Genomic DNA, 115,343 nt, shown 5'->3' on the forward strand with positions numbered 1-115,343 from the left:
GCACGGCCCGGCTTCATCGGCAACCCTGGCTGGGTGCGGTCGAGCGTCTGAATCTGGCTCTTTTCGTCGACTGAGAGGACGACCGCATGGGCGGGAGGATCGACATAGAGGCCGACGACGTCCTTGAGTTTCTCGGCGAACTTCGGGTCGTTCGACAGCTTGAACGTACGGATGCGATGCGGCGCGAGTTGGTGGGCTTCGAGGATACGCTGCACCGAACGCAGGCTCACCCCTGCGGCTTTCGCCAGCATCCGGCCGGTCCAGTGGGTTGTTTCTCCCGGCGGCGGCCCGAGCGCCAGGTCGACCACTCTCTGCACGGTGCCCGTCGGCAGCGGTGGTTTGACGGGCTTTCGCGTCTTGTCGCGCGTTAGCCCTTCGACACCCTCCGCCATGAACCGGGCCTGCCATCTCCACACCACGGGCTTGGATTTGCCCGAGCGGCGCATGATCTCGGCGGTGCCACAGCCGTCGGCAGTGGCAAGAATGATGTTGGCCCGCCACACATGCTTCTGAGGTGCGCTGCGATCCGAGACGATCGCCTCAAGCCGATGGCGGTCCGCCCGGGTGACCTTTACGACAGTTCCTGCTCTCATGCCCAGAGCTTGAACTGCTTCGGTCGATTTGGGAATCGTCCGAATGAATCAGACCACTAGCGGTGCTCTACACCAGCGGTCCGGAGTGGACGGCTCGTATGAGGCGATTGGCAAAGCGGGGCGCGAGATCTCGATATTTCCGGACAGAAGCTGGTCGCGCGTGAGTCCGGCGAGTGGATCATAACGGAAGAGGGGCAGGCCTATCTTGCTTCGCTGGAAGAGGAAAGCGTACTGGGCCACTCAGGAGAGAACGTTCGAAGAGATTATTGAGGATCTGGCGGCCTACGTCGTGGCGCTGCTGCTCTTGTTGATCCGGCCATCGGGCCTGTTCCGACAGAAGCTGGTGGAGAGGGTTAGAGAATGGCCACTCTCACGCAGCGAAATCGAGCTGGCCCGTTGCCGAGTGCTGTGGACAAGTATCGCAATCGTCGTCGGCCATGGCGCCGTATCTCTCATCCAGGCGGCCTTACGTAAGATTCTACCCAGAATGCGATACTCGACTTCGGTCAAACGGCGGTTGCGGTTTGCTAATCTAGTGCGCTGGATTTGACACGATGATCCCGGCTTCGACGGCGTAGGTGAGAATGACGCCGAGCAACGCGACTGTTTGCGTACCGTTCCCGCCCCCCACGTACGATGGCGCTGCTGCACAGCCTAAGTGAACAGTTTAGCGATCTCCGCCAGGGGCAGGAAAAGCTGTCGTCCAGACGACACTAGTCGCCGAAAATTATGCACCTCGTAAAAGTTCCTTGAGGCATCTTTGTTGGCCTCAACTATCAAAGCATAAGTGCATTTTTGGCTGAGCAGCGCTCGGCTGAGCGCATCTATCAACATGAATCTTCCCAAGCCGCATCCACGCACGCTGTAGTCTACGGCAAGACGCGCCATCAAGATTGCAGGCACCAAGGGATGGCCCGGAATCTTTTTGGCCATCGGTAAGGGCAGATCCACCAGAGAAACAGAGGTCGCCTCGAGGGTATAAAACCCAATAACTTTCTGCCTCTCTCGGGATAGCACGAAGCAGGAAGCTAAGTGTGTCCGATCACCGTGACCAGAGTGAGCCTTAAGATATCGATCAAGCGATTCAACGCGACTATCAAACCGCGAGCGATCATGGATGGTGCTGAGTGGATCGACACGGAGGTTGCGGTCGGACAGCTTAGTGATCCAGATTTCGAATGTGGCGTTGCGCAGCCGCTTTGAAACGCGCCGATGGCTCTCGCGGCCGCAGGATAGCCTCGGCAAATGCGCGGCTTTCCTCCGCCGTAAGTCGAATCATCCGCATGTCTTCAATAGTACGGACAGCGGCATCGTGGACGCTGCCGATCACAAAGTCCGTCAGCGTGCGACCTTGCAACTCGGCCGCACGTAGGAACAGGTCCTTCTGCTCGGCAGAAATCCGGGCCTCCAGCCGCTCACTTCGTGTGGGGGACAGCCTTTTCACTCCTGCAGTCCGGCGAGCCATTGCCTTCATCCTTGTAGAGCGATTAATGTACGGCTAGGAGCCGGACGTAGCAAGGAGGCTCCCCCGGTGACACCTGTGGGTCTGGCTATAACCCGCGGCGAGGTCACCAGCGAGGCCGGAATAGAACCCCGTTGGGAAGAGTGGACGAGGATTAGTGCCGAAAGCCAGCGAAGTGCCAAATGGATGGCTGATGGTCCGCGTCGATCAAGCGGGGTCCGTCCGTCTTGGCCGTCAGCGCTCACCCGACAAGCACACTGGTCGGAACGCAACCAAATATTTGCGCGCCGCGAACATCACGCCCGAAGGCATCGATCTCAAAGATCTGCTAGAGATGGATTTCACCGCTGCGGAACGTGCGACCTTTGCGCTGCGCGTCGGCGACGTTCTTCTGACTGAGGCGTCGGGAAGCGCTGCACAGGTCGGACGAGCCGGCCTCTGGCGGGGCGAAATCGAAAACTGTTGTTATCAAAACACGGTCATTAGGTTCAGACCACACCTTGCTCTGCCCGAATATGCAATGGTGGCATTCCAGCATTTTAGTGTGTCAGGCGTATTCGCACGCGTCGCACGTGGCGTGGGAATACAACATTTGGGTGCCTCTCGCTTCGCCGAGCTTGCGTTCCCACTGCCTCCTCTCAATGAGCAGCGCCGAATTGCAGAGGTGACTAAACGGCGGCGCGCGGAGATCCGCGAGGCTAGAAATCGACTGCAATCTGCTCTTGCCCACCTCAACGAGCAGGTTCGTGAGACTATGGCGGCAGCTATTGCCGGCGAACTCGCACCGCAGAGATCGGTGGTTGGCAGCCACGAGCAAGCGAGCCCGGAGCGATCGCGCACTTCATCTCGGCAGCCCCGACGGAAGGCAGAGCCACCCAGCCTGTTCAACTATGCCGAACGCGATGGGAACGATATTGAAGTGGCCGCGGGACCGCTGCCGTCCAACTGGAGGTGGGCGAACGTTGGCGACGTGGGCAACGTCACGGTCGGCCGTCAACGCTCGCCTGGCAAGCACACCGGCCGGCACGCGACAAAATACGTACGTGCCGCGAATATCACGCCTCACGGCCTAGATCTCACCGACCTGCTCGAAATGGATTTCACCCCAGCGGAACGTGAAATTTTTGCGCTGCAGGTCAACGATGTGCTCCTGACCGAAGCCTCAGGAAGCGGAGCGCAGGTTGGCCGGGCAGCACTATGGAAGGGAGAAGTTGACAACTGCTGCTTCCAAAATACGGTCATCCGCTTCAGGCCGCACTCGGTGACGCCGGAGTATGCTTTATTGGTGTTTCAGCACTACGGCGCATCTGGCATTTTCGCTCAGGCGGCTCGCGGAGTCGGTATTCAACACCTCGGAGCCTCGCGCTTCGCAGCTCTTCCGTTCCCGTTACCGCCCCTCGAAGAGCAAGCGCGTATTGTAGATGAAGCCCGAAGCCGATTGGACGGTGCAGCGCTTCAGATTGAAGCGGTCAACACATCGCTCAGTCGCTTACCCGAGATGGAGAAGGAGCTGCTCGCCGCAGCAGTGGGTGGAGAACTTACACCCCAAGATCCCACCGACGAGCCAGCGACAGCTCTCTTGGAGCGGCTTGGGCCACCGCAGCGAGACATGGCCACATACCGACCAGCCGATGTTGAAAGCGGAGAGACTCCCATGTCCACCAAACGAGCATCGCCGAGCCAGAAACTTCCCTTAACTTCGGACCTGGCTGCGGTCTTACGCGAAGCCGGTCGGCCTCTATCGTTGCCTGAGCTTTTTAGCCAAGCAGGCTTCGATAGGGATCAGCCTGAGCACGTTGAAGTCTTCTATCTCGCACTGAGGACGCAGCTTGGCCAGACCATTCGCAAGATAGGTCATGATATAGAAAATGCCGAGTTGGAGGCGATTAATGCGCCTTGACGAGGTCACCATCGGAGAATTCAAGAATCTCCGAGACTTGCGGGTTGATTTTGACGAGAGCTCTTCTTACACCGTGCTGGTTGGCGAGAACGGCGCGGGTAAATCGAATTTGATCGAGGCCTTGTCGCTGATCTTCCGCAATCTCGATCTGGATCAGGAAGCCCCGTTCACATACCATATCAAATACCGATGCCGCGATCACGACGTCGAAGTGCGCGCTCAGGCAGATCAACATCCGCTGTTCTGGTCTAAGGACCATTCAGAACAAGAATACAGCGAGCTACCGCGCAAGCGTTTCATGGCGGAAGATGCCGATGGTCGCCCTATCTATCGGCCGGCTTTCGTGTTCGGCTACTATTCCGGACCGAGTGACAGGCTTGCCTCGATATTCGAGAAGCACCGGGAGCGGTATTATAGCTGGATTATCAAAGCCCCGGCTCAACGAGGCAGGAAATTAGCTGATCCAAACAGTCTACGACGCCTATTTTACGCGCAAACTCTTCACGGTCAGTTCGCACTCATCGCGTTCTTCATGGAAATGACGATCGCATCGGATGACGACCGTTCTTTTTTGCGCGACCAGCTTCAGATTGACGGTCTCGATAGCGTTCTGTTCGCCCTCAAGCGCCCCCCATGGAACCGCAAGGGCGGCGATCCACGTTTCTGGAACGCCGTCGGCGAGGTTCAGGAATTTCTTAGCCGTCTTTACGAAAGGGCTATGTTGCCGATCCGGATGGGTCGGCGCATCGCCGTTGACCTCACCAAAAACCCCACTGTCGAGAACCTGTACCTATTCCTAGCCCAACCCGAAGCACTGACCGAGGTCTATAAATCCTACGGCAATCAGTATGCATTTTTTACCGCGCTTGAAAGTACACACCTCTCTAAGGTATTAGGTGAGGTGCGAACGCGCGTTCGCATGACGCCCGCCGCCGGCGGTGGCGAGGTTACTTATCGCGATCTTAGCGAAGGTGAGCAGCAACTTCTCCTTGTCCTCGGTCTACTGAAATTCACCGCGCGCGACGAAGCTCTCTTTCTACTCGACGAGCCCGACACCCACCTCAACCCGGCTTGGAGCACCCAGTATCTAACTTTCTTGGACCGCTTCATTCGCGGCCGGGACAGCTGCCATATCGTCATGTCGACACATGACCCGCTAGTCTTCGCCGGCCTGGAGAGGGCACAGGTGCAAATATTTCGGCGAGACGATCACGGGCGTGCCATTGCCGAGCTTCCCGATCAGGATCCGCGCGGAATGGGAGTCGCGGCCATTCTGACCAGCGACCTCTTTCGTCTGCGATCGACGCTTGATCCAAAGACACAGGCAGACCTCGACCGTCAACGTATCCTTGCGATGAAGTCCGCACTCACGCCTGCGGAAGAGGAGGAAATGCGGCTCCTAAAGGAGGACTTGCGGGGACGCGGCTTTGACCAAACGATCAGAGATCCTCTCTACCACCAATTCCTGAAAGCATGGACTGAACACGAAGATCCAGCGTGGCGACAAGCCGTAGAATTAACTCCGGAGCAACGTGAGCAACGCGCGCAGCTCGCAGCGCGGATCGTCGCCGAACTTCGACGTGAGAGTGGGGCGCATTGAGCGAGATGCGTTTCATCAACCTCGAGGCGATTGTTCCCCATATCCGTGACCTGTTGGCGGACTTAAATGCCGCGCAGCAGGCAGTCGTGGCTGAGGCCGATCCGAAGCGCCGAGCCGCGCTAATCAACAACCATCAGGCGCGCTGGACAGCGCTCCGGGAGGCATTCGAAACGGTCTCGTTCGGCAAATGTTGGTACACCGAATGCAAGACCCCGGGTGCGGACAACGATATCGATCACTTTCGGCCGAAACTCGCGGTGAAGGAGGATCGGGGTCATCCCGGCTACTATTGGCTTGCTTTCGACTGGCGAAACATGCGCCTCAGCTGCCAACGTGCGAACCGACCTCGGCGTACGCCAGGCACGAGGATAGTTGGCGGCAAAGCTGATCACTTTCCACTTCTTCCGGCGGGAGTTCGAGCGTCTGCCCCTACAGACAATATCAACCTAGAATGCCCAGCGCTGCTCGATCCTACCCATCCCGGTGATCCGATCTTGCTATCGTTCAAACCGAATGGTGAAATCGATCTTTCTCCAGAATATCGAAACAATCCAATCGCCGAAGCCAAGATCGACGCGAGCCGTTTAGGTCTGCATCTAAATTGGCCGAAGTTCGTAGATGCCCGCGTGACGCTGTACAACCTCGTCGAGCGCACTGTTGAAAGGGGCCAGCGTGAGGCTCCACCCGATTTCAACGGTATGCCTGTGGCCAGTGAGGCTTTTAAGGATTCCATTCGGGACCTGCATAGTTTCATGGATCAGCGTGAAGAATACTCGTCTGCTGCGCGGGTATACGTCGAATCCTTCAGACATGTCTGGTGGGTACGTGACGTTGTACTGAGATTGCCCCAATGACAGACAGCCGCGCAAGTTCTGAGGGAGCAACTGCTCTCATCCGAAAACTCTGGCAGTACTGCAACGTTCTGCGAGACGATGGCCTCTCGTACCCTGATTACGTTGAGCAACTGACGTATCTGCTGTTTCTGAAAATGGCAGACGAGCAAGAAGGTGGCCTTGTTCCGAAGAAATATGGGTGGCGCTCGTTGGACGGCCTCGACGCGGAGGCGATGCATCACCAATACGCCCGCATTTTGGCCGCTCTAGGCAAGCATGGCGGCATGCTCGGCCTCATCTTTGGAAACGCGAAAAACAAAATTCGCGATCCAGCAAAGCTTCGCCTTCTAATCGTGGACCTCATCGGGCAGACGGAGTGGACCGGCTTATCAACCGATGTGAAGGGCGATGCTTATGAGGGACTTCTCGAGAAGAACGCGCGTGACACCAAAAGCGGTGCGGGCCAATATTTCACGCCACGCCCGCTGATCGAAGCGATTGTGGAATGCGTCAACCCACAACTCGGTGAAATTGTCTGCGACCCAGCATGTGGAACCGCGGGTTTCCTCCTAGCTGCGCACGATTATCTGCATCGCACAAATCCACGAATGACGCGCAACCAGCGAACCAAACTAGCTACCAAATCCATTCGTGGTGTCGAACTCGTCGAGGAGGTTGCGCGGCTCGCGACGATGAACCTTCTGCTTCACGGTGTAGGTGGCAACGACGACGACGAACTGCCGATCGCGTGCGAGGACAGTTTAAAAGAACCGCCGAAAGTCCAGGCCAATGTCGTCCTAACCAATCCGCCCTTCGGTACCAAGGGGAGTGTAACCTACGCCCAAGAGCACCGCGGACCGCGGAATGACGATACACTGACGATTGTCCGTCCCGATTTTTGGGTGCAGACGGCCAACAAGCAACTGAATTTCTTGCAGCACATCTTCGCACTACTGAAGCCGGGTGGTCGAGCGGCTGTTGTTGTTCCTGACAATGTCCTCTTTGAAACCGGAGCCGCATCTGCAGTTCGGCGACGTCTTCTAGAATCCTGCCGAGTTCACGCCTTGCTTCGCCTCCCGTCGGGGCTGTTTTATGCTCAGGGCGTCAAGTCAAACGTCATATTCTTTGACAAGCCGCGCAACTTGAAATCGGATCGTCCTGTCGAACGGATCTGGGTTTACAACCTTCGCTCGGATAAGCGCTTCTCCTTAAAGACGAAGCCCCTACAACGAGACGATTTACGAGAATTCGTAACACTGTTCAGGGCAGGATTCCAATCCGACACTCAAGTAGCTGACGCACAGGCTGCGGCGCGCCTCCGAAGCTTCGGCATGGACCAAATCCTATCGACCCCGGACTGCCGTTTGGACTTAGCATGGGACGATCCTTCCATACAGCAGCGTACGCCGGGCCTTGCGCGACTGGAGGAAATTTCGCGGCTCGTTGCTGATGATCTCCAGAGAGCCCTTGCTCTGATTTCTAAACCGCCGGCCAGTTGATACAGTCCTTCCACGGCGATATCGCGGGGACGGACAATTCTTCCTCAACGCTGCTTGCCGGGATAGTAGCGATGGGGCCAGCACCGAATTCCTGAGTGCGCTCACCGGAATCATTCGTGGCGGTGAGCGCGCAATACCGCCAAGGCTTCAACTACCGACCTTTCAACCGATGGGGTTCGGCCTTCCGTACAGTGAGGGCCTCACGGTGAGTCACGACGCGGCCGATTATCGGTATGCCCTGTTTCTGATGGCCTGGCGCTGCTCAGCAATCCGTTCCGCGGTCGCTTCCGCGAGGTTGGTATCTGGTCGCGACGGGCTATCTTTGCGCTGAGCGGCGTCATTCTAGGACGACCTTGAAGGCGGGATACGGTCGTCGGAAAGCTGCAAGCACTCTATCGCGTGCCTGGTCCATTCGCGAGTTGCTGCCTCGGTAAGCATGAAGGTTGGGCAAATGGGATTCCCGCAGCTGCAGGGCTTGATTTCTCCGGAGGGCAGCAGCGCTTTGAATCGGCGGTAAGCGTCGCTCTGAGGCCCATTTGATTGGTGCTTGACGTCTATTTTGAACGCGTGGTGCGCCGGCGCGGCTTCCATATTTCCGACAATGCGTTGACGGCGGCCTCGAGCGCCTTCCGGTCGACGACGTTGGGATCAAACTGCTCAGGGCCCCAGAGGCGCATTTGTTCGTGCTCCGGATGGGTGGGGTCGCGGATGGCGTCGAGGTATTCGGTATAGCCTGACGCACCGCCGACATCTTCCGGAGGACAACGGCCGGCGGCCTCGAGCAAGAGGGGAAGTCCCTCCGTTGTCGTGTTGTCGAACCACTTTTCGAGCTTGATCACGTGATCCCAGCTGTCGCCGAAGTCGTAGAGATAATGGATCGTCTTCGCGCCGGTCTCGTGAACGATATTGGAGAGCCGCGTCTTGCGAGCATCGATGGGCTGAGGGCCAAAATCTCCATCGGGATCAGGGATACCCCAACGTCCTTCGCCAGCCAAAAACTCGAAGAGATGGCTATTCGTCCAGCCAAACGCCGCCTGAAGCGTCAGATGCAGCCGATCAAGGCGCAGCGTGAGCGGCACGACAAGGCATCGCATCACCTCCGGTTTCACGTCCTTGAGGGTCACCTTGATCCGGACCGCGGTCGTGCTGAGGCTCATGCCGCAAGCCTCGGATCTTGTGCATGCATCGTATAGGTGGATGCCCAGGGAAGCAGTTCGTCCAGCCGTGCCGCCGGCCAGCCATTGACGAGCTTTGCGAGAACGTCGGCAAGCCAATACTCGGCGCTGACGCCGTTGAGCTTACAGGTCTCAATGAGCGACGCCAGCAATGCCCAATTCTCAGCACCCTCGTCACACCCGGCGAACAGGGCGTTCTTGGCATTGAGCTTGATCGGCCGCATCGCACGCTCGACTGCGTTGGTGTCCATTTCGATGCGCCCGTCATCAAGGTAGAGCGTCAAGCCGTTCCAATGACGCAGTGCATAGCGTAAAGCTTTCGCCGTCTCACTCTTCTGCGCGAGGTGACCAAGCTTCGCCTCAAACCACTGCTTCAAGGCTGCAGCCAACGGCCGGGCATGCGCCTGCCGGCCCGCGCGGCGCTCGGCGTCAGATCGGCCACGGAGGGCTTTCTCGACCGCGTAGAGCTGGGCGATGCGCTCGAGGGCCTCGCGGGCAACCGGCGCCGGCGCCGGCGAAGCCTCGCGCTCGATCTTCACAAACTGGCGCCGGAGATGCGACCAGCAGAATGCGAGCGTCCCGGACAAGGCGTCCGCACGCGTCTCTCGCATCATGGTCTTGTAAGCCTGATAGCCGTCGCAGTGGATGATGCCGCGATAGCCTTCGAGCAGTCGCAAGCCATGAACGGCGCCGCGGCCTGGTGCATAGGCATAGACCACGCCGGGCGGATCAGGCCCGGCCCAAGGCCTGTCATCGCGCGACAGCGCCCAGAAGTAGCCGGTTTTGGTCCTGCCGCGCCCGGGATCCAGCACCGGCGCCGGGGTCTCATCGACACAGAGCTTCGGAGAGGCGAGCAGAAGCTGGCGCAGTCGATGCCACAAGGGCTTCAATTCCTGGGCCGCATAGCCGACCCAGAAGGCGAGCGTGGAACGGTCGATGGCAATACCGTGCGTCGCCAGCATCTGCGTCTGGCGGTAAAGCGGCAAATGCCAATGATACTTGGCATCGATCACATGCGCGACGAGCCGCTCGGTCGGCAGTCCTCCCCTGATCAATCGCTCGGGAGCAGCATGCTGGAGGACGACGCCGTGACAGGCGCGGCAGGCCAGTTTGGGGCGGCGGGTGACGATAACGCGATACTGCGCCGGTACGACGTCCAGCCTCTGGCTCTCATCGTGACCGATCTCAAAAAGGTCGCCTGCGCAGCATGGGCAGCAGGTTGCAGCGGGCATCAGGTCCTCGATGATGCGCGGCAAATGCTCCGGCAGCTTGCCACGATTGGCCCTGCGCTCGGCAGCTCTCTTCTCGCGTGTTTTGGGATTGGCGCGGTCCTCGGCTGCTTCGAGAGCCGCGACAGCCTGATCAATATCGTCCAGAATAAGCTGGAGCTGATCAGCGTCAAGCTTTTCCGACGATCGACCGAACTGCGCGTCTTTTGCAAGCTTGAGCAACCGCTCGAGCCTGGCGCAGCGATCCAGCAGAGCCGCGGCAAAGGCACGCAACTCGGCTGGATCGCTCGGCAGTTCATCAGGCAAATCACTCATTGGCCCGAGTCTGCCATGCTTCGCGCCCCGATGCAGCGAAGATTTTATGTCCTACGCAAGCGCTTTCGGCTGCGGGATTCGAGGCGCATGCATGCGTGTCCAATCCATGCCGGCCAGAAGCGCCGACAACTGCGCCGCGTTCATTTGCATGACGCCGTCAACAACCGGCGGCCATTTGAAGCCGCTGCCATCGAGCCGCTTCCAGTACAGCACAAGGCCGCTGCCATCCCAGACCACCATCTTCACCCGGTCAGCGCGCTTCGCACGGAAGACCACCGCCACGCCCTTCATCGGATCGTGGCCCAGCGTCTCCTTCGCCAACAGCGCCAGGCCATCCGCGCCCTTCCTGAAGTCTACAGGTCGGGTCGCAACGTAAATCATGAGGCTGGCGGGCGGCGTCAACATGAACGTGTCCGTCGAATCGCCAAGAACACATCACTCAACACAGCAAGGCCAGCGTCCCTCGCACCTCAACTCGTGCCCCCTGGAGCTCAACCGTCACAACGGCTGCTTCCGGCGATGAGGAGGGCGCGGCAGCCGCCGATGGCGACGATTCCGACACCAACGGCACAAACGACAGTGCACCCGCCGCAGCTGGCAGCACCAGTTGACCTAAACGCGCCCGGCGCCGCCAGTCATGCACCTGCTGTGGCCGGCAGCCATGCCGGCGTGCGATATCTGTTACAACCGCGCCCGGCTCAAGGCTTTCCGCGACAATCCGGGCCTTCAAATCATCCGGCCACTGCTTACGGCCTGCGCCGGCGTACACTTCGATACGCTGTGTCAATGGTCGTCTTATGTCGTCCGAATGATCGTCCATTATGAGCACCCTTGCAGAAGATGACTCTTCTAACGGTGCTCCCAAGATCGCGCACAGACAATCTAAAGGGCCGCGGCGCTACGCTTACAATCGGCGGCGAAGCTGATCCAGTTCACGGACCGTCAGCTCCAGAGCGCTGCGGATGCCCACATCGCGGATGTGATGCAGCGAGGGGAGCCGATGGATTTCGACGCCTTCTCGCGTTTGCCAGATGCCTGTGCTGAGCACTCGGATGGTGTCGTCGATGGCCTGCTGGAAAGCGTGTAGATTGCTCTCTTGTTGAAACGGCGTCCGAAACGCCGGCCGGTCGAAGGCGCGCACAAACATTGCGAGGGCTTGCTCGTCATCGACGTCCTGAAACTTATCAACGAAATTGTGCAGCTCGCCTTCGCTGTCCGGAAACGGAATGCCGTCGACCAGGCGCCGCAGGAGAAATTCAGCTCGCAGCCGAAGATGCTACTCGAATTCTGCGCCAGACCAGATCGCTACTTTAGGGACACCAAGTTTGGCGGCCGCCGAACGAACATCGTCGCGACGCTGGGGCGAGACACTGCCTCGGCATACGAACTTGAAGGCGTCAGGTTTGCCGGTCACCGCATTCACCGCGGCGGCCATATCCTTCTCCGCCTTCGCTTGGGTGAGACTGCCACGATTGACGCATTGAATAACGGTGCGCTCGTCCGGTTGGTCGTCGAACGGACGTGTGCCGACGATGTCACGCCCTTGGTCGCTTCCTGTCTGGCCGAACCAAGCGAGATCAGTCCAGCCATCGCAAAGGTGGTAGGCGAACACGAGGCGTTCGAACTCGGTGCCGCTGAAATCCTCGAAGTGAATTGGCCGGACCGCTCGAGCTATCGTCACCTGCCTACCTCTTGGCTCCGAGAGCTACGGAGCGGGTTGACAATCTGAACGTCCTCGAAATGCTTTTCATTGTCGGTCACGACCACGCACTCATTGGCTTCGGCTACAGCAGCAATGATTGTGTCTAACGCGCTTCGCGAACGGCCTTTGGCTTTGCCGTTGGCCATCAGCCGCGCCCACACGAGGGCAGCTTTCTCGTCGAACGATAGGACGCGGCCAGCAAACAGCGCTTGCGGACCTTCGGAGCCGGCGAACCACGTTTCAAGGCTGCTGCGCTTCTTGCCCTTCGGTTTCTCTAAGATGCCACGGCGGATTTCGGCGACAGTAAGGGAAGTAATGAAGAGGTCGTCGTCTTTCTGAGCCCCCATCCAAGCCAGCAGCAAGGCCGACGGCTTCGGCCTTATGACGTTGCTGATGATATTGGTATCAAGGAGGTAGCGCGTCACAGTTCGATCTTACGCCCCTCTTCTCGCGAACGGCTAAGGTCGAGATCTGCACCGACCATAGGTGAGCGACGTAGCGCGGCGAGAATGCCGCCCGCTTTCGGAGGCTCACCAGCCACTGCCTGCTGTATGGTTCGACGAAGCTGCCCGGCTTCCGGACTTTCCTCCGTCAGTTTTCGGGCGAGAGATCTGAGTAGATCGCGGTCAGCGTCGAGCGCCTGGATCTCGAACCGAGCGATGCCACGCTTAGTCAGGCGGGACCGATAATTCTCGAGGGCTCTCTTCTGCGCACTGTTGCTCATGGCGTGCCTCCGTGCTATATCCAGATATATAGCCGCGTTTTCTTTGGAGCACAAGGCTGATCGAGTTGTTAACGATCCCGGCAGATAGAGACGGCCTCTCCCGGGCATTTAGGCTGCTGGGGGTTGCCACCGTGATGAGACTCCCCTGTTCAAAGGGGGGCGATCACAAAAATATTATTGCTACGAGAACGGTCGACCCGTGCCCCGGCACTACTCTGCCCCTCGCCTGCACTTGCTCATATGCGCCACAAGGCATTGATTTACAACACATCTTTGCCTTGCCAATACGCCGTCACTTGGCATCATTGTCGCGCAGCGGGATCTTCCGCGCGAGGACAAGGACGCGATCGTGGCGCGACCGAGACGCACGACAGCCGAAAAGCTTTGCGTGGTCGCCGACGCTACCCGCGAACCGGCGGCGCTCGCCTCATCGAACCCCGATCCTCGCCTCGTCAATCTGGTCCGACTGCTGGCGCGACAGGCCGCAAGGGATTTCGTTCGAGCCCAAACTGATAGCCGGACGCGAGCCCCCCCTCCGGAGTAAGGACGTCGCCTCGTGAAGGTCGCGCTCTACGCCCGCTACTCATCAGAGAATCAGCGAGACGCCTCCATCGAGGACCAGTTGCGGTTGTGCCGCCTGCACGCCGAGAAGCAAGGCTGGACAGTCGTCGACAGCTACACCGATCGCGCAATCTCCGGCGCGTCACTGTTGCGTCCTGGCATTCAGGAACTGATCAGCGATGCGATGCGCGGCAAATTTGTCGTCGTGCTCGCAGAGGCGATGGATCGCCTAAGCCGCGATCAGGAGGATATCGCCGGACTGTTCAAGCGTATGGCGTTCAGCGGAGTGCGTATCGTCACGCTGTCGGAAGGTGACGTGACGCATCTGCATGTAGGTCTCAAGGGCACGATGAACGCGCTCTTCTTGAAGGACCTCGCCGACAAGACGCGCCGCGGGCTGCGCGGCCGCGTCGAGGACGGCAAGTCCGGAGGCGGGCTGTGCTTCGGCTATGACGTGGTGAAGCAGTTCACGGCAAATGGCGAGCCGATCCGCGGCGATCGAACGATCAACGAGGCGGAAGCCGCCGTCGTGTGCCGTATCTTTGCAGACTACGTTGCCGGCAAGTCGTCCCGCACGATTGCCTTTGAGTTGAACAAGGAAGGCGTGCCTGGGCCGCAGGGCGCCGAATGGGGGCCGTCAACAATCCATGGCAACCCGAAGCGCGGCGTCGGCATCCTCAACAATGAACTGTATGTCGGCCGCCTCGTTTGGAATCGGCTACGCTATCTGAAAGACCCGGATACTGGAAAACGGGTGTCACGCCTCAATCCTGAATCCGAGTGGGTGATTCAGGAGGTACCGGAGATGCGCATCATCGACCAGGAAGTCTGGAATGCGGCGAAGGCCCGCCAACAATCCCTCGCCTATGAGACATCTGAGCCTGGCGAGAATGCGTTGAACGAGCGTCGGCGGCCAAAACATCTGTTTGCCGGCCTTTTGAAGTGCGGCTGCTGTGGCGGCGGCTACACCATGATCTCGAAAGATCTGCTGGGCTGCGCGACGACACGGAACAAAGGCACCTGCGATAACCGGCTGAATATTCGGCGGGACGCGCTGGAGGCCTCGGTGCTCAGCGGCTTGCAGACCCATCTAATGGAGCCCGAGCTATTCAAGGAATTCTGCGACGAGTTCACCCGCGAGGTGAACCGGTTGCGGATTGAGCGTGGAGCTGGCTTCGCAGCAATGCGAGACGAGCTTCCGCGCATCGAGCGCGAACTCGGAAAGTTGCTGGCTGCTATCAAGGCTGGCGGTCCGATCGAAGCCATCGTTGAGGATATGAAGCGGCTCGAGGCCCGAAAGGCCGAGCTGAAGGATCAGCTTGCGAATGCGGAAGAGCCGCCGCCCCTCCTGCATCCGAACACGACGGAGATCTACCGCCAGCGGATCGCGGCGCTCTATGAGAGCCTGCAGAATGGGGACGGGAAGGCCGAGGCGGCGGAAGTCTTTCGCACCTTGGTCGATCAGGTGACGCTTGTGCCTCAAGAGGCGGAGCTGGCGATTGTGCTGCGCGGCGATCTGGCCGCGATCCTTCAGTTTGCCGCGAACAAGAAAAACCCCGACGTCCTTTCGGAGGCCGGGGTTTTGGGTGCCTTGCTTTCGCAAGAATCGTTGGTTGCGGGGATAGGATTTGAACCTATGACCTTCAGGTTATGAGCCTGACGAGCTACCGGGCTGCTCCACCCCGCGTTAACCGTTGCTTTGCCTTCGTGAAAGCGCCGGGGACGGTGAATGAAGGGCCGGCGCTGTTCGCGTGGCTTGCTTCGTCCGTCCCGAAGGCTTCCTTGGAAGGCAACCCCGGGCAAAGCCCGTTGGGTGCGGGCGGTATGTACCAACCCGGGGTGCCTTTGGAAAGGGCTGCGAGAACGTTTTTTTCGACTTTATGACAGCGCGGTGGACGAATTTGCGGCCTATTTGGCCGGCCCTTGCCAGAAGTTCCACAAGGGGCCAGCTTGCGGCAACAAAACCAGGCGGAAACGCCACTTAATGGGGGAGAACGCCATGGACCACGCCTTGGATCGCCCCTCAGATCGCCCCCCGCCGAGCGCCCCGCTTCGGGGCCTCGAAGACGCCTTCCATGCCATGGTCGAGCGGTCGCGGGCCGAGCCGGCGCCTGGCCTCGCCGAGCGGCTCGACCGCCTGGCGCGGTTGCGCACTGTCGTCGCCGACAACGAGGAGCGCTTCCGGCAGGCGATCTCGGCCGATTTCGGTCACCGCTGCGCGGTCGAGACCAATATCGCCGAGACCATGATGGTGTTCTCCGAGATCCGTCATGCCACCAAGCACCTCAAGAGCTGGATGGCGCCGCAGCGCGTTTCGACGGCGCTGCAATTCCTGCCCGCGCGCAACCGGCTGATGCCGCAGCCGCTCGGCGTCGTCGGCATCATCGCGCCCTGGAATTATCCGCTGCAGCTGACGCTCGCGCCCGCGATCGGCGCGCTCGCCGCCGGCAACCGCGTCATTATCAAGCCGAGCGAGCTTGTGCCGCACTTCTCATCGCTGCTGAAGGAGACGGTCGCCGAGCGGTTCGACGCTGCGGAATTGCTCGTCACCGGCATCGAAGACGAGGTCGCAAAGGCCTTCGCGCATCTGCCGTTCGATCATCTCGTGTTCACCGGCTCGACCCGGGTGGGGCGGCTGGTGGCGGAGGCCGCGGGGCGTAACCTCACGCCCGTCACGCTCGAGCTCGGCGGCAAGTCGCCTATTATCATCGACGCCTCGGCTGATCTCGAAGAGGCCGCCGAGCGCATCGCCTACGGCAAGCTGCTCAATGCCGGGCAGACCTGCATCGCGCCCGACTATGTGCTGGTGCCCGAGCGCGCGTTGCAGGCCTTTGCCGAAAAAGTTCGCGCGCAGATGCGACGCATGTTCGGCACCGACCCCTCGAACAAGGACTACACCTCCGTGATCTCCGACCGGCATTATGCGCGGCTGGAAAATCTCGTCTCCGATGCGGCACGTCGCGGCGCAAAGATCCTGCAGCCGGCGAAGCCGGACGATCCCAACTGGAAGGCGCACCGCAAATTCCCGCCGACGCTGATCGTGGGCGCGAGCGAAGACATGGCGGCCATGCAGGAGGAGATTTTCGGCCCCGTGCTCCCCGTGCTCGGCTATCGCGACCCGGCCGACGCCATCGCCTTCGTCAACGCCCGCGACCGGCCGCTGGCGTTGTACTGGTTCGGCAAGGACCGCGTTGCGCGCGACGAGGTGCTGGCGCGCACCGTCTCCGGCGGCGTCACGGTCAACGACTGTCTGTTCCACTTCGCGCAAATCAACCAGCCGATGGGCGGCGTCGGCGCATCCGGCACCGGCGCCTATCACGGCGAATGGGGCTTTCGCACGTTCGGCAAGCTGAAGCCGGTGTTCTACCGCTCGAAATTCAACCGCCTCGCCGACCTCTATCCGCCTTATGGCGGCAAGATCGCGCGGCTGGAGAAGATGATGCGATTCGTGTCGTAGGTTTCAGCACCTGTCATTGCGAGCGCAGCGAAGCAATCCAGAATCCCTCCGCGGCAAAGGTCTGGATTGCTTCGCTTGCGCTCGCAATGACGGAAAGAATGAATGCAGGGGGAAACATCAGTGACGGACACATTCGATTTCGTCGTCGTGGGCGCGGGCTCCGGCGGCTGCGCGGTGGCGGGGCGGCTGTCGGAGGATGCGGGGACATCCGTGGCGCTGCTCGATGCCGGCGGTCGGAACGACAATTGGCGGATCACCACGCCGTTCGGACTGGCTTTGCCATACAAGGCGGCGAACTGGGGTTTCGATACCGTGCCGCAGAAGGGATTGAACGGCCGGATCGGCTATCAACCGCGCGGCAAGGGACTCGGCGGATCCTCGGCGATCAACGCCATGGTCTATATCCGCGGCAACAAATGGGACTACGACCACTGGGCCTCGCTCGGCAATGCCGGCTGGTCATATGCCGACGTGCTGCCCTATTTCAACCGCTCGGAGAACAACGCCGATTTCGACGGCGCCTATCATGGCAAGGGCGGCCCGCTGCATGTCAACAGACTGCGCGCGGACAATCCGATCCACGACATCTTCCATCAGGCCGCCCGCGAGGCGCAGTTCCGCATCCGCGAGGACTTCAATGAAGAGGATCACGAAGGGCTCGGCAGCTACCAGGTGACCCAGCACAATGGTGAGCGCTGGAGCGCGGCGCGCGCCTATCTGCATCCCCACATGGACAAGCGCGCCAATCTGCGTGTCGAGACGCAGGCGCATGCCACGCGCATCCTGTTCGAAAGTGGGCGCGCGGTCGGCATCGAATATGTCCAGGGCAAGCAGACAAAGAAGCTACGCGCCCGTCGCGAGGTGATCCTCGCCTCCGGCGCCTTCCAGTCACCGCAATTGCTGATGCTGTCGGGCATAGGCGACGGCAAGGCGCTTGCCGCCCACGGGATCGACGTCGTGCATCATTTGCCGGGCGTAGGACGCAATCTGCAGGATCATCCGGATTTCGTGTTCGTCTACGCCTCCGACTATCCACACTTCGTCCATTCGTCGCTCGGCCGGCTACCATCCCTGCTCCGCGCCATCCAACGATACCGCCGGGAGCGGCGCGGCCTGATGACCACCAATTTCGCCGAGTGTGGCGGCTTCCTGAAGACCCGGGCCGACCTCGATGTGCCCGACATCCAGCTGCACTTCATCATCGCGACGCTCGACGACCACGGCCGCAAGAAGCACAAGGAGGCGGGCTTCTCGTGCCATGTCTGCCTGTTGCGGCCGAAGAGCCGTGGCAGCGTCTGGCTGAAAAGCGCCGATCCGCTGGCAGCGCCGCTGATCGATCCGAATTTCTTGGGCGAGGCGGAGGATCTCGAGACGATGGTCGCGGGCTTCAAGACGACGCGAAGGCTGATGGAGACGCCCGCGATGCGCGCGTTGCAGAAGAAGGACATGTTCACGTCCGATGTGAGAACGGACGACGATATCCGCGCCATCCTGCGCGCGCGTGTCGACACCGTCTATCACCCCGTCGGCACCTGCAAGATGGGCACCGACGCGATGGCCGTGGTCGATCCGGCGCTGAAGGTGCACGGCGTGGAAGGTCTGCGCGTCGTCGACGCCTCGATCATGCCGACACTGATCGGCGGCAACACCAATGCGCCGGCGATCATGATCGGCGAGAAGGCGGCGGATATGATCAGGGGCGAGATGCGGTGACTCTACCTCGTCGTCCCGGCCTAGTGCGCAATTGCGCATGGGGGGCCGGGACGATAGCAGCTTCTCAATTCAGCAAGAACCCGCCGTCCACCGTCACCACACTGCCCGTCATGTACCGCGAGGCCTTCGAGGCCAGCAGCAGGATCGCGCCGTCGAGATCGGACTCGGCGCCGATGCGGCGCTGGGGAATGCGCTTGGTCAGGCGCTCGCCCGGCGGCGTCGCCCAGAACGCGTGGTTCATCTCGGTGTCGATGTAGCCGGGTGCCAGCGCGTTGACGCGGATGTTCTGCCCCGCAAGCTCCAGCGCCATCGCTTTGGTCGCCTGGATGATGCCGGCCTTGGAGATCGCGTAAGGCGACACCGCCTTCAGCACGCCGGTGCCGAGCACGGAGGCGATGTTGACGATGTTGCCTGCCTGCTTGCTCGCGATCATGCGGCGCGCGATCTCGGTCGCGAGGAAATAGGCGCCCTTGAGATTGGCGCCCATCACCGCGTCCCAATCGGCCTCGGTCTGCTCGGTCGCGAGCTTTTCGATCGCGATGCCAGCATTGTTGATCAGCACCGTGACCGGGCCGAGCGCGGCTTCCGTGGCATCGAGGGCCCTGGCGATCGATGCGATGTCGGTGACGTCGAGCGCGACGGCGGCGGCGCGGCCGCCGTTGCCGCGGATCTCGTCTTCCAGGCTCTTCAGCTTGTCGGTCTGCCGCGCCGCGAGCGCGACGGCCGCGCCATGTGCCGCCAACACCCGGGCAAATTGCCGCCCCAAGCCCTGGCTCGCACCTGTGACGAGGATGGTTTCTCGACTGACGTCGAATAGGTCTGACATTGGGCGCGTCCCTGAGCTTTGGGGTCATCGGTTTTGGCCATCAATACAGACGATTTTAACGATCTGAAACCGGAATGATCGGTTCTGCGTTCACTCGTTCCATGGCAGGCTCCCGCGCATGAACAGTTTCGATCTCGCCGTCTATGCGGCGCTCGCCATCGCGATCGGCTTCGGTTTCAGGACCGGCCTGCTCGGCAGCGCCATGACGATCCTGGCCTATCTCCTCGCCGCCCCCATCGCGGTTGCGCTGATGCCGCTGATCGTCCCGCAGGTCGCGGGCAATCCGAATGCGCCGCTGCTGCAGAACTGGATCTGGTTCTTCGGCATCTTCGTGGTGGTCGGCATGCTGTTTGGACATCTCGGCCGGCTGGCGCTGAGCGACACGATACGCGACGCCGGCATCGGCGACCGCCTCGGCGGCGCCGCGCTCGGCGCCATCAGGGTCGGCCTCGTCGCCACCACCTTGGTGCTGGTGTTCGACCAGATCGTGCCGGCCAACCGGCAGCCGCCGTTCCTCGCCGGTTCGCATCTGCGGCCGCTGTTCTCGACGGTCGGCCAGATGGGCTTCAAGTCGCTGCCGCCGGAGGCGGCCTCCGCGATCGACCGTCTCAAGCAGGAGCGGCGCATCTGATGAGGCGCATTTGCATCGCCGCGCAAGCGTGCATGCATTTTGATGCGAGCCAATCCCTTATCAGCGGCGCCAAGGTTGGCTAGAATAGCGGCTCTAAAAACCTGCCTGACATTACGGGAGTGAAACAGTGGATCTTGGGATCAAAGGCCGCCGCGCCATCGTCTGCGCATCCAGCAAAGGCCTCGGACGCGCCTGCGCCATCTCGCTGGCCGAGGCCGGCGTTCACGTCACGCTGACCGCGCGCGGCGCCGAGGCCCTGAAGAAGACGGCCGACGACATCCGCAAAGCCTATCCTGATGTGACCGTCACCGAGATCGTCGGCGACATCACGACGCCGGCGGGCCGCGAGGCCGTGCTCAAGGCCTGCCCCGAGCCGGACATCCTGATCAACAATGCCGGCGGACCTCCGCCCGGCGATTTCCGCAACTGGACCCGCGACGACTGGATTAAGGCGATCGATGCCAACATGCTGACCCCGATCGAGCTGATCAAGTCGACGGTGGACGGCATGATGGCCCGCAAGTTCGGCCGCATCGTCAACATCACCTCAGCGGCGGTGAAGGCGCCGATCGACATCCTCGGTCTCTCCAACGGCGCGCGCGCCGGCCTCACCGGATTCATTGCCGGCCTGTCGCGCAAGACCGTGATCAACAACGTCACCATCAACGGCCTGCTGCCGGGCCCGTTTGAGACCGATCGCCTGCGCAGCACCGCGAAGGGGGAATCCGAGAAGCGCGGCATCACGCCGGACCAGGTTCTGGCCGAGCGCGCCAAGCTCAATCCCGCGGGCCGCTTCGGCGATCCCGAGGAGTTCGGCTATGCCTGCGCATTCCTGTGCGGCGCCAAGGCCGGCTTCATCACCGGGCAGAACCTTCTGCTCGATGGCGGTGCCTTCCCGGGAACGCTGTGAGGGCGGTCTGGTACGAGGAGACAGGACCGGCGGCGGACGTCCTCACCTATGGTGAGATGGCCACGCCGGTCGCAGGTCCAGGCGAAGTTCGTATTCGCCTGGAAGCCTCCGGCGTCAATCCGGCCGATGTCGGCCGGCGCGGGGGCGGCTATCGCGCCAAGGAATTTTCGCGCGTCATTCCGAACAGCGATGGCGCGGGCTTTATCGACCAGATCGGCGATGGCGCGACGCGGTTCAAGATCGGCGACAGGGTCTGGCTGTTCAACGGCCAGCGTAACGGCCGCGCCTTTGGCACCGCGGCCGAATATATCGCGCTTGCCGAGCATCTGGTGACGCCGTTGCCGGACAATCTCTCTTTTGCGGAAGGCGCGACGCTGGGCATTCCCGCAATGACGGCGTGGTGCTCCCTGTTTGCGGACGGGCCGATCGTCGGCAAGTCGGTGCTGGTCACCGGCGGCGCGGGTGCAGTCGGACATTACGCCGTGCAACTCGCGAAATGGGGCGGCGCGCAGGTGATCGCGACCGTCAGCTCGGCGATAAAAGGCGAGCATGCGCGACAAGCCGGTGCCGATCTCGTGGTCAATTACAGGGACGAAGATGTCGTTGCCAAGGCCATGGCCTTCACCGGCGGACGCGGGGTCGACCAATTGGTCGATGTCGATTTCGGCGGCAACATCGCGACGACCCTGAAGTTGATGGCCATGAATTCGACAATCGCGGTCTACGCCACGAACGGCAACCGCACGCCGACCGTGCCGATGCGCGAGCTGATGGAGAAGTGCATCACGCTCCGCTCGCTCGTCTTGTTCGCGCTGCCGCCGGCGCTGCTTGCGGCGGCGCAGGCCGACATCTCGAAATGGCTGGCAGCGGGGCCGCGAATCCACAATGTCGCGGCGCAGTTTGCGCTGTCGGAGACGGCGCAGGCCCATGTCGCCGTCGAGAAAGGCGACAAGCTCGGCACCGTGGTGGTCGACTGCGCGCGCTGATATCGGCCGGAATCACCGCTGCTTGGTGATCTCGTCTTCGTCCCGCTGGCTTGGAGCGGATGAATCGGCCACCAGGTCTCCGTCGGTCCAGTCGACGCCGAATTCATCGAGCCCGTCGGCGAGCAGATCGCCCAGCATCGGCTCACCGAGCAGATAATGCGCCGTCTCGCGCCGGGGACTGCGATACTCCGCGCGTGCTTCCACGGCGCGTGCGCGCAAATCGTCCCAATCGTCGATCGTGCCGTCGCCGCGGCCGAGCCAGGTCAGCGCGACGAGATCGATCTGCTCGTCCTCGTTCATGGCCACGATGAAACTTCCGAGTTCGTTGACGACCGGATCGGAGCCGTCATCCTCGAGGACGTCGACCGCATCGTCATCAGTCGCATTCGAGCCGGAATCCGGATCGGAATCCGCCTGCTTGACGTCGAATTCACGCGCCTTTTCGATGATGAAGGCGACCTTCTCCGCGGAAATCGCAAGCTCTGGCATGGCTGGCCCTTTGTCTTTCCCTGGGTTCCCGCGATAACGCCGCACGGCGTCAGATGATCCATTGCGCCTGAGGGCGAAACTGCGCATGTTCCCCCGCAAAGCAAGAACATCAAACAAGAACATGGGGATGCGCCGGATGCAGTGGAAAGTCGGCAGGGTCAAGATCACCAAACTCGTCGAGATGGAGACGGTGGGTTCAACCCGCTTCATCCTCCCGGCAGCAACCAACGATGAAATCCGGAAGCTGCCCTGGCTGATCCCGCATTTCGCCACGGAAGAAGGCCGGCTGAAAATGTCGATCCATTCGCTGGTGCTCGAAACTCCTTCGCGCCGCATCGTGGTCGATACCGGACTTGGCAACGACAAGCAGGGCCGCAACGTCCCGACCTGGAACAATCGCACCACACCATTCCTGGAGACGATGATTGCGGCGGGCTTTCCGCCCGACAGCATCGATACCGTGCTGTGCACGCATCTTCATGTCGATCATGTCGGCTGGAACACGAAATGGGTCGACGGCAAATGGGTGCCGAGCTTCCCCAACGCGCGCTACGTCTTCGGCAAGACCGAATACCAGCACTGGCGCGACCACTCCACCGAGCCGGACAAGCAGGCCGTGTTTGTCGATTCCGTGAAGCCGATCGTCGATGCCGGCCGGGCGGAGTTGGTCGCGAGCGACCACCGGCTCAGCGAGGAGATCAGCATGATCCCAACCCCCGGCCACAGCCCCGGGCATATGAGCGTTCTGATCCGGTCGGACGGCGAGCAGGGACTGCTGACGGGCGACGTCGCCCATCATCCCTGCCAGATGGCGCATCTCGGCTGGTCCTCGAACGCGGATTCCGATCAGAGCCAATCTGCCGCGACGCGGCGCGAATTGTTCGGCCGGTTTGCCGACACCCCGACGCTGGTGATCGGCGGGCACTTTTCGGCCGGGCACATCAAGCGGGATGGGGACGCATTCAGGTTCGAGGCGCTGGCCTAGTCTCGTGCCCGGACGAACCTCCCGAATCGAGAGGGCTGCAATGCGCCCTCTTTGAGCGGTTGAATTTCCCGCCGCCCTGTTCCATGAAGCTGTTTAACCGATCGGTCCATTCCAGGGAGAAACGAGAATGAAGCTTGTTCGTTATGGCGAGAAGGGTGCGGAAAAGCCCGGCCTGATCGATAAATCCGGCCAGTTGCGGGACCTATCGGCGCATGTGAAGGACCTGACCGGCGAGGCCTATTCGCCCGAGAGCCTGAAGAAGCTGGCGGCGCTCGATCCCGCCTCGCTGCCCGCCGTCTCCGGCAAGCCGCGGTTCGGCGCCCCCGTTACCGGCATGTCGAAATTCGTGGCGATCGGCCTCAACTACAGCGACCACGCCAAGGAGACCGGCGCGGAGATCCCGAGCGAGCCGATCATTTTCATGAAGGCCAACACCTCGCTGTCCGGCCCGAACGACGCCATCGAGAAGCCGCGCGGCTCGACCAAGCTCGACTGGGAGGTCGAGATCGCCGCGATCATCGGCACCCGCGCAAAATACGTTTCGGAAGCCGACGCGCTCAACCACGTCGCCGGCTACTGCGTCTGCAACGACGTCTCCGAGCGCGCCTTCCAGATCGAGCGCCTGGGTCAGTGGACCAAGGGCAAGTCGCACGACACGTTCGGCCCGCTCGGCCCCTGGCTCGCCACCAAGGACGAGATCAAGGACGTGCAGAACCTGCCGATGTGGCTCGACGTGAACGGCCAGCGTCGTCAGACCGGCTCGACCAAGACTATGATCTTCTCGATGGCCAAGTGCATCTCCTATGTCTCGCAGCTCATGACGCTGCTGCCGGGCGACATCATCACGACAGGCACCCCGCCCGGCGTCGGCCTCGGCATGAAGCCGCCGACCTTCCTCAATGTCGGCGACGTCATCACGCTCGGCATCGAGGGTCTTGGCGAGCAGCGCCAGGAGATCGTCGCGGCGTAAGCCTCGGCCAGCGCACACTCGTCGTCATGCCCGGGCTTGTCCCGGGCATCCACGTCTCACAGTCTAGCCACGCGGAAGCGCGTGGATGGCCGGGTCAAGCCCGGCCATGACGGACGAGACACCATTTGCTCAAGACCGATCGCAGGGAATTGTCCCATGAAGCTCACCTTCTCCCCCGCCTCGCCCTTTGCCCGCAAGGTGCGCATCGCCGCGATCGAGCTCGGGCTGATCGACAAGATCGAACTCACGCCGGCGAGCGTCGCGCCCGGCACGGCCAACGAGGACTATTCACGCATCACGCCGCTGAAAAAGCTGCCGGTGCTGATCACCAATGACGGCGACGTCATCCTGGACTCGTATGTCATCGTCGAATACCTCAACGAGATGGCCGGCGGCAGCCTGATCCCCGATTACGGTCCGCGGCGCTGGAAGGCCAAGACCAATCATTCCCTGATCAACGGCATGCTCGATTCCATGCTGCTGTGCCGCTACGAGAAGATGGTGCGACCGCAGGGCCTGCAATGGCAGGCGTGGTCGGACGACCATTGGAATCGGGCCTGGACCGGCATGGCGCGCTTCGAGAACATGCCCGATGTCCTCAACGGTCCGTTCGACATCTCGCAGATCGGCCTCGTCTGCGTGCTCGGCTATGCCGACTTCCGCTTCGCCGATTGCGGCTGGCGCAAGGCCTATCCGAAGCTCGATGCCTTCCATCAAAAGATGCTCGAGCGGCCCTCCGTGAAGATCTCGGTGCCGCCGGCGGCGTAAAGCGCGGGAGTTCATATGAGCCTGAAATACGCGGTCGGCGATCTCACCATCCATCGCATCATCGAGCAGGAAACCTCGTTCGTCCCGGCGCTGGAGATGTTGCCGGGGCTGACACCGGAGCTGCTGGCCGAGAGCCGCGCGTGGATGAGGGAGGCGAAAGCCTTGGATGACGGCGACACATTGATGCTGTGCTTCCAGTCCTATGTGATCAAGACGCCGCACCACACCATTCTGGTCGACAGCTGCATCGGCAACGACAAGCCGCGGCCGCAGCGCCCGAAATGGAACATGAAGACCGACGACACCTATCTGCGCGGACTCAACGCTGCCGGATTCTCGCCTGACGACATCGACTTCGTGATGTGCACGCATCTGCATGTCGATCACGTCGGCTGGAACACGCGTCTGGAGAACGGCCGCTGGGTGCCGACCTTCCCGAAAGCGCGCTACGTCTTCGCCAAGCAGGAGTTCGATCATTGGACCGAGCAGAACGCGAAGGCGGAGGTGCCGCCCTTCGCCGACAGCGTGCTGCCGGTGGTCGAGGCCAAACGCCACGAGCTTGTCGGCAACGATCACCAGATCGGCGATCACGTCCGCATCCTGCCGACGCCGGGCCACACGCCGGGCCATATCGCCATCACGATGGGCCACGGCAAGGACGACGCCGTGTTCTCCGGCGACCTCATGCACTCACCGATCCAGACGCTCTATCCGGAGCTGTCGGTCAAGTTCGACCTCGATCAAGCCAGGGCGGCAACGACGCGCCGCAGCTTCCTGGAACGCTATTGCGACACCGACACGCTGTGCTGCACCGCGCATTTCCCGTCGCCGTCCGTTGGGAAGATCCGGCGCAAGGGCAGTGGCTTCGTATGCGCGGCGGTGTAGTCGAATGGCGCAATCGTAGGGTGGGCAAAGCGAAGCGTGCCCACCATGCCAAACGCGTTGTAGAATGATGGTGGGCACGGCGCGCGAAGCGCGCCTTTGCCCTCCTTACGATTCCACCCGTGTGGAGAAAGCAAATGACAATGCTCCCCGACATCCCGCTCCCCGCCGGCATCCGCTCACGCTATGTCGACGATATCAACGGCCTGCGCATGCATGTGCTGGAGGCCGGCTTCGAGACCAAGGGGCGGCCCTGCACCCTGCTGCTGCACGGCTTTCCCGAGCTTGCCTTCTCCTGGCGAAAGGTGATGCCGGCGCTGAGCTCGGCTGGCTATCACGTGATCGCGCCGGACCAGCGCGGCTATGGCCGGACGACGGGATGGAGCGCGGAGTATGACGGCGATCTCGCGCCCTTTTCGCTCTTCAACCTGGTGCGGGATGCGCTCGGGCTGGTGTCGGCGTTCGGCTACAGGCAAGTCGACGTGGTCGGACATGATTTCGGCAGCCCAGTCGCGGCCTGGTGCGCGCTGATGCGGCCCGACGTATTTCGTTCGGTGACGATGATGAGCGCGCCATTCGGCGGAGCGCCGCCGCTGCCGTTCAACACGGTCGACACGCCGGTAAAGCCAGCGGCCGAAGACCCCGTGCATCGCGAGCTCGCCGCCTTGCCGCGTCCACGCAAGCATTATCAATGGTACTATGCGACACGCCCGGCCAATGCCGACATGCACCGCGCGCCACAGGGCGTGCATGATTTCCTGCGCGCCTACTATCATCACAAGAGCGCGGACTGGACCGACAACAAGCCATATCCGCTGAAATCCTGGTCGGCGAACGAGCTTGCGAAGCTGCCGACCTATTATGTGATGGACCTGAACGAGACCATGGCCGAGACGGTCGCGAAGGAGATGCCCTCGCAGGCCGCAATCGCCGCCAATCAATGGCTGCCCGACCGCGAGCTCGGCTACTACAGCGCCGAATATGGCCGCACTGGATTCCAGGGCGGCCTGCAATGGTACCGCTGCGGCACATCGGGCGCATTCAACAGCCAGCTCCAATTGCTGGCCGGCCGCAACATCGACATCCCCTCCTGCTTCATCTCGGGCAAGCAGGATTGGGGCACCTATCAGCGTCCCGGCGTATTCGAGGCCATGCAGGCGCGGGCCTGCACGAAGCTGCTGGGCTGCCACCTCGTCGATGGCGCCGGTCACTGGGTGCAGCAGGAGCAGCCGGCCGAGGTGAGCCGCCTGCTGCTCGATTTCCTGGCGAAGAGCCGCGGCGTGGTTTGACCCGGTAACCCAAGCGCCCTATATAGTTTAGAATTATTCTAAACTAATCAGACAGGGCCGCCGTGAAGAATTTTGCCGATCTGACCGAGCGCGAGGTGCTTGCGGTCGCAATCTCCTCCGAGGAGGAGGACAGCCGCATCTACATGAGCTTCGCCGAAGACTTGAAGGAGCGCTATCCGGACTCCGCCAAGATCTTCGAACAGATGGCCGAGGAAGAGCGCGGCCATCGCCACATGCTGCTGGAAATGTACGAGCAGCGCTTCGGTCCGCATTTGCCCCCGATCCGCCGCGAGGACGTCAAAGGCTTCCTGCGCCGCCGTCCGGTCTGGCTCACCAAAAACCTGTCGCTCGACACCATCCGCAAGGAGGTCGAGACAATGGAATTGCAGGCCGAGCGCTTTTACGTGAAGGCCGCTGAACAGGCGCAGGATGTCGGCGTGCGCCGCCTGCTCGGCGATCTGGCCGAGGCCGAGAAGGGCCACGAAGAGGTGGCGGCGAAGCTGACGGATCGGATCCTGAGTTCAGACGTGCGCGCCGAGGAAGACCGCACCAACCGGCGCATGTTCGTGCTGCAATATGTGCAGCCAGGTCTCGCCGGCCTGATGGACGGCTCCGTCTCGACGCTGGCGCCGCTGTTTGCGGCTGCCTTCGCCACGCATCAGAATTGGCAAACATTTCTGGTCGGCCTCGCCGCCTCGATCGGTGCCGGCATCAGCATGGGCTTTGCGGAAGCGCTGTCCGATGACGGCTCGCTGACCGGGCGTGGTTCGCCCTGGCTGCGCGGTCTCACCTGCGGCTTGATGACGACGCTAGGCGGGCTTGGGCACACCCTGCCCTATCTCGTGCCCGATAGCTGGGCCAACGCATTCTGGATCGCGACGGGAATCGCCGGAATTGTCGTGTTCTTCGAATTGTGGGCGATCGCCTTCATCCGCGCGCGCTACATGGACACGCCGTTCCTCCAGGCCGTGTTCCAGATCGTGCTCGGCGGCGCGATCGTGCTGGCGGTGGGGATATTGATCGGAGCGGCGTAGGACGCCTTCATGCCCCGGCTTGACCGGGCATCCAGCACGCCGCGACCTGTCCGTGTCCAATCGGCGCCGGTGGAATACTGGATCGCCCGGTCAAGCCGGGCGATGACTGCGAGTGGTTGCTTGGCTCACCGCGTTCCGTCTTGCTCAGATGTCAATCGCGATCAAACGGCGGTTGCGGTGCTGGGCCAAACTGCGCATCATTGTTCCACGCTAAGAACAGGAGATGCGGGATGGCCAAATCCGAATGGAGCTTCAAGAGCGCGGTCGAGCTGTCGGCGGCACTGACGGCCAAGAAGGTTTCCGCGGTCGAGCTCACGCAGGATGCGATCGACCGCATCGAACGGCACGACAGCAAGGTCAACGCGATCTGCGTCCGGGATTTCGACCGTGCGCTGGACGCCGCACGCGAGGCAGACGCCGCATTGGCGCGCGGCGAGCGAAAGCCGCTGCTCGGTCTCCCCATCACTGTGAAAGAATCCTACAACATCGCCGGCCTGCCCACGACCTGGGGCTGGACGCCGCAGAAAGATTTCAAGCCGGCGGAGGACGCGCTGTCGATCGCCCGGGTCAAGGAGGCCGGTGGCGTCATCCTCGGCAAGACCAACGTCCCCGTGGGCTTGGCGGATTGGCAGAGCTACAACGAGATCTACGGCACGACGAACAATCCGTTCGATCTCGGCCGCACGCCGGGTGGCTCGTCGGGCGGCTCGTCTGCGGCGCTCGCGGCAGGCTACGGACCACTCTCGCTTGGGTCCGACATCGGCGGCTCGTTGCGCGTGCCCGCCTTCCATTGCGGGGTCTATGCGCATAAGCCGACCTACAATCTCTGTCCAACGCGTGGCCACACGCCGCCGCCCTTTCCAGCCATCCCGATGGAGCGCGATATGGCGGTGATCGGTCCGATGGCGCGGAGCGCAGTCGACCTGCCCCTGCTCCTGGACGTGATGGCAGGCCCCGATCCGTTGGACCTGGGCATCGGATACAAGCTCGCGCTGCCGGAGGCGCGACACCGCGCGCTGAAGGATTTCCGGGTGCTGGTGATCGACAGCCATCCGCTGCTGCCTGCGAATGCAGATATTCGCGGCGCGATCGAAAAATTGGCGGGGCAATTGACGGGCACGGGCGCGCGCGTCGCGCGCGAAAGTCCGCTGTTTCCGGACTTCACGGAGGCTTCTCGCCTCTACATGCGCATGCTGATGAGCTTCCTCGGCGCCTTCCTTCCGCCGGACAATCTCGCGCGCGCGCGTGCCGGTGCAGCGCAGCTCTCACCCGACGACAAGAGTCTCGCTGCCGAACGGCTGCGTGGTATCACCAGCACGCATCAGGCCTGGGTATTCGACGAGGGCGCCCGCGCCGGCCTGCGCGCGCAATGGCGGCAATTGTTCAAGACATTCGATGCGGTGATCTGTCCGATCATGCCCACGCCGGCCTATCCGCATGATCATTCGCCGGAGCAGGAAAAGCGCCGAATCAACATCGATGGCAAGGACCACGCCTATCCGGACCAGCTTGCGTGGCCCGGCATCGCCACGCTGACGGGCCTGCCGGCAACGGCTGTTCCACTCGGCCTATCGAAGGACGGCCTGCCGGTCGGCGTGCAAATCATCGGGCCCTTCCTCGAGGACCACACGCCGTTGAAGCTCGCCGAGCTGATCGAACGCGAGTTCGGCGGGTTCGTGCCGCCGCCCTTGTTCAATGACTGAGAGAAACCCCATGAGCAACGACCTCGAACAGCTCACCGCGCTCAACCGCGACTATGTGGCCTCGGTGCAGAATTGCGACGTCAAGCGCTTCGACGAGATTTTGGCGCCGGAGTTCTACTGCTCCAATCCCGACAAGACGCTGGTCGATCGCGAGGCCTTCCTGAAGCAGACGGCGCGGCCGATTGCGATCCGAAACCTCAGAGAGCACGACGTCATCATCCGTATCATGGGTGATTTCGCCATCATCCACGCGGCAACGAGCTACACCAATGCGGACGGCCAGCAGGCCACCGGGCGCTATACCGATTGCTGGGCGAAGACGAACGGGACGTGGCTGGCGGTGTCGGCGCACGTGTCGCGGTAAAGAGCGCGTCACACCACACATTCTCCGGCACAGCCAGATATTCGGGAGGCCGCGAGCTCACCGCTCCAGATTCTTCAGCAGCAATTTCAGCGCTGTCGCTGCAAAGGTCTGCATATTGGCCAAGCGGTCGTTGCTGCCCGTCTCAAGCGTCATCACCTCGACTGCGGGCCCGGCGACCGCCATGCAGCTGTGGCCCGCCGCATCGCCGTAGCGATTGCCGGTGGGACCGGACGCCCCGGTCTCCGACAGGCCCCAATCGCAGTTGAAACGGCTGCGCATCTGCCCGGCCAGCAATTGCGCGTAGGGCTCCGAGGAGGAACGAAAGCCCTTCATTCCTTCGTCCGAAATATCCATCAGCACGCGCCTGGCATCGCGAGTGTAGACCACGGCCCCGCCGAGGAAATAAGCGGACGCGCCGGGCACCGCGAGAAGGCTGGCCGAGATCAGGCCGCCGGTCGAGGATTCCGCAACAGCAATGGTCTGTTTGCGCGCGATCAGCTTCGCTGCGACCTGTTCCGCAATGCCGACGAGCTCTTTCATTCCTTGACCCCTTATTGCTTCGCAACCGAGCTCGGCCTTTCTAGCATATGACAGCGCCGTTGGCCGAGTTGCAGCCAACGGGCAGGCCTGCTTGAATGGCGGCCAAAGGGCGGAGCGGCCAAGCTCTGCCCGCGGGAAAGACGCGACGAGGAAACGTGAAGGACACGTCATGGCGTCCCTGATCGCCGGCGGAGTGGATTGCGATGTGCATCCGGCCGTGCCGCATCTGACCAGCCTGCTGCCGTACCTGAACGAGTATTGGCGCGATCAGGTGACGACGCGCGGCATGGTCGATCTCATCTCGCAATCCTACCCGCAGAACTCGCCGATCACGGCGCGGCCCGACTGGCGCCCCGAAAGCGGCAAGCCGGGTGAAAGCCTGGCGGACATGCAGCGCCATGTGCTCGATCCCTTCCAGCTCTCGCACGCCATCTGCAATCCGCTCTACGGCGTGCAGATGGTGTTTTCAGAGGATCTGCAGGCCGCCTTCTGCCGCGCGCTGAACGACTGGCTCGTGAAGGAATGGCTCGATCGCGATCCGCGGCTGCGCGGCTCGATCGTGATCCCCACCCAAAGCGTCGAGAAGGCCGTCGCCGAGATCGAGCGCTGTGCGACGGACCGCCGCTTCGTGCAGGTGCTGATGCTCGTGATGGGCGATACGCCGCTCGGCAAGCGCGCGCTCTGGCCGATCTACGAGGCGGCGGAACGGCTGGAATTACCGATCGGCATTCATGCCGGTTCCGCCTATCACAATCCGCCGACCGCCGTGGGCTGGGGTTCCTACCACATCGAGGATTATGCCGGTCAGGCCCAGGCGTTCCAGACCCAGCTCACCAGCCTGATCGTCGAGGGCGTGTTCGTCAAATATCCGCGGCTGAAGATGGTGATGCTTGAATCCGGGGTGTCCTGGATCTCCCCATTTCTATGGCGCCTGCACAAGTTCTGGCGTGGGGTGCGGATGGAGACGCCGTGGGTTGATCGCGCGCCGCTGGACATTGTGCGCAGCAACATCCGCTTCTCGTTGCAGCCATTCGATGCACCGCCGGATGAGGCGACATTAATTCGCCTGTTTGATCATATGCAGTCCGACGAATTGGTCGTATTCTCCACCGACTATCCGCACTGGCAGTTCGACGGCCAGGAGGCGCTGCCCGCAGGTCTCACCCCCGATCTCGTGCGCAAGATCATGATCGATAATCCGCATGCGACCTATCCCCGCCTGACTTAGCCGCTGCCAAAGGAGGCAAGGCGATGAATATTCAGTTCCGCGAAAGCTCCGAAGCCGCTTCCCCACTGGCCGTCAAAACCGCGATCGCGGACTGCGACATCCATCCGGCACGCGCGACCCGCGCCGAGCTCTATCCCTACCTGGCCAAACGCTGGCAGCATCATCTCGAAGTGTACGGCGTCCATGCCTATCAGGGCATGATGGAAGGCCCGCCCTATCCGAAGGCCCAGCCCAACGCCTCGCGCCGCGACGCCTATCCGCCGGAAGGCGGGCCGCAGGGCTCCTCGCTGTCCTTCATGCAGAAGCAGCTGCTCGATCCCAACAACGTGCAGCTCGGCGTGCTCAATCCGCTCAACACCGGGCAAGGCATCCGCAATCACGAGCTTTCGGCGGCCTTGTGCTCGGCGATCAACGACTGGCAGATCGACAAATGGACCAGCAAGGACAAGCGGCTGAAGGCGTCCATCGTCGTCGGCAATGAGGACGGGCTGTCAGCCGCCGCGGAAATCCGCGAGCGTGCCGGCGACAAGAATTTCGTGCAGGTGCTGCTGCTCAGCCGCAATGTCGAGCCGCTCGGCCAGCGTCGCTACTGGCCTATCTATCAGGCTGCGGAAGAGGCCGGCCTTCCCGTCGGCGTCCACGCCTTCGGCTTCGGCGGCAACCCCATCACGCCGTCGGGCTGGCCCTCCTATTACATCGAGGAGATGGTCGGCCACTCGCAGTGCCAGCAATCGGCGCTCGCAAGCCTCGTGCTGGAGGGCGTGTTCGAGCGCTTCCCGAAGTTGAAGATGGTGATGATCGAGGCCGGCTTCGGCTGGGCGCCGTCGCTAGCATGGCGGCTCGACAAAGTCTGGCAGCGCCTGCGCAGCGAGGTGCCGCATGTCAAGCGGCCGCCGTCCGAATATATCCGCGAGCAGGTGTGGTGGACGACGCAGCCGATGGAGGATCCGGAGCGGCGCGAGGATCTGTTCGATGTCATCAAGTGGATCGGCTGGGACCGGCTACTGTTCGCGACCGACTATCCGCACTGGGATTACGACGAGCCGTCGCGCGTGCTGCCCGCGGGCGTCAGCGACGACGACCGCGAGGCCTTCTATCTCGGCAATGCGAAGAAGCTGTACGGGATCAGTTGATGGCGCGGCATGTGATTGCCGCGGTCGACGAGCTTCCGCCCGGCACGCGAAAATTTCTGGAGATCGACGGACGGCCGATCGCAATCTTCAACATCAAGGGTGAATATTTCGGCCTGATGAACCGCTGCCCGCATCAGGGCGCTGCGCTGTGCGAGGGACCCTTGATCGGGCTCGCGCAATCGAAGGATCCGGGCGAGATCGAATATACCAAGCTCGGCGAGATCATTCGCTGCCCCTGGCATGGCTGGGAGTTCGACATCCGCACCGGCCAGTCCTACTGCGACCCTCGCCGCTTCCGCGTGAAGGCCTACCCGGCCCATGTCGAGCCGGGTGCAAGCGTGGTGAAGGGGCCGTATGTCGCCGAGACGATACCCGTGAAGATCGAGAGCGACTACGTCGTGGTGGAGCTGTAGCGAGAAGCAGGTTGCGCGGACATGCGCCGGCACGATTTCAGGCCTTATTCCGCGTTGCCGCGATCATCCACTCACGGAATGCGGCGAGCTTCGGCGCTTCGCGGCGCCCCTCCGGCGCGACCAGGTAGAAGCCCGCATCGGCCGGCAGCGCGATCTTGAAGGGGACCACTAGTCGCCCCTTGGCGATGTCGTCCTGGACATAGGAGGTCCGCCCCATCGCCACGCCGATGCCGTCGATCGCGGCCTGGATGGTCATGAAGATCATGTCGAAGGTGATGCCGGGCTGCCTGGCGATGTCGGCCGGCAGACCCGCCGCCGTCAACCACAGCCGCCAGTCGTCGCTGTTGGCGTTCGAGGTGTGCAGCAGCATGTGGCTCTTGAGGTCCTCGGGACAGCGCAACGGCTTGTCGCCACGCAGCAGAGACGGGCTGCAGACCGGAAACAGCTCGTCCGCCATCAGCCAGTCGGCGCGCAAGCCCGGCCACTGGCCGCGCCCGTAGCGGATCGCGGCATCGACATTGTCGCGCTGGAAGTCGACGAGGCTGGTGGAGGTCGTGATACGGACGTCGATGCCGGGATGGTGCTCCTGGAAATCGGTCAGCCGCGGCAGCAGCCATTTTGCGGCGAGCGAAGCCAGCGTCGAGACCGTCAGCACCTTGTCATCGTCCTTGCGCAGCAGCCGATCGGTGGCAAGCCGGAGGTCGTTGAAGGCGGCGCGGACGCCCGGCAGATAGTCGCGCGCCTCGGCCGTCAGCGCCAGCGCGCGGTTCTGCCGGACGAACAGGCGGATGCCGAGCTCCTCCTCGAGCCTGCGGATCTGGTGGCTGATCGCGGTCTGGGTCACGTTCAGCTCGGACGCCGCCAGCGTGAAGCTGAGATGGCGCGCGGCGGCCTCAAAGGCCCGCAATCCATTCAGGGAGGGCAATCTGGCAGTCATCTGGCAGCAGGATACATGACGTTATTTCATGCGAAAGAGTACAAATTGTCGTTTGTCGCAGTGCACCCGGAAGCAGATATTAGCGGTCAACTTAGCTCCAGGAGCTGGCAATGTCTACTTTGACCCAGAATTCGATGACAAATCATCATGCGCCAGGGCTGATCCACCAGATCGGCGAGACGCTTCACGTTTGGCACGAGCGTTACCGGACCCGGCGTGAGCTCACCAACTGGTCCGCGCGCGACCTTCAGGACGTCGGACTGTCCTGGAGCGATGTCGCCTACGAGGCCGACAAACCCTTCTGGCGGGCCTGATTGGCCGCCAGGCCGGCGCCGCCTGACTGTGGGGGCGCCGGCGGTCCCTTTCCCCTTTGGTCCCCTTGGGGGCGCGTGTCATGAGCACCCTTCGCCTGGAAGATCTGAAGCAATATTCGGACACGCTGCGCACGCGACACGGCGAGGCGCTGCGCGTTCGTTTCGTCGAGCCGCGCGACACCGAGGAGCTCCAGCACTATTTTCGCTCGCTCTCGACGCGGTCCCGATACAACCGCTTCTTCGGCGCGATCAGCGAACTGCCGCAGGGCCTGCTGCACGAATTCCTTCAAATCGGCGAGCGCGAACGTTTTACCGTGGTGGCGACCATGATGGTCGACGGCTTCGAGACCATCGTCGCCGAAGCGCGCTATGCGCTGCATGCCGAAACCGCGACGCTTGAATTCGGTCTGTCGGTTGCCGACCGCTGGCAGGGCCACGGCATCGCCACCGTGCTGATGAAGAATCTTGAATGCCGCGCGGCCGCGCTCGGCGCCGACCACATGTTCGGCGACACGCTGCGCTCCAACGCCGCCATGATCTCGGTCGCGCGTAAATCGGACTTCGCCTTCGTCAACCATCCGGACGACTGGAAGCTAGTGCGCTTCGACAAGGAGATCTCCGTCGCACCGAAAGACATTCCCTGCGCGAGCTGGCGCCTCGTCGCTCTTTCCCGTCAGGCCGATAGCCCCTCAGCCTCGGCCTGACACCACTCGAGCCCGGCCTGGCGAAAACCAGAGCCGGGCATTTTTGCGCCGCTACTTCCCCGTGAACACCGCCTTGCGTTTCTCGATGAAGGCCTGCACCGCTTCCTTGTGATCGGCGGTCGTGGTCAGGCGAACCAGACGTTCGGCCTCGTGGTCGCGCGCGGTCTCGAAGTCGAACAGCAGGGCCTCGTCGAGATTGTCCTTCATGTAGCGCAACGCGAGGCGCGGACCTTCAGCGAGGGATTTTGCCAGTGCAAAGGCCTCCGCCTGCAATTTGTCATCGGGCACCACGCGGTTGACGAGGCCGATGGCCTCGCACCTGACAGCATCGACCCGATCGCCGGTGAACAGCAGCTCGCGCGCCCGCGCGGTGCCGACGAGGCGCGTCAACAGCCACGCGATGCCATAGTCGCCGGACAGCGCGATGCGCGCATAGCCGGTGGCCACGAAGGCCGATTGCGCGGCAATGCGGATATCGCAGGCCATGGCGATGGCGAGCCCCGCGCCGACCGCCGGCCCCGGCAGCGCCGCGATGGTCGGCTTGCGCACCGACACCAGCGCGCCGGTGAGCAGGCGCTGCCGCTCCTGGAGATCGGCGACCTTGTCGTCAAAGGACATCTCCAGCTTCTTCGGGTCGCGATGCGCGCCCATGCCCTTGACGTTGCCGCCGGCGCAGAACGCTTCGCCGGCGCCGGTGATCAGCAGCGCGCCGACATCGGGGTTCTCGCCGCAGGAGCGGATCATCGTACGCAGCGCCGGGGTCAGCGCGTCCGACAGCGAGTTGCGCGCCTCGGGCCGGTTCAGCGTGATCAATGCGACGCGATCGCGGATCACGCAGAGGAGTTCACTGGTGCCGGTATCGATGGTGGTTTCCGTGGACATGATTCCCGCCCTTGTAGGATGGGCAAAGCGAAGCGTGCCCACCAATTGCTGTTTCGTCGTTGATAGTGGGCACGGCGCTATGCGCCTTTGCCCACCCTACGGCAGCTTGCCTCAAAACTTCTCCACCCAGGGCCGCAGCTCCAGCTCCCAGCTCCAGGCGCTGCGCGGCTGCTGCAACACGTTCCAGTAGCTCTCCGCGATGGCATCGGGATCGAGCATTGAATCCGGCTTCTCCGGCGCTTCCGTGCGCGCTGCGCTCCTGATGCCGCCATCGATCACGAAATGGGCGACATGGATGCCTTGCGGCGACAATTCGCGCGCCATGCTCTGCGCGAGCCCGCGCAGTGCGAACTTGCCCATCGCGAACGGCGCGGACTGCGCATAGCCCTTGACGCTTGCCGAAGCGCCGGTGAACAGGATCGCGCCGTGCTGGTTCGGCAGCATGCGCCTGGCCGCTTGCTGCGCCACCAGGAAGCCGCCATAGGCACTGACCGCAATGGCGTTCGCCACGTCGGCCGGAACGAGATCGACGAACGGCCCGCGCGCGCGGCCGCTGGCGTTGTAGACGACCACGTCGGGCATGCCGATCTCGCGTTCGACCAGGCCAAACAGGCGTTCGACCGCATCAGGCTCGGTGGCGTTGCAGGCATAGGCCTTGGCGCCGGTCTCGCTGCAGAGCGCGCCGAGCTTCTCGATTTTTCGCGCGGCCAGCGCGACGCGGATGCCCTGGGCGGACAACAACCGCGCCAGCGAGGCGCTCAGGCCTTCGCCGGCGCCGACGATGAGGGCGATCTTGTATTTCGGGTGTTCCATGGCGTGATCTCTCGAAGACGGGAAGCCGCTGATCTATGCACGGTCCGCGCGGACAACCAGCCGGGACGATCATAATTCCGCAGAGCGAATTGCGCCCTCACGGCGATCATGCCTCCCTGACAATTTGCGGCTTTATCCGCTTTCGCGACTGGAGCATGATCGACATCATCACAAGCGGCAAGCGCCAAATCAGCGCAAAATGACCGCAAGGCGGAAACGAAGAGGATGATCATGCGACAGCCGGCCCCCGCGCAGCCAAAACAGGTCGCGGCCGCACCATCCGGACTGCTGGCTCCCGATACCACCGGCATGAATTTCTACCGCGCCGATCAGGCACTCACCGATCTCCTCCGCATTCATCTACCGGAGACGCTATTCCGCCACATCGAGCCGCATCTCGATCGGCTGGGCGAACTCGCCGGCGGCGTGCTCGATGAATGCGCGCGGCTCGCCGACCGGCACACACCGGTGCTGCACCAGCGCGACAAGTTCGGTCGCGACGTGCAGTGGATCGAATACCACCCGGCCTATCGCGAGCTGGAGAAGGCCGCCTTCGGCGAGTTCGGCATCCACGCGCTCTCGATCCGCAAGGGCATCATGGGCTGGCCGGACAAATATCCTGTCGTCGCCAAGCACGCCTTCACCTTCCTGTTCAACCAGACCGAATTCGGCATGGGTTGCCCGATCAACGTAACCGACGGCTGCGCCAAGCTGCTCGCGAATTTCGGCAGCGAGGCGCTGAAGGCGAAATATCTCGACGGACTAACCCAGACCGACATGAGCAAGCTGACCCAGGGCGGCCAGTTCATGACCGAGAAGGAAGGCGGCTCCGATGTCGGCACGCTGACCACGACGGCCGTGCAGGAAGGCGACCATTGGCGCCTCACCGGCGAAAAATGGTTCTGCTCGAACGCCGACGCAAAGATCGTGATGCTGCTGGCGCGCCCCGAAGGTGCCGGCCCCGGCACGCGCGGAGTCGGCCTGTTTCTGATGCCGCGCTTCCTCGACGACGGCTCGCAGAACCACTACCGGATCGTGCGTCTGAAGGACAAGCTCGGCACGCGCTCGATGGCCTCGGGTGAAATCAAGCTCGAAGGCGCGATCGCCTACGCGGTCGGCAAGCTCGACCGCGGCTTCGTGCAGATGGCCGAGATGGTGAACTCGTCGCGGCTCTCAAATGGCGTCAAATCCACCGCGCTGATGCGGCGGGCCTACCATGACGCGATGACGGTGGCGAAAAACCGCGTGGTGTTCGGCAACCGCATCATCGACCTGCCGCTAGGTCGGCGCCAGATGCTGAAGATCATGCTGCCGGTCGAGCAGGCGTTGTCGATGAGCTTTCTCACTGCGGACGCGCTCGACCGCGCCGAGGCCGGCAGCCAGGATGCGGCCGCACTGCTGCGCATCCTGACGCCGACCTTGAAATTCCGCGCCACCCGCGATGCGCGAAAGGTCTGTGGCGATGCGCTCGAGATGCGCGGCGGCATCGGCTATATCGAGGAATTCGCGACCGCCCGCCTGCTCCGCGACGCGCATCTCGGTTCGGTCTGGGAAGGCACCGGCAACATCGTCGCGATCGATGCGCTGAGGCGTGCGGTCGGCCGCCACGGCGCCGAATCCGCGCTGGCCGCCGATCTGCATGCTCGCCTCGATGACAGCCCCTCGGTGCCGCAGGCCTGGCGCGACCGGCTGCACACGCTCACCGATCGTGCGGTGGGCTTCGCACGCGAGGTCGCGGGAAAGGCCGACAATGAGGCCGATGCGCGCCGCGCCACCAGCCTGCTCTATCATGTCGCCGGTGCCGTCGCGCTCGCCTGGGAGGCGCATCGTATTCACGACATGCGGGGCGATGCGCGCAGGCTGTTGTTGTCGCGGCTGGTGATCGATCACCGGGTGTCGCCGAGCGATCCGTTCCGGCTGACGGAAAATGCCGTGCAGCAGAAGATCGCGGCGCTGCTGCTCGGCGATCGTGCAGGCAGCATGAGCGAGGTTGGCGAACTGGTCCTGGCAGCGTAGGCTGCACCCACGTTCGAAGCAAAAAAAGCGATAGGGAGTGCTCGATGAAGGCGGCCGTCCTCCATGAAGTCAACAAGCCCCTAGTCATCGAGGATGTCAGCCTGCCGAAGCCCGGCCCGCGCGAGGTCCTGATCCGGACCTCGGCCGCAGGTCTCTGCCACTCCGATCTGCACTTCATGGAAGGCCTTTATCCGCATCCGCTGCCCGCGGTGCTCGGGCACGAGTCGGCCGGTGTCGTCGAGCAGGTCGGCTCCGACGTCACCTATGTGAAGCCCGGTGATCATGTCGTCACCTGTCTTTCGGTATTCTGCGGCACCTGCGACAACTGCACCACGGGCCGCACGGTGCTCTGCACCGACACCACGGTGAAATTGCTGCCGGGGGTGTCCAATCGGATGCAATGGGCTCGCTCCGAGAAGCTGCATCAGTTCCTCAACCTCTCGTCCTTCGCCGAGCAGATGCTGGTGCACGAGAACGCGATCGTCAAAATCCGCAAGGAGATGCCGCTCGATCTGGCCGCGCTGATCGGCTGCGGCGTCATCACCGGCTACGGCGCGGTCGTGAACACGGCGAAGGTGACGGCCGGCGAGACCGTGGCCGTGATCGGCTGCGGCGGTGTCGGCATGGCCGCGATCAACGGCGCGCAGATCGCGGGCGCCGGCCGCATCATTGCCATCGACACCAACCCGGCCAAGCTCCAGCTCGCGACCAAGCTGGGCGCCACCGACATCATTAATCCGGCAGACGGCGACGTCGTGAAGCAGGTGCGCGATCTCACCAATGGCGGCGTGCATCATTCCTTCGAGGTGCTCGGCCGCAAGGAGACCGCGGAGCAGGCCTTCGGCATGCTCGCCTCGGGCGGCACGGCCACCATCGTCGGCATGATTCCGTTCGGCCAGAAGATCGAGCTGCACGGCTTCGACTTCCTGCGCGAGCGCAGGATCCAGGGCTCATCGATGGGCTCGAACCATTTTCGCGTCGACATGCCGCGGCTGGTGGATTTCTACCTGCGCGGCCGGCTGCATCTGGAAGACTGGATCTCGGCCAAGCTGAAGCTCTCCGAGATCAACGAAGGGTTTGCCAACATGAAGGCCGGCAAGACGCTGCGCAGCGTGATCATGTTTGACAGCTGATGGCTCGATGACGCGGGTCGCCCAGGATTAAGGCAACTGGTCCGGGCCGGCCAAGTCGCCACGCGACTCTTTCAGGAGCAGCAGCGCCGCAGCTGTCACGAGACCCGTGGCGAGCAGGTACAGGGGCGATATGTTCAAACCGGGCCCTTCGATGACCAGATAGGAGAACAATCCCGCGGTCGACGCGATGAAGCCGAGCCAAGCAAGCTTCGGAAAGCGAAATCCACGTTCGCCGCGCCAAAGATCATGCACGAGGTAGTACACGAGAAGGCTGTTGCAGAGTGCCGCCGGCAGCACGCCCAGGACGATTCCGTTTTCGAACGCGAGATAGGATAACACGCCGTCGACCTGAGCAATCACCGCGAAGGGCACATAGCGCGGATTGAGGCAGGCCAGCGCGATCGACGCAAGCTCGAACGCGTAGAAGTACCGCTCGTGCATCTTCGGGAGCAGATACGGCATGAGCATGAGCGATACACAGGCGACGAGCAGAATAAACTCCGGCCCCGCCCGTCGAGAGCGCGCGATGAAGATCGACAAGGCGAGCCCGCTCGCGGCCGCGAGCACCATGCCGACGGCGACTCCGATCGCGTACGGCAGTCCGCCAGCCAGCACCCAGATGTTCGCTGCGTTCATGGTGAGGCGATTGAAGGTGTGAGCTTGGTCCAGATAGACCGCGAACACGGAGGCCAAAGATCTACCGGCGACCAGAACCGGAATGGCGAGAACCACATAGATCCCGGGAACGGTGGCGAGCCATGCCGGGTGGATCCTGCGGCGCAGAATCATGCCGAGCACGAAGGGTCCCAGGAACACGCCCTGAGCCTTCACCGAAAATGCCATCGCAAATGACGCAACGCCATTTCGGTCCCGCATGAACAGCGCGATGGAAACCAGCGTGAAGTACGTCCAGATCGAATCACTCTCCGCCCACACCGCGCCGTTGAAGATCACCGTCGGTGCAAGCCAGACAGCGCAGAAGGCCAGGGAAGCTCGCAACGGCAGCTTTGTCGCTCGCCAGACGATCTGGGCCACAGTGATCGCGCAGCCCAACTCGAATACTGCCGAGATCGCTTTCACGAGGGAAAGTGGCTCGCCTAGCCAATCAAATCGGGCGGCAATCAGCAGGAGGTAGCTGTAGAACGGCGTGTAGTTGGTAAAGGCTTCGGCCAGCCCGGCGACTCCGTGATCGCGAGCAAAGACATACCAGGGGATCAGATGCTGAATGGCGTCATCGGTCGCGTGTTCCCGGGCAACGTAGCGGAGCGCAAGGCCGACAAGTCCACATCCGATCGCGACGGCGATTGCAAGCCGCCAACTCTCTGGCTGCGTCTTGTTCGGATTGACGTCATGACCGGGCCCGCGGATCGCGTCGATTCCAACAATGTCTTTTGTCACGCGATCACTCGTGAGGCTCCATTTCGTGACCCAACCTCTACGGGCCATCAATTCATAGCTGGATAACGTCTGGTTTCGCAGGTCTTAAGATTGCCGCGAAACGGTTGCTTGGTTAGCGAATGCTTTAGAGGAATTGACGCTCGTCGAAATGGCTGCCGGCGGGAAGGTAAGCCCGGCAAGACCAAATCTTGACCAACTGATGAACTGTCCTGGAGCATGACGGCGGAGGCTGGAGCGGCACTATCGCTGCAAATGTCGCGTGAAGATCCGCACCACATGGCCCCTGACCCGCGGCGCCTCGTCGTAGAGGTCTGAGGCGAGCCGCTCGATGGTCTCGCGCAGCGACAGGAACTGGGCCTGCCGCGCGCTGCTTTCGGTGCCTTGCATGCCCGCAAGCTCGTCCATGGCGGCGTCGCTGATCTGGCACTGCACGACCTCGCCGTCGTTCAGCATGGTGAAGCGAAAGGCGAGCCGTTCGAGATCATGGCCAATGATCCTGTCGCGCATGAGTGGCATCAATTCGTCCCGGTCGACCCCCGCGCCGAAAATGCCGAAAATCCCGCTGCTTGTCAGCAGCAAAGGCAATCCATGGCCTACTGAAATGCAACTTCGGCGAAACTGCGGAGCTTGCGGGAATGCAGTCGCTCGGATTCCTGCTGCTTGAGCCGTTCCAGCGCCTTTAAGCCGATCTCGAGATGCTGGCCGACGCGGCGGCGGTAGAATTCGCTGGCCATGCCTGCGAGCTTGATCTCGCCGTGGAGAGGCTTGTCGGAGACGCACAGCAGCGTGCCGTAAGGGACGCGAAAGCGGTAGCCGTTGGCGGCAATCGCGGCCGATTCCATGTCGAGCGCAACCGCGCGCGATTGCGACAAGCGGCGAATGACATCGGGCCCGCTGATCTCCCAATTGCGGTTGTCGACGCTCGCGACGGTGCCGGTGCGCATCAGGCGCTTGAGCTCGAATCCTTCGAGCCCGGTGACGTCCTCGACCGCCTCCTCGAGCGCCACCTGCATCTCCGCGAGCGCCGGGATCGGCACCCACAGCGGCAACTCACGATCGAGCACATGGTCCTCGCGCACATAGCCATGGGCGAGCACGTAGTCGCCGAGCCGCTGCGTGTTGCGCAGGCCCGCGCAATGGCCGAGCATCAGCCAGGCATGGGGCCGCAGCACGGCAACATGGTCGGTGACGTTGCGCGCGTTCGACGGACCGGTGCCGATGTTGATCAGGGTGATACCACGATAGCCGGGCGCGGCCAGGTGGAAGGCAGGCATCTGCGGCGTGCGCGCGGGCGCAACGCCCGTCGTCGCGCCGCCGCTGCGCGTGATCACATTGCCTGGAGCGACGAAGGCATCGAGGCCCGCCTCGCCAGCCTGAAGCCGCTGCTGGCAAAGCTGCGCGAAGGCGTCGACATAGAACTGGTAGTTGGTGAAGATCACGAAGTTCTGGAAATACTCTGGATCCGTGCCCGTGTAGTGGTAGAGCCGGCGCAGCGAGTAGTCGACGCGGGCCGCCCGAAACAGGGACAGCGGTTCGGGCGCGCCGGGCTGGAGCTCGAAAGTGCCGTCGGCGATGGCATCGTCCATGGTGGCCAGATCAGGCACGTCAAACGCATCGCGCAGCGATCGCGTCACCGGCGAGTTCTCGCTGGTGGTGATGGCGGCTTCGATGTTGATGTCGCGGCGATAGGCGAAGTGAACGGGGATCGGTTCGCTGGACTCGCCGATTTCGACTGGGACACCGTGGTTCTGGATCAACAGTCCGATCTGCTCTGTGAGATAAGTCCGGAACAGATCCGGCCGCGTGACGCTGGTCTCGTGCACACCGGGCCGCGCGACGAAGCCGTAGGCGAGCCGCGAATCCAGCCGCGCATGCGTCGCGGTGGTGATACGGACGAAGGGATAGAAGGCCCGCACCCGCGTCGTGATTGCCTCGCCGTTGACGTAAGCTTCGAACCGGTCGCGCAGGAACTTCGTGTTGCGCTCGTAGATCTCTTCGAGGCGGGCGACGGCGAGGCCGGCGTCGGAATAGGATTCGGTGGCGACGGAGGGTGGAGATTGGATGGATTGCATTGTTCGACGCCGGGTTTGCTGGGGCTGAATCGAACTATAGCAAGAAAACTAAAGCAAGAAAGAAGCCGCCCGTCATTGCGAGCGTAGCGAAGCAATCCAGAAATCTCGCCACGGAGGCGACCTGGATTGCTTCGCTGCGCTCGCAATGACGAATGGGATGACGCGCTTTCGCGCGTCACTTCTCCCGGAACGCTCGCATGAACTGGTCGTGCAGCGGCTTCATCAGGTAGGACAGCATGGTGCGATCGCCGGTCTGGACGAACGCTTCCGCCGGCATGCCGGGGATCAGCCTGGAGTCACCGAGCTTGGCGACCTCCTCTGCGGACAGCGAGACGCGGATGGTGTAGTAGCTCTGGCCGGTGCGCTGATCGGTGGTGACGTCGGGCGAGACGCGGCTGACGACGCCGTTGAGCTCCGGCGTTGTGCGCTGGTTGAACGCGGACAGGCGCAGCAGCGTCTTCTGGCCGATCTGGAGCTTGTCGATATCGACCGGATTGACCTTGGCTTCGACCTGGAGATCGTCGGCCTGCGGCACGATCAGCATGAGGGCGTCGCCGGCGGTGATGACGCCACCAACGGTATGCACCGTCGATTGCAGCACCATGCCGTCCTGCGGCGCGCGGATGTCGACACGGCGAAGCTGGTCCTCGGCGGCGACCTTGCGCTCGATCATTTCGCCGATCTTGTCGTTGGTCTCGCGCAGATCCTTCGAGACCTCGCTGACCATGTCCTTGTCGACCTGGATGATCTGGAGCTCGGTCTCGGTGATCTTGCCCTTGGCCTGCGCCCGCGAGGCGATGTATTGCGCGCGCTCGCCGTTGAGGCGGGCGCTGTCGCGTTCGAGCGTGGTCAGACGGGAGATCTGCACCAGGTGCTTGTCATAGAGATCGCGGACACCCACGAGCTCCTGCTGCACCAGCGAAATTTCCTTGTCCTTGGCCCGCTCCTGCGCGGAGAGGCCCTCGATCTCTTCATTGAGCTGCTGGATGCGCTCGCGCAGCTGCGCCTTCTGGCCGGCGCGTCCGTTGACGCGGACGTCGAACAGCTTGGTTTCGGCGGAGAGCAGCGCCTTGACGTCGGGATCGTTGCCGCGATCGAGCAACGCTTGCGGGTAGTCGATCCTGTCGATTCCGCGCTGCTCGGCCTGGAGCCGCGCCGCACGCGCCTGCGCCGCGTCGAGATTCTTGGTGACGATGGCGAGATTCGCCTTGGTGACGGTGTCGTCGAGCCGCACCACGATGTCGCCAGCCTTAACTACGTCGCCATCGCGAGCACGCACCTCGCCGACGACGCCGCCGGTCGGATGCTGCACCTTTTTGACATTGGACTCGACGACGATCTGACCCGGCGCGATCAGCGCGCCCGAAATCTGCACCGTCGAAGCCCAGCCGCCGAGGCCGACCAGGAGGACCAGCACGATCCCAAGCCCGAGCATCAGGTGAAACCGGATCGACTGCCGTACGGTCCTCTTCGCGGCAGGCTTCGCGCCGCCGAGCGCCATCGTGCTCATGCCTTGGCTCCGCCTTCGCTGACGATCTTGATCGGCGCCGGCGGCGTCACGCGCGGCTGGAGCACCTGGGCGAGCACCTGTTCCTTCGGCCCGAAGGCCTGCATGCGGCCGTCGCGCAGCACCAGGATCTGGTCAACCGCTTCCACGCCGATCGGACGGTGCGCCACTACGATGACGATGGCGCCGCGCTCGCGCGCCGCGCGGATGGCGCGGGTCAGCGCCTCGTCGCCTTCGGTATCGAGATTGGAATTGGGCTCGTCGAGCACGATCAGGAAGGGGTTGCCATAGAGCGCGCGCGCCAGCGCCACGCGCTGCGCCTGGCCCGCGGAGAGCGCCGTGCCCTGCTCGCCGACCTGGGTGTTGTAGCCCTCGCGCATCTTGATGATCATCTCGTGCACGCCGGCTTCCTTGGCGGCGCCGATGATGCCGTCAGACGTGGCCTCGGGATCGAAGCGGCTGATGTTCTGCGCGATGGTGCCGCCGATCAATTCGACGTCCTGCGGCAGATAGCCGATGTGGCGGCCAAGCATGTCCGACGACCACTGGTCGAGCGCCGCGCCGTCGAGCCGCACCTTGCCGCGGACCGGCTGCCAGACGCCGACCAGCGCGCGGATCAGCGACGACTTGCCGGAGCCGCTCGGTCCGATCACGCCGAGGCCATTGCCGGCTTCGAGCGCAAAGGTGATGTCTTGCACGATGAGGCGCTGGTCGCCCGGCGGCACCATGGCGATACCTTCGACCGAGAGGCGGCTGGTGGGCGCCTGCAACTGGGTCGGCATCGTCTGCGCCGGCATCTGCTCGAGAAGGCGGGTCAGACGATGCCAGCTCTGGCGTGCCGCGACAAAGGATTTCCAGTGCGCGATCGCGAGGTCGACCGGCGCGAGCGCGCGTGCCGAGAGGATCGAGCCGGCGATGATGATGCCGGCGGTCGCCTCCTGGTGGATGACGAGATAGGCGCCGACCGCGAGCACGGCCGATTGCAGCATCATGCGCAGCACTTTTGCGACCGCGCCGAGACCGCCGGCGACGTCGCTCGCACGCTGGTTGCCGTCGAGATATTTTTCGTTGGCCTCGCTCCAGCGCGCGTTCATCCGGCCGGCCATGCCCATCGACACCATGACTTCGGCATTGCGGCGGCTGGCCTGGGCGAGATCGTTGCGCTGGGCGGCGAGCCCCATCGCCTCGCGCGCCGGCTGGCGGGACATGAACTCGGTGACCAGCGTCAACCCGACCAGGATGACGGCTCCGACCAGCGCGGTGACGCCGATCATGACGTGGAAGGCGAAGCAGATGGCGAGATAGAGCGGCAGCCAGGGCAGGTCGAAGAACGCGCTCGGTCCCATGCCGCCGAGGAAGGAACGGACATTGTCGAGATCCCGCAGCGGCTGAAGCCCCTCGTTGCGGCTGCCAACCAGCAGCGGCAGGCGCACGATGGTGTCGAACACCCGCTTGTTCAAGGCTTCGTCCAGGGCGGTACCGACCCGGCCCAAGATCCGGTTGCGGATCATGTCCAGCACGCCCTGCGCCATGTAGAGGAAACCGGCGAGGACGATCAGGCCGACCAGGGTCGGAATACTGCGGCTCGGCAGCACCCGGTCGTAGACCTCCAGCATGAAGATCGACCCGGTCAGATAGAGCAGGTTGATCATGCAGCTCATCAAGCCGACGCCGACAAACGCCGTGCGACAGGCGCGCAGCGCATCACCGAGCTCTGAGCGGCGGACGCCGGGAACGGCTGCCATCAGTCTGATCTCTTTCGGGTAGGGGCCAAAGTCCCTGATTTCAAAGGCAAATTCAGGAGTAATTGACCCGGATTAACATCGCGTTTGCGCTCATCGCTCAACGCAGTCGAACACCCGGGACCCCTATGGCCCACATCACCCCCGACCGACCTTGCACGCAAGTCCGGAATCTCACGATCTTGCGGCTTTTTCTTGCAGACATGTCACCTCTCCCCGGGCGGGGAGAGGTCAAAAGTTCGATCAATTGAACCCGGGCGCCATTAGAACCGGCCGCCGCCGCGGACCAGCCGCACCACCAGCAGCAGGATGACCGCGCCGATGGCGGAATAGATGATCTCCGATATCAGCCCGGTGCCGATGTGAATGCCGAGCTTCGGAAACAGGAAGCTTGCCACCAGCGCGCCGGCGATGCCGACCACGATATCGCCGATGATGCCGAACCCGGTTCCGCGCACCACCTTGCCGGCCAGCCAACCAGCGACGAGGCCGACGAACAGGATGACAAGCAAGCCTTCATTCGAAATGTACATAAATGAGGTCCCTCTCCGTGAACGGTTCCATGGAAGCGGAACCGGGATGAACGAGGTCTGAATGCTGTTCCCCCGTTCCCCGCTGGCGGTCTAAATATCATGACAGCGCGGTGACCGGCTCCGCCAGCACGCACCGTGCTGCCCGGCCCGGCCCGACCTCCACATTCCCAGGCAATTGCTCCAGGCAGCGCGGCTGGGCAGCGGCGCAGCGGGGCGCAAAGGAGCAGTTGTGCGGCCGCTCGCCCAGCGACGGCGGGGTGCCGGGGATGGTCTCGAGCCGCTGTCCCCGCTTGGCCCCGTGGACGGTCGAGGCGAGCAGGCCCCTGGCGTAGGGATGCACCGGCGAGCGGACGATGTCGCGAAGCGTGCCCTGCTCCACGATCTGGCCGGCATACATCACCGCGACCCGGTCGCAGATCTCGATGGCGACCCCGATGTCATGGGTGACGAAGATGACGGACATGCCGAACTCGCGCTGCAGCTCGCGCAACAGCAGCAGGATCTGGATCTGCACGGTGGCATCGAGCGCCGTGGTCGGCTCGTCCGCGAGCAATATCTTGGGACGACACGCGAGCGCCAGCGCGATCATCGCGCGCTGACGCATGCCGCCGGACATCTCATGCGGATAGGCATCGAGCCGCCGTTTTGCGGAAGGAATGCGCACGACCTCGAGCATTTCGAGTGCGCGCGCCCTGCCCTCCGCATACGACTTGCCTTCGTGACGCACCACGCTTTCGGCGATCTGCGCGCCGATGGTGTAGACCGGATCGAGCGCCAGCGCCGGCTCCTGAAAGATCATCGACACGGTTTGGCCGCGGAACGACGACAGCTGCTCGTCGTTCATGGCGAGCACGTCGCGGCCCATGACGTTGACCTTGCCCGTGATCTGCGTGCGCTTCTTCGGCAACAGGCGCATCAGCGCGCGCAAGGTCACGCTCTTGCCCGAGCCGGACTCTCCGAGCAGGCCCAGCACCTCGCCGTCGCCGAGCGAGAGACTGAGATCGTTCACGGCATAGACCGTGCGCTCCCCGGTGAAGCGGATGTTAAGGCCTGAGATCTCGACGAGCTTTGTCATGACGGAAGTTTCGGCAGCCTTTCGTGGTAGTCGGTGGCGCGCTGGAACGCGGCGCCGATGGTGAGCAAGGTCGCTTCATCGAACGAGCGGCCGATCAGCTGCATGCCGATCGGAAGACCGCTTTTGGTGAAGCCCGAGGGCACCGTGAGCGACGGCAGGCCGAGGTAATTCACCGGACGGGTGAACAGCGTCAGCCGCTGCAACAGCGCCGGCGCATTCGGCCCGCCGCCAACGTCGCTCTCCTCGATCGTTGGCGCCGGCACGGGGGACGCCGGCGCGATCATCGCGTCGACGCCCGATGTGGCAGCGTTGTGCGCGGCGAGCGCAGGTCCGCGCCAGCGCATCGCCTCGAGATAGGTGATGGCGGGGACCGCGAGGCCGTTCTGGAGCCGCATCAACACCTGCGGACCATAATCCTGCGGCCGCTCAATCATCCAGCGCTTGTGGAAGGCGGCGGCTTCGGCTGCGAGCACGAGCTGGCTTGCCGAGGACAATTGCCGCTGATCGGGCAGCTCGACCGTGACGATGTCGGCGCCCTCACGCTTGAGCACCGCAACGGTCTCGTCCAGCACGCGCGCGACCTCGCCGTCGAGATCATCGACATAGAAGGACGAGGGGACGCCGACCTTGAGGCCCTTCAGCGAGCCCTTGGTCGCGCCGACATAGTCAGACAGCGGCTCATGACTGCAGGTCGAATCCTCAGGATCAGGGCCGGCCATCAGCGCCAGCAGCAGCGCGCAATCCTCGGCGGTGCGGGCGAGCGGGCCGACCGTGTCGAGCGACTGCGACAGCGGCATCGCGCCGGCGCGGCTGACCCGGCCGACGGTGGTCTTCAATCCCGTGACGCCGCAGAAATGTGCGGGCATGCGGATCGAGCCGCCGGTGTCGGAGCCGAGCGCCGCATAGGTCAGTCGCGCCGCGACCGCCGAGCCCGAGCCCGACGACGAGCCGCCGGTGATGTGCGCAGCGTTCCAGGGATTGCGAACCGGGCCGTAATGGGCGTTATGGCCAGTCGGGCCATAGGCGAATTCGGCGAGATGCAACGTGCCGAGGCGAACCTGGCCGGCGTCCTTCAGCCTCTGCAAGGCGGTGGAGGTCACTGTCGGAACGAAGTCGCGGCGGATCAACGAGCCGCAGGTCGCGACGTGACCTGCGTCGTAATACATATCCTTGTGCGCGAGCGGCACACCGTGCAGCGGACCGCGGACTTCCCCCTTGGCGAGTTCGGCGTCGGCGGCATCGGCGGCCTTCAGCGCTGCCTCTGCCTCGATCGACATGAAGGCGTTGAGGTGCGGCTGCCACTGCGCGATGCGATGCAGCAGCGCACGCGTCACCTCATGCGAGGACACCTGCTTCATCGCGATCGCGCGCGCGACCTCGGTGAGCGTCATCAATGCGGGCTCGGTGCTCATTTCGAGACCTTGGCAGTCTGCGCGATCGGATAAAGCGCGGGCTCGAGATCGAACGGCAACGTGCCGGCAATGGCCGCAAAGCCCTCGAAGGCCGGTCCGATGGAATTGGAGATGCGCGTCGCGATCTCGTCGTCGACGGGAACGCCGGCGACCTGTGCCGTCGCCTTGATCTCTTTTGTCGTCGGTCTCATGCGGTTTCCTCCTTCGGCGCGCGGCGATGGCCTGAACCCGGGATCGCCATGTAGCACGCGGCCTCGTGGCCCATTCTATCGAGCGCGGTGAGTTTTGGTGTCGCATTTGCGCAGAGCGGCTCCGCAAACGGGCAACGGGTGTGGAAGCGGCAGCCCGAGGGTGGATCGATCGGATTGGGCGGATCGCCCGTGATCGGCGGCGTCTCGGTGCGGCGGTCCGGATCCGAGGACGGCATCGCGGCAAGAAGTGCGCGCGTATAGGGATGCGCCGGTTGGTCCCAGACCTGGTCGACCGGGCCGAGCTCGACGACCTCGCCGAGATACATCACCAGCACGCGATCGCTGATATAGCGCACGACGTTGAGGTCGTGACTGATGAAGAGATAGGTCAGGCCGAACTCACTCTTGAGATCGGCAAGCAAATTGAGCACCTGCGCCTCGACCGACTTGTCGAGCGCGGAGACGGCTTCGTCGAGAATCACCAGCCGCGGCGACAGGGCCAGCGCACGCGCGATGTTGACGCGCTGGCGCTGGCCGCCGGAGATCTCATGCGGGTAGCGGTTGGCAAAGTTTGCAGGAACCAGGCCCACTTTGCCCAGCAGCTCGCGCGCCAGCGCGCGCGCGGCGCCGTCGGCCATGCCGTGCACCTTTGGGCCGAAGGCGATCGAGTCCTCGATGGTCAGGCGCGGGTTGAGCGAAGCGTAGGAATCCTGGAACACCATCTGCATGCCGCGGCGCAGCTCGCGCAAGGAGAGCGACTGGCCGACGCTCATGCCGTCATAGATGATGTCACCGGTGTCGCGCGGCATCAGATGCATGAGCAGCCGCGCGGTGGTCGACTTGCCGCAACCGGACTCGCCGACGATGCCGACGGTCTCGCCCTTGGCGACGGTGAACGAGACATTATCGACCGCCCGCACGGTGCGCTTTGCGGCGAACAGGCCGCCACGAACCGGGAAATGCTTGGTGAGGCCGTTGACCTGGAGCAGCGGCTGGGCGACGCCGCCGAGGTCTTCGATCGGCTCCAGCATTGCGACGGAGAGGTTGGTTTCGCTCATGGCTAGTTCCTGATGTCCATGGCGCTGCGCAGGCCGTCCGAGAGCAGGTTGAAGCAGATCGAGACCGCGAAGATCATTGCACCGGGGAGCGCGGCGACCCAGGGGTTGACATAGATCGCGGTCCGCAAGGTATTCAACATCAGGCCCCATTCCGGCTCCGGCGGTTTGGTGCCGAGGCCGAGGAACGACAGGCCTGCCGCGAGGATCATCGAGACCGAGATCAGGCTGGTCGCGTAGACGAAGATCGAACCGAGCACATTGCCGAGGATATGAACGCGCATGATGGTGAACGGTCCCGCGCCCGAGGCGCGCGCGGCGTCGACGAAGTCCATGTTGCGCACCCCCGTCGTGACGCTTTCGGCAACGCGGGTGATCTGCGGCACGAACACGACGGTCAACGACACGATGGAATTGAGGATGCCCGCGCCCAGCGCGCCCGAGATCGCGATCGCCAGCAGCACGGACGGAAACGCGTAGAACACGTCGATCGTGCGCATGATCGCGGTGTTGAGCTTGCCGCCGACATAGCCGGCAACGAGGCCGAGCGAGGTGCCGATGCAGAAGGCGAGGATCACAGGCAAAATGCCGATGAGAAGCGACAACCGGCCGCCATAGATCAGCCGCGCCAGCATGTCGCGGCCGAGTTCGTCGGTGCCGAGCGGGTAGCCGGATGTGCCAATGTGCCGAAGGCGGCGGATCATCGAGCCCTTGTAGGGATCTTCCAGACCGAGCCACGGCGCAACGATCGCGGAGAGAAAGATCAGCAGCAGCACCAGCGCGCAGACCATGCTGACCTTGTCACGCCAGATACGACGGCCGACGGTCGCCCAATAGCCGCGCGCCTTGGTCGCGGGCGCGGACTGAAGCGCCGTATCGCTGGTGACGGACAACGGAAGCTCGCTCATCGCTAACCCCGTTTGATGCGCGGGTCGATCGCGGCTTGCGCGATGTCGACCATCAGATTGAGGAAGACGAAGAACAGCGCCAGGATCAGGATCGTGCCCTGCAGCAGCGGCAGGTCGCGCTGGAAAATCGCGGAGTTGAGCAGGAAGCCCGAGCCCGGCCAGGAGAACACCGTCTCGATCAGGATCGAGCCGCCGAGCATGTAACCGAGCTGAAGTCCCATCACCGCGAGCGCGGTGGGGGCGGCGTTCTTGATGACGTGGCGGAACGCGCCGCGCTCATGCAGGCCTTTTGCACGCAGCGCCTCGACGAAGTCCTGGCTGAGAATGTCGCCGGTCAGCGCGCGCACCGTGCGAGTGACGATGCCCATCGGGATCACCGAGGTCGTGATCGCTGGCAGCACGAGATATTGCAAATGCGCCCAGTCCCAGGCCCAGGCGGCCGAGCCGCCGGGTCCGGCGCCGACAGCGGGCAGCCAGTTCAGCTGGACCGAGAAGATGATGACGAGCACCATGCCAAGCCAGTAATGCGGCACCGAAACGCCGGCGACGGCAAAGGAGGTCGCCAGCTTGTCGATCCAGGTCTCGCGGAAATAGCCGGCGATCAGGCCGAGCAGGATGCCCATGGTGAAGCCGATGATCGCCGCCGCAATCGCCAGCGTGACCGTGTTGCTGACCGCGCGCATGACCTCGGCGAGCACCGGGCGGCCCGTGGCGATGGAATTGCCGAGATCGCCATGAAGCGCGCGGAGCAGCCAAAGCCCGAACTGCACCGGCAGCGGGCGGTCGAAACCATAGGCCGTCCGGAGCTGCGCGGCGAGCTCCTGCGAGGCGTCTGCGGGGAGCACCGCGACGAGCGGATCGCCCGGCGTGATGTGCACGAGCAGAAAACACACCAGCGCGACGCTGATGACGATCGGGATGACGTAGACGATGCGTCTGGCGATATAGGCGAGCACGTTGTTTCTTTTCTTCCCTTCTCCCCTTGTGGGAGAAGGTGGCGCAAAGCGCCGGATGAGGGCTCTAACCCCGGATGCAGTGTTAACGAAAAAGAGAGAGGGTCATCCGCGGAAAGAGATCCCTCACCCGGCTTCGCTTGCGCGAAGCCACCCTCTCCCGCAAGGGGAGAGGGTGCACTGCGTATGAGGCGGGAACTATTGCATCGACACCAGTGAGAAGTCGATGAACCAGCTCTTTGGCTGCACGACGCCTGTCACCTTCGGGCTGATGGCGCGGGGACCGACGTCGTGGGCGACATAGAGGAAGGCCGCGTCATCGACGGAGGCCGCGTGCAGTTCGGCGAGCGCGGCGTCACGCGCGGCGGGATCGAAGGTCTGCCGCGCCTTCTTCACCAGCTCGTCGAATTTGGGATTGTTGATGAAACCCCAATTGTTCGAGACCGGCGGCGCCATGCCCGATTGCAGGAAGCGCACCAGCGCGAAGAACGGGTCCATCGCCGCATAGGTGACGTTGGTCGCGTTCGAGCCGTTGGCACTGGGATCCTTGGCGCCGCGGCGCCAGTTGGTGAACAGCGTATTCCACTCGATGACATCGAGCTGCACGTCGAAATAGCATTCGGCCAGCGCCTGCTGGATATATTCGTTCATCGGCAACGGCTGCATCTGGCCCGAGCCGGACGCAGACGTCTGGGTCTTCACCGTCAGCTTCTTGTTCGGGCCGAATCCGGCCTCCTGCATCAGCTTCTGTGCAGCAGCCTTGTCGTACTTGATCTCGAAGGTCGGTCTGCCGCGCCAGGGATGGCCGACCTCGAACGTGCCGGTCGCGGGCACCATCAGCCCCGCGAGCAGGCCGTCCTTGAGGCCTTCGCGATCGACGCAGAGGTTCGCGGCCTTGCGCACGCGGATGTCGTTCCAGGGCGAGCCCTCGACGCGCGAGAACTGCCACGGCCAGACGTGCGGCTGCTCGTTGGCGTAGAGCTTGAAGCCGCGCTGCTTGAGCTCGGGCAACGCGTCCGGCGCCGGCGCCTCGACCCAATCGACCTGCCCGGAAAGCAGCGCCGCGGTGCGCGCGTTGGCCTCCGGCATCGGCAACAGCACCATCTTGTCGACCTTGGGCACGCGGTCCTTGTTCCAGTAGCTCGCATTCTTGACCAGCTCCAGCCGCTCGCGCGGGGTGAAGCCCGCCATCTTCCACGGGCCGGTGCCCGCGGCGTCCTTGGCAAACGCGGTCCATGCGGCCTGCGACTTGGCCTTGGCGTCGGCGCCCTCCGCCTTGTCGTAGAAGGCCTGCCACTTCGCCGGGCTCGCCATGAAGAGATTGGTGAGGTTGATCGGCAGGAAGCTGTCGGGCTCCTTGGTGGTGAGCTCGACCGTCATGTCGTCGACCTTCTTCGCTGATGCCAGCGTCGGCATGCGCGAGGCCGTGACACCGACCTGGCTGGCGTCGAATTGCGGCGCGTCCTGCTTCAGCACCTTCTCGACATTCCACACCACGGCGTCCGCATTGAACGGCGAGCCGTCATGGAAGGTGACGCCCGGCCGCAGCTTGAAAGTCCATTTGGTCTTGTCGGCATCGTCGACCTTCCACTCGGTAGCAAGGCCGGGGATCACCACGCTCGCCTTGTCGGCCGAGGAAAGGTCCCAGCCGGTGAGCGCGTCATACATGGTGAGGCCGGTGAAGCGGTTGCCTTCAAAGCCCTGATCGGGCTGGCCCAGCGTGCGCGGAATATCGGCAGCCGTCATGGCGATGCGCAGCACGGTTTCGGCAGTGGCCGCGCGCGGCCACGCAGCCGCGCTACTGAGCGCCAGCAACGCGATCAGCGCCGCGCGGGTCTTGTTTTTCTTGATCAACATTGACTCAATCCTTTTCCGGCTTCGATGACTAATTTTGATGCAATCGTATGCAATGCCTATGCCAATGGGGAAACTTATTCTGCAAATTGCCCCTGCGACGACAAGTCCTTGTGATGACACGTCGGCGAAAGCACCTCGCTGCCTATTCTGGCATCAAGATTGCAGGTTTGGCTCCGATTGTCCTTGAATTCTTCCTTGGAGCTTTGGCCCATGCGTATCCGACTATCGACCTGTTTCGCCGTGCTTGCACTGGCGTTGTCCGCGATTCCGGCGGGCGCCGAAACGGTGCTGCGCTACGGCATCTCGATGGCGGACATCCCGCTGACGACCGGCCAGCCCGATCGCGGCGCGGGCGCCTATCAGTTCACGGCCTACACCATCTACGATCCGCTCGTGGCGTGGGAGATGGACGTCGCCGACCGGCCGGGAAAGCTGGTGCCCGGATTGGCCACCGAGTGGAGGGTCGATGCCGAGAACAAGACCAAATGGCGCTTCACCTTGCGCAAGGGCGTGAAGTTTCACGATGGCAGCGAGTTCGATGCCGACGCCGTGATCTGGAATCTGGACAAGGTGCTCAATGACAAGGCGCCGCAATTCGACAAGCGCCAGAGTGCGCAGGTCAAGACCCGCCTGCCTTCGGTCGCGAGCTACGCCAAGATCGACGACTTCACGGTGGAGATCACCACCAAGACGGTCGATTCCTTCTTTCCCTATCAGATGCTGTGGTTCCTGGTCTCCAGCCCGGCGCAATACGAGAAGCTCGGTAAGGACTGGGACAAGTTCGCGAGCCAGCCTTCGGGGACCGGCCCGTTCAAACTGACAAAACTGGTGCCGCGCGAACTCGCCGAGCTCACGAAGAATCCGGATTATTGGAACAAGAAGCGTATTCCCAAGGTCGACAAGCTCGTGCTGGTGCCGATGCCGGAAGCGCTGACGCGCACCAATGCGCTGCTGGCCGGGCAGGTCGATCTGATCGAGACGCCGGCGCCGGATGCCGTGCCGCAGCTCAAGGCCGCCGGCATGAAGCTCGTCGACAACGTTACGCCGCATGTCTGGAATTATCATCTGAGCGTGCTGCCGGGTTCGCCCTAGACCGACATCCGCCTGCGCAAGGCGCTGAACCTCGCGATCGATCGTGAAGCCGTGGTGGGCCTGATGAATGGCCTTGCGAAACCCGCCAAGGGACAGGTCGATCCGTCGAGCCCCTGGTTCGGCAAGCCGAGCTTCGAGCTGAAATACGATGTCGCAGCCGCCAAGAAGCTGGTCGAGGAAGCCGGCTACTCCAAGGCGAAGCCGCTGAAAGCGACCTTCATCATCGCACAGGGCGGCACCGGCCAGATGCTGTCGCTGCCGATGAACGAATTTTTGCAGCAGAGCTTCAAGGAGACCGGCATCGACATCGATTTCAAGGTCGTCGAGCTCGAGACACTCTATACGCATTGGCGCAAGGGCGCGGCCGACGAGATGAACGCCGGCATCACCGCCAACAACATCGCCTATGTCACCTCTGACCCGCTCTACGCCATCGTCCGCTTCTTCCATTCGAGCCAGATCGCGCCGGTCGGCGTCAACTGGGGCGGCTACAAAAACCCGAAGGCCGACGCGCTGATCGACGAGGCCAAGCAGACCTTCGACAGCGCCAAGCAGGACGAGTTGCTGGCGCAGGCGCACGCGCTGATCGTCGACGACGCCACGCTGGTATGGGTGGTGCACGACACCAACCCGCATGCGCTGTCGCCCAAGGTCAAGCAGTTCGTGCAGGCGCAGCACTGGTTCCAGGATCTCACGACGATCGGGGCGGAGTGAGGCTCAAGGTCGGCACCCCGCTTCCGCAAACACCACTGTCGTCCTGGCGAAAGCCAGGACGACACCTCTTATTAAGGCGACGGCCTGCGGCGTCGAACACCGCTGTCGTCCCGGCGTAGCCGGGACCCATAACCACCGAGTTGAATTCGGCAACGACAGCCAACTCCGATCTGGCGTACAGCTTCTGCTGCGGAGTATGGGTCCCGGCCTGCGCCGGGACGACACCGAGGGTTTAGCCGCTAGCAAGCGCCTCCCTTATTTCGTCAGCAGCGCATAGGCCCCGGTCCAACCTTCCGGCGGTGGATTGACCTGGAATTCCTTGATGCGCACTTCATAGAGCTTGAACAGCTTTTCCAGCGTGTCGGCATCCTCGCTCCTGCGGCCGCGGTCGATCGCGTCCAGCGCGCCCTGCCAGTCGCGGCTGCGATAGCAGGCGAGCATTTCGATGGTGACGTTGCGCAGGCGCTGGAAGGCGCCTGAAAGCATCACATCCTCGCGGCCGGCGATGGCATAGATCACCTCCGGCTCGGTCTTGCCCTTGACCATGATGAAGTCGAGTTCGAGGATCGCGAACTTGTCCTTGGCCGCGAGCGCGGTGCGCGAGCCAACGATAATGGGAAAGCCGTATTCCTTCGACTGGCCTTCCAGGCGCGAGGCCAGGTTGACGCTGTCGCCGAGCACCGAATAGTTCTTCTTCAGGTCGGATCCCATGTTGCCGACGACGCCGATGCCGGTGTTGAGACCGATACCGACATTGAGCGGGATGTAGACGTGACCGCCATCAATGGCCTCCTGCTCGCGGTCCTTGTTCACCGCGTCGATCTTCTCCAACATCTGGATCGCGGCCTCACAGGCGTTGACCTCGTGCTCGGCATCGTCGAGCGGCGCATTCCAGAACGCCATGATGGCGTCGCCCATATATTTGTCGATATAGCCCTTCTGATCGATGATCACGTCGGTCAGCGGAGTCAGGAAGCGGTTCATCAGCGCGATCAGGCCCTGCGGATCGTGCTTGTAGGTTTCCGATATGGTGGTGAAGCCGCGCACGTCGGAGAACATGATCGTCATTTCGCGCTCCTCGCCGCCGAGGACGAGTTTTTCCGGTGACTGCGCGAGTTGCTCGACCAGCACCGGCGACATGTATTGCGCGAACATGCCGCGGATCTGCACGCGCTGGCGCTGCTCGCGCACGAAGCTGGCGAAGATTAGCGTCAGATAGATCGCGGTGGTCGAGAGCAGCGGATAAGTGAAGTCGATGAGATAGCGGTGCTGCGCATAGAAGAACCAGGACACTCCGATCAGGATAGCGGCGAAGGTCGCGCCGGCAAGCACGAGGCGAACTGGTCCGAGGTTCGGCGTGAAGATGATGACGAGCAAGCCGATGACGAGCGCGGCGAGCAGCTCGACGCCGAGCGCATAGTTCGGCTGGGAGATCACCGCGCCGCTCAGCACGCTCTCCAGCACCTGGGCGTGGATCTCGACGCCGGGCATGGTCGAGGACACCGGCGTGGTCTTGATGTCGTTGAGCCCAACCGCCGAGGTGCCGATCAGCACCAGCTTGCCGGCGATCTTGTTAGGCGGCACCGTATTGTCGAGCACGTCGGCGGCCGAGACGTAGATCGAGGGATCCTGGCGCGCGTAATGCACCCAGAGCTGACCGTTCCTGTCGGTTGGGATCTCCACGCCCTTGAGACGCACGGCCCGCACGCCGGTCTTGTCGGTCCGAACCAGCAAGGTCGGCGTGCCCGTGACGACGCGCAAAATCTCGAGGCTCAGCGAAGGCATGACCATGCCCTGGGCGCGCATGATCATCGGCACGCGCCGGATCAGGCCGTCGCGCTCGGTCTTGATCGAGAACAGGCCGCGGCCGGCCGCGACCTTCTCGATCTCGGGCACGTTGCGCAACAGCCCGGGAAATTCGAATAGGAAGCGCTCAGCGCCCTCCTCGCCGACCGTCGCGACGCCGGTGAAGGGCAGCGACTTGTCGACCTCGGACGAAATCGCCCGCTGCCCAGTCTCGCCCAGGATCACGCGCGAGCGCTTGATCGCTTCGGAGAGGATCTGGTCGTTGCTCGGCAGCTCGCGCAGCTTGGCGCGGGTGGCGTCGTCCAGGTAGCGCATCTGGCTCGCGACCAGATCCGGGTTGAGCCGGTCGGCCTCCGAGAACACGACGTCGAAGCCGATCGCCACCGCGCCGTGATTGGTGAGGTTCTGGATCATGTCGGCGATCCGCGTCCGCGGCCACGGCCACTGGCCGAGCTTGGCGAGGCTCTTGTCGTCGATGTCGACGATGGTGACCGGCCGCGCCGTCTTGTGGCGCGGATCGATCAATTGAAACATGTCGAACGTGCGCAGCCGCAGTTCCTGGATCGGAGGCGGATCCCAGAGCCGAGCGCCGGCAAATACGACCAGCAGCGCAAGGCACATCAGCCGCGCAAACCCGAACTTGCGCGCAAACCACCGCCGCAGGATCTTGAGACGTTTCATGGTGGCTGGATATCACGCTTTGGCGGTGAACGGCAGCGTGGATCGGGCCTGCCGACGATCGCGGCCCATCATGCAGCAATCAGGCATGGACGATGAAGTCGCTCGCCTGGAGGTGGGCGACACCCTTCAGAAGGATGGTGTCCGAAGCGTTGATCGTGACCAGGGTGTCAGCGGAATTGGTCGGCGAAGCCGCCACGTGCTGCGCCATCCATGCCCCAAAATCGCTGGCGGTCACGACTGCCGACAAGTCGATATGGTCCTGACCGGGCGTGAAATTGGTGATCGTATCGTTGTTGGAACTGGCGGCGAACACGAACTGGTCCTGATGGCCTGTCCCGATGAAGTCATCTTGCCCGGCCGTGCCAAAGAGCAGGCTAACCGTCTTGCTTGCGTTGTGACTGTCGGCCACGGTGAGCGTGACCGTCTGTATGGCCGCACCTTCACTTGCATCAGTGTAGGTCACGGTCTGCAGCGCGGAATTGATATGCGCCAAGGTATCGGACGTCGACGCCGGACTCAAATTGCTACCCGAGCCGGAGGCAACGAGCGTGAAGGTTTCATTGGCAGCCGCATCGGAGTCGGTGGCCGAGATACCGTGCACAGTGACTTGAGCGTCGTCATGCGTGAGGCTGATCTGGTTGACGTCCATTACCGGCGCATCGTTCGCGCCGTCCACGTCCACCGTGAGTGTCGCAGTGCCGGTCGCGCCATGCGCGTCCGTCGTCTGGACCGTAAACGTATCCGCGAAGGGCCCTTCTTGCAACGCGTTGATCGCAGCCGCGTCGGGAACGTAGGTGTAGCTGCCGTCAGAGTGGACCGTCAGCGCGCCGTAGTGTCCTGGAGCCGTCCCGCAACTATCCGCATTCTGGACAGAATAGGTCAGCGTCACCGTCTCGTCGGCATCGGCGTCGGTGCCCGCGAGATTTCCGGTGAGATTGGAGAAGGTGTCGGTCGCCGCCGTGTCCGTAAGCTTGCCGAGGTTGAGAGCGGACAGCGTTGGCACGTCGTTGGCGCCCGTCAGGTCCACCGTGTATATCGCCGTGGAGGCGGCGCCATGTGCATCCGTGACCTGGACCGTGAAACTGTCGGAATAGTGCAAGCAGCCCGGCAGCGCGTTAATCGAAGCCGCATCGGGAACGTAGGTGTAGGTGCCGTTCGTGTTGAGCGCCAGCGCGCCATAGTGACCCGTGACCTCTCCGACTGCCTGGTGATCTGCGTTCAGCAAGGTGTAGGTCAGCGTATCGCCGGAGTCGGCATCGGTCCCGACCACCTGTCCGGTGAGGTCAGAGAAATTATCCGCTGCGCACGTATCGGTGAGCTGCCCGATGCTACCATCGGTCAACACCGGAGCGTCGTTGGCGCCTGTTACGGCAACCGTGAATGATGCCGTGCCGACAGCACCTTGCGCGTCCGTGGTCTGAATCGTGAAGACGTCCGAACAAGGGCCTTCCGAAAGCGCGTTGATCGAAGCCGCATCGGGAACGTAGGTGTAGGTGCCGTTCGCGTTGACCGTCAGCGAGCCGTACAGGCCAGCCGTCGTCCCATGACTATCCGCGTTCAGAACGGCATAGGTCAGCCCCGCCGTCTCTCCATGGTCGGCGTCGGTTCCGACCAGCATTCCCGTGACGTCCGAGAAGCTGTCGGCGATGGAGGTATCGACGAGCGGATCCGTGGTGACCGCGGCCAAGGTCGGCGCGTCGTTCTTGCCTGTGATCGTGACCGTGACGTCGGTTGTGGCGGTCTCGCCGTAATCGTCCGTGCTCGTGATGGTAGAAACCACCTTCGCGGTCTGGTCCTTGGCGAGGAAGTCCAGCGCGCCGTCGGCGATCGAATAGCTCCAGGTGACGATGCCATTGTTCAGCCCGGCCTGCGGCAGAAGCGTCAGCCCGCTCTTGAGCGCCGCGATCTCGTCAAGCGAGAGCGACGAGGTGAGGTTAGTGCTGTGATCGGCGCCAAGCGAGGTCACGTCCTGGCCGGTGATCTGTGCCGACGGCAGGTCGGTCAGGTCGATGTCGGTGAAGTCAATCGCGCCGGTCGCAGGCGTTGAGGTATCGGAGGTGGCGAAGTCACCGGTGGCGTCCGCCTGCTCGGAGACGCCCCCCGCCAGCACGCCGCCGGCGGTGAAGGCCGGGGCGTGGTCATCGGTCATCGTGATCAGCGTGTGGCCAGTGCCGTCGTCGCTCCCGGCGAAATGGGCATTGCTGTAGTCGGCGCCGGCCAGGTTCAGGCTGATGTGATTGCCGTCCGCATCGGTCACCGTCAGCACGCCGCCGGTCGCGGGATTGGAGTTTGCAACATAGACCGCGCTGGTGCCGAGCCCGTATTTGATCGTCGACAGGTCGATCGTGTCGTTCGCCGACAGCTCCGCGATCGATCCGCCGAACGTATCCGTATCGATCTCAACCGCGGCGCCGTCGCCCGCGAGGTTGATCGTCTGCGCGACCGTGCCTTCGAGCTTCAGCAGCGCACCGGCATCGACGGTGACCGAGCCCGTGCCGGTCAGCAAGCCGAACAGCGACAGCTCGCCATCATGGACCTCGATGCTGCCGGTATTGCTGATGGTGCCCGAGATCGACGCCGTGCCCCAGCTGTCGATGTGGCTGTGATTGACGAGTCCAGGCCCACCCAGGGAGATCGAGGCGCCGTTGAGGAGATCGATGACACCGTCATTGACGATCGACGACGCATTGCCGAAGGCGCTCGTGCCGGCGACCGTCCAGGTGCCGCCGGACTCGTTATTGAAGGTCGCGCTGGCGACCGAGATATTGCCGTTGATGTGGCCGGTGTTGTTGATCGTGAGGCTGCCACCGATCTCGATGATCGCGTCGGTCGCGGAGGTCACGCTCGAAGCGGCGGGCGGCCCGATGGTGCCGGAATTGTTGATCACCGAACCGGTCGTATCCTGCTGGATGTGGATCGCCGCATTGCCACCGGCGCCCACGATGGAGCCGGAATTGACGATGTGGATCGAACCGGTCGCGCCCGAAAACTCCAGCGTCGCGCCAACATCGACGATTACCTTGCCTGAACCGGCGATGCCGCCCGCAAGGTCGAGAATGCCGCTCTGGACCTCGATGATGCCAGTGTTGGTGACGCTGCCCGTGACCGTATCGACGCCGGCGCTGTAGAGATTGCCGGCATTGCTCAGGCTGCCGCCGTTGATCGAAACGTCGGTCAGATAGAGCTTCGAGGTGCCGTCGACCGTGATCGACCCAGCACTGCTGTTGCTAACGGTGAGATTTGCCAGCTTCAGCGTGCCGTGGTTGACTGCCTCAAGAGCCGCAGTGTTGGAGATATCCTCACCGGAGACGTCGAGCACGCCGCCCTTCGCCTGAATGAGATTGTGATTGGTGATGGCGTGAAGCGTGGCGGGATCAATCGTCAGCGTACCGCTGGTGACCGTGATCGTGCCGGTGTTGGTAATGTCGGCATTGTCGATGGCGCTGGTGCCGGTCGATTCCAGCGTACCGGCAATCGTCACCGTGCCGCCGTCGATGGTCGCGCCCTGAAGATCGAGTGCCGAGCCGGACTCGACCGAGACACTACCGCTGCCGGTGTCGGTCACCGTCATCCCGATCAGCTTCAGTGTCCCATGATTGATCGCCGCCAGCGTGCCGGTGTTTGCGATGGCTTCGCCGTTGATGTCGAGCTCGGCGCCATTGGCCCTGAGGATGCCGCCATTCGCGATCGAGCTTGCGGAGGTCGTCGCCAGCAGCGTCAACGCGCCCAGGGTTGCCTCGATCAGATAGTTGTTCGAGATGTTGGCGTCGGTAATCGCAGTTGTGCCGGTCGAATTCAGCGTGCCCGAAACGGTGAGCGCGCCGCCTGTCAGGCTCGCACCGTTCAATGTCAGCTTGCTGCCTGCATCGACCTTGACCGTGCCATGATTGGCGATTGCGGTGCCCGCAACTATCACGTCATCCAGCGTCAGGATGACGCCGCTCTCGACCGTCACGGCAGTGGTGCTCAGCGTCGCCGATTGATCGATCTTGCTGGCGCCGGTGACATCGATCGTGCCGAGACCGTTGATCGTACCACCGCTGATCGTCGCGCCGTTAACTGTCAGCTTGCCGTTGGCATCGACCGTGACGTTACCGGCATTCGCGACCGTCGAGCCCTGGTCGATCGTCAGCGCGCCATTCGTCAGCACCTCGATCGTGCCGGTGCTCGCATTCGTGATCGTCTCGTGGTCCAGCGCGTTGCCGGTGCCGCTGACCTTCAACGCCGCGTTGTTGTTCAGGATGCCGCCGCTCAGCACCGCAGCGCCGGTCAAATCGATCTCGCCATTGCCGGTGACCGTGCCGGTGCCGTTGATCGTCGCCCCGTTGACCGTCAGCTTGCCGTTGGCATCGACCGTGACGTTACCGGCATTCGCAACCGTCGAGCCCTGGTCGATCGTCAGCGCACCGTTCGCCAGCACTTCGATCGTACCGGTGCTCGCGTTCGTGACCGTCTCGTGGTCCAGCGCGTTGCCGGTGCCGCTGACCTTGAAGGCCGCGTTGTTGTTCAGGATGCCACCGCTCAGCACCGCAGCGCCGGTCAAATCGATCTCGCCATTGCCGGTGACCGTGCCGGTGCCGTTGATCGTCGCCCCGTTGACCGTCAGCTTGCCGTTGGCATCGACCGTGACGTTACCGGCATTCGCGACCGTCGAGCCCTGGTCGATCGTCAGCGCACCGTTCGCCAGCACTTCGATCGTGCCGGTGCCCGCGTTCGTGATTGTTCCATGGTCTAGCGCGTTACCCGTGCCGCTGACCTTGAAGGCCGCGTTGTTGTTCAGGATGCCGCCGCTCAGCACCGCAGCGCCGGTCAAATCGATCTCGCCATTGCCCGTGACAGTCCCGGTACCGCTGATCGTGGCGCCGTTAACTGTCAGCTTGCCAGCGGAATCGATCGTGACGTTGCCGGCATTCGCGACAGTCGAGCCCTGGTCGATCGTCAGCGTGCCGTTCGCCAGCACCTCGATCGTGCCGGTGCTCGCATTCGTGATCGTCTCATGGTCGAGCGCGTTGCCGGTGCCGCTGACCTTGAAGGCCGCATTGTTGTTCAGGATGCCGCCGCTCAGAACCGCGCCGCCGGTCAGATCGATCTCGCCATTGCTGGTGACCGTACCGGCACCATTGATCGTGGCGCCGTTCACCGTCAGCTTGCCGTTGGCATCGACCGTGACGTTGCCGGCATTCGCAACCGTCGAGCCCTGGTCGATCGTCAGCGCGCCGTTCGCTAGCACTTCGATCGTGCCGGTCGTCGCATTCGTGATCGTTTCGTGGTCCAGCGCGTTGCCGCTGCCGCTGACCTTGAAGGCCGCGTTGTTGTTTAGGATGCCGCCGCTCAGCACGGCAGCGCCGGTCAGGTCGATCTCGCCGTTGCCGGTGACAGTCCCGGCACCGTTGAGCGTGGCGCCATTGACTGTCAGCTTGCCGTTGGCATCGACCGTGACGTTACCGGCATTCGCGACCGTCGAGCCCTGGTCGATCGTCAGCGCGCCGTTCGCCAGCACTTCGATCGTGCCGGTGCTCGCATTCGTGACCGTCTCGTGGTCCAGCACGTTGCCGGTGCCGCTGACCTTAAAGACCGCGTTGTTGTTCAGGATGCTGCCGCTCAGCACCGCAGCGCCGGTGAGATCAATCTCACCGTTGCCGGTGACCGTGCCGGTGCCGCTGATCGTGGCGCCGTTGACCGTCAGCTTGCCGGTGGCGTCCACCGTGACGTTGCCGGTGTTGGCGACGCCGGAGCCCTGGTCGATCGTCAGCCAGCCATTCGCCAGCACCTTGATCGTGCCGCCGGACGTGTTTGCGACGGTCTCGTGGGCGAAATCCGCCGTGCCCTTGACGTTGACCGCCCCTGAATTGTTCAGCGTGCCGTTCTTGAGGACGCTGCTGCCGTCGAGTTCCAGCGTGCCGGCGATGGTGACCGTGCCGCCGCTGATGGTGGCGGTGTCGACGATCAGCGTCGTGCCGGCATCGGCCTTCAGCGTGCCGCCGGCATTGTTAATTCCGGCGAGCGTCTTCAGCGTGCCGCCGAACAGCTCGATCGTGCCGGAATTGGTGATTGTGGTGCCGTTGGCGAAATCGCCGCCGCCCTTGAGCGTCAGGTAGCCGGCATTGGTGAGGACGCTGCTGTCCAGGAACTCAGCCTTGCCACCAACCGAGATCGTGCTTGCCGTGAAATTGGTGAGCTTCGAATCGGCCTTGAGGCTGATCTCGCCCGCAATCGTCAACGCACTCTTGTTGATGACTTCCGGCGCCTTGTGGCCGACCGCGGTGTCGTAGTCGTTCATCGTGATCGACTTGGCAAAGGCTGCCGTGTCGATCGTCACCGGATAGGACGGCGTCAGCCCATGCAGCTGGTCGGTGATGACGATGACGTCGTCATTGATGGTCGGGACCGTGCCGGTTGCCCAGTTGGCCGCATCCTTCCAGAAGCCGCCCGAGGGAGCGCCGGGCTTGTCGGTCGCGATCCACACCACGGCGGGAGCGTCGGTGCCGGTGATCGTGACGGTGATGGTCTGCTGCGAGGTGGCGCCTTGCGCGTCCTTGAGCGTCACGGTGTAGACCAGCGTCAGCACCTCACCCTTGGGGATGAAGTCGGCGAGATAGACCGGCAGGTCAGCCAGCGACCAGTTGATGGTGCCGGTGCCGTCTCCGGTGCTATCGGCGCCCGCCGCGATCGCGACCGACATCGCGCTCTGGAACGCCGCAAGCGGCCCCGGCGGAACGGTGCCGTCAGGCAGGGTCGCGCTGCTCAACGCCACCGACACCGTATGCTTGTCGGTGAGATCGACGTCGTCGAAGCTCAGCGTGCCCGACGTGGGAACATCGCTGGTGAGCGGGCCACCCGGCACGCTGGTGCCGCCTTCGAAGATGATGGTCGGAACGCTGGTGGTGATCACCGGCTTGTCGTTGGTGCCGGTGATCGTGATGGTGATGTCGATGGTCGACGTTTCGGGATTGACCGAGAAATTATTGTTGACGCGGACCTTGTAGGTCAGCGTCAACGTTTCGCCCGCCGCGAGGAAGTCGAAGACGTGGTCGGGAATCGTGTAGGTCCAGACCGCCGAGCCGTTGTTGTTGTTACCGGCGGCTGCGGCCACGCTGAGCTGGATCTGCGTTGCCGCGATGTCCTGCTTCTGGAGCGCAGAGAGCGCGCCGGTGACATCCTGCTGGCCGGCGTTCTTGTAGACAAAGTTCGGCGCATCGCCGAGGTCTATGCTCACCGTTGGCAGATCGGCCAGGTTTTGATCGACGAAGGTGATGCGACCGGAGATGGTATCGTAATGAGTTGTGTCGCCGGTCGTGCCCGCGCGCTCGATCATCTCGAACGCCGTCTTCACATTGCCGTTGAGATCGAGGCTTTGACGAACGGGCGGGCCGGGAATGCGGGTGCTGGTCGACGGATTATGGCCGGTCCCCTGCGATCCCGGCTCAGGGAGATGCGTGAAGGTCGCGGTCGCGGTGGCACCGGTATCCGTCTTGATGAAGACAATGTTGCCGGTCTGCGTGATCGAGTCGGTGAAGTTCTGGGTCAGCTTGGTGTTGCTGTTGTTGTCCGTGAACTTCAGCGTGAACACGTCCGTGATCAGCTTCTGGATGTCCGGCGACATCAGCGCATTGGAGATCGAGACGTTGCCGCCGCTGATCTGGATCATCTGGCCGGCCTGGTTGACCGTCGCGATCGGCAGCAGCGTGACCTTGTCGAACAGGATGTAGGAGCCCGTCGTGCCGTTCGGCTCGACCAGCACCTGGAAGCTTGCCTGCGGCTGCGGATCGCCGCCGCCAGCGGGAACGACGAAGTTGATCTGGCTCAGCACCGCCGTACCGCGGATGCCCATGGTGGCGACCGGCGTGTCGACCTTCATGTCGCCGTGCTTAGCGGTCTCACCGGCAACGAAAGTGATGGTGCCTGCGACCAGACTGAGCAGAGAGGAATTGTTCGACCCGTTGGGGTCGTAGACCATATCGTTCAGCACCATCCGCGCATTGGAGGACAGGCCGAACACCGTGCCGTCGATGAACGTAATGCCGAGCGTCGAGTCGCCGCCGGTCGAGACCACGTCGCCCTTCTCGACGTTGTCGCCATTGTTCAGGATGACGGAGACGCCGTTACGGACCGCGGTCGCGCTGCCGGAGAGCTTGGTGACGTGGCCGATGACCTGCGCGGCGGCAATGCCTGAGGCGGCCTGCGCGTATTGCACATGGCCGGTGAGTGCGTTGACGACGTCGCCGGTGAGGTGCGCGCCGTCGGGCGAGGCGATCGCCGCGCGCTTGTCGCCCCTGAAATAATCGTGAACGACGAAATCGTGCCCATCATGAGACAGCACGAGATCGAGACCGGCGCGCTTGAAATCGCCGTTGAAGATCAGGTTCGGGTCGGGAACCACGAATGCGCCATCGGGCACGTGGCCGTGTGCCTTCGCAGTAAAGGAATCGACATGGCCATCGGCGGGCGATCGGGAACCCAAGCCGTCCAAGGAAATCGCGGCGTCAAATTTGCCAGCGTAATTCAATCCGGGCACCAAAAAAGGAGTTAAAATCTAAGTAAGTATCGCTCGCCTAAACTTGCATATCATTACCAAGTCCTTAGCGAAACCACCTATTGCTTGTGTGATTTCGCATCACCAAGCGGTCGATGCTCTCGGACGGCTGGGCACCTGCAGGGAAGCCAAAGTAATCTTTCAAATACTCATAAGTAAAGTAGCGCTTATTTTCGCTCATTTTCAGTAACCTCATGTATTCTATTGCAGAAATCTGGCAATAGATACTTCTGTCATCTTTTGTTCGTGGTGCCCCGCACCACCCTGCGGCAAATACGGGGCCAAATCTGTGATCCAGCTAACAGAACTCACGAAATAGCCAGCCGTTAGCCATAAGGCGCAGAATCAGTTCCACAACAACTTCTGCCTGCAATTGGTCCCTCTTCGCGGCAACTGCCGCCCTCCTAGCCGGCGAATCGTAAAATTTTACGCAATATGAGCAGGCCCGTTTCAGCCTGTTGCCCGGTTTTGGGACCCCAGGCCGGGCGCGTTAAGCAGAACAAAACCGCCCGCCTCGCACTATCTCCGCGAAAGCAACAAAGCCCGGCACGTGCAGGTCGAGGGGGACCTGGCGAAGCCGGAAGGGGATGTCAGATGGAGACCGCTGCTCGTTCGCGCGCTTGGCGCGCTATCCTTGTGCTGTGCGGATTGATCCTACTCGGATCGGCCGCCGAGCTTCGCGCTGGCACGCTACTATCGCCGGGAGCCGGCGTCCTCGTGCGCAAATCCGCCGAGCCGTTCGGCGTGTTCGCCTTCGCCATCTCCGCCGGCAGCCTGCAACAGAAATGGCTCGCCCTGAGGTCCAGGCTCGACGATGACATGGTGCAGCTCGCCCTGTGCGACGGCGATCGGGACAATTGCGCTTCGCCCGCTGCGCTGAAACTGCTCGCGATCGTCGACCAGGCCCGCAGCCGTGACGGCCGCGCCCGGCTGGGCGAAACCAATCGCGCCATCAACCTCGGCATCCGCGCCGCCGATGACGGTTCTGAGGACGTCTGGAGCTCGCCGCTCGCGACCTTCGCGCGTGGCGCCGGGGATTGCGAGGACTATGCCATTGCCAAGCTCGCCGCTCTTAAGCTCGCGGGCATTGCCGCGGAAGATCTCCGCATCGTCGTGGTGCGCGACCTCAGGGCCGGCGAAGAGCATGCGATTGCCGCTGCACGGCTCGACGGCCACTGGCTGATGCTCGACAACCGTCGCATGGCAATGGTCGAGGACGACGCTGCACGGAGCTACCAGCCGCTGTTCGTGCTCTACCACTCGGCCGTGTTGAAATATGTCGACGAGCCCGTGCGGTTCTCGATGATCGCCGCCGAGGCGCGTTGATCTTGTTGTAGCCCGGTATAAAGTACGCTTACCCCACAAAGTCATTTCGCCGCGCGATTCGGGACGCTAGCATGCCCGCGGCTATGCGGGGGCGACTGGAATGCGGTTCATCGTGCTGACTATGCTTGCGCTGCTGGCCTTGCCGGCGGCTCCAGGCTTCGCGCAATCCAGCCCGTCCGACCGCTCCGTCGCCGACAGGCTGCCGCTGTTCGCCAGGAACAACTGCCAGCAGATCCGCGATCCCGGCAATCAATTGTTCTGCGGTGATGCCGAGCTTGCCGCCGCCGCCGAGAAGCTGAGCACGGGAATCGAGGCGCGGCTTGCCCGCCTGCCCGATCGCCTGCCCGGGATCGAGGAGAACGCGATCTGGATCCGCCAGCGCAATCTCGGTTGCGGCATCGTCGGCCAGACCGCGATCCGCGCCGAAGATTTCGACCGGGTGAAGGCATGTCTTCTCAAGGTGACCGATGAGCGCGCAGCGATCGTACGCGATCCGGATTTCGACTGTCTCGCCGCCAACACCGCCGCGGGCGCGCTGATCTGTGCGGACCCGTCGCTGGCGCTGGCCGAGACTGAGTTGAACAGCCAGGTTCTCGGCCTGATCGGCAAGCTCGATCCGACCGCGGCGCGCTTTGCCTTCGCCGAATACGGCCGGTGGACGCGGGAGCGCGATCGCAAATGCAATCTGGTTGGCAAGGAGAACGTGCCGCTCGGGGAGCTCGAGTCCGCGGAGGACTGTCTCGCCGGCTATCTGAAGCACAAGGCTGACGAGATTGGCACGGCGAAAGGCGATCCGAAGAAGGTGTTCGGCCGGCAGGTCGCAGCCCACTCGCCCGACACCGATGCCGTCGATTTCTGCGCCGCGCGAATCCACGCGGCCAATTCCTGCGGCAACTTCCTCCGCATCAACCGCGTCTACGCACTCGACAGCCAGGTGGGCGAGCAGGAAGCGCAGGTCACGGGCGAGATCGAGATGGCCGTGCTGGCGCCCTTCGCCACCTGCAGCAAGATCGCCACGACCTGTACGGGCACCTGCTGGGATGCCAGAACGGGTCGTCCGCAGCCCGGCGTCGGCAACAAGGAGCGCTCCACGGACGCCTTCAACGTCACACGCCGCCTGCGGATCCAGCGCACGTTTGCATTTGTCAAAGCCGCCGATGGCTGGCGCTGCCGGGAAGACGAACTGGCCCCGGTGAATTCAGGCACCGCAGGTGGGGGATCGTAGGGCTGTGTGCTCTCCCTCTCCCCGCTCTTCGCAGGGAGAGGGTTGGGGTGAGCGGCTGCTTCAGCGAATCCGGTGACAGTTAGACTCGCGGAGAGCCCCCTCACGGGGAAATTTGCTGCGCAAATTCCCGCCTCTCCCCGCATGCGGGAAGAGGCGAAGAAATCAAAACATCAGATTGTCCTTCACCAGAACCCAGCGGCCGCCCTTGACCTGCTGCACCTGGGTGATGGTGTTGGCGAGGTGGTCGGTCTTGGAGAATTTGGTCGGCGGCGAGTTGAAGATGTCGAGGAACTTGTCGCCCGATTCCAGCGCGTCCAGCATCTTCTGGCCGGTCAGATCCTTGCCCGCCTTGTTGGCGTAAAACGCGAACGTCATCACCGCATTGTAGCCAATGATGGCCTGCGTGTTGGCATCGGTGCTGAACATCTTCTTGTAGTTGACCAGCCAGTCCTTCACCTTGCCCTTTGCGGTGTCCTCATAGGGAATCTCGAATCCGGACGCAGCATAGAGGCCTTCGACCGCCTCCTTGCCGAGCATGGGCACCTCCATCACGTTGGTCGGCGTCGCGCCGAGAAAGGTGACCTCCCAGCCGAGCTTCTTGGCTTCCGTCATCGCGCCGATGGGCTCACGGAGCACAGCGCCGAGCACAACGAGGTCGCAGCTGTCGGACTTCATCTTGGCGATCTGCGCGCTGAAGTCGGAGGCACCGCGCTTGTAGCTCGTGATCGAGGCCGGCTGCACCTTCATGGCAGTAAGCTGCTGGTTGAAGCCGTCGAGCACGTTCTTCCCGTACTCGTCGTCCTGATGCATGATGCAGGGTTTCTTGAAGTTCTTCCACTCCATCATGTATTTCAGCGCCGCCCGCGTACTCTCGACATAGGGCAGCAGATTGTTGAACTTCAGCCGCTCCTGCGGCTTGGCGGGATCGAACTTGAACGTGAACTCCGCCGCCGTCAGCGGGAAGAGCTGAAGCACGCCGGCGTCGAGCAGGATATCCTGCGCCGCCAGCACGGTCGGCGAGCCCATTGGCCCCACCATCGCGAAGATCTTGTCGCGCTCGATCAACTTCTGCGACGCGAGCACGGCCTTCTTCGGATCGTAGCCGCTGTCCTCGACGACAAGCCGAATCTTCCGCCCCTGGACGCCGCCGGCGGCGTTGATCTCCTCGACCGCCATCTTCATGCCGTTCGAGACTGGCACACCCCAGCCCTTGATCGGCCCCGACAGATCCTGATGGGTGCCGATGACGATCTCGGAGGCCGAGATGCCCTCATTGGTGACCTTGGTCTGCGCCGCGGCAGGCAGACAGGTGAGCACCACCGCGCCTGCCGCAAAGCCGAACGTTTTCAACGATCTCGACATTGAAGTCTCCTCTCCTTGGGGCCCTTATGATGCGAAGGGTGGGGCCTTCACTCCTTCCCTGTTATTCAAACAAGATTGTTCAAGCCACCGCCCGCGCCGGATACATCGCGTCGATCTCGGCGGCATAACGCTTGTTCACGAAGCCGCGCTTCAGCTTCATGGTTGGCGTCAGCTCTTCGTCCTCCGGGGTGAGCTGGCGTTCGATCAGATAGAATCTCTTGATGGTCTCGACGCGGGCGAAATTGGCATTGACCGTTTCGATTTCGCGCCAGATCAGGTCCTGGATCTCCGCCGCGCGGCACAGGCTGGCATAATTGGTGAAGGGGATGTCGTGGTCCTGCGCGAATTTCTCGACATTCTCCTGGTCGATCATCACGAGGCAGGTGAGGTATGGCCGCTTGTCGCCGATCACCACGGAATCCGAGATGTAGGGCGAGAATTTCAGTTGATTTTCGATTTCGGACGGCGTGATGTTCTTGCCCCCGGAGGTGATGATGATGTCCTTCATCCGGTCGGTGATGCGGACGAAGCCCTCATTGTCGATGGTGCCGACGTCGCCGGTATGCAGCCAACCGCGATGGTCGATGGTCTCGGCTGTCCTCTCCGGCTGGTTCAGGTAGCCCATGAACAGGAAGTCGCCCCTGATCAGGATTTCCCCCTCGGGTGACAGCGCGACTTCGCCCCAGGAAACCGCCTTGCCTACCGAGCCGAGCTTGATCCGCTCCGCCGGCATCATGGTGGCGACCCCGCAATTCTCGGTCTGGCCGTAGACCTCGTGAATGTCGATGCCGAGCGCGAGATACCAGCGGATCAGCTCCGGCGCGATTGGCGCCGCGCCGGTGAAGGCGATGCGGCAACGGTCGAGCCCGATCATGCGTCGGATGTTGCGGAAGACGACCCGGTAAGCGATGCCGTTGGCGAGCCGCAACGGCAGCGGCGGCGGCTTGCCTTCAATCCTGCAATCGACCATGCGATAGCCGATGTCGATGGCGCGGCGGTAGACCCATTGCTGCAACCGCGTCGCATCCTTCAGCGCGATGGTGATCGCGGAATAGAATTTCTCCCAGATCCGCGGCACCGCGAGGAAGATGGTCGGCTGCACCTCGCGCAGATTGTCCGGCACAGTCTCCGGACTCTCGGCAAAATTCATCACCGAGCCAAGCGCGACCGAGATGTAATAGCCGCCGATCCGTTCGGCGACGTGGCAAAGCGGCAGGAAGATCAGCCGGTCCTCGTTCTCGCGCGCCGGAATGAAATCGTTGGCGTGCCGCATCTGGTGCGTGACGCTACGGTTGGCGTGCATGGCGCCCTTGGGCGGACCCGTGGTGCCGGATGTATAGACGAGGACCGCGAGATCGCTTGCGCTACGACTGTCGACCATCTCCTGCCACAGCGCCTCGCGGCCGGCCATGTGGTTGCGCCCGAGCGCGCGAAACTCGTCGAGCGACATCACCATTTCATCGGAGAAGCCGCTGAGGCCCTCCATGTCGAACACGATGATCTTTCGCAGAGACGGGCAGCGTGCGCGACAGGCCAGGATCTTGTCGAGTTGCTCCTCGTCCTCGGCGAAGATCACCTTCGTCCGGGAATCGTTGACGAGATATTCGACTTGGGATGAGGCATCGGTCGGATAGATCCCGGAAGAGACGCCGCCGGCGCACAGAATGCCCATGTCGACATGGACCCATTCCGGCACGGCGTTGGCGATGATGGAAGCAACGTCGCCGGGCCTGAAGCCGATGGCATGCAGCGCGTAGGCGACCTCCTTCGAGATCTCCAGCCATTCGCGCCAGCTGGTCGGCTGCCAGATCCCGAATTTCTTCTCGCGTATAGCCGGCCTGTCGCCCCGCGTCTCCGCGGCGCGCAAAAAGCTTTTCGCGATCGTGTCAGCGACCGTCAGCACCGCCGGTCGGGCCATGCACGTCTCCTCCCTGTCGCGTTCCCCTCCGCTGCCTGCCTTGCCGGCGGTCTATATTGGCGGATGGGCTTTGGTATTTAAGGCTTTTTCTAACGCCAAGTCTTCCCTTAACGCCAAGTCTTCCTCTAACGCCAAGTCTTCTTCTTTTTCCAGCGCCGCTCGCCTCGTGCGCCCGCTTCCTTGGCGCCAAGGTAGAATTCCTGGATGTCCTTCGAATGCATCAAGCGGTCGCAGCTGTCGTTCATCACGATCCGGCCGGTCTCCAGTACATAGCCATAATGCGCCGTCTCCAGCGCCACCTTGGCGTTCTGCTCGACCAGCAGGATCGACATGCCCTGCTCCTCGTTGACGCGCCGGATGATCGCGAAGATTTCCTTCACCAGGATCGGCGACAGCCCAAGCGAGGGCTCGTCGAGCAGCAACAGAGTCGGCCGGTTCATCAGCGCGCGGCCGATCGCGAGCATCTGCTGCTCGCCGCCGGAGAGCTGTCCGGCCGGCTGGTTGATGCGCTCCTTCAGCCGCGGGAAATAGCCGTAGACGCGCTCCAGATCGTCCGCAACGCCGTTACGATCCTTGCGCGGATAGGCCCCCATCATCAGGTTCTCGCGCACGGAGAGGAACGGGAACACCTCGCGTCCCTCCGGCACGTGGCTGAGGCCCAGCCGCACGATCCTGTCCGCCTCCATGCGTTGAATCGACTTGCCCATGAACTCGATGGCGCCCTTCTGCGGATCGAGAATGCCCGAGATCGTCTTCAGCACCGTCGTCTTGCCGGCGCCGTTGGCGCCCAGCAGCGTGACGATGCGGCCGCGCGGCACTTCGAGCGAGATGCCGCGGATGGCCATGATCGGCCCGTAATAGCTCTCGATGTTGGAGAGTTTCAGGATGATGTCTGGTGTTACCACGGCATCCATCGCGTCAGGCTCCCAGATAGGCGGCAACGACATCGGGGTGCTGTTGCACTTCGGCGGGCGAGCCCATCGCCAGCACCCGGCCGTAGTTCAGGGCGATGACGCGGTCGGAGACGCGGTTGACCAGCGACATATCGTGCTCGACCATGAGCACGGTGACGCCGAGCTCGCTCTTCAGGTCGCGGATCCAGAACGACATGTCGTCGGTCTCCTCCACGTTGAGGCCGGAGGACGGCTCGTCGAGCAGGATCAGCTTCGGCTCCGAGCACAGCGCGCGGGCCAGCTCGATCACCTTGCGCACGCCGTAAGGCAGACCCGAGATCAGCTTGTCGCGGTAGGGCTCGAGATCGAGGAATTCGATGACCTGTTCGACCCTGCGGCGATGCACCTTCTCGTCGGCGCGCACGCCCGGCAGGAACAACAGCTCCTGCCAAAGCTGCGTGGTCGAATGCCGGTGGCGGCCGACCAACAGGTTCGACAACACCGTCGCATTCTCGAACAGTTCGATGTTCTGGAACGTGCGGGCGATGCCGAGCCTTGCGATGTCGTGGGGCGGCTGCTCCGTGATGTCCTGGTCTTCGAAGAAGATGCGACCCGAGGTCGGGCGGTAGATCCGCGAAATCAGGTTGAAAATCGAGCTCTTGCCGGCACCGTTGGGCCCGATGATCGAGAGGATCTCGCCCTTCTCGACCGCGAACGACACCGCATCGACGGCCTTCAGCCCACCGAAATGCAGGGACAAGTTCTCGGCGCGAAAATAGCTCATCGGTTGCGCTCCGACTTCACGTAGATCTTCTGCCGCTTGAAGGTGGCGCGCTTGTAGAGCGGGAACAGCTGGAAGAAGAGTTTGATCTTGAGCCAGCGGCCGTAAAGCCCGAGCGGCTCGAACAGCACGAACAATACGATGATGATGCCGTAGATCGCGCCTTTCAGGCCGTTGAGCGAGGCAAAGGCCGCGACCTTGGACTGGACATTGGCTGCGGCTTGCGTGCCCGCTCCGAAGGTCGCTGCAATGCCGGCGATGATGCCGGGCATGTCGTCCTTGAGGTAGGTCAGGAACGGATCGATCATCACGATGAAGATTGCCCCCAGCACCGCGCCGTGCAGGCTGAAGGTGCCGCCGATCAGGATTACGATGATGAACTCGATCGAGAGTTGGAGCGTGAACATCTCCGGCGAGATGAAGGAGAGCTTGTGCGCAAACAACACGCCGGCGAAGCCGGTGATCGCCGCGGAGATCGCAAAGGACTTCACCTTGTACAGCGCGACATTGACGCCCATGCTGCGCGCAGCGGTCTCGCTGTCGCGGATCGCGACGAAGGCGCGCCCGGTGGGCGAACGCAGCAGATTGAGCGTACCGACGATGGTCAGCACCAGCACGGCGAGGCAGAGGAAATAGAAAGTGGGGCTGTCGCGCGGCACCGCAACGCCGAGCAGCGACAGCGTCTTCACCCGCATGCCCTCGTTGCCGTGGGTCACGCTCTCCCAACGCGCCAGGATCTCCTCGACGATCAAGGCGAAGGAGATAGTGGCGATGACGAGGTAGATGCCCTGGAGCCGCAGCGCGGGAAAGCCGACCAACGCGCCAATGCAACCGGACAGAAGGCCTGCGGCGAGGAAGTAGACCGGGAACGGCACGTTGTACGTCTGCAAGTACGCCGCCGTGTAGGCGCCGATCGCGAGGAACGCCGCGTGCCCGAGCGAGGCCTGCCCGGTGAAACCGGTCAGGATCAGCAGCGCCACGCCGACGGTCGCATAGATGCAGACGAAGACGAGCTGGCTCATCAGATAGCTGGAGAGCACATAGGGCGCGATCAGCAGCACGGCCAGCAGGAGACCGTATGAGACGTAATAGCCCGAATGCGGAAACAGCCTGATGTCGTCCTCGTAGTCGGTCTTGAACAGGAAGCGCATGCGTTCAGACCTTCTTGCGGACGTGAAGGCCGAACAGGCCTTCGGGCTTGAGCAAGAGCACGGCGAGCAGCACGATGTAGGGCGCGACGTCCTTCCAGCCCTCGGCCAGATAGAAGCCCGCCATGCTCTCGATGACGCCGATCAGGACGCCGCCGACCACGGCGCCGGGGATCGAGCCGAAGCCGCCGAGCACGGCGGCCGGAAACGCCTTGAGGCCGAGCACGAGGCCGACATTGGAATGGATGAAGGTGATCGGCGCCAGCAGCACGCCGGCGCAGGTCGCGACCGCCGCGCTGATCGCCCAGACGATCGACACCACGCGCTTGACCGGAATGCCCATGTAATAGGCCGCGAGCATGTTCTCGGAACTGGCGCGCATCGCAGTGCCGAGCGTGGTCTTGTTGAAGAACAGATAGAGCAGCGTGCACAGGATCATGGTCGCCGCGATCACCGAGAGCTTGTCGTAGGCGAGCACCAGCGGGCCGATGCGCAGCACGCCCTGGCTAAACGGCGTCTCGATCTTCAGATCATCGGTCCCCCAGATCATGCCTGCGATCGAGCGCAGGAAATAGCCGAGCCCGATGGTGGCCATGATGATGGAGAATTGCGGATAGCCGAGGATCGGCCGCACCACCACGCGCTCGGCCAGCATGCCGAACAGCGCCATCGCCGCCACCGCACCGGCAAAGCCGATCCAGTAGTTCAGCCCCATCATGCCGATGAAGGTGAAGGCAAAGAAGCCGCCCAGCATCATCAAATCGCCCTGGGCGAAATTGACGACCTCGGTGGCTTTGTAGACAAGCACGAAGCCGAGCGCGATCAGGCCGTAGACGCAGCCGAGCGCAACACCGCTGACCAGCTGCTGAACGAAATCCAGCATCGTCGCGCATCCTCCCGATACAACCGGCGGTTCTTCCTGACCGCCTTGCCGCATCTTGTGTTCAGTCGCTACGCAGTCGTTTCGCTGCGTTCGCGCCATTCGTCCCTTCACCAATTCAGCCTGAACCGCCAAGCGCTGTCAACAAACGGTGACTTGCCATTAGTCCAATCCGGATGACGGAATTTGCGGCAGCGCGATTCACGGTGCCGAAACATCTTCGGGGCATGGTCGCGAGCGATGCAAAACCGCAAGGTGTGGCCGTGATGAAGCGGGACGACTCGGCGCTCGAAGTCATGGGGTTAACGAAGTGTTTTGACCGTCTGGCGGTCGATAACCTCGATCTCACCATCCATGCCGGCGAATTCTATGCGCTGGTCGGCCCCAACGGCGCCGGCAAGACCACCACTTTGCGCATGGTTGCAGGCCTTTTGCGGCCCGATGCCGGCTCGGTCTCCATCTTCGGCATCGATGCGCTCCAAAACCCCGTCGCCGCCAAGCAGGTGATGGCGTGGGTCTCCGACGAGCCCATGATCTATGACAAGCTCACGCCGCTCGAATATCTCGAGTTCGTAGCCGGTCTGTGGGGCATCGCACCATCGGCCTCGGAACCGGTCGCCGCGGAGCTCCTGAACTCGCTCGGGCTCGAGCCGCACCGGCACGAACGCTGCGAGGGCTTTTCCAAGGGCATGCGCCAGAAGGTCGCCCTCGCCGGCGCCCTGGTGCACGATCCCCGCCTCATCATCCTCGACGAGCCGCTGACGGGACTGGACGCCGTCTCCGCCCGCCATGTCAAGGGACTCCTGAGCGAGCGCGTCCGCGCCGGCTGCACCGTCATCATGACCACGCATATCCTCGAGGTCGCCGAACGCATGGCCGACCGCATCGGCGTGATCGCAGCCGGCCGCCTGGTTGCCGAGGGCACGCTGACTGAGCTCCGGCAGCAAAACGGGCACGCCGATACCAGCCTGGAAGATCTCTTCATCGCGCTGGTGACCCTCCAGGAAGCCGCATGAGCTCGGCCACCGCGCTGTCCTGGTTCGCCCGCCACGAGCTCCGGCTCGCCTGGCGCGAATGGCTCGCCATGATGACCGGCGGGCGGCGCAATCGAACGCGTGCCGCGGTGATCGGCCTGCTGTTCTTCGCGGCGCTGCTGCACGTCCCGGCCTGGGCGGTGATCGGCCGCTTCGCCGACCTGCAATTGCCGCTCGACAAATCCTCGCTGATCGTGATTTCGGCGACAATTTTTCTGGCCTGGACGCTGATGCTGTCACAGGCGATCGAATCGGTGACGCGGGTGTTCTACGCACGCGCCGATCTCGACCTCATCATGTCCTCACCCGCGACGCTGGCCAATCTGTTCTCGGTGCGCATCGCCGCGATCGCGCTCGCCATCACGGTGATGGCGCTGCTGTTCTCGACACCCTTCATCGACGTGCTGGTGTTCGGGGGCGGCGCGCGCTGGCTTGCAGCGTTCGGCGTCGTCGTCGCGATGGGCCTGTCGGCCGCAGCGATCGCGATCGCCGTCACCATCCTGCTGTTCCGCCTGATCGGTCCGGCGCGGACACGGTTCGTCGCCCAGATCCTCGCCGCCATCATCGGCGCCGGCTTCGTGATCGCGCTCCAGGTGGCGGCGATCATGTCCTACGGCACGCTGTCGCGCTTCACCATCCTGACCTCGGGTAGCTTGGCCGCTTACGCGCCCGATGCCGACAGCATCTGGTGGTGGCCGGCGCGGGCGGCGATGGGGGATGCCGAAGCGCTGCTGCTGCTCCTGGCGCTCGGCCTCGTGCTGCTCGGAGGCGTCATGGCGATCTTCTCGGGCCGCTTTGCGGACACGGCGATCGATGCCGCCGCCTATGGCGCGTCCGGCCGTCGCAGCGCGAAGGAGCGCCCGTTCCGCGGCGGATCGCGGCAGCATGCCCTACGGCGCAAGGAATTTTCGCTGCTCTGGCGCGATCCCTGGCTGATCTCGCAGACGCTGATGCAGCTGCTCTATCTGGTGCCGCCGGCATTGCTGCTCTGGCGCAACTTTGCCGACAGCTCCGCGGCGCTGACGCTGATCACGCCCGTCATCGTCATGGCGGCGGGACAACTCGCCGGCGGGCTTGCCTGGCTGACGCTCTCGGGCGAGGACGCGCCCGACCTGGTTGCGACCGCGCCATTGCCGCCGTCCAGCGTCATCCGCGCCAAGATAGAGGTGGTGCTGATCGCGATCGGCGTCATCTTCTGCCCGCTGATCGCGGCGCTCGCTTTCGCCTCGGCGTTCCAGGCCGCGGTCAGCGCCGGTGCGGTCATCGTCAGTGCGGCCTCCGCCACCGCAATCCAGCTCTGGTTCCGGGTGCAAGCCCGGCGCAGCCAATTCCGCCGCCGCCAGACCTCGTCGCGGCTTGCGACCTTTGCCGAGGCGTTCTCCTCGATCGGCTGGGCTGCCAGCGCCGCGCTGGTGCTCACGCTGCCCATCGTCGGCCTCGTCAGCAGCCTGATCACCGCGAGCCTCGTCGCCCTCACCTGGAAGTTCAGCCCGCGGCGGGAGTAGTAAAGGCGCGAATCATAGGGCGGCGTGACGGTGCGACACTGACGCGCTGTTGATCGCGCGCTGTTGGCCACGCGCTGCATTGCAAGCTAGACTTTCCCCTGAAGTCATCGGGGATGAATTCATGCGACGACTGGTTTCGGCCGCTCTGGCGCTGTTCGGCGCATTCCTCTCACCTGCCATCGCCCAGCAGTCGCAGCGCAGCGAATGCTTGGCGATGGCGAATGCTGCGCCGCGCCTCATGTCGGTCGCGTTCAGGCAGGCGGCGGCTGCGCCCGAGGTCGAGATCACCTATGCCGGCCATTCCACCTATTTCATCGACACGCCCGGCGGCTTACGCATCGCCACCGACTATAGCGGGGCCTACCAGGTGGGCCGGCTGCCCGATGTCGTCACCATGAACCGGGCCCACAGCACGCACTACTCTTTATATCCCGACAAGCGCATTCCTCGTGTGCTGCATGGCTGGGGCGAGGACGGCAAGCCGGCCATCGTGTCGGAGCGCATCGGCGACACCTTCATCCGCAACGTCACGACCGACATCCGTCGCTATTTCGGCGACGATGCCGGCGCCGACATGATCCGTGACGGCAACTCCATCTTCATCTTCGAGGTGGCGGGCCTCTGCATCGGCCATCTCGGCCATCTTCACCACAAGCTCGATGACAGCCACTTCGCCCAGATCGGGCGGCTCGACATCGTGATGGTGCCGATCGACGGCACCTACACCATGTCGCTCGACGGCGTCTCCGAGATCACCAAGCGGCTGCGCGCCTCGGTGGTGCTGCCGATGCACCGCTTCGCCACCCCGCTCGACGATTTCATGCAACGCATCGGCCAGCAGTTCGAGATCGACCGGCGCATGGAACGAAGTTTCCGGATGTCCCGAGATGCGTTGCCGTCGAAGCCGACGGTGATCATCCTCGACGGGGTGTGACGCAATTTTCTCCAAGTCGGCTGCCGGCCGGTCGTGCTGATCTCCCGCAAAGGGAGATCGACATGACCGACTTTGCGAGATTATTGCACGCGGACGGACCGAACCCCCAGCACGCGGCGGCACTCCAGCTTTATGGCCGCTTCGTCGGCGATTGGGACGCCGAGATCACCGCCCATGGACCCGATGGAACGAAACACACCGCGCCCGGCGAAATCCATTTCGGCTGGGTGCTGGAGGGCCGCGCCGTGCAAGACGTCTGGATCATTCCGCGCCCGGCCGGCAGCCCGGCCTTGCCGATCGCCGGCAATTGGTACGGCACGACGCTGCGGGTCTACGATCCGACCATCGATGCCTGGCGGATTTCATGGTTCGATCCCGGCCGCTGCATATTCCGCCAGCAGATCGGCCGTCCACGCGATGCCGACATCGTGCAGGAAGGCACGACCGAAGCTGGCGACCTGACGCGCTGGAGTTTTACGGAAGTCACCGAGGATTTCTTCCACTGGCTCGGCGAGGTCAAGCCGGCCACCGCAACCGATTGGCGGCTGGTGGTCGATGTGAGGGCGAAGCGGCGCAAGGGTTGACGCCGGCGCCGCTGTACCGCGATGACGGGCGCGATTGCGCAACGCGCGTTGGTGCATGCGAGGACGAGGTGCTAGGCTCCCAAAACAAGAAGCATACATCAAGGGAGCGCACGCCGATGGCTGCAAGCGGTTTGCCCGCCAACACGAGCGGGCTATTCGTCGAGCCGCGCGAGGACTGGCTCGCGCTGCATCAGGAGGAGATCATCGATCCCTCACGGCCGATCGTCGATCCCCATCACCATCTCTGGAATCGCGGGCACCGCTATCTGATCGAGGAGATGGCGGCAGATATCGCCTCCGGCCACAACGTCATCGCCACCGTCTATGTCGATTGCCGCTCGATGTATCGCGCGCACGGGCCGGAGGCGTTCCGGCCGGTGGGCGAAGTCGAGTTCGCCAATGGCGTCGCCGCGATGAGCGCCAGCGGCGGTTACGGCAAGGCCGCGATTTGCGCCGGCATCGTCAGCCACGTCAATCTGCTGCTCGGCGATGCCGCACAACCCGTGTTGGAGGCCGAGATCGCGGCGGGCAACGGTCGCTTCCGCGGCATCCGGCATTCCTCGGCCTGGGACCAGGATCCTGCTGTCGCCGGCATGTATGCGAGCCGGCCGCAGGGATTGCTGCAGGACCCGACCTTCCGCAAGGGCTTTGCCTGCCTCGCGCCGCTCAACCTGAGCTTCGACGCTCGGCTGTTCCATCCGCAAATCGGCGAGCTGACCGAGCTCGCCCGCGCATTTCCCGACACCAGGATCGTGCTCGACCATTGCGGCGGCCCGGCCGGAATCGGCCGCTTTGCGGGGCGACGCGAGGAGGTGTTTCCGCAATGGCGCGCCTCGATCCGGGAGATCGCCAAATGCGAGAACGTGGTGGTGAAGCTCGGCGGGCTCGCGATGTGCCTGCTCGGCTACGACTTCCATTTGCGCGCGAGTCCGCCATCATCCAAGGAGCTTGCCGCGGCGTGGCGGCCTTACATCGAAACCTGCATCGAGGCGTTTGGACCCGAGCGCGCGATGTTCGAGAGCAACTTCCCGCCGGACAAGGGCCAGTGCAGCTACCAGGTGATCTTCAACACGTTCAAGCGTATCGCGGCGCCCCTGAGCGAGACCGAGAAGACGGCGTTGTTCTCGCAGACCGCGAGCAATTTCTACCGGCTCGATTTGCCTTAAAGGGATTGGCACCATGACGAGAACAGGGGCCGGGATGTTGATCCCGGCCCCTGTTCCGTCGTGACCGCTGGGAAGCGTCCTTGAACTGTTTGAACTCTAATTTGCGCCCATCAGCGAGGCCGGACGGCGCTCGCCGGTGGCGACGAAGATCTTCTTGAGCTTGTTGACGACGCGGATCAGGAAGCCGATCATCACGGGATTGGTCTTGCGGCAGAAGGCGATCTTCTTGACGTGGCCTTCGACATGCCATTTGGCATGCGCGCCGTCGCGGAAGAAGATGACGTCGCCCGGGCCGTAGCGCTTCGGCGGCATGCCGTCGCTTTCGAGCACGATCGATCCTTCCATGATCATGATCGTCTCGTCGATATCGTAGTACCAGTTGAAGCGCCCTTCGGTGCAGGCCCAGATGATGGTCGAAGCGGTGCCGTCGGCGCTGGTGGACAGGATGTGCGAGCGCGACACCGGATTGCCTTCGATAATCCAGGACGGCTCGATCGGCCGCAGCTCGAGATCTACATTGCAATGACTGATTTCAATCAATGTGCGCGACATCTGTTTCCTCGGGGGATAAAATATGACCTGCCCGGATCTCGGCCCGGATTGTTCAAAGATGGCGGGAACGCTAGTAGCCGATTTTTAATTCTTTCTTACGCAGGGCCCGACAATCAGCCGCAAGTTGCAGACGCGAAACGGTTAACGTCGCAATTTCCCTGCAATTTCGAGCACATGAACCCTTCTTTTCCGGGGTGCGACAAAGTGCGCGAAGCATCTGAAGGAGCCATGCCGATGCCCCTCACCCCGGAGGTTCTCAAAGCTCATGGCGAGGTCGTCGCCTGGCTCGGCAGCCTCGATGTCTCCTTCGCAACCGAAGAGGAGCCCTGGTTCACCGTTGACGGCATCGAAAGCCCCGGGCAGATCGGCGGTGACCTCCATGAGATGCTTCGGGCGGCGGATGCGCTCGAGGCGACACTCGACGACGAGGACGACGTCAACGAGGCCCCCGAGCAAATCCGCAGGGGCCTCGACCTGCCCGAGGCGAATGATCCGGTCGGTGCGCTCTACGATGCGGTGGCGGCCTCCGACGCCGTCGTGCGGGCCACCGACGGCAGCCCGTTCACGACGTTGTTCAACCGCTTCAGCATCGACAACAGCCCGATGCTGCGCAACCCGGCTGCGTAGTTACTTCGCCCATTCGCCCTTGCGAAACACCGGCACTTTGCTGCCGTCGGCGAGAATGCCGTCGATGTCGGTCTCGGCCGAGCCGATCATCCAGTCGATATGGATCAGGCTCTGGTTGCCGCCTTGCGCGGCGATCTGCTGCGGCGTGAGCTGCGCGCCGTTGACGAAGCACTTCGAGTAGCACTGGCCAAGCGCGATGTGCGAGGCAGCGTTCTCGTCGAACAGCGTGTTGTAGAACAACAGTCCGCTCTGCGAGATCGGCGAGGAATGCGGCACCAGGGCCACCTCGCCGAGACGGCGCGCGCCCTCGTCGGTATCGAGCACCTTGTTCAGTACCTCCTCGCCGCGCGAAGCCTTCGCATCGACGATCCTGCCGTCCTCGAAACGCACCGCGATCTTGTCGATCAGCGTGCCCTGGTAGGACAGCGGCTTCGAGCTCACGACATGGCCGTAGACGCGCCGGCAATGCGGCGTGGTGAAGACCTCTTCGGTCGGGATATTGGCGTTGCAGCTGATGCCGTTCTTGGAGAGCGAAGCGCCGCCTTCCCATTCATGGCCGTCGGCGAGCCCGATGGTGAGGTCAGTGCCCGGTCCCGAGTACTGGAGCGCGCGGAAACGCTGGCCGTTGAGCCAGTTGGTGCGCTCGCGCAGCACCGCATTGTGGCTCGCCCAATTGGCCGGCGCGTCGTCGCGATCGACGCGGGACGCCGCGAAGATCGCGTCCGCGAGCTTGCCGATCGCGACCTCTTCAGGATCGTTCGGAAAGACTTGCTTTGCCCAGGATGGGCTTGGATACGCAATGATGTTCCAGTTGGTATCGAAATTGACGATCTTTTCCAGCGCCGGCTGATAGGCCATGGAATTGGCCTTGCTGGCGCGCGCGACCTTGGAAGCATCTTCGCCCGACAGCAGCATCGGATTGTCGCCGACGATGGCGAGACGGGCGGTGTTGTTGGAGAACGCCTTGGCCATGCCCTCGTAGAGCCAGTTGGCGGCGCGATCGAAGCTGTCGTCGTGGCCGTGGCGGTAGCGCGCCAGCGTCATCTCTTCGTCGGAGAGAATGGGCGTCACGATGCCGGCGCCGGCCTTGTAGGCATGCACGGCAATCCGCCGCACCAGCGGCAACGCGATCGCAGGTGCCGTCAAGAGCAGATCCTGGCCCGGCCGCAAGCCCAGGCCCACCTTCACCGCCACCTCGGCCAGCCGGTCGAGCTTCACGGGATCGATGGGAGTGGAGGTGATGCGTTGATCAGTCATGCCGGGTCCTCTGCCGAACGTCTCTTGCTCAATTTAAGTCTAGCATCGCGAGACACAAGTGCGCGAGTGCCTTGCGACACCCCAAAGATACGCAGTTTCGCGCATTTTGGTTTTCAACGCGTTGCCGATTTCAGCACCCGGTCGACCATGGCGGGAGCAAGGCCGAGGTAATTTTTCGGTGATGTCAGCGCCTCGATCGTGGCACGGTCGATTCTGACAGAGACGCGGGCGTCGGAAGACAGCGCGTCCGCCAGCGTAAGACCTTTCTCATTGGCGAGCCGGCAGGCATCATAGACCACGTCATGGGCCTCCTGCCGTCCGATCTGCGGCGCAAGCCCCATCATGACGGCTTCGGCCACGATCAGACCGCGGCTGACGGCGAGATTCTCGTTCATCTTGCTTTCATCCACGATGAGGCCGGCGAGCGCGAATTTCGCCTGGTGCAACGCGCCGGCGGTCAGCACGAAGCTCTCGGGGATCGCCATCCATTCGGCGTGCCAGGGCCCGGTGGCGCGCTCGAAATCCTGCACCATGGCATCCAGCATGAGGCCGGCATGCTGGCGCACCGCCTTGGACGCCGCGAGCATGAGTTCCGAGGAGATCGGGTTGCGCTTCTGCGGCATGGTCGAGGAAGCGCCGCGTCCCTTGACAAAGGGCTCATAGACCTCGGCGAATTCGGTCGAGGCCATGATCATGATGTCGAGCGCGATCTTGCCGAGCGAGCCGGTGACCAGCGCCAGGAAATTCACGGCCTCGGCAAAACCGTCGCGTGCGACGTGCCAGGTCGAAGCGGGGACGCCGAGCCTCAGTTCGGCGCAGAGCGCTTCCTGCACCTCGAACCCCTTGTCGCCGAGCGAGGCCAGCGTGCCGGCGGCACCGGCGAACTGACCGACCAGGACGCGCGGCTTCAACTCACTGATCCGCTCGGCGTGGCGGTCGAACATCGCGAGCCAGATCGCGGTCTTGTAGCCGAAGGTGACCGGCAGCGCCTGCTGGAGATGGGTGCGGCCCGCCATCGGCGTGTCGCGGTAGCGCCTCGATAGATCGGCGAGGATCTTGCGCAAGCCCGCGATGTCCCGTTCGACGATCTCAAGCCCTGCGCGCAGTTGCAACACCACGGCGGTGTCCATGATGTCCTGCGTGGTCGCACCCCAATGCACATAGCGGCCGGCATCGCCGCATTGCTTCACCATCTGATGCACCAGCGGCAGGATCGGATAGCCGACGACATCGGTCTCCTGCCGCAACAGGTCGAAATCCAGCGCGGCAACATCGGTCCGCGCGGCGATCTGATCGGCCGCGTCCTGCGGAATCACTCCGCATCTCGCTTCCGCCTTCGCCAGTGCCACCTCGACCTCGGCATAGCGCGCGACCGTCGCGATATCGGAAAACACCTCCCGCACCTGCGGCGTGCCGAAGGCATCGCGGAACAGCATGGAATCGAGCACGGTGGTCGAGGCATGAAAAGCGGGCATGGGCGTTTCTTCGTGGTTGGTGTTTTGTGTGAGGGCAGCTTACGCACACGGAACTGTTCGGCAATGGACATTCACTATTCGTCACACATTCGATGCCGTCGCGAAGGCCAGGACAACGTCGGCAGCTGCCGCACGCCATTGCCTCAACACCGTCATTGCGAGGAGCCCTTGCGACGAAGCAATCCACGCTGGCTCCGCGGCGGCAGGCTGGATTGCTCGCAACGACGTGAGGAAATCGCGACAATCCGGCCGAAACGGCTTTATTCTAATCCAGGTTGCATTCCTCCCCGTAAACTGCATGCCTGCCATCACGCGATCGTGGTGAACCGGGCAGGCCCCTCGGCGGACTCACAGACATCAGCCGAAATCCGTTTTGCTTTCATTATTGCCCGATGTTGCCTTGAGGTCTGAGTTTTCGACGTGCAGTTTCTGTTCCGGGATCACCTGCTCGATACCGACTTGCGCGAGCTGAGCCGCGAGCAGGTTCCCGTTGCCGTGGAGCCACAGGTCTTCGATCTCGTCGTCCACCTCATGGAGAACCGCGATCGGGTGGTCAGCAAGGACGAGCTGATCGACAAGATCTGGCACGGGCGCAGCGTCTCCGAATCCACGCTGACCAGCCGGATCAATGCGGCACGCAAGGCGGTCGGAGACAGCGGCGCGAGCCAGGCGCTGATCCGCACCATCTCACGCAAGGGTTTTCGTTTCGTCGGCGACGTCGAAACCAAGCGTGGGGCAACCGCGCCGGAATCCGATTTCGAAGCGAAGCTTCTACGGGCCCCGCTGCCGCTACCGGACCGCCCCGCGATCGCGGTGCTGCCCTTCACCAACATGAGCGGCGACCGCGAGCAGGATTATTTCTCGGACGGAATCAGCGAGGACATCATCACCGCGCTGTCGAAGCTGCGCTGGTTCTTCGTCATCGCGCGCAACTCCTCCTTCGTCTACAAGGGCCGCGCGGTGCACATGAACGAGGTCGCGCGCGAGCTCGGCGTGCGCTACGTGCTCGAAGGCAGCGTGCGGCGGAGCGGCGATCGCGTGCGTATCTCCGCGCAGCTCAACGACGTCTCGACCGGCAGCCATCTCTGGGCCGAACGCTACGACCGCGAGCTTGCCGACATCTTCGCGGTGCAGGACGAGATCACCGAGGCGATCGTCGCCGCGATCGAGCCGCAGCTCTATACCGCCGAGAGTTTTCGCGCCCAGCAGAAGCCGCCGGGAAGCCTGGATGCCTGGGACCTTGTGATGCGCGCATTGTCGCATTACTGGCGCATCACCCGCGAGGACAATGCCGCCGCGCAAGGACTGCTCGAAGAGGCCGTCGCGCTCGATCCCGCCTATGGCAAGGCACTCGGCCTGCTCGCAACCAGCCACATCTTCGGCGCGCATATGGGCTGGTCCGACATGGCCCCGACCGTGCCGGTCGCCGAGCGCGCCGCGCTCGCGGCGGTGGAGGCCGATCGCGAAGATGCCTGGGCTCATCATGGTCTGGCGTATGCTTATCTATTCCGCCGCCGCTTCGACGACGCGCTGGCGGAGTTCGAACTGGCGCTGAACCTCAATCCGAACTTTGCGATGGCGCACGCCTTCTATGGCGTGACGCTGTGCTACGCGGGACGATGGCAGAACGGCGATGTCGCGGCGCGCCGCGCGCTGCGGCTGAGCCCGCGCGACCCGCTCGCAGCAATCTATTGCGGCGTCGCGGCCTATGCCCGGTTCATCGGCCGCGATTACGAAGGCGCCGCACAGATGGCGCGCGAGTCGATGCGGCAGCGCGCCGATTTCGTCGGCGCGCATCGCGTGCTGACGGCCGCCGCCGGTATGTCAGGGGATTCCGCGCGCGCGGCTTCCGCCTTGGAAGGCTTGCGCCGCGCCCAGCCCGGCATCTCGCTGGCCTGGATCACACGCGAGCTGCCGATGCTGCGGGACGAGGATCGCGAGCATTATCTCGAGGGATTGCGGCGCGCGGGGATGAGGTAGCTAATTTCTCGTCTCCCGCTTGCGGGAGAGGAGAAGGGCGCCGCTACTCCTGCATCATCTCGCCGCTGCCGCCGAATTCGGCCGGGAAATCCTTGAGCTTGGGCAGTCCGTCGCGCATTGGCAGCACCGTCTCGGCGTAATTGACGTGGACGCCTGGTGCAAACGCGAGGGTGGGGATGGTGGCAGTGAAGACGTCGATCAGGCCGAGCGGCGGATGGTTGGTCATGAGATGACCGCCGCACTTCTTGCAATATTTGCGCTGGCTGAGCGGCGTCTTCGCAAAGGTCTCGACATTCTCTGCACCTTCGCTGATGCGCACGGCTTCGGGCTTCCACAGGCTGAAGGCGTTCACCGGACCGCCCGACCACGAGCGGCACGAGCTGCAATGGCAATAGCCCATCGCCTCCGGTGCACCTGTGACCTCGATCGTGACTGCGCCACAGAAGCAGTTTCCAACATGTTTCATTAGGTCGTCTCCGTTGATGATGGTTTAGATTCCTCCCCCCGCTCCTGTTTGCCGAGAACTCGGCAAAAACGAATGCGGGGTCGCGACGAGCTTTGCTCGCACTGATAGCGTCGGGGTGAGGGGGATTCACCCCGAGAAACGTTGAAGGTTGCGTCCGGCACGATCCGTTACGCGCCTCGGCGCCGCCGCGCATCCTCCTTTCGGCGGACGCGACGGAACGACGCGCAAGCTATACCGACTTGCGCCAGGGAATAAGCATCGACACCCGTTGTTTGTACTGCCGGTACTCGTCGCCGAAGAGATCGACGAGGTCGTGCTCCTCCAGCGCGATGCCGACGAAGATGTAGGCCGTGGTCACGGCGGCGAACAGCAGATGGCCCGCGGTCATGACCGGCGCCGCCCAGAACGCGATGATGAAGCCGAGATAGATCGGATGACGGACAAACTTGTAGAGCAGCGGCGTCTTGAATCGCGGCGGCGACGCCTCCTTGCCGACGAGATGATTGGTCACCTGATGCAAGCCGAACAGCTCGAAGTGATTGATGATGAAGGTCGAGGTGAACACCAGGACCCAGCCCGCCAGCGACAGCGTGACGATCGTCACAGCGATATCCGGATTCGCGACGTCCCATATGACCGTGGGCAGCGGACGCCACTGCCAGAACAGGAGGAGCAATGACAGGCTCGCAAACAGCACATAGGTGCTGCGCTCGACCGGCTTGGGGACGTACTGCGTCCACCAGGCCTTGAATTGCCGGCGCGCCATTACGCTGTGCTGGACCGCAAACAGGGCCATCAGGAGCAGATTGATGATGATGGCCTCGGCCACGGGCGTGTCGGTCCCGGTATCGATGGTCTTCGGCACCACCAGCCCCATGACGAAACCGATGGCGTAGAGAATGGTGATGAAAAACACGAGATACGCCGCAATTCCGTACAGAAAGGCGATGAACTTGAAAATGCGTGAGCCCGCAACCGGGCCGATAGGATGAACCTGATGATCAATTTGGGTCATAAACAGCTCCGTTGTGCCAAAACGCCGGCACTTCATTGGTCGCTGCACCATGCCGCACCGGAGGTCCCAAGACTTTCGCGGACGGTTGATTTTCGCCTGAGACGACTTTGATTTTTGCTTGAGACGACAAAAACGTGCGATTTTGCTTTGAAAACAACGTGCTCGACGGCGACCTGCGGGAACTCACTTGCAGCGGAGCCGCTGTGCCGTTGCAGCCGCAGGTGTTCGATCTCCTGCTCTATCTGGTGGCGCAGCGCACGCGTGTGGTCAGCAAGGATGACCTGATCAGCCAGATCTGGAGCGATCGGATCATCTCGGATTCCGCCCTGAACAGCCGGATCAACGCCGCCCGCAAGGCGCTCGGCGACGATGGCGCAAGCCAGCGGCTGATCAAGACCATTCCGCGCAAGGGTTTTCGTTTCGTCGGCGAAGTCCGGGAAGAAGTGGCAGCCACGACTGCGCCCGCGCAGCCCGTCGCTGCCCTGCCGCGCGTCCTGACGGACCGTCCGGCGGTCGCGGTGCTCGCTTTCGAGAACATGAGCGGCGATCCCGCACAGGACTATTTCGGCGACGGCATCAGCGAGGACATCCTCACCGCGCTGTCGAAGCAGCGCTGGTTCATGGTGATCGCCCGCAACTCGTCCTTTACCTACAAGGGACGCGCGGTCCACATCCGGCAGATTGCCGAGGAACTGGGCGTCCGCTACGTCGTCGAAGGCAGCGTGCGCAAGTCGGACAACCGGGTGCGCATCACCGCGCAGCTCAACGACGCCACGACGGGCAGCCATCTCTGGGCCGAGCGCTACGACCGCGAGCTGGTCGACGTGTTCGCCGTGCAGGACGAGATCACGAATGCGATCGCTGCGGCGATCGAGCCGCAGATCCATGCGGCGGAAAGTTTTCGCGCCCATCGCAAGCCCCCCGCGAGCCTGGATGCCTGGGATCTCCTGATGCGGGCGCTGTCGCATTACTGGCGCGTGACGCGGCGGGATCACGAGACCGCACGGGCGCTGCTAGAACGCGCGGTGGGGATCGACCCGAACTACGGCCAGGCGCTGTCGGTGCTCGCGGCGAACCACATGTTCGGCGGGCATCTCGGCTGGGCCGAGCTTGCCATGGTGGCGCCAGCGGCGGAAGCCGCCGCGCTCGCCGCGGTGCGCTGCGACCATGAGGATGCCTGGGCGCACGCCGCGCTCGGCAGCGTCTACTTCTCGACGCGAAGACTTGCCGACGCACTGTCCGAGTTCGAGCAGGCGCTCGCACTCAATCCGAACTTCTCGCTGGCGCAGGGCTATTACGCACTGGCGCTGTCCTATGCCGGGCGGCCGAAGGATTCATTCGAGGCAGCGCAGAGGGCAATGCGGCTGTCGCCGCGCGATCCATCCCTGGCGATCTATCACGGCATCGCCGGCTATGCCCGCTTCACCGAGCGGCGCTATGCCGAGGCCATCGCGCTCGCGCGCGAGGCAATCCGTCATCGCGGCGACCTTACCGGCGCCTACCGCGTGCTCGCGGTTTCTGCCGGCATGACCGGAGACGGCGTGCTTGGGGAGATGGCGCTGGGCGAGCTCCGCCGCACCCAGCCCAACATCTCGCTGCACTGGATTTCGACGCAATTGCCATGGGCCAATGAGGCCGACCGCGAGCACTATCTGGAAGAATTCCGGCGGGCGGGCTTGCGCTAGACGATCCTCACGCCGGGTCCGCGTCGCGCTTGCGGCGCAGATGGACGGATCGCGCGGCGCTGCGGCGCCGGATTGGCTGCCAAACGCCACAACAGGACGCGCTGTACATTTTTTGTGCGAACACTGTCGAGACTTTCATCTTGCGGCGCCGAACGAGACTGTGTGAGCCTCGATCCCGGATGGGGACTGGGATGGGCCGGCCATAGCTTTGCGCGCCATGACGTGCGAAGCGTTTGCGGCTGGTCTCGCTTGAGAAAGATACGACATGTCAAAACGAGTGTTGCTTGGTGTCCTCCTGGCTTGCGGTCTCGCGGCCCCGGCGCTGGCGCAAGACCCGAAAGCGGGTGGAGCGATCAATGCCGTGATTCAGCCCGAGCCGCCCGGCCTGATGCTGGCGATGGTCCAGAACGGCCCGGTGCAGATGGTGTCGGGCAACATTTTCGAAGGCCTGCTTCGCTACAGCCCCAAGCTCGAACCGCAGGCCGAGCTCGCCGAGAGCTGGAGTGTCAGCGAGGACGCAAAAACCTACACATTCAAGCTCAGGAAGGGCGTGACCTGGCATGACGGCAAGCCCTTCACCGCCGCCGACGTGCTGTTCTCGCTCGAGATGCTGAAACAGACCCACGCGCGTGCCCGCAACAATCTGGCGCAGGTCGACAAGGTCGAGGCTCCCGACGACTACACGGTGGTGTTCACGCTGAAGCAGCCGTTCGGCCCGTTCCTGGGCATCTTCGAGGTCGGCTCAATGCCGATGGTACCCAAGCATCTTTATGAAGGCACCGACTGGAAGACCAATCCCTACAATAACGCCCCTGTCGGCACCGGCCCCTTCATGTTCAAGGAATGGCAGAAGGGCTCTTTCATCCGCCTGGTCAAGAACCCGAACTATTACGAGAAGGGCAAGCCCTATCTCGACGAGATCTACTGGCAGATCATTCCCGATGCCGCGGCGCGCTCGGTGGCGTATGAGACCGGCAAGGTCGACGTGCTGCCCGGCGGCTCGGTCGAGAATTTCGACGTGCCCCGGCTCTCCAAGCTGAAGGACACCTGCGTCACCGGCGCCGGCTGGGAGTTCTTCTCGCCGCTGGCCTGGCTGTGGCTCAACAACCGGCAGGGTCCGCTCGCCGACAAGCGGGTGCGGCAGGCGGTCATGTTTGCGATCGACCGCGAGTTCGCCAAGGACGTGATCTGGAACGGGCTCGGCAAGGTCGCAACCGGCCCGTCGGCCTCGACCATCAAATACTACACCGACGACGTGCCGAAGTACCCTTACGATCCCGCCAAGGCCAAGGCGCTGCTGAAGGAAGCCGGCTACAAGGGCGAGAAGATCCGCCTTCTGCCGCTCGCCTATGGCGAGACCTGGCAGCGCTGGGGTGAAGCCGTGAAGCAGAACCTCCAGGACGTCGGCATGAACATCGAGACCATCGCCACCGACGTCGCCGGCGGCAACCAGAAGATCGGCGACTGGGACTACGACATCGCCTTCACCTACCTCTACCAGTACGGCGACCCCGCGCTCGGCGTCGGCCGCAATTACGTCTCCAGCGCGATTGCCAAGGGCCAGGTGTTCAACAACGTCGAGGGTTACTCCAACGCTGAGATCGACAAGCTGTTCGCCGAGGGCGCGGTGGCAACGCCGGACTCCAAGCGCAAGGAGATCTACGAGAAGGCGCAGAAGATCCTGGTCGAGGACGTGCCGGTGGCCTGGATGCTCGAGCTGCAATTCCCGACCATCATGCGCTGCAAGGTCAAGAACCTGATCACCACCGGGATCGGAGTCAACGACGGCTTCAAGGATGCATGGCTCGACAAGTGAGGGCTACCTCCGTCACCTCTCCCCGCTTGCGGGGAGAGGTGGGCGCTCCGTCTCTGTCGCTCCAGGTCACACCACCGATATGATCCTCTAGATGCTCTCCTTTGTCGCTCAGCGTGTCGCGAAGGGCGTGATCGTCCTGCTTGCGATCGTCGTCCTCAATTTCTTCCTGATCCGGCTCGCGCCCGGCGATCCCGCCGTCGTGATGGCGGGCGAGGCCGGCGCCAGCGACCAGATCTTCGTCCAGCAGCTCAGGGAGAAGTTCGGCCTGGACAAGCCGCTGCCCGAGCAGCTCTTCATCTACGTCAAGGGCATCGTGACCCTCGACCTCGGCTTCTCCTTCCGCCAGCAGGCGCCGGTCGCGAAGCTGATCGGCGAGCGGCTGCCGGCGACATTGCTGCTGACGCTGACGGCCTTCGCGATCTCGCTCGTGCTCGGCATTCTCTTCGGCACCTTCGCCGCGCGCTTTGCCGGAACCTTTCTCGACACCGCGATCACCGTCTTTGCGCTGATCTTTTACGCCATGCCGATCTTCTGGGTGGCGCTCATGAGCATCCTGCTGTTCTCGGTCACCATGGATTGGCTGCCGAGCTTCGGCTACGAGACGGTCGGCGCCAACCTTTCCGGCCCTGCCCATGTGGTCGACGTCGCAAGGCACCTGATTATGCCGGCGATGACGCTCGGCCTGTTTTTTATGGCGACGTATACGCGCATGACGCGAGCCTCGATGCTCGAAGTGAAGCGTCTCGACTTCGTCAAGACCGCGCGCGCCAAAGGCCTGTCCGACGCCGTGATCCAGCGTCGCCACGTCCTGCGCAACGCGCTACTGCCCGTCGTGACGCTCGCCGGAGTCCACTCCGGCACCCTGATCGGCGGCGCCGTCATCACCGAGACCGTGTTCGCCTGGCCCGGCATCGGACGCCTGATGTACGACGCCCTGCTCCAGCGCGACTACAATCTGATGCTCGGGGTCTTCGTGATCTGCTCCGCCATTGTCCTGATCTTCAACCTCATCACCGACCTGGTCTATCGCCTGGTCGACCCGCGCATCGAATTCTCCATATGAAACAGTTCTGGAAATCGATGTTGAGGAGCCCGAGCGGCGTCATCGGGCTCATCATCCTGCTCCTTGCGATCTCAGTCGCCTTGTTCGGTCCGATGCTGTTCCCGAACTCGCCCTGGCGCATGGTGCAGCGGCCGTTCCTGCCGCCGTTCACGCTCGCGACCGTGCCGCTCGGCACCGATGCACTCGGCCGCGACGTGTTCGCCGGCATGATCTTCGGCGCACGCGTCTCGCTGCTCGTCGGCATGGTCTCCACCCTGGTTGCGCTGGTCGTCGGCGTTCCGATCGGCGCCATGGCCGGCTATTTCGGCGGCAGGGTCGACGACGCCCTGATGCGTTTCACCGAGTTCTTCCAAACCATTCCGAGCTTTGCGCTCGCGATCGTCCTGGTCGCGATCCTGCAGCCCTCGATCTATTCGATCGTCGCCTCGATCGCGCTGGTAAGCTGGCCGCCGGTCGCGCGCCTCGTCCGCGGCGAGGTGCTGTCGTTGCGCACGCGGGAGTACGTCCAGGCCGCGGTGGTCACGGGCCAGAGCAACACCTGGATCATCCTGCGCGAAATCCTGCCGAACACGCTGTCGCCGGTGATCGTGCTGGCTTCGCTGATGGTGGCGACCGCGATCCTGCTGGAATCCTCGCTGGCGTTCCTCGGCCTCGGCGATCCCAATCTGATCTCCTGGGGCTACATGGTCGGTGCCGGCCGCACCGTGATCCGCCAGGCCTGGTGGATCACCGTGTTTCCCGGCGTCGCGATCCTGATCTCGGTGCTCGGGCTCAATTTGATCGGCGAAGGCCTCAACGACGCGCTCAATCCGCGGCTGTCGCGGGAGGGCCGCTGATCATGACCGCACCGCCCGCCGTCTCCGTCAAGAATCTGCGGATCGCATTGCCCAAGGGCGCCGAGCGTCCCTTCGCGGTCGACGGCATCTCGCTCGATTTGCGGCCCGGCAAGATCGTTTGCGTGGTCGGCGAATCCGGCTCCGGCAAGTCGATGTGCGCGCATGCGCTGATGGGCCTGTTGCCGGACACGGTCACCGTCACCTCCGGCGAGATCCAGTTCGAAGGACGCGACCTGCTCAAACTCGACGACGAATGCTGGCGCGATCTGCGCGGCCGCCGGCTTGCGATGATCTTTCAGGAACCGATGACCGCGCTCAATCCGTTGATGCGGATCAGCGACCAGATGGCGGAGATGTTCGAGGCGCACGGGCTGCTCACGCCGAGGGAGCGGCGCGCAAAGGCGCTATCGCTGGCGCGCGAAGTCGGCCTCCCCGACCCCGAGCGCATCGTGCGCGCCTATCCGCACCAGCTCTCCGGCGGCCAGCGCCAGCGCGCCATGATCGCGATGGCGCTCGCGCTCGAACCGGCGGTGCTGGTCGCGGACGAGCCGACCACCGCGCTCGACGTCACCACGCAAGCGCAGATCCTGAAACTGATCCGCAACCTCCAGCGCAATCGCAACATGGCGGTGATGTTCATCACCCATGATTTCGGCGTGGTCGCCGACATCGCCGACCAAGTCGTGGTGTTGCGCCATGGCAAGGTGGTCGAGGAAGGCCCCGCCTCGGCGGTCTTCAACGCGCCGCAACACGACTACACCAAGGCGCTGCTCGCCGCCGTGCCCTCGATGGACCCACCCGCCCGCAGCCCCCTGGACGACCAGGCCAAGGCGGTCGAGGTGATCGGACTGGACAAGACCTACGTCACCTCGGGCGGCTGGTTTCGCGAGGACCGCCGCGTCGATGCCGCGCGCGGGGTTAATTTCAACATCCTCAAAGGCGAGACGCTCGGCCTGGTCGGCGAATCCGGTTCTGGCAAATCGTCGGTGGCCCGCCTTGTGATGCGGCTGATCGAGGCCGACCGCGGCACCGTGCGGATCGGCGAGACCGATCTCACAAAGCTCGCGGGCAAGGCGCTACGCGCCGAGCGCCCTCGCATCCAGATGATCTTCCAGGATCCGTTCGCTTCGCTCAATCCGCGCCGCAAGGTCGGTCATATCATCGCCGACGGCCCGATCGCGGCCGGCACCGATCCGAAAGTGGCGTTCGACCGCGCCCGCGATCTCCTCAAGATGGTCGGGCTCGATGCCGGCGCGCTCGAACGCTATCCGCATGAATTCTCCGGCGGCCAGCGCCAGCGCATCGGCATTGCGCGCGCGCTCGCGCTCGAGCCCGAGATCATCGTCGCGGACGAGGCCGTCTCCGCGCTCGACGTCTCCGTGCAGGCGCAGGTCCTAAGGCTGCTCGAAGACCTCAAGGCCCGCCTCGGCCTCTCGATGCTGTTAATCACCCACGACCTGCGAGTCGCAGCGCAAATCTGTGACCGCATCGCCGTGATGCAGCGCGGCGTCATCGTCGAGCTGAAGCCGACCGCGCAGCTGTTCGCCGCGCCCGAGCATGCCTATACACGCGAATTGCTCGCAGCAGTCCCGGGGCAGAGAGAGCGCGCGCCGGCGTAAGTCAGCCGACCGCGGTTTCTACTTCGTTCGAGGATTCGTGTTGTTCCAGGTGTGGACTGAGTTTGTTACGCCGACGGAGGGCTGGTTGGACGTTCCGATCGACGGCGCCGTCACGGTCCCGACGGTCTGCCCGGAACTTCCGATGGTCCCTTGCTGCACCGGCGCTCCGGTGCGTCCGCTCGTGCTGCCTGGTGTACCCGTCCCCGATGTTTGTGCGTTTACAGCAAGTGGCGCGGCGGCCAATCCGAGAGCAATAAGTGCAGCAATGGTGCGTTTTGTTCTTGTCATGGCTGATCCTTTCGGGCGCGGTCTCTCAATCGCAATGCCGTTCGTCGAGGCGCCCGTGCACTGACTGACCTTACAACTCCACGCGCGAGAAAATGTGCCGCAGTGCCATCATCCCGTGGGCTCAACTCTTCATCACGATGCTACGAAGCGGTCCCCGCCGAACGGATGCGCCGTGCCATCGGCGCATCGCTGAAGGTACCCCGTTCCACCTCAGGAACGGAATAGTCACGGGCTTTTTATCCCTCGTGGCCGCCCGCATGGCTGCAAAGCCGAAGCCGGCACCCCACATCCGCATGAAATGATTTCCATCATGTGATGGTGGATTGAAGATCTAATTGGAGCCGACATGGGCCAGATTATTCAGTTTGTCTCGAAATCCGAGCGCGAGCGCATTCGCCTCATCCAGGAAGCGCGCGCGATCTACGACAGCATCTTCCCGCCGACTGATCCGATGAGCGAGAGATCAGGCGGAGCCGCCGCACGTCGCAGCGACGGGGGCAACCTCGCGTGATCAAAATCATCGCCGTGCTCTGCAACCTCGCCTCTCCGGCGAACTGTCATGAGCAGACCGTCACCACATCCGACTTCGCCGACGTCTCGATGCAATCTTGCCTGATGGGCGCGCCGCAACTCGCCGAATGGATGAACCAGCATCCGGCCGAGCGCCTCGCCGGGTGGCGCTGCGTGATCGGCCAACAGGCCGGGCGGGGAATTTAGGATCGGACGGGCTCTCCCTGAACGATCCGCAATGTCTGGTCCACCGCCATGATCATTGCTGGTCGCACTTTATCATCTTCTTTGGCCTTGCGACCGTCACAGGTGACCGGCATTGGCTCGCCAGACAGGCGCGCCTACCTGACCGGCGGGTTGGTGTTGCTCCAGGTCGGGACTGCGTTGGTCACGCCGACCGACGGCCAGTTATACGTACCGACCGACGGCGCCGTGACCGTCCCGACCGACTGTCCGCTCGACCCGTAGGCTCTGGGCTGTGCTGCCAACGATCCGGCGCTCCCATAGCTCGGAGCCACCACGCCGGTGCTGTAAGCTCGGCTTGACCGGTGCTTCTTGGCCTCAGCCGCGATCGGCGCGGCAAGCAACCCGACGGTGACTAGGGCGGCAATGGCGGGTTTGATGCTTGTCATGGCTGATCCCTTCATTCGCTGTGGGCCCCTTGCCATCTGTTCATTCAGCCGCGGATTTCCATAGGCAGCCGTTCATAACTCCGTGCGCGGGCGGAGGCGCCGGGGAGCGGTCGCACGACTAGCACGCCCGCTCGCGTGCCTCGCCTTCGGATGGACCCGAATCAGCGCTAGTGCATTCACCTCATCGACTTCGCGTATTGAGGCGACATGACCGGTCCCGAACTGAAGCAACTCCGCAACGATCTCTCGGAGGTCCTCGAGCGCAAGCTCACCGCGGCCGACATGGCCCGGCTTTGCGGATTGCCGGAGAAGGGCGGCGCCGACACCATCCGGCGCTGGGAAGTGAGCGGCCCGACACCGTCGGCGACCAAGGTGCTGCGCGTGCTCGCGATGGCGAGCGAGCGCTATCCGATCCTGGAGAAGTTCGACGTCTTCGATCGTCATGACGTGCGCGAGGAAGACCGGCCCGCAAAGCGCGCTGAATTCCGCGAACAGATGCGCGATGAGGCGCGGCGCCGTCTTGGTTAATGAGATGCGCGCGCAAGTTACCCTGATAACGCCGAGTTAAGCTTTCCTTCAGCACTTCTTAAGCCGACATTAAGCACAAAAATCATTTACAGCCCAATAAGTTACGTTGGCTGCCGCTGTGCCATGGATGTGACAGCATTTTCGTCAAAAGCGAGCTATCTGCAAACCAACGACGGCGCGGAAAGCGCGACTGCCGGGGACTTAAGTGTTGGAGTTTGGACTATGAAGAAGATTCTGTTTGCGACCGTTGCGCTGCTCGTGGTGGGCGCTGCCGCACCGGCGGTCGGTGCCGATCTCGGTAACCGCAACTATTATAAGGCGCCCGCGCCCGCCTATGCCGCCCCGATTTACAACTGGACCGGCTTCTATATCGGCGGCCATGTCGGCGGCGCGTTCTCCAGCGACAACAATTTCAGCGGCCTCTCCACCGGCAATAACGGCAACGGCCGTTTCCTCGGCGGTCTGCAGGCCGGTGCGGACTGGCAGTTCAACCCGAACTTCGTTGTCGGCGTCGAAGGCCAGTATTCCTGGCTCTCCGGCAGCGTCGGCGCGGTGTTCCCAGCCGGCGTCGCCTACACCAACGACCAGCGCGGTCTCGGCTCGATCACCGGCCGCGTCGGCTACACCTGGGGTCCGGGCCTGCTCTACGTGAAGGGCGGCTACGCCTATTCCGACAACAACGAGAAGGTGACCGTCGGCGGCGTGCCGACCGGCTTCATCATCAGCGGCGACCACCGCAACGGCTACACCGTCGGCGCCGGCCTCGAATACATGTTCGCGCCGAACTGGTCAGCCAAGGCCGAGTACCAGTACTACAATTTCGGCGACGCCCACTTCACCGCGGGCCCGCTGGCGGGAACCGGCAACTTCACCACCGACGACCACACCATCAAGGCGGGCGTCAACTACCGCTTCAACTGGGCCAACTCGGCGGTCGCGCGCTACTGAACGGTTATCAAAGCCTTATCATGATGAAGGGCCGGCATCGTTGCCGGCCCTTCTTTTTTCGCTGTGCGGAACGCAACGCAACCAATTGAGCAACTTGCGATTTTTTAACCTGCCCCGAGGATACTCCGCCGCGAAAACATAAAGATCATGCGTGGGGGAATTTCGATGGCGATCCGTCTGGGCCTTGGCCGTTTGCTTGGTGGTATCCGGCCTCGTTTCAAAATGCCGACATGGGGCGTGCGCGGCAGCCTGTTCACGGCCTTCGCAGTGATCGCGGGCATGGGTCTCGTGATCGCGGCCGGCGCCGGCTTCGTCTTCAACCATCTCGGCAGCACTATGATGGACCTGAGCGGCCGCGATATCCCCCGCCTTTCCGCAAGCCTTCAACTCGCATCGCAAAGCGCAACGCTCGCGGCGCAGGGGCCGGGCCTGCTGGCGTCGCCGTCCGACGAGGCGCTGAACGAACGCACCAAGAAGGTGCAGGAGATCCAGCAGCTTGCCATGGCCAAGCTTGGCGAGATCATCGAGCTCGGCGCCGACAAGCAGATCGCAACCGCGTTGCGCGACACCGCCAAGAGCATCGACGAGGCGACCCAGAGCCTGGTGTCAGCCGCGCGCGAGCGGCTCGATACCGGCGCGCTGCATGACAAGCAATATGAAGCACTCCGCAAGGCGCAGCTCACCTTCGTCGGTGCGGCCGGTCCTGCCATGCTGGATGCGCAGACGCGTCTGAACGCGATCCTCGGTGCGGCGGAAGTTTCCGCTGACGATGCCACCGAAGCCGCCCGCACCGTCTCCCAGGTCGCGACCATCTCCGCCAACGGCAATCTGATGGCCGCCGACATGATGGCGGCGCTGTCGGCCAACAACAGCGATACGCTGGAGGCGATCGAGAAGGAGTTCAAGGCGACGCGCGACCGTGTCAAGTCGAACCTCGAGGACCTGCCGAACATGGCCTCGATGCAAGCGGTGCGCGACACCGTGCAAAAGCTGTTCGCCTTCGGCGAAGGCAAGTCCGGCGTGTTCAAGATCCGCCAGAAGGAGCTCGACGCCATCGACTACGGCCAGACCATCCTGGACGAGACCCGCAAGCTCAATGTCGGCCTCGGCATCAGCGTGCAGCAGCTGGTCGAGGGTGTGCAGAAGGAGACCAACGCGTCGACCTTCCAGGCGCGGCAGGAGATCTCGCTCGCGACCACCGCGATGCTGGCGCTCGGCGCACTGACGCTGGTCGGCTCGGCGCTGTTCGTCTGGCTCTATGTCGGCCGCAACATCCTGCGCCGCATTCGCGAGCTTCAACGCGCCATGCAGTTGCTCTCGGCCGGCGACCTTGACACCGAGATCGTCCGCTCCCGGCAGAACGACGAGATCGGCGCGATGAAGGAAACGCTGACGGTGTTCCGCGACAGCATGATCGAAGCCCGGGCGCTTGCGAGCGAGCAGGACAGGGATCGCATCGCCAAGGCCGAGCGTGCGGCGCAGATGGAGGCGAAGATCGCCGGGTTCGAGAGTACGGTGCGCTCCGCACTCGACAATCTCGCGCAGTCGGCCAATTCGATGCAATCGACCGCGCAGAGCATGTCGACCACGGCAGACCAGTCCAATGCGCTGGTGAACGCGGTTGCCTCCGCAGCCGAAGAGACCTCGGTCAACGTGCAGACCGTATCGTCAGGCACCGAGCAGCTCTCGTCCTCGATCGAGGAAATCAGCAAGCAGGTCGTCACCTCGGCCGCGATCGCCAGGAAGGCGGTCGACGAAGCGGGCGCGACCGACGCCACCGTGCAGAGCCTCGCCGACAGCGCGAGCCGCATCAGCGTGGTGGTCGACCTGATTCAGACCATCGCCTCGCAGACCAATCTGCTGGCGCTCAACGCCACCATCGAGGCGGCGCGCGCGGGCGAAGCCGGCCGCGGCTTCGCGGTGGTCGCCTCCGAGGTGAAGAGCCTCGCGAGCCAGACCGCCAAGGCCACGGAGGAGATCCGTAGCCAGATCGCCAGCATGCAGTCAGTGACGACGTCGGCGGTCGGCGCCATCCAGGGCATCGGCCGGATCATCGGCGAGATCAACGACGTCACTACGACGATCGCCGCCGCCGTCGAGGAACAGGGCGCGGCGACACGCGAGATCGCCCGCAACATCCAGCATGCGGCCGGTGGCACCAGCGAGGTTTCCAGCAACATCGTCGGCGTCTCCACGGCTTCGGCGGAAGCCGGCGCAGCGGCGAACGAAGTGCTCGGCGCCTCCGACGCGCTCCGCCGCGAAGCCGACATGCTGCGCGGAGAGATCGACGCGTTCCTCAACAACATGCGGGCTGCGTAAGGCGCCGTTCCGTAGCCCGGAATGACCGCTATGCAGGCCGCGCCAGCGTTCTTTTTCGGCTGGCGCGCCGTGACGGGCGGGTTTAAGCCGGTAGGATGAACGCAAAGACCGACACCGTGCAGTCCTCCGCCGACGCCCTGCGCTATCCCTGGGAACAGCATCCCGGCCCCGAACAGGTCGTCGAGGTGAAGCCAGGAGTGTTGTGGGCGCGGCTGAAGCTGCCGTTCCGCCTCAACCATGTGAACATCTACCTGCTCGCCGATGGTGACGGCTATGCCATGATCGATGCCGGCTTCGGCAATGAGGAGACGATCGAAGCCTGGACGAAGCTGTTCGACGGGCCGCTGAAGGGCGTCAACATCACGCGCCTGATCGTGACCCATTCCCATCCCGATCATGTCGGTCTGGCCGGGTGGATCGTCGAGCGGTTCAACTGCCCGCTCGTGATGTCGCAGGTCGAATATCTGCAATCGGTCTATCACCAGAACCGCGGCACCGAGGAGCGGCAGGAAGCGCAGCGGCTGTTCTTCCGCCGCCATGGAATGGACGAGTCGCTCACCGAAAAACTGCTCGGCCGCGGCCAGGACTATCTCAAGCGCGTCTCGGTGCTGCCGCCGTCCTACCGCCGCATCTCGCATGGCGATGACGTCGTGATCGGCACGCGCCGCTTCAAGGTGATCACCGGCGGCGGTCACGCGCTCGACCAGGTGATGCTGTACTGCGCCGACGACAAGCTGTTCCTCTCGGCCGACCAGGTGCTGAGCAAGATCTCGCCGAACGTCAGCGTGTGGGCGGTCGAACCCGACCAGAACTCGCTCGGCGAATATCTGGCCTCGCTCGCCCGCCTCACCACGACTCTCCCCTATGACGTGCTGGTGCTGCCTGGCCACGGCGTGCCGTTCTACGGGCTCAAGACCCGCATCAAGCAGCTCGCCGATCACCATGAGGAGCGCTGCCGCCTGATCGCGGAAGCCTGCCGCGAGGTGCCGCAGACCTCGCGCGCCCTGGTGCCCGTGGTGTTTAACAAGCACGTTCTGGACGAACATCAGATGGGTTTCGCTGCCGGCGAACTGGTCGCCCACGTCAATTACATGATCGTCGAGGGCCGGCTGACGGCCGAGACGCAGGACGGCGTGTTGCAGTTCAGGACGACCTGAGCGCTGACTTCAATTCAGCGGATGGTGCAGAGCAACATTGCATCTCGCGCGAACTTGATCCGGATCAAGTTTCAAATCGCACGATAGGTCATTTTGCCCAAATGCCCCGCAGGTCCAAATGTGGGATAGCGCATAGACATTGGAGCTGGAAAAGCTCTAAGGATATGCGGGTCTTTGGTCGGTTCCGCTGCAGGTTTGACGATGGATTACGCCCAGTTTTTCAATTCCGCCCTTGATCGTCTCCACACCGAGCGGCGCTACCGCGTGTTCGCCGATCTCGAGCGCATTGCCGGCCGGTTCCCGCATGCGCTCTGGCACTCGCCCAAGGGCAAGCGCGACGTCGTGATCTGGTGCTCCAACGATTATCTCGGCATGGGCCAGCACCCGAAGGTGGTGGGCGCGATGGTCGAGACCGCGACCCGCGTCGGCACCGGCGCCGGCGGCACCCGCAACATCGCCGGCACGCATCATCCGCTGGTGCAGCTCGAGGCCGAGCTCGCCGATCTCCACGGCAAGGAAGCCTCGCTGCTCTTCACGTCCGGCTACGTCTCGAACCAGACCGGCATCGCGACCATCGCAAAGCTCATTCCGAACTGCCTGATCCTGTCCGACGAGCTCAACCACAATTCGATGATCGAGGGCATCCGCCAGTCCGGCTGCGAGCGGGTCGTGTTCCGCCACAACGACCTCGCCGATCTCGAAGCACTGTTGAAGGCTGCGGGCCCGAGCCGGCCCAAGCTGATCGCCTGCGAGAGTCTTTATTCGATGGACGGCGACATCGCCCCGCTCGCTAAGATCTGCGACCTCGCCGAGAAGTACGGCGCGATGACCTATGTCGACGAGGTCCACGCCGTCGGCATGTACGGCCCGCGCGGCGGCGGCATCGCCGAGCGCGACGGCGTGATGCATCGCATCGACATTCTCGAAGGCACGCTGGCCAAGGCGTTCGGCTGCCTCGGCGGCTACATCGCCGCCAACGGCCAGATCATCGACGCCGTGCGCTCCTATGCGCCGGGCTTCATCTTCACCACCGCGCTGCCGCCGGCGATCTGCTCGGCCGCGACCGCCGCGATCAAGCATCTGAAGACGTCAAGCTGGGAGCGCGAGCGTCACCAGGACCGTGCCGCCCGAGTCAAGGCGATCCTCAACGCCGCCGGCCTGCCGGTGATGTCGAGCGACACCCACATCGTCCCGCTGTTCATCGGCGATGCCGAGAAGTGCAAGCAGGCTTCCGACCTCTTGCTCGAACAGCACGGCATTTACATCCAGCCGATCAACTATCCGACGGTCGCCAAGGGCTCCGAACGCCTGCGCATCACGCCCTCGCCCTATCACGACGACGGCCTGATCGATCAACTCGCCGAAGCCCTGCTGCAGGTGTGGGACCGCCTGGGTCTGCCGCTCCGCGAGAAGTCGCTGGCGGCGGAGTAGGCTTCTTCGCCTTCTCTTTCGATCTAAGTTTCACCGTCCCGGAGCTACCCCCTCCCCACCGTCCCCCAAGGGGGAAGGGAGCGAGAGAGTTGCGCCTCCCTTAGGTCGGCGGAGCCGCACAGCGTAGCGGTCGGTCTCGAATTTCCTGCAACGCGGACGGTCTCTCCGTTCCCTCCCCCTTGTGGGGGAGGGTCAGGGAGGGGGTACCACGCGGGGACTCTCTCGGGGAGCCAGAAGCAGCGCAGCTTTAAGGCAGCCGCTTAACGACAACTCCGGTTCCCGCCGTGGCACGGCATTTCGCTGTCGCCTCCACCCGTCCAACGCGCTAGATTTACAGGGAAAATGAGATCGGGCGCGGCCAGCGCGCGCCCCGGGAGAAGCACGCTCGCCATGCTGCACGATTGGGGCGTGATCGCCGCCGCCTTCGGCTATATCGGCTTTCTGTTCCTGGTGGCGAGCCATGGCGACCGCCGCTCGCCGGCCGGGCGCGGCCGCGCCTCGGGGCTGATCTATCCGCTGTCGCTGGCGATCTACTGCACCTCCTGGACCTTCTTCGGCTCGGTCGGCTTCGCCACCCGCACCTCCACCGACTTCCTCGCGATCTATGTCGGCCCGATCCTGATGATCGGACTCGGAGCCGGCGTGCTGCGCCGCGTGATCCAGCTCGCGAAGGCCCACAACATCACCTCGATCGCCGACTTCATCGGCGCGCGCTACGGCAAGAGCCAGGCAGTGGCGGCAACCGTCGCGCTGATCGCCATCATCGGCTCGGTGCCCTACATCGCGCTCCAGCTCAAGGCGGTCGCCTCCTCGCTCGAAACCATCCTGAGCGAAGACCAGGCCTTCTCCCACATCCCGATCATCGGCGACGTGGCGCTGATCGTGACGCTGGCGATGGCGGCCTTCGCGGTGCTGTTCGGCACGCGGCAGACGGACGCCACCGAGCACCAGCACGGCCTGATGCTGGCGGTCGCAACCGAATCCATCATCAAGCTCGTCGCCTTCCTCGCTGCGGGCACCTTCGTCACGTTCTGGATGTTCTCGCCGCACGAACTGATCGAGCGCGCGATGAAGACACCGGAGGCGGTGCGCGTCATCAACTATTCGCCGTCGATCGGCAACTTCCTGACCATGACGCTGCTGTCGCTGTGCGCGATCATGCTGCTGCCGCGCCAGTTCCACGTCAGCGTGGTGGAGAATTCCTCGGACGCCGAGGTCGGTCGCGCGCGCTGGCTGTTTCCGCTCTATCTCGTCGCCATCAATCTGTTCGTGATCCCGATCGCGCTCGCCGGCCTCGTCAGCTTCCCGTTCGGCGCCGCCGATCCTGACATGTACGTGCTGGCGCTGCCGATGGAGGGCGGCGCGGATCTGCTCAGCGTCGCCGTCTTCGTCGGCGGGTTGTCGGCGGCGACCGCGATGGTGATCGTCGAATGCGTCGCGCTCTCCATCATGGTTTCGAACGACCTCGTGGTGCCCCTGGTGCTGCAACGACGGCCGGAGGGGCGCACCGGCGGTGCCGATTTCAGCGACTTCCTGTTGCGTTCGCGCCGGCTCGCGATCTTCGCCATCATGGTGATGGCCTATTTCTACTACCGCGCGCTCGGCAACACCCAGCTCGCGGCGATCGGCCTGCTGTCTTTTGCCGCCATCGCCCAGCTTGCACCAAGCTTCTTCGGTGGACTGCTGTGGCGGCGCGCGACCGCGCGCGGCGCGATCGGCGGCATGCTGGTCGGCTTCGCAGTGTGGCTCTACACGCTCTTCATCCCGAGCTTCATGGATACCTCGACGGCGGGCATCCTGCTGCTCCAGCACGGCCCGTTCGGGATCGAGGCGCTGCGGCCGCAGGCGTTGTTCGGCGCCGATTTGCCGCCGCTGATGCACGGCGTGGTCTGGTCGCTGTCGCTCAACATCCTCACCTACGTGCTGCTGTCGCTGGCGCGCCGGCCGTCTTCGATCGAGCTGGTCCAGGCCGATCTGTTCGTCCCCAACACGCTCGCGCCAATTTCCCCGAATTTCCGCCGCTGGCGCACCACGGTCACGGTGCAGGACATCCAGACCACGGTAGCGCAATATCTCGGGCCTGACCGCGCGCGGCATTCGTTCGAGGCCTTATCCGCGCGGCGCAATGTGCGGCTGGAGTCCGGGGCGCCCGCCGATTTCGAGCTGCTGCAGCACGCCGAGCACCTGATCGCCTCCTCGATCGGCGCAGCCTCCTCGCGTCTCGTAATGTCGCTGCTGCTGCGCAAACGGACGGTCTCCGCCAAGGCTGCGCTAAAACTGCTCGACGATTCCCATGCGGCGCTGCATTTCAACCGCGAGATCCTCCAGACCGCGCTTAACCATGTGCGCCAGGGCATCGCGGTGTTCGATGCCGATCTGCAACTGATCTGCTCCAACCGGCAGTTCGGCGATCTCCTCAACGTTCCTCCGCATTTCATCCAGTTCGGCACGCCATTGCGTGAAATCCTGGAATTCATGGGCGTGAGCGAGCCGGCCGATCCGATCGAGCGCGAGGCCATGCTGGAGCGCCGGCTGGTGGCTTACACCACCGACGGCGAGCCTTATCTCGAGCGCCTGCCCGACCGCCACATGGTGATCGAGATCTTGACCAACCGCATGCCCGGCGGCGGCTTCGTCATTACCTTCACCGACGTCACGCCCACGTTCGAGGCGGCCGAAGCGCTGGAGAGGGCCAATGCGACGCTGGAAAAGCGGGTGCGCGACCGCACCGAGGAGCTGACCCGGCTGAATTCCGAGCTAGCGCTGGCCAAGAGCGCGGCCGAAGACGCCAGCATCTCCAAGACCCGCTTTCTCGCCGCCGCAAGCCACGACATTCTCCAGCCGCTGAACGCGGCGCGGCTCTATGTCACGAGCCTGGTCGAGCGTCAGCACAGCGGCGAGGAGACACGGCTGGTCGAGAACATCGACGAATCGCTCCAGGCGATCGAGGAAATTCTCGGCGCGCTGCTCGACATCTCCAGGCTCGACGCCGGCGCGATGACGACCTCGATCTCGAGCTTCAAGATGGCCGATCTGATGCGCTCGCTGGAGATCGAGTTCGCGCCGATCGCACGCGCGAAGAATCTGGCGCTCGTGTTCGTGCCGTGTTCGCTGCCCGTCGAGTCGGATCGTCTCTTGCTGCGGCGGCTGCTCCAGAACCTGATCTCCAACGCGATCAAATATACTCCACGCGGGCGCGTGCTGGTCGGCTGCCGCCGCCGCGGCGCCACGCTGAAGATCTGCGTCTACGACACCGGCGTCGGCATCCCGACGGTCAAGCGCGGCGAGATCTTCAAGGAATTTCACCGCCTCGAGCAGGGTGCGCGGATCGCCCGCGGCCTCGGCCTGGGCCTGTCGATCGTCGAGCGGCTGGCGCGCGTGCTCAAGCACGACATTGCCATCGATTCCAATGTCGGCGGCGGCTCGGTGTTTTCCGTGACGGTGCCGACGGCGAAGGCGATCACCCACACCGCGGCCGTGACCAGTGCGACGCCGCTCGCACGCACCTCGATCTCGGGTACCCTGATCGTCTGCATCGAGAACGACGCCGCGATCCTCGACGGCATGCGCACGCTGCTGAAAGCCTGGGACGCCGAAGTGATCGCGGTCGCCGATCCCGAGGCCGCGATCGCCGCAATCGAGACTGCGGGCCGCCGCGTGACCGGCCTGCTGGTCGATTACCATCTCGACCGCGGCAACGGCATCGCCGCGATCCGCGACATCCGCCGCCGCTTCGGTGACGGCATCCCCGCGATCCTGATCACCGCCGACCGCAGCCCCGCCGTGCAAATGGCTGCGCGCGACGAAAAGGTTGCGGTGCTCAACAAGCCGGTCAAGCCGGCTTCGCTGCGCGCCCTGCTCGGCCAGTGGCGCACGCAGCAGATGGTGGCTGCGGAGTGAAACTCCGCACTCAGGGCGCAAGCCTTGTAAACACGTAGTCGCGACACTTCACACGAGCTTCGTGGCACGCGAAGCAGGTGCGATGCTGGGCCTCGTCGACCGGCTTGCCGTTGATGAAGCGACCAAATCCCCAGCCGCCGGTCGAGGCATATTTTTTGGAATCCTTGACCATCACCTGGACGGTGGTGGCTTCACCGGGAATCGTCGCGGACGCAAATTCGGGCGACTGTTTCCGCTTCCAGGCCCGCTTGACCAGAATTGTGCCGTCCGGGAACGGAAGCTTGTTGTCTTGATAAGCATCGATCGCGGTCCTGTTGCCGACGACGGCACGCAGCTCGTCCAGGGGAGCCGCCTCCTCGGCCGGCGCGATCAGCTCCCACTGCTTGTAGCCCTCCGGCACAGTGACGCCGAAGATGGGCGAGGCATCCGCCGGGCCCTGCGCGAAAGCGATCGTGACCAGATAGGGCACGCAGGTCAGGACAACGACGAGGAGGAGCACGGCAAGCACGATCATCGTCGTAGAAGACGGAACTTTTGACTTTTCGGATTTCATTTTCGCTGACGCTTCATTGAACTGCGTTCGCATGTCAGGCCTCGGTCCGGCCTTGCCGGACCGAGGCGCTGCCAAAATCCTCAGGCGCCGCCGTCGGCGTCGATGACGGCCTTGGCAAAGGCTTGCGGTGCTTCCTGCGGCAGATTGTGGCCGATGCCCCCGGTGATCAGGCGATAGTCGTACCGGCCCGAGAATTTCTTGGCATAGGCGCTTGGATCGGGATGTGGCGCGCCGTTGGCATCGCCTTCCATCGTGATCGCCGGGACGCTGATGACGGGAGCTGCGGCAAGCTTCTTTTCGAGCTCCTCGTACTTCGCCTCGCCCTGGGCGAGTCCGAGCCGCCAGCGGTAATTGTGGATGGTGATCGCGACGTGATCCTTGTTGTCCAGCGCCGCCGCGCTGCGCTCGAAAGTGGCGTCGTCGAACTTCCACTGCGGCGAAGCGAGCTTCCAGATCAGTTTTGCGAAATCATGCGTGTACTTCTCGTATCCGGCGCGGCCGCGCTCGGTCGCGAAATAAAACTGGTACCACCATTGCAGCTCGGCCGACGGCGGCAGCGGCGCGTTGCCCGCGGCCTGGCTGGAGATCAGATAGCCGCTGACCGAGACCAGCGCGCGGCAGCGCTCCGGCCAGAGCGCGGCGATGATGTCGGCGGTGCGCGCGCCCCAATCAAAACCGGCGACCACCGCTTTCTTGATGTCGAGCTTGTCCATCAGCGCGATGATATCGGCTGCCATTGCCGCGGGCTCGCCGTTGCGCGGCGTCTCGGCGGAGAGGAAGTGGGTCGAGCCGTAACCACGGAGATAGGGAATGATGACGCGATAGCCGGCCTTTGCCAGGATTGGCGCGACGTCGACGAAGGCGTGAATGTCGTAGGGCCAGCCGTGCAGCAGGATCGCGACGGGGCCGTTCGCAGGACCGGCCTCCGCGTAGCCGACGTTGAGGACGCCGGCATCGATCTGCTTGATCGCGCCGAACGACGCATTCCTTGCGGAAGAGCGCGTCGCTTGCGATTCGGCGCGGGCGAGGCCGATCACGCCGAGGCCGGCGGCGACAGTTCCCGCGGCGATGCCGAAAAACTGGCGGCGGTGCTGATCGATGATCTGTTTCATGATGCTGCTACCTTTCTGATAGTTGGAGGTGGTGCGTCAGATCAGTGCGACCGTGACGTCGATGTTGCCGCGGACGGCCTTGGAATAGGGACAGGTCTGATGCGCCTCATCGACGAGGCCGCGCGCGATCTCGCGATCGAGGCCGGGCAGGCTGACATCGAGGCGTGCCCTGAGCGAATAGGCGCCCTCGTCGAGCACGAGGTCGATCTCCGCATCGATCGCACATTTCCTGGGGAGCTCGATCTTCCGCTTGCGGGCCGCGATTTCCATCGCGCCTTCGAAGCAGGCCGACCAGCCGGCCGCGAACAATTGCTCGGGATTGGTACCGATGCCGTTGCCGCCCGGCGGCGACAGCTTGACATCCAGACGGCCGTCGGAACTGCGCGATATCCCGTCCTGCCGCCCGCCACTGGTGCGGGTCCGGGCCGTGTAGAGCAATTTTGCCGCTTGGGTCATGAATGTCTCCTTGCCATCGCGCAACTCACTAGCAGCGGCTGCCGCGACACACCCGTTGGGACTTGTGAGAAGTTGTGAGGTCTCGGTTCGCGCGCCTCACAGGACCTGCATCCGCGGTCCGATCGCGGCGTGGGACGGCCTTGCCGGATTGCGATCATCTGGCTATCCGGTCCGTTCCAAAAGATCAGGATTCCGCCATGACCGAGCCGGCCGGCACCGCAACGGGAACCCTCTCGTTTGGGCCATTCACTGTGACGCCGCACGAAAGACTCGTCATGCGCGACGGCGTCGCGCTGCCGCTCGGTGCAAAGGCCTTCGACACGCTGCTCGCGCTGATGTCGCGGCCGAACCAGGTCGTCAGCAAGTATGATCTGATGGCGCTGGTGTGGCCCGGCATGACAGTCGAGGACGCCAATCTGCGCTTTCACGTCGCGGCGCTTCGCAAGGCCCTTGGCGACGGCAGGGACGGTGCCCGCTACATCACGACGCTCTCCGGCCGCGGCTATTGCTTCGTGGCGCCGATCTCGCAGGCGGCTATCGCGGCAGATCGGCGCACCGTAGCGCGAACGGAATTGCCGCCCGTCAAACTGCCGAACCGGCTGCAACGAATGGTCGGGCGCGACGATGCGGTCGCCGCCGTCTCCGACAGGCTGATCCGCTCGCGCTTCGTCACGATCGTCGGCCCGGGCGGTGTCGGCAAGACCGCCGTTGCCGTTGCCATCGCTCACGATCTGCTCGCGACATTCTCCGACGCCGCACATTTCGTCGATCTTGCCGCGCTGAGCGATCCCGATCTCGTGATCACCTCGATCCTGCTGATGCTGGGCTTGCCGGCGCAAACCGACGATCCCCTGCCTGCGCTGCTCGCGCATCTCCGGGACAAGCGGATGCTGCTGATCCTCGACAATTGCGAACACGTCATCGCAGCCGCGGCCCCGCTGGCCGCCGAGATCTTCCACGCCGCACCGAATATCTACATTCTGGCGACGAGCCGCGAAGCCCTGCGGGTCGAGGGCGAGCAGGTGTATCGGCTGGCGCCGCTTGCCGTTCCGCCCGACCATCCCGGTCTGACGGCGGCCGCGGCGCAGACTTATCCTGCACTTCAACTCTTCCTCGAACGTGCCACGGCCGGTGGCGCGCAGATCGCGCTCGACGATGCCAATGCAGCGATCGTCGCCGGGATCTGCCGCAAGCTGGACGGCATGGCGCTGGCAATCGAACTCGCCGCCGGCCGGGTCGAAGCCTACGGCCTGGAGCAGACCGCGGCACTGCTCGACGAGCGCCTCAATCTGCTCTGGCAGGGCCAGCGCACGGCGCCGCCGCGACAGAAGACGTTGCAGGCGACGCTGGCATGGAGCTACGGGCTCTTGTCCGATATCGAACGTCTCGTGCTGCGCAGGCTCGCGGTTTTCGCCGGTCACTTCACTATCGACGCCGCACTCGAGATCGTGCCGGACGAACGCGTCGACCGCTCCCGCCTGTTCGATGCCATCGACGGCCTGGTGGCCAAGTCGATGGTCGCGGCGCGGCCGATTGGCGCCATGATGCGTTACCGTCTGCTCGACACGACGCGCGCCTATCTGCTCGAGATCGAACCTGATGACGCGGCGCTCGCCGCCCGCCACGCGACCTATTACCGGCAATGGCTGGAGCAGGCCGGCACGACATGGGCCACGGTGCCGAGCGCCGACGAGCGCGCGATCCACTTCTCCGCGCTTCACAACGTGCGCGCGGCGCTGGACTGGTGTTTTGGCACGGACGGCGATGCCAGCATCGGCATTGCACTGGCCGCAGCTGCAGCGCCAATTTTTCTCGCGATGTCGTTGCTGGTCGAGTGCCGGCGCTGGTCTGAACGGGCGCTGCTTGCGCTCGATCCTTCCTCGCGCGGCGGCGCCGAGGAAATGCACATCCAGGCCGCGCTCGGACTGACCTTGATGTTCACGCGCGGCGGCAGCGAAGCGGCGCGTGCCGCGTTGAGCCGAAGCCTTGCGATCGCCGAGGCGCGCGGCGACGCGCCGAACCAGCTCCAGCTGCTCGGGCGCATGCATATCTTCCACGAGCGGATGGGACAGTTCGACGCCGCGCTCGGCTATGCGCAGCAAAGCCTCACGGTCGCCGGGACACTCGGCGATGCCGCCTCCCTCGCCCTCGCCCATTCGCTCCTCGGTGTCTCCTTGCATCTTGCCGGCGAGCATCGCGACGCGTTGACGATGCTGGAGACCGCCTGGCATAAGCCGGGCACGGAACGGATCAGCACCGTCTATGGCTTCGATCACCGCAACCGGGCCGGCATCTCGCTCGCGCGCGAGTTTTGGTTGCAGGGCCGCCCCGCGGATGCGATGCAACTGGCCCGGCAGACGGTCGTCGAGGCCGCCCAGATGGACCATCCGATCACGCTCTGCATTGCGTTGATCTGGGCGGTCTCGATCGATCTCTGGAGCGGAGACCTCGATGCCGCGGAAGAGAACATCGACCGCTTCATCGCCCATGCCGAATCGCGCCATGGGGCCCTATCTTGCGGTCGGCCGCGGCGTCAAAGGCGAGCTGGCGATCCAGCGCGGCAATGCCGCCGAAGGCGTCGAGACGATCGGGACGTGTCTGCGTGAGCTCCACGATGCCGGTTACGAGTTGCTCACCACGACGTTCAACATCGCGCTTGTTCAGGGCTTGATGACGCTTGGGCAGATCGAGCGGAGCGCGCGCCTGCTCGACGACGCGATCCGCCTCGTCGAGCAAAGCGGCGATCATCTGTACATGCCCGAGCTGCTGCGCATGAAGGGCAGGGTTCTCTTGGCCAGAGCCCAGCCCGAGGCCGATCAAGCGGAAGCCCATTTCGTGCAATCACTGGCATTGAGTCGTCGCAAAGGTGCCAAGGCCTGGGAGCTGCGGGCCGCGATCGATCTCGCCGGTCTCCTTGTCGAACGCGGCCGGCGCGAGGAAGCGAAGCGGTGGCTTCAATTGGCGTATGAAGGCTTCGCCCAGGGCTCGGAAACAGCGGATATCAAGGCTGCCGAGAAGTTGTTGCAAACATTGTGACGCGGACTCTGGTGCGGAGTGAGGCGCGCACTCTCTCAAAGCGTCATTGCGAGCGCAGCGAAGCAATCCAGAATCTCTCCGCGGTAGGACGCTGGAACGCTTCGCTACGCTCGCAATGACGGAGCAAAGGGCAGCATCGCCATCCTCCAATTCAGGTTCAACTTGCAGACATGCCTTCGCGTCCTCGCGGCGCGTTTCGCCCGAGCTTTGCCTGGTCATTCCACCCTCAAAGCCAAGAGGGCGCAGGGAAGGCCGGGTGCCGGCTGGCACCCGCGGTCCGCTGCGCGAAAATGTAGCGCAAGGAAACCGCACAGCAGCATACAGGTGTAGCCAATCACTCGGCCTTCCCTGCGCGATGGTTGGACGGCTTATGCCGTGCTCTCCCGGGAGCCGAGTTCCTTTTGGCCTCCCTCGTCCCAACGAAAGTCACCGGCACCGCGCCGGTTGACGCGGATGCCGCATTCGCCAGGGCTTGACCGTAGCAACGACGGCCAGGACCACACGGTTTTGCCGTACGCACGGCTCGCCATTTCGCCGCAGTTTTTCCAGCCCTGTCGACGGAGCCGGAAACTTACAGACGAGACGAAGCCTAGCAGCGCCGCTCGTCGGAACGCAGCCTTGGGCTCACGGAGAGCAATCCGCCCTGCCCTTGGCCTCTCGCACCCGAACGCTGCCGCGTCCACCGCAAGCCCGGCTCGCGAACATGACGACCACAAGATCGCCCCTCAAGGATGAGCCGGGATGCGCGACACATACGCCATTTCCGAATTTCGGTAAAGTGGAATATTTTTGCGGCGGCGGATTGACGGGGGCGACACAGAGGAGGTCCGGTAGCCCGGATGAGCGAAGCTATATCCGGGGTTTTCGCTAGCTAGCCGCACTAGCGGTCCCGGATGTCGCTTCGCTCATCCGGGCTACAGGCTGCGAGAGGCGCTCGCTACAGGCTCACCCCGTCGGGGTACCCTGCTTCCATTGGCCGCCGGCGATTTTCGCGGCGGCGATCACGGCTTGGGTCCGACTTTCGACGCCGAGCTTTTGCAGGATCGCCGAGACATGCGCCTTGATGGTGGCCTCGGAGACGCCG

The 115,343-nt window shown here is 63.4% G+C and carries 95 protein-coding genes, 1 tRNA gene and 5 pseudogenes (2 of these 101 only partly in view); 49 read left to right on the forward strand and 52 right to left on the reverse strand.

The features are described 5' to 3' along the window. The 4 genes and pseudogenes from IVB54_RS36015 to IVB54_RS36030 form a co-directional block, all read right to left on the reverse strand. A pseudogene (locus IVB54_RS36015) lies at nucleotides 1-593 on the reverse strand (IS630 family transposase) (it extends 486 nt beyond the left edge of the window). A gap of 459 nt (nucleotides 594-1,052) precedes the next feature. Then, nucleotides 1,053-1,230: pseudogene (locus tag IVB54_RS36020) on the reverse strand (integrase); the annotation flags it as partial. Nucleotides 1,231-1,247: 17 nt separating this feature from the next. Then, complete coding sequence (locus IVB54_RS41550; RefSeq protein WP_083926471.1) at nucleotides 1,248-1,838, reverse strand: GNAT family N-acetyltransferase; 591 nt, start codon at nucleotides 1,836-1,838, stop codon at nucleotides 1,248-1,250. Next, complete coding sequence (locus IVB54_RS36030; protein WP_157643005.1) at nucleotides 1,753-2,058, reverse strand: DUF1778 domain-containing protein; 306 nt, start codon at nucleotides 2,056-2,058, stop codon at nucleotides 1,753-1,755. Before IVB54_RS36030 ends, IVB54_RS41550 begins: the two co-directional genes overlap by 86 nt. Before the next feature lie 154 nt (nucleotides 2,059-2,212). On the opposite strand from IVB54_RS36030, the gene IVB54_RS36035 reads away from it, so the two are divergent. From IVB54_RS36035 to IVB54_RS36050, 4 genes are read left to right on the forward strand one after another with little or no spacing between them, the layout of a single operon-like run. Continuing rightward, on the forward strand, nucleotides 2,213-3,955 hold the full coding sequence (locus IVB54_RS36035; RefSeq protein WP_157643006.1) for a restriction endonuclease subunit S: 1,743 nt from the start codon (nucleotides 2,213-2,215) through the stop codon (nucleotides 3,953-3,955). Beyond that, entirely contained in the window at nucleotides 3,945-5,555 is a 1,611-nt protein-coding gene (locus tag IVB54_RS36040; RefSeq protein WP_018457256.1) for an AAA family ATPase, read from the forward strand. The genes IVB54_RS36035 and IVB54_RS36040 overlap by 11 nt, the downstream gene beginning before the upstream one ends. Nucleotides 5,556-5,560: 5 nt before the next feature. After that, nucleotides 5,561-6,409: a hypothetical protein gene (locus IVB54_RS36045; RefSeq protein WP_245288461.1), complete on the forward strand. Its 849-nt coding sequence runs from the start codon at nucleotides 5,561-5,563 to the stop codon at nucleotides 6,407-6,409. Next, the gene (locus IVB54_RS36050) at nucleotides 6,406-7,887 is read left to right on the forward strand and encodes a class I SAM-dependent DNA methyltransferase (RefSeq protein ID WP_018457258.1); all 1,482 of its coding nucleotides are present in this window, start codon (nucleotides 6,406-6,408) and stop codon (nucleotides 7,885-7,887) included. The genes IVB54_RS36045 and IVB54_RS36050 overlap by 4 nt, the downstream gene beginning before the upstream one ends. Nucleotides 7,888-8,441: 554 nt before the next feature. Here the strand turns inward: IVB54_RS36050 and IVB54_RS36055 are convergent. From IVB54_RS36055 to IVB54_RS36090, 8 genes are all read right to left on the reverse strand, one after another. After that, complete coding sequence (locus IVB54_RS36055) at nucleotides 8,442-9,044, reverse strand: plasmid pRiA4b ORF-3 family protein (protein ID WP_085394294.1); 603 nt, start codon at nucleotides 9,042-9,044, stop codon at nucleotides 8,442-8,444. After that, the gene (locus tag IVB54_RS36060) at nucleotides 9,041-10,606 is read right to left on the reverse strand and encodes an IS66 family transposase (protein ID WP_247776963.1); all 1,566 of its coding nucleotides are present in this window, start codon (nucleotides 10,604-10,606) and stop codon (nucleotides 9,041-9,043) included. The genes IVB54_RS36055 and IVB54_RS36060 overlap by 4 nt, the downstream gene beginning before the upstream one ends. Nucleotides 10,607-10,657: 51 nt before the next feature. Next, complete coding sequence (tnpB, locus tag IVB54_RS36065) at nucleotides 10,658-11,011, reverse strand: IS66 family insertion sequence element accessory protein TnpB (protein WP_247296278.1); 354 nt, start codon at nucleotides 11,009-11,011, stop codon at nucleotides 10,658-10,660. Between the two features lie 34 nt (nucleotides 11,012-11,045). After that, nucleotides 11,046-11,426: a transposase gene (locus IVB54_RS36070; RefSeq protein WP_247296276.1), complete on the reverse strand. Its 381-nt coding sequence runs from the start codon at nucleotides 11,424-11,426 to the stop codon at nucleotides 11,046-11,048. An 84-nt stretch (nucleotides 11,427-11,510) separates the two neighbouring features. Next, a complete protein-coding gene (locus IVB54_RS36075) occupies nucleotides 11,511-11,753 on the reverse strand; it encodes a hypothetical protein (protein WP_018457555.1) in 243 nt (80 codons plus the stop codon). Between the two features lie 129 nt (nucleotides 11,754-11,882). Further along, nucleotides 11,883-12,287, reverse strand: coding sequence for a restriction endonuclease (locus IVB54_RS36080; RefSeq protein WP_018457556.1), 405 nt, complete (start codon nucleotides 12,285-12,287; stop codon nucleotides 11,883-11,885). After that, a complete protein-coding gene (locus IVB54_RS36085; RefSeq protein WP_018457557.1) occupies nucleotides 12,284-12,733 on the reverse strand; it encodes a type II toxin-antitoxin system VapC family toxin in 450 nt (149 codons plus the stop codon). The genes IVB54_RS36080 and IVB54_RS36085 overlap by 4 nt, the downstream gene beginning before the upstream one ends. Beyond that, nucleotides 12,730-13,032 carry a hypothetical protein gene (locus tag IVB54_RS36090; protein ID WP_026233395.1) on the reverse strand — a complete coding sequence of 101 codons (303 nt, stop codon included), beginning with the start codon at nucleotides 13,030-13,032 and terminating at the stop codon, nucleotides 12,730-12,732. Before IVB54_RS36090 ends, IVB54_RS36085 begins: the two co-directional genes overlap by 4 nt. A 556-nt stretch (nucleotides 13,033-13,588) precedes the next feature. Here IVB54_RS36090 and IVB54_RS41880 point away from each other — a divergent pair. Beyond that, nucleotides 13,589-14,662 (forward strand): annotated as a pseudogene (locus IVB54_RS41880) (recombinase family protein); the annotation flags it as partial. Nucleotides 14,663-14,698: 36 nt separating this feature from the next. Here IVB54_RS41880 and IVB54_RS41885 read toward each other — a convergent pair. Further along, nucleotides 14,699-15,196 carry a hypothetical protein gene (locus tag IVB54_RS41885; protein ID WP_026233397.1) on the reverse strand — a complete coding sequence of 166 codons (498 nt, stop codon included), beginning with the start codon at nucleotides 15,194-15,196 and terminating at the stop codon, nucleotides 14,699-14,701. Nucleotides 15,197-15,203: 7 nt separating this feature from the next. Further along, nucleotides 15,204-15,280: transfer RNA gene (locus IVB54_RS36100), tRNA-Met, on the reverse strand. 312 nt (nucleotides 15,281-15,592) lie between these two features. On the opposite strand from IVB54_RS36100, the gene IVB54_RS36105 reads away from it, so the two are divergent. Further along, nucleotides 15,593-17,050: a coniferyl aldehyde dehydrogenase gene (locus IVB54_RS36105; protein ID WP_247776964.1), complete on the forward strand. Its 1,458-nt coding sequence runs from the start codon at nucleotides 15,593-15,595 to the stop codon at nucleotides 17,048-17,050. Nucleotides 17,051-17,170: 120 nt separating this feature from the next. Next, nucleotides 17,171-18,763 (forward strand): choline dehydrogenase, encoded by a 1,593-nt coding sequence (locus IVB54_RS36110; protein WP_018457561.1) that lies wholly within the window; start codon nucleotides 17,171-17,173, stop codon nucleotides 18,761-18,763. Nucleotides 18,764-18,827: 64 nt separating this feature from the next. Here IVB54_RS36110 and IVB54_RS36115 read toward each other — a convergent pair whose 3' ends face one another. Then, on the reverse strand, nucleotides 18,828-19,589 hold the full coding sequence (locus IVB54_RS36115) for an SDR family NAD(P)-dependent oxidoreductase (RefSeq protein ID WP_247776965.1): 762 nt from the start codon (nucleotides 19,587-19,589) through the stop codon (nucleotides 18,828-18,830). A gap of 118 nt (nucleotides 19,590-19,707) precedes the next feature. Here IVB54_RS36115 and IVB54_RS36120 point away from each other — a divergent pair, with 118 nt between their 5' ends. The 3 genes from IVB54_RS36120 (at nucleotide 19,708) to IVB54_RS36130 (ending at nucleotide 22,116) form a co-directional block, all read left to right on the forward strand. Next, the gene (locus IVB54_RS36120) at nucleotides 19,708-20,220 is read left to right on the forward strand and encodes a CvpA family protein (RefSeq protein ID WP_018457563.1); all 513 of its coding nucleotides are present in this window, start codon (nucleotides 19,708-19,710) and stop codon (nucleotides 20,218-20,220) included. A 127-nt stretch (nucleotides 20,221-20,347) separates the two neighbouring features. Beyond that, nucleotides 20,348-21,130 carry an SDR family oxidoreductase gene (locus IVB54_RS36125; RefSeq protein ID WP_007605221.1) on the forward strand — a complete coding sequence of 261 codons (783 nt, stop codon included), beginning with the start codon at nucleotides 20,348-20,350 and terminating at the stop codon, nucleotides 21,128-21,130. Beyond that, a complete protein-coding gene (locus IVB54_RS36130) occupies nucleotides 21,127-22,116 on the forward strand; it encodes an NADPH:quinone reductase (protein WP_018457564.1) in 990 nt (329 codons plus the stop codon). The genes IVB54_RS36125 and IVB54_RS36130 overlap by 4 nt, the downstream gene beginning before the upstream one ends. 12 nt (nucleotides 22,117-22,128) lie before the next feature. Here the strand turns inward: IVB54_RS36130 and IVB54_RS36135 are convergent, their stop codons facing one another. Then, a complete protein-coding gene (locus IVB54_RS36135) occupies nucleotides 22,129-22,605 on the reverse strand; it encodes a DUF3775 domain-containing protein (RefSeq protein WP_018457565.1) in 477 nt (158 codons plus the stop codon). Nucleotides 22,606-22,741: 136 nt separating this feature from the next. Between IVB54_RS36135 and IVB54_RS36140 the strand changes: the two genes are divergently transcribed. From IVB54_RS36140 to IVB54_RS36175, 8 genes are all read left to right on the forward strand, one after another. Then, nucleotides 22,742-23,590 (forward strand): MBL fold metallo-hydrolase, encoded by an 849-nt coding sequence (locus IVB54_RS36140; RefSeq protein ID WP_026233400.1) that lies wholly within the window; start codon nucleotides 22,742-22,744, stop codon nucleotides 23,588-23,590. A 127-nt stretch (nucleotides 23,591-23,717) separates the two neighbouring features. Then, complete coding sequence (locus IVB54_RS36145) at nucleotides 23,718-24,560, forward strand: fumarylacetoacetate hydrolase family protein (RefSeq protein WP_247776966.1); 843 nt, start codon at nucleotides 23,718-23,720, stop codon at nucleotides 24,558-24,560. Between the two features lie 156 nt (nucleotides 24,561-24,716). Beyond that, entirely contained in the window at nucleotides 24,717-25,328 is a 612-nt protein-coding gene (locus IVB54_RS36150) for a glutathione S-transferase family protein (protein WP_018457568.1), read from the forward strand. A gap of 15 nt (nucleotides 25,329-25,343) precedes the next feature. Further along, complete coding sequence (locus IVB54_RS36155; RefSeq protein WP_247776967.1) at nucleotides 25,344-26,213, forward strand: MBL fold metallo-hydrolase; 870 nt, start codon at nucleotides 25,344-25,346, stop codon at nucleotides 26,211-26,213. A gap of 134 nt (nucleotides 26,214-26,347) precedes the next feature. After that, on the forward strand, nucleotides 26,348-27,499 hold the full coding sequence (locus IVB54_RS36160; RefSeq protein WP_026233401.1) for an alpha/beta hydrolase: 1,152 nt from the start codon (nucleotides 26,348-26,350) through the stop codon (nucleotides 27,497-27,499). Nucleotides 27,500-27,561: 62 nt separating this feature from the next. Next, the gene (mbfA, locus tag IVB54_RS36165; RefSeq protein ID WP_018457571.1) at nucleotides 27,562-28,533 is read left to right on the forward strand and encodes an iron exporter MbfA; all 972 of its coding nucleotides are present in this window, start codon (nucleotides 27,562-27,564) and stop codon (nucleotides 28,531-28,533) included. Nucleotides 28,534-28,763: 230 nt separating this feature from the next. Next, complete coding sequence (locus tag IVB54_RS36170) at nucleotides 28,764-30,236, forward strand: amidase (RefSeq protein ID WP_018457572.1); 1,473 nt, start codon at nucleotides 28,764-28,766, stop codon at nucleotides 30,234-30,236. Between the two features lie 10 nt (nucleotides 30,237-30,246). Then, nucleotides 30,247-30,600, forward strand: coding sequence for a nuclear transport factor 2 family protein (locus IVB54_RS36175; RefSeq protein ID WP_018457573.1), 354 nt, complete (start codon nucleotides 30,247-30,249; stop codon nucleotides 30,598-30,600). 57 nt (nucleotides 30,601-30,657) lie between these two features. Here the strand turns inward: IVB54_RS36175 and IVB54_RS36180 are convergent, their stop codons facing one another. Then, nucleotides 30,658-31,140 carry a CinA family protein gene (locus tag IVB54_RS36180; protein WP_018457574.1) on the reverse strand — a complete coding sequence of 161 codons (483 nt, stop codon included), beginning with the start codon at nucleotides 31,138-31,140 and terminating at the stop codon, nucleotides 30,658-30,660. Nucleotides 31,141-31,309: 169 nt separating this feature from the next. Between IVB54_RS36180 and IVB54_RS36185 the strand changes: the two genes are divergently transcribed. Genes IVB54_RS36185 through IVB54_RS36195 form a run of 3 tightly spaced genes read left to right on the forward strand, consistent with a single transcriptional unit; the run spans nucleotide 31,310 to nucleotide 33,914 of the window. Beyond that, a complete protein-coding gene (locus IVB54_RS36185) occupies nucleotides 31,310-32,368 on the forward strand; it encodes an amidohydrolase family protein (RefSeq protein ID WP_018457575.1) in 1,059 nt (352 codons plus the stop codon). 23 nt (nucleotides 32,369-32,391) lie between these two features. Continuing rightward, nucleotides 32,392-33,501 carry an amidohydrolase family protein gene (locus IVB54_RS36190; protein WP_018457576.1) on the forward strand — a complete coding sequence of 370 codons (1,110 nt, stop codon included), beginning with the start codon at nucleotides 32,392-32,394 and terminating at the stop codon, nucleotides 33,499-33,501. Next, nucleotides 33,501-33,914 carry a Rieske (2Fe-2S) protein gene (locus IVB54_RS36195; protein WP_018457577.1) on the forward strand — a complete coding sequence of 138 codons (414 nt, stop codon included), beginning with the start codon at nucleotides 33,501-33,503 and terminating at the stop codon, nucleotides 33,912-33,914. The genes IVB54_RS36190 and IVB54_RS36195 overlap by 1 nt, the downstream gene beginning before the upstream one ends. Nucleotides 33,915-33,951: 37 nt before the next feature. Here IVB54_RS36195 and IVB54_RS36200 read toward each other — a convergent pair whose 3' ends face one another. Then, nucleotides 33,952-34,851, reverse strand: coding sequence for a transcriptional regulator GcvA (locus IVB54_RS36200; RefSeq protein ID WP_026233402.1), 900 nt, complete (start codon nucleotides 34,849-34,851; stop codon nucleotides 33,952-33,954). 110 nt (nucleotides 34,852-34,961) lie between these two features. Here IVB54_RS36200 and IVB54_RS36205 point away from each other — a divergent pair, with 110 nt between their 5' ends. Beyond that, nucleotides 34,962-35,165 (forward strand): DUF1127 domain-containing protein, encoded by a 204-nt coding sequence (locus IVB54_RS36205; protein WP_007599575.1) that lies wholly within the window; start codon nucleotides 34,962-34,964, stop codon nucleotides 35,163-35,165. Nucleotides 35,166-35,245: 80 nt separating this feature from the next. Next, nucleotides 35,246-35,869, forward strand: coding sequence for a GNAT family N-acetyltransferase (locus tag IVB54_RS36210; RefSeq protein ID WP_018457580.1), 624 nt, complete (start codon nucleotides 35,246-35,248; stop codon nucleotides 35,867-35,869). A 51-nt stretch (nucleotides 35,870-35,920) separates the two neighbouring features. Here the strand turns inward: IVB54_RS36210 and IVB54_RS36215 are convergent, their stop codons facing one another. Both IVB54_RS36215 and IVB54_RS36220 read right to left on the reverse strand, forming a co-directional pair. Next, nucleotides 35,921-36,751 (reverse strand): enoyl-CoA hydratase, encoded by an 831-nt coding sequence (locus tag IVB54_RS36215; RefSeq protein ID WP_018457581.1) that lies wholly within the window; start codon nucleotides 36,749-36,751, stop codon nucleotides 35,921-35,923. A 111-nt stretch (nucleotides 36,752-36,862) separates the two neighbouring features. Next, nucleotides 36,863-37,564 (reverse strand): SDR family NAD(P)-dependent oxidoreductase, encoded by a 702-nt coding sequence (locus tag IVB54_RS36220; RefSeq protein ID WP_018457582.1) that lies wholly within the window; start codon nucleotides 37,562-37,564, stop codon nucleotides 36,863-36,865. A 231-nt stretch (nucleotides 37,565-37,795) separates the two neighbouring features. On the opposite strand from IVB54_RS36220, the gene IVB54_RS36225 reads away from it, so the two are divergent. Together IVB54_RS36225 and IVB54_RS36230 are read left to right on the forward strand one after the other, a co-directional pair. Then, nucleotides 37,796-39,580, forward strand: a complete 1,785-nt coding sequence (locus IVB54_RS36225) for an acyl-CoA dehydrogenase family protein (RefSeq protein ID WP_026233403.1) — start codon at nucleotides 37,796-37,798, stop codon at nucleotides 39,578-39,580. A gap of 44 nt (nucleotides 39,581-39,624) precedes the next feature. Next, nucleotides 39,625-40,713, forward strand: coding sequence for a Zn-dependent alcohol dehydrogenase (locus tag IVB54_RS36230; RefSeq protein ID WP_018457585.1), 1,089 nt, complete (start codon nucleotides 39,625-39,627; stop codon nucleotides 40,711-40,713). Between the two features lie 27 nt (nucleotides 40,714-40,740). Here IVB54_RS36230 and IVB54_RS36235 read toward each other — a convergent pair whose 3' ends face one another. The 13 genes from IVB54_RS36235 to IVB54_RS36295 form a co-directional block, all read right to left on the reverse strand. Further along, nucleotides 40,741-42,111: a hypothetical protein gene (locus tag IVB54_RS36235; protein WP_018457586.1), complete on the reverse strand. Its 1,371-nt coding sequence runs from the start codon at nucleotides 42,109-42,111 to the stop codon at nucleotides 40,741-40,743. A gap of 240 nt (nucleotides 42,112-42,351) precedes the next feature. After that, nucleotides 42,352-42,627, reverse strand: coding sequence for a DUF1488 family protein (locus tag IVB54_RS36240; protein WP_026233404.1), 276 nt, complete (start codon nucleotides 42,625-42,627; stop codon nucleotides 42,352-42,354). Between the two features lie 77 nt (nucleotides 42,628-42,704). Beyond that, on the reverse strand, nucleotides 42,705-44,183 hold the full coding sequence (locus IVB54_RS36245) for an AMP nucleosidase (protein WP_018457588.1): 1,479 nt from the start codon (nucleotides 44,181-44,183) through the stop codon (nucleotides 42,705-42,707). Nucleotides 44,184-44,358: 175 nt separating this feature from the next. Then, the gene (locus IVB54_RS36250) at nucleotides 44,359-45,693 is read right to left on the reverse strand and encodes an HlyD family type I secretion periplasmic adaptor subunit (RefSeq protein ID WP_018457589.1); all 1,335 of its coding nucleotides are present in this window, start codon (nucleotides 45,691-45,693) and stop codon (nucleotides 44,359-44,361) included. Beyond that, nucleotides 45,690-47,435: a type I secretion system permease/ATPase gene (locus IVB54_RS36255; protein ID WP_247364156.1), complete on the reverse strand. Its 1,746-nt coding sequence runs from the start codon at nucleotides 47,433-47,435 to the stop codon at nucleotides 45,690-45,692. Before IVB54_RS36255 ends, IVB54_RS36250 begins: the two co-directional genes overlap by 4 nt. Before the next feature lie 260 nt (nucleotides 47,436-47,695). Further along, nucleotides 47,696-47,965, reverse strand: a complete 270-nt coding sequence (locus tag IVB54_RS36260) for a GlsB/YeaQ/YmgE family stress response membrane protein (RefSeq protein WP_007605178.1) — start codon at nucleotides 47,963-47,965, stop codon at nucleotides 47,696-47,698. 97 nt (nucleotides 47,966-48,062) lie between these two features. Continuing rightward, nucleotides 48,063-49,040: an ABC transporter ATP-binding protein gene (locus IVB54_RS36265; RefSeq protein ID WP_018457591.1), complete on the reverse strand. Its 978-nt coding sequence runs from the start codon at nucleotides 49,038-49,040 to the stop codon at nucleotides 48,063-48,065. Beyond that, entirely contained in the window at nucleotides 49,037-50,452 is a 1,416-nt protein-coding gene (locus IVB54_RS36270; protein WP_018457592.1) for an Asp-tRNA(Asn)/Glu-tRNA(Gln) amidotransferase GatCAB subunit A, read from the reverse strand. Before IVB54_RS36270 ends, IVB54_RS36265 begins: the two co-directional genes overlap by 4 nt. After that, nucleotides 50,449-50,643 (reverse strand): hypothetical protein, encoded by a 195-nt coding sequence (locus tag IVB54_RS36275; RefSeq protein WP_018457593.1) that lies wholly within the window; start codon nucleotides 50,641-50,643, stop codon nucleotides 50,449-50,451. Before IVB54_RS36275 ends, IVB54_RS36270 begins: the two co-directional genes overlap by 4 nt. Continuing rightward, on the reverse strand, nucleotides 50,640-51,701 hold the full coding sequence (locus tag IVB54_RS36280; RefSeq protein WP_018457594.1) for an ABC transporter ATP-binding protein: 1,062 nt from the start codon (nucleotides 51,699-51,701) through the stop codon (nucleotides 50,640-50,642). The genes IVB54_RS36275 and IVB54_RS36280 overlap by 4 nt, the downstream gene beginning before the upstream one ends. Before the next feature lie 2 nt (nucleotides 51,702-51,703). Then, nucleotides 51,704-52,606, reverse strand: coding sequence for an ABC transporter permease (locus tag IVB54_RS36285; protein ID WP_018457595.1), 903 nt, complete (start codon nucleotides 52,604-52,606; stop codon nucleotides 51,704-51,706). 2 nt (nucleotides 52,607-52,608) lie between these two features. Continuing rightward, on the reverse strand, nucleotides 52,609-53,562 hold the full coding sequence (locus IVB54_RS36290) for an ABC transporter permease (RefSeq protein WP_247776968.1): 954 nt from the start codon (nucleotides 53,560-53,562) through the stop codon (nucleotides 52,609-52,611). A 195-nt stretch (nucleotides 53,563-53,757) separates the two neighbouring features. Continuing rightward, complete coding sequence (locus IVB54_RS36295; protein ID WP_018457597.1) at nucleotides 53,758-55,416, reverse strand: ABC transporter substrate-binding protein; 1,659 nt, start codon at nucleotides 55,414-55,416, stop codon at nucleotides 53,758-53,760. A 210-nt stretch (nucleotides 55,417-55,626) separates the two neighbouring features. Here IVB54_RS36295 and IVB54_RS36300 point away from each other — a divergent pair. Further along, nucleotides 55,627-57,222, forward strand: a pseudogene (locus IVB54_RS36300) (ABC transporter substrate-binding protein). A gap of 255 nt (nucleotides 57,223-57,477) precedes the next feature. Here the strand turns inward: IVB54_RS36300 and IVB54_RS36305 are convergent. Next, a complete protein-coding gene (locus tag IVB54_RS36305; RefSeq protein ID WP_018457599.1) occupies nucleotides 57,478-59,709 on the reverse strand; it encodes an adenylate/guanylate cyclase domain-containing protein in 2,232 nt (743 codons plus the stop codon). A 79-nt stretch (nucleotides 59,710-59,788) separates the two neighbouring features. Next, nucleotides 59,789-68,170: a VCBS domain-containing protein gene (locus IVB54_RS36310; RefSeq protein WP_247776969.1), complete on the reverse strand. Its 8,382-nt coding sequence runs from the start codon at nucleotides 68,168-68,170 to the stop codon at nucleotides 59,789-59,791. Between the two features lie 666 nt (nucleotides 68,171-68,836). Between IVB54_RS36310 and IVB54_RS36315 the strand changes: the two genes are divergently transcribed. Beyond that, entirely contained in the window at nucleotides 68,837-69,568 is a 732-nt protein-coding gene (locus tag IVB54_RS36315) for a transglutaminase-like cysteine peptidase (protein ID WP_247776970.1), read from the forward strand. 100 nt (nucleotides 69,569-69,668) lie between these two features. Then, nucleotides 69,669-70,793, forward strand: coding sequence for a lysozyme inhibitor LprI family protein (locus tag IVB54_RS36320; RefSeq protein WP_018458191.1), 1,125 nt, complete (start codon nucleotides 69,669-69,671; stop codon nucleotides 70,791-70,793). A 162-nt stretch (nucleotides 70,794-70,955) separates the two neighbouring features. Here the strand turns inward: IVB54_RS36320 and IVB54_RS36325 are convergent, their stop codons facing one another. From IVB54_RS36325 to IVB54_RS36350, 6 genes are all read right to left on the reverse strand, one after another. Further along, nucleotides 70,956-72,155: an ABC transporter substrate-binding protein gene (locus IVB54_RS36325; RefSeq protein ID WP_026233521.1), complete on the reverse strand. Its 1,200-nt coding sequence runs from the start codon at nucleotides 72,153-72,155 to the stop codon at nucleotides 70,956-70,958. Nucleotides 72,156-72,234: 79 nt separating this feature from the next. Then, nucleotides 72,235-74,073, reverse strand: a complete 1,839-nt coding sequence (locus IVB54_RS36330; protein WP_018458189.1) for an AMP-dependent synthetase/ligase — start codon at nucleotides 74,071-74,073, stop codon at nucleotides 72,235-72,237. 125 nt (nucleotides 74,074-74,198) lie between these two features. Beyond that, nucleotides 74,199-74,987: an ABC transporter ATP-binding protein gene (locus IVB54_RS36335; RefSeq protein ID WP_018458188.1), complete on the reverse strand. Its 789-nt coding sequence runs from the start codon at nucleotides 74,985-74,987 to the stop codon at nucleotides 74,199-74,201. A 4-nt stretch (nucleotides 74,988-74,991) separates the two neighbouring features. Next, nucleotides 74,992-75,750, reverse strand: coding sequence for an ABC transporter ATP-binding protein (locus IVB54_RS36340; RefSeq protein WP_018458187.1), 759 nt, complete (start codon nucleotides 75,748-75,750; stop codon nucleotides 74,992-74,994). Then, nucleotides 75,747-76,898 (reverse strand): branched-chain amino acid ABC transporter permease, encoded by a 1,152-nt coding sequence (locus tag IVB54_RS36345; protein WP_018458186.1) that lies wholly within the window; start codon nucleotides 76,896-76,898, stop codon nucleotides 75,747-75,749. The genes IVB54_RS36340 and IVB54_RS36345 overlap by 4 nt, the downstream gene beginning before the upstream one ends. Before the next feature lie 4 nt (nucleotides 76,899-76,902). Continuing rightward, nucleotides 76,903-77,778 (reverse strand): branched-chain amino acid ABC transporter permease, encoded by an 876-nt coding sequence (locus IVB54_RS36350; protein ID WP_018458185.1) that lies wholly within the window; start codon nucleotides 77,776-77,778, stop codon nucleotides 76,903-76,905. 263 nt (nucleotides 77,779-78,041) lie between these two features. Between IVB54_RS36350 and IVB54_RS36355 the strand changes: the two genes are divergently transcribed. The 5 genes from IVB54_RS36355 to IVB54_RS36375 all read left to right on the forward strand — a co-directional run bounded on the left by IVB54_RS36355 (nucleotide 78,042) and on the right by IVB54_RS36375 (nucleotide 82,998). Next, entirely contained in the window at nucleotides 78,042-78,791 is a 750-nt protein-coding gene (locus IVB54_RS36355; protein WP_026233520.1) for an ABC transporter ATP-binding protein, read from the forward strand. Further along, complete coding sequence (locus tag IVB54_RS36360; protein ID WP_018458183.1) at nucleotides 78,788-80,314, forward strand: hypothetical protein; 1,527 nt, start codon at nucleotides 78,788-78,790, stop codon at nucleotides 80,312-80,314. Before IVB54_RS36355 ends, IVB54_RS36360 begins: the two co-directional genes overlap by 4 nt. 121 nt (nucleotides 80,315-80,435) lie before the next feature. Next, nucleotides 80,436-81,248 carry an MBL fold metallo-hydrolase gene (locus IVB54_RS36365; protein WP_018458182.1) on the forward strand — a complete coding sequence of 271 codons (813 nt, stop codon included), beginning with the start codon at nucleotides 80,436-80,438 and terminating at the stop codon, nucleotides 81,246-81,248. Between the two features lie 62 nt (nucleotides 81,249-81,310). Continuing rightward, nucleotides 81,311-81,832: a hypothetical protein gene (locus IVB54_RS36370; protein ID WP_018458181.1), complete on the forward strand. Its 522-nt coding sequence runs from the start codon at nucleotides 81,311-81,313 to the stop codon at nucleotides 81,830-81,832. A gap of 116 nt (nucleotides 81,833-81,948) precedes the next feature. After that, the gene (locus IVB54_RS36375; protein WP_018458180.1) at nucleotides 81,949-82,998 is read left to right on the forward strand and encodes an amidohydrolase family protein; all 1,050 of its coding nucleotides are present in this window, start codon (nucleotides 81,949-81,951) and stop codon (nucleotides 82,996-82,998) included. Between the two features lie 96 nt (nucleotides 82,999-83,094). Here IVB54_RS36375 and IVB54_RS36380 read toward each other — a convergent pair whose 3' ends face one another. Beyond that, nucleotides 83,095-83,550: a cupin domain-containing protein gene (locus IVB54_RS36380; protein WP_018458179.1), complete on the reverse strand. Its 456-nt coding sequence runs from the start codon at nucleotides 83,548-83,550 to the stop codon at nucleotides 83,095-83,097. A 234-nt stretch (nucleotides 83,551-83,784) separates the two neighbouring features. Between IVB54_RS36380 and IVB54_RS36385 the strand changes: the two genes are divergently transcribed. Beyond that, the gene (locus IVB54_RS36385; protein ID WP_026233519.1) at nucleotides 83,785-84,177 is read left to right on the forward strand and encodes a hypothetical protein; all 393 of its coding nucleotides are present in this window, start codon (nucleotides 83,785-83,787) and stop codon (nucleotides 84,175-84,177) included. Here the strand turns inward: IVB54_RS36385 and IVB54_RS36390 are convergent, their stop codons facing one another. Further along, nucleotides 84,178-85,434 (reverse strand): aminopeptidase, encoded by a 1,257-nt coding sequence (locus IVB54_RS36390; RefSeq protein WP_018458177.1) that lies wholly within the window; start codon nucleotides 85,432-85,434, stop codon nucleotides 84,178-84,180. It lies immediately after the preceding gene. Nucleotides 85,435-85,547: 113 nt separating this feature from the next. After that, the gene (locus tag IVB54_RS36395; RefSeq protein WP_018458176.1) at nucleotides 85,548-86,909 is read right to left on the reverse strand and encodes an adenylosuccinate lyase family protein; all 1,362 of its coding nucleotides are present in this window, start codon (nucleotides 86,907-86,909) and stop codon (nucleotides 85,548-85,550) included. Between the two features lie 420 nt (nucleotides 86,910-87,329). On the opposite strand from IVB54_RS36395, the gene IVB54_RS36400 reads away from it, so the two are divergent. Beyond that, complete coding sequence (locus IVB54_RS36400; RefSeq protein WP_018458174.1) at nucleotides 87,330-88,889, forward strand: winged helix-turn-helix domain-containing protein; 1,560 nt, start codon at nucleotides 87,330-87,332, stop codon at nucleotides 88,887-88,889. 43 nt (nucleotides 88,890-88,932) lie between these two features. Here IVB54_RS36400 and IVB54_RS36405 read toward each other — a convergent pair whose 3' ends face one another. Further along, nucleotides 88,933-89,355, reverse strand: a complete 423-nt coding sequence (locus IVB54_RS36405) for a GFA family protein (protein WP_026233518.1) — start codon at nucleotides 89,353-89,355, stop codon at nucleotides 88,933-88,935. A gap of 229 nt (nucleotides 89,356-89,584) precedes the next feature. Further along, nucleotides 89,585-90,370, reverse strand: a complete 786-nt coding sequence (gene mddA / locus IVB54_RS36410; protein ID WP_018458172.1) for a methanethiol S-methyltransferase — start codon at nucleotides 90,368-90,370, stop codon at nucleotides 89,585-89,587. Nucleotides 90,371-90,504: 134 nt separating this feature from the next. Between mddA and IVB54_RS36415 the strand changes: the two genes are divergently transcribed. From IVB54_RS36415 to IVB54_RS36435, 5 genes are all read left to right on the forward strand, one after another. Then, nucleotides 90,505-92,055 (forward strand): winged helix-turn-helix domain-containing tetratricopeptide repeat protein, encoded by a 1,551-nt coding sequence (locus IVB54_RS36415; RefSeq protein ID WP_247776971.1) that lies wholly within the window; start codon nucleotides 90,505-90,507, stop codon nucleotides 92,053-92,055. Nucleotides 92,056-92,320: 265 nt separating this feature from the next. Further along, nucleotides 92,321-93,871, forward strand: coding sequence for an ABC transporter substrate-binding protein (locus tag IVB54_RS36420; RefSeq protein ID WP_026233516.1), 1,551 nt, complete (start codon nucleotides 92,321-92,323; stop codon nucleotides 93,869-93,871). Nucleotides 93,872-93,962: 91 nt separating this feature from the next. Then, the gene (locus IVB54_RS36425) at nucleotides 93,963-94,934 is read left to right on the forward strand and encodes an ABC transporter permease (RefSeq protein ID WP_247776972.1); all 972 of its coding nucleotides are present in this window, start codon (nucleotides 93,963-93,965) and stop codon (nucleotides 94,932-94,934) included. Next, complete coding sequence (locus IVB54_RS36430) at nucleotides 94,931-95,770, forward strand: ABC transporter permease (RefSeq protein WP_018458168.1); 840 nt, start codon at nucleotides 94,931-94,933, stop codon at nucleotides 95,768-95,770. Before IVB54_RS36425 ends, IVB54_RS36430 begins: the two co-directional genes overlap by 4 nt. Nucleotides 95,771-95,772: 2 nt before the next feature. Then, a complete protein-coding gene (locus tag IVB54_RS36435; protein WP_247364173.1) occupies nucleotides 95,773-97,389 on the forward strand; it encodes an ABC transporter ATP-binding protein in 1,617 nt (538 codons plus the stop codon). A gap of 18 nt (nucleotides 97,390-97,407) precedes the next feature. Here the strand turns inward: IVB54_RS36435 and IVB54_RS36440 are convergent, their stop codons facing one another. Further along, nucleotides 97,408-97,677, reverse strand: a complete 270-nt coding sequence (locus tag IVB54_RS36440) for a hypothetical protein (RefSeq protein WP_247776973.1) — start codon at nucleotides 97,675-97,677, stop codon at nucleotides 97,408-97,410. A gap of 346 nt (nucleotides 97,678-98,023) precedes the next feature. Between IVB54_RS36440 and IVB54_RS36445 the strand changes: the two genes are divergently transcribed. Then, nucleotides 98,024-98,188, forward strand: a complete 165-nt coding sequence (locus IVB54_RS36445; protein WP_018458166.1) for a hypothetical protein — start codon at nucleotides 98,024-98,026, stop codon at nucleotides 98,186-98,188. Continuing rightward, a complete protein-coding gene (locus IVB54_RS36450; protein WP_007605116.1) occupies nucleotides 98,185-98,394 on the forward strand; it encodes a hypothetical protein in 210 nt (69 codons plus the stop codon). The genes IVB54_RS36445 and IVB54_RS36450 overlap by 4 nt, the downstream gene beginning before the upstream one ends. 134 nt (nucleotides 98,395-98,528) lie before the next feature. Here the strand turns inward: IVB54_RS36450 and IVB54_RS36455 are convergent, their stop codons facing one another. Next, on the reverse strand, nucleotides 98,529-98,819 hold the full coding sequence (locus IVB54_RS36455; protein WP_018458165.1) for a hypothetical protein: 291 nt from the start codon (nucleotides 98,817-98,819) through the stop codon (nucleotides 98,529-98,531). Nucleotides 98,820-99,026: 207 nt separating this feature from the next. Here IVB54_RS36455 and IVB54_RS36460 point away from each other — a divergent pair, with 207 nt between their 5' ends. From IVB54_RS36460 to IVB54_RS36485, 6 genes are all read left to right on the forward strand, one after another. Next, on the forward strand, nucleotides 99,027-99,347 hold the full coding sequence (locus IVB54_RS36460) for a hypothetical protein (RefSeq protein ID WP_247364175.1): 321 nt from the start codon (nucleotides 99,027-99,029) through the stop codon (nucleotides 99,345-99,347). Between the two features lie 222 nt (nucleotides 99,348-99,569). After that, nucleotides 99,570-100,295, forward strand: coding sequence for an outer membrane beta-barrel protein (locus IVB54_RS36465; RefSeq protein WP_018458163.1), 726 nt, complete (start codon nucleotides 99,570-99,572; stop codon nucleotides 100,293-100,295). Nucleotides 100,296-100,460: 165 nt separating this feature from the next. Further along, nucleotides 100,461-102,614, forward strand: a complete 2,154-nt coding sequence (locus tag IVB54_RS36470; RefSeq protein WP_018458162.1) for a methyl-accepting chemotaxis protein — start codon at nucleotides 100,461-100,463, stop codon at nucleotides 102,612-102,614. Between the two features lie 95 nt (nucleotides 102,615-102,709). After that, a complete protein-coding gene (locus IVB54_RS36475) occupies nucleotides 102,710-103,771 on the forward strand; it encodes an MBL fold metallo-hydrolase (RefSeq protein ID WP_018458161.1) in 1,062 nt (353 codons plus the stop codon). A gap of 201 nt (nucleotides 103,772-103,972) precedes the next feature. Further along, nucleotides 103,973-105,202 (forward strand): 5-aminolevulinate synthase, encoded by a 1,230-nt coding sequence (gene hemA, locus IVB54_RS36480; protein ID WP_018458160.1) that lies wholly within the window; start codon nucleotides 103,973-103,975, stop codon nucleotides 105,200-105,202. Nucleotides 105,203-105,592: 390 nt separating this feature from the next. Then, nucleotides 105,593-109,102, forward strand: a complete 3,510-nt coding sequence (locus IVB54_RS36485) for a hybrid sensor histidine kinase/response regulator (RefSeq protein WP_026233515.1) — start codon at nucleotides 105,593-105,595, stop codon at nucleotides 109,100-109,102. Nucleotides 109,103-109,112: 10 nt separating this feature from the next. Here the strand turns inward: IVB54_RS36485 and IVB54_RS36490 are convergent, their stop codons facing one another. The 3 genes from IVB54_RS36490 to IVB54_RS36500 form a co-directional block, all read right to left on the reverse strand. Beyond that, nucleotides 109,113-109,616 (reverse strand): cytochrome P460 family protein, encoded by a 504-nt coding sequence (locus IVB54_RS36490; RefSeq protein ID WP_018458158.1) that lies wholly within the window; start codon nucleotides 109,614-109,616, stop codon nucleotides 109,113-109,115. Nucleotides 109,617-109,735: 119 nt separating this feature from the next. Beyond that, nucleotides 109,736-110,767 (reverse strand): alpha/beta hydrolase, encoded by a 1,032-nt coding sequence (locus tag IVB54_RS36495; RefSeq protein ID WP_018458157.1) that lies wholly within the window; start codon nucleotides 110,765-110,767, stop codon nucleotides 109,736-109,738. Between the two features lie 36 nt (nucleotides 110,768-110,803). Next, complete coding sequence (locus tag IVB54_RS36500) at nucleotides 110,804-111,223, reverse strand: organic hydroperoxide resistance protein (protein WP_018458156.1); 420 nt, start codon at nucleotides 111,221-111,223, stop codon at nucleotides 110,804-110,806. A 197-nt stretch (nucleotides 111,224-111,420) separates the two neighbouring features. On the opposite strand from IVB54_RS36500, the pseudogene IVB54_RS36505 reads away from it, so the two are divergent. After that, nucleotides 111,421-114,259 (forward strand): annotated as a pseudogene (locus tag IVB54_RS36505) (winged helix-turn-helix domain-containing protein). 945 nt (nucleotides 114,260-115,204) lie between these two features. Here the strand turns inward: IVB54_RS36505 and IVB54_RS36510 are convergent. Next, nucleotides 115,205-115,343 carry the final stretch of a response regulator transcription factor gene (locus tag IVB54_RS36510; RefSeq protein ID WP_018459987.1) on the reverse strand. Its footprint extends 533 nt past the window's final position, so only the last 139 of its 672 coding nucleotides appear in the window; the start codon falls outside the window, past its right edge; it ends in the stop codon at nucleotides 115,205-115,207.

The sequence above is a fragment of the Bradyrhizobium sp. CW1 genome, assembly GCF_023100665.1.
In the GTDB taxonomy this organism is placed as follows: Bacteria; Pseudomonadota; Alphaproteobacteria; order Rhizobiales; family Xanthobacteraceae; genus Bradyrhizobium; species Bradyrhizobium canariense_D.

What these genes read in the sequence shown, in the direction of transcription:
- IVB54_RS36115 (WP_247776965.1), bottom strand. Translation starts at nt 19,589, where the DNA reads ATGTCAGACCTATTCGACGTCAGTCGAGAAACCATCCTCGTCACAGGT.
- IVB54_RS36475 (WP_018458161.1), top strand. Translation starts at nt 102,710, where the DNA reads ATGAACGCAAAGACCGACACCGTGCAGTCCTCCGCCGACGCCCTGCGC.
- IVB54_RS36425 (WP_247776972.1), top strand. Translation starts at nt 93,963, where the DNA reads ATGCTCTCCTTTGTCGCTCAGCGTGTCGCGAAGGGCGTGATCGTCCTG.
- IVB54_RS36280 (WP_018457594.1), bottom strand. Translation starts at nt 51,701, where the DNA reads ATGAGCGAAACCAACCTCTCCGTCGCAATGCTGGAGCCGATCGAAGAC.
- mddA (WP_018458172.1), bottom strand. Translation starts at nt 90,370, where the DNA reads ATGACCCAAATTGATCATCAGGTTCATCCTATCGGCCCGGTTGCGGGC.
- IVB54_RS36375 (WP_018458180.1), top strand. Translation starts at nt 81,949, where the DNA reads ATGGCTGCAAGCGGTTTGCCCGCCAACACGAGCGGGCTATTCGTCGAG.
- IVB54_RS36440 (WP_247776973.1), bottom strand. Translation starts at nt 97,677, where the DNA reads ATGACAAGAACAAAACGCACCATTGCTGCACTTATTGCTCTCGGATTG.
- IVB54_RS36500 (WP_018458156.1), bottom strand. Translation starts at nt 111,223, where the DNA reads ATGACCCAAGCGGCAAAATTGCTCTACACGGCCCGGACCCGCACCAGT.
- IVB54_RS36075 (WP_018457555.1), bottom strand. Translation starts at nt 11,753, where the DNA reads ATGTTTGTGCGCGCCTTCGACCGGCCGGCGTTTCGGACGCCGTTTCAA.
- IVB54_RS36170 (WP_018457572.1), top strand. Translation starts at nt 28,764, where the DNA reads ATGGCCAAATCCGAATGGAGCTTCAAGAGCGCGGTCGAGCTGTCGGCG.
- IVB54_RS36120 (WP_018457563.1), top strand. Translation starts at nt 19,708, where the DNA reads ATGAACAGTTTCGATCTCGCCGTCTATGCGGCGCTCGCCATCGCGATC.
- IVB54_RS36240 (WP_026233404.1), bottom strand. Translation starts at nt 42,627, where the DNA reads ATGCCACTCATGCGCGACAGGATCATTGGCCATGATCTCGAACGGCTC.
- IVB54_RS36055 (WP_085394294.1), bottom strand. Translation starts at nt 9,044, where the DNA reads ATGAGCCTCAGCACGACCGCGGTCCGGATCAAGGTGACCCTCAAGGAC.
- IVB54_RS36040 (WP_018457256.1), top strand. Translation starts at nt 3,945, where the DNA reads ATGCGCCTTGACGAGGTCACCATCGGAGAATTCAAGAATCTCCGAGAC.
- IVB54_RS36295 (WP_018457597.1), bottom strand. Translation starts at nt 55,416, where the DNA reads ATGTTGATCAAGAAAAACAAGACCCGCGCGGCGCTGATCGCGTTGCTG.
- IVB54_RS36250 (WP_018457589.1), bottom strand. Translation starts at nt 45,693, where the DNA reads ATGAGCACGATGGCGCTCGGCGGCGCGAAGCCTGCCGCGAAGAGGACC.
- IVB54_RS36465 (WP_018458163.1), top strand. Translation starts at nt 99,570, where the DNA reads ATGAAGAAGATTCTGTTTGCGACCGTTGCGCTGCTCGTGGTGGGCGCT.
- IVB54_RS36380 (WP_018458179.1), bottom strand. Translation starts at nt 83,550, where the DNA reads ATGTCGCGCACATTGATTGAAATCAGTCATTGCAATGTAGATCTCGAG.
- IVB54_RS36045 (WP_245288461.1), top strand. Translation starts at nt 5,561, where the DNA reads ATGCGTTTCATCAACCTCGAGGCGATTGTTCCCCATATCCGTGACCTG.
- IVB54_RS36455 (WP_018458165.1), bottom strand. Translation starts at nt 98,819, where the DNA reads ATGACAAGCATCAAACCCGCCATTGCCGCCCTAGTCACCGTCGGGTTG.
- IVB54_RS36385 (WP_026233519.1), top strand. Translation starts at nt 83,785, where the DNA reads ATGCCCCTCACCCCGGAGGTTCTCAAAGCTCATGGCGAGGTCGTCGCC.
- IVB54_RS36495 (WP_018458157.1), bottom strand. Translation starts at nt 110,767, where the DNA reads ATGAAACAGATCATCGATCAGCACCGCCGCCAGTTTTTCGGCATCGCC.
- IVB54_RS36175 (WP_018457573.1), top strand. Translation starts at nt 30,247, where the DNA reads ATGAGCAACGACCTCGAACAGCTCACCGCGCTCAACCGCGACTATGTG.
- IVB54_RS36060 (WP_247776963.1), bottom strand. Translation starts at nt 10,606, where the DNA reads ATGAGTGATTTGCCTGATGAACTGCCGAGCGATCCAGCCGAGTTGCGT.
- IVB54_RS36220 (WP_018457582.1), bottom strand. Translation starts at nt 37,564, where the DNA reads ATGGAACACCCGAAATACAAGATCGCCCTCATCGTCGGCGCCGGCGAA.
- IVB54_RS36190 (WP_018457576.1), top strand. Translation starts at nt 32,392, where the DNA reads ATGAATATTCAGTTCCGCGAAAGCTCCGAAGCCGCTTCCCCACTGGCC.
- IVB54_RS36255 (WP_247364156.1), bottom strand. Translation starts at nt 47,435, where the DNA reads ATGGCAGCCGTTCCCGGCGTCCGCCGCTCAGAGCTCGGTGATGCGCTG.
- IVB54_RS36430 (WP_018458168.1), top strand. Translation starts at nt 94,931, where the DNA reads ATGAAACAGTTCTGGAAATCGATGTTGAGGAGCCCGAGCGGCGTCATC.
- IVB54_RS36180 (WP_018457574.1), bottom strand. Translation starts at nt 31,140, where the DNA reads ATGAAAGAGCTCGTCGGCATTGCGGAACAGGTCGCAGCGAAGCTGATC.
- IVB54_RS36260 (WP_007605178.1), bottom strand. Translation starts at nt 47,965, where the DNA reads ATGTACATTTCGAATGAAGGCTTGCTTGTCATCCTGTTCGTCGGCCTC.
- IVB54_RS36195 (WP_018457577.1), top strand. Translation starts at nt 33,501, where the DNA reads ATGGCGCGGCATGTGATTGCCGCGGTCGACGAGCTTCCGCCCGGCACG.
- IVB54_RS36070 (WP_247296276.1), bottom strand. Translation starts at nt 11,426, where the DNA reads ATGGACGATCATTCGGACGACATAAGACGACCATTGACACAGCGTATC.
- IVB54_RS36105 (WP_247776964.1), top strand. Translation starts at nt 15,593, where the DNA reads ATGGACCACGCCTTGGATCGCCCCTCAGATCGCCCCCCGCCGAGCGCC.
- IVB54_RS36325 (WP_026233521.1), bottom strand. Translation starts at nt 72,155, where the DNA reads ATGTCGAGATCGTTGAAAACGTTCGGCTTTGCGGCAGGCGCGGTGGTG.
- IVB54_RS36185 (WP_018457575.1), top strand. Translation starts at nt 31,310, where the DNA reads ATGGCGTCCCTGATCGCCGGCGGAGTGGATTGCGATGTGCATCCGGCC.
- IVB54_RS36140 (WP_026233400.1), top strand. Translation starts at nt 22,742, where the DNA reads ATGCAGTGGAAAGTCGGCAGGGTCAAGATCACCAAACTCGTCGAGATG.
- IVB54_RS36370 (WP_018458181.1), top strand. Translation starts at nt 81,311, where the DNA reads ATGACCGACTTTGCGAGATTATTGCACGCGGACGGACCGAACCCCCAG.
- IVB54_RS36395 (WP_018458176.1), bottom strand. Translation starts at nt 86,909, where the DNA reads ATGCCCGCTTTTCATGCCTCGACCACCGTGCTCGATTCCATGCTGTTC.
- IVB54_RS36470 (WP_018458162.1), top strand. Translation starts at nt 100,461, where the DNA reads ATGGCGATCCGTCTGGGCCTTGGCCGTTTGCTTGGTGGTATCCGGCCT.
- IVB54_RS36050 (WP_018457258.1), top strand. Translation starts at nt 6,406, where the DNA reads ATGACAGACAGCCGCGCAAGTTCTGAGGGAGCAACTGCTCTCATCCGA.
- IVB54_RS36405 (WP_026233518.1), bottom strand. Translation starts at nt 89,355, where the DNA reads ATGAAACATGTTGGAAACTGCTTCTGTGGCGCAGTCACGATCGAGGTC.
- IVB54_RS36200 (WP_026233402.1), bottom strand. Translation starts at nt 34,851, where the DNA reads ATGACTGCCAGATTGCCCTCCCTGAATGGATTGCGGGCCTTTGAGGCC.
- IVB54_RS36215 (WP_018457581.1), bottom strand. Translation starts at nt 36,751, where the DNA reads ATGTCCACGGAAACCACCATCGATACCGGCACCAGTGAACTCCTCTGC.
- IVB54_RS36355 (WP_026233520.1), top strand. Translation starts at nt 78,042, where the DNA reads ATGAAGCGGGACGACTCGGCGCTCGAAGTCATGGGGTTAACGAAGTGT.
- IVB54_RS36285 (WP_018457595.1), bottom strand. Translation starts at nt 52,606, where the DNA reads ATGAGCGAGCTTCCGTTGTCCGTCACCAGCGATACGGCGCTTCAGTCC.
- IVB54_RS36265 (WP_018457591.1), bottom strand. Translation starts at nt 49,040, where the DNA reads ATGACAAAGCTCGTCGAGATCTCAGGCCTTAACATCCGCTTCACCGGG.
- IVB54_RS36445 (WP_018458166.1), top strand. Translation starts at nt 98,024, where the DNA reads ATGGGCCAGATTATTCAGTTTGTCTCGAAATCCGAGCGCGAGCGCATT.
- IVB54_RS36335 (WP_018458188.1), bottom strand. Translation starts at nt 74,987, where the DNA reads ATGGATGCCGTGGTAACACCAGACATCATCCTGAAACTCTCCAACATC.
- IVB54_RS36090 (WP_026233395.1), bottom strand. Translation starts at nt 13,032, where the DNA reads ATGAGCAACAGTGCGCAGAAGAGAGCCCTCGAGAATTATCGGTCCCGC.
- IVB54_RS36490 (WP_018458158.1), bottom strand. Translation starts at nt 109,616, where the DNA reads ATGATCGTGCTTGCCGTGCTCCTCCTCGTCGTTGTCCTGACCTGCGTG.
- IVB54_RS36135 (WP_018457565.1), bottom strand. Translation starts at nt 22,605, where the DNA reads ATGCCAGAGCTTGCGATTTCCGCGGAGAAGGTCGCCTTCATCATCGAA.
- IVB54_RS36225 (WP_026233403.1), top strand. Translation starts at nt 37,796, where the DNA reads ATGCGACAGCCGGCCCCCGCGCAGCCAAAACAGGTCGCGGCCGCACCA.
- IVB54_RS36150 (WP_018457568.1), top strand. Translation starts at nt 24,717, where the DNA reads ATGAAGCTCACCTTCTCCCCCGCCTCGCCCTTTGCCCGCAAGGTGCGC.
- IVB54_RS36030 (WP_157643005.1), bottom strand. Translation starts at nt 2,058, where the DNA reads ATGGCTCGCCGGACTGCAGGAGTGAAAAGGCTGTCCCCCACACGAAGT.
- IVB54_RS36350 (WP_018458185.1), bottom strand. Translation starts at nt 77,778, where the DNA reads ATGCTGGATTTCGTTCAGCAGCTGGTCAGCGGTGTTGCGCTCGGCTGC.
- IVB54_RS36205 (WP_007599575.1), top strand. Translation starts at nt 34,962, where the DNA reads ATGTCTACTTTGACCCAGAATTCGATGACAAATCATCATGCGCCAGGG.
- IVB54_RS36485 (WP_026233515.1), top strand. Translation starts at nt 105,593, where the DNA reads ATGCTGCACGATTGGGGCGTGATCGCCGCCGCCTTCGGCTATATCGGC.
- IVB54_RS36155 (WP_247776967.1), top strand. Translation starts at nt 25,344, where the DNA reads ATGAGCCTGAAATACGCGGTCGGCGATCTCACCATCCATCGCATCATC.
- IVB54_RS36390 (WP_018458177.1), bottom strand. Translation starts at nt 85,434, where the DNA reads ATGACTGATCAACGCATCACCTCCACTCCCATCGATCCCGTGAAGCTC.
- IVB54_RS36360 (WP_018458183.1), top strand. Translation starts at nt 78,788, where the DNA reads ATGAGCTCGGCCACCGCGCTGTCCTGGTTCGCCCGCCACGAGCTCCGG.
- IVB54_RS36435 (WP_247364173.1), top strand. Translation starts at nt 95,773, where the DNA reads ATGACCGCACCGCCCGCCGTCTCCGTCAAGAATCTGCGGATCGCATTG.
- IVB54_RS36340 (WP_018458187.1), bottom strand. Translation starts at nt 75,750, where the DNA reads ATGAGCTATTTTCGCGCCGAGAACTTGTCCCTGCATTTCGGTGGGCTG.
- IVB54_RS36230 (WP_018457585.1), top strand. Translation starts at nt 39,625, where the DNA reads ATGAAGGCGGCCGTCCTCCATGAAGTCAACAAGCCCCTAGTCATCGAG.
- IVB54_RS36365 (WP_018458182.1), top strand. Translation starts at nt 80,436, where the DNA reads ATGCGACGACTGGTTTCGGCCGCTCTGGCGCTGTTCGGCGCATTCCTC.
- IVB54_RS36420 (WP_026233516.1), top strand. Translation starts at nt 92,321, where the DNA reads ATGTCAAAACGAGTGTTGCTTGGTGTCCTCCTGGCTTGCGGTCTCGCG.
- hemA (WP_018458160.1), top strand. Translation starts at nt 103,973, where the DNA reads ATGGATTACGCCCAGTTTTTCAATTCCGCCCTTGATCGTCTCCACACC.
- IVB54_RS36275 (WP_018457593.1), bottom strand. Translation starts at nt 50,643, where the DNA reads ATGAGACCGACGACAAAAGAGATCAAGGCGACGGCACAGGTCGCCGGC.
- IVB54_RS36145 (WP_247776966.1), top strand. Translation starts at nt 23,718, where the DNA reads ATGAAGCTTGTTCGTTATGGCGAGAAGGGTGCGGAAAAGCCCGGCCTG.
- IVB54_RS36320 (WP_018458191.1), top strand. Translation starts at nt 69,669, where the DNA reads ATGCGGTTCATCGTGCTGACTATGCTTGCGCTGCTGGCCTTGCCGGCG.
- IVB54_RS36210 (WP_018457580.1), top strand. Translation starts at nt 35,246, where the DNA reads ATGAGCACCCTTCGCCTGGAAGATCTGAAGCAATATTCGGACACGCTG.
- IVB54_RS36315 (WP_247776970.1), top strand. Translation starts at nt 68,837, where the DNA reads ATGGAGACCGCTGCTCGTTCGCGCGCTTGGCGCGCTATCCTTGTGCTG.
- IVB54_RS36345 (WP_018458186.1), bottom strand. Translation starts at nt 76,898, where the DNA reads ATGCGCTTCCTGTTCAAGACCGACTACGAGGACGACATCAGGCTGTTT.
- IVB54_RS36305 (WP_018457599.1), bottom strand. Translation starts at nt 59,709, where the DNA reads ATGAAACGTCTCAAGATCCTGCGGCGGTGGTTTGCGCGCAAGTTCGGG.
- IVB54_RS36460 (WP_247364175.1), top strand. Translation starts at nt 99,027, where the DNA reads ATGACCGGTCCCGAACTGAAGCAACTCCGCAACGATCTCTCGGAGGTC.
- IVB54_RS36245 (WP_018457588.1), bottom strand. Translation starts at nt 44,183, where the DNA reads ATGCAATCCATCCAATCTCCACCCTCCGTCGCCACCGAATCCTATTCC.
- IVB54_RS36270 (WP_018457592.1), bottom strand. Translation starts at nt 50,452, where the DNA reads ATGAGCACCGAGCCCGCATTGATGACGCTCACCGAGGTCGCGCGCGCG.
- IVB54_RS36330 (WP_018458189.1), bottom strand. Translation starts at nt 74,073, where the DNA reads ATGGCCCGACCGGCGGTGCTGACGGTCGCTGACACGATCGCGAAAAGC.
- tnpB (WP_247296278.1), bottom strand. Translation starts at nt 11,011, where the DNA reads ATGTTGACGCCGCCCGCCAGCCTCATGATTTACGTTGCGACCCGACCT.
- IVB54_RS36160 (WP_026233401.1), top strand. Translation starts at nt 26,348, where the DNA reads ATGACAATGCTCCCCGACATCCCGCTCCCCGCCGGCATCCGCTCACGC.